At 59.3% G+C, this 115343-nt stretch carries 108 protein-coding genes and 1 tRNA gene (2 of these 109 cut by a window edge); 69 read left to right on the top strand and 40 right to left on the bottom strand.

The window, feature by feature from the left end:
- Positions 1-223, top strand: the final stretch of a protein-coding gene (locus tag A37O_RS0109630) for an alpha/beta hydrolase (protein ID WP_026196286.1). It extends 998 nt beyond the left edge of the window; only the last 223 of its 1221 coding nucleotides appear in the window; its start codon lies off the left edge, out of view; the stop codon is at positions 221-223.
- 73 nt (positions 224-296) lie between these two features.
- Here the strand turns inward: A37O_RS0109630 and A37O_RS0109635 are convergent, their stop codons facing one another.
- Positions 297-968 (bottom strand): SDR family oxidoreductase, encoded by a 672-nt coding sequence (locus A37O_RS0109635; protein WP_018297299.1) that lies wholly within the window; start codon positions 966-968, stop codon positions 297-299.
- 186 nt (positions 969-1154) lie between these two features.
- Between A37O_RS0109635 and A37O_RS0109640 the strand changes: the two genes are divergently transcribed.
- On the top strand, positions 1155-1592 hold the full coding sequence (locus A37O_RS0109640; RefSeq protein ID WP_018297300.1) for a helix-turn-helix domain-containing protein: 438 nt from the start codon (positions 1155-1157) through the stop codon (positions 1590-1592).
- Positions 1593-1662: 70 nt separating this feature from the next.
- Positions 1663-2238 (top strand): hypothetical protein, encoded by a 576-nt coding sequence (locus A37O_RS0109645; RefSeq protein ID WP_018297301.1) that lies wholly within the window; start codon positions 1663-1665, stop codon positions 2236-2238.
- 2 nt (positions 2239-2240) lie between these two features.
- On the opposite strand, the gene A37O_RS0109650 is transcribed toward A37O_RS0109645, so the two are convergent.
- The 5 genes from A37O_RS0109650 to A37O_RS0109675 all read right to left on the bottom strand — a co-directional run bounded on the left by A37O_RS0109650 (position 2241) and on the right by A37O_RS0109675 (position 8793).
- The gene (locus tag A37O_RS0109650) at positions 2241-6089 is read right to left on the bottom strand and encodes a Pls/PosA family non-ribosomal peptide synthetase (protein WP_018297302.1); all 3849 of its coding nucleotides are present in this window, start codon (positions 6087-6089) and stop codon (positions 2241-2243) included.
- Between the two features lie 3 nt (positions 6090-6092).
- Positions 6093-6536 (bottom strand): MarR family winged helix-turn-helix transcriptional regulator, encoded by a 444-nt coding sequence (locus A37O_RS0109655; RefSeq protein WP_018297303.1) that lies wholly within the window; start codon positions 6534-6536, stop codon positions 6093-6095.
- 70 nt (positions 6537-6606) lie between these two features.
- Positions 6607-6915, bottom strand: a complete 309-nt coding sequence (locus A37O_RS0109660) for a rhodanese-like domain-containing protein (protein ID WP_018297304.1) — start codon at positions 6913-6915, stop codon at positions 6607-6609.
- A 587-nt stretch (positions 6916-7502) separates the two neighbouring features.
- Positions 7503-8186: an NYN domain-containing protein gene (locus A37O_RS15700; RefSeq protein ID WP_245533827.1), complete on the bottom strand. Its 684-nt coding sequence runs from the start codon at positions 8184-8186 to the stop codon at positions 7503-7505.
- Positions 8187-8319: 133 nt separating this feature from the next.
- On the bottom strand, positions 8320-8793 hold the full coding sequence (locus A37O_RS0109675; RefSeq protein ID WP_018297306.1) for an inorganic diphosphatase: 474 nt from the start codon (positions 8791-8793) through the stop codon (positions 8320-8322).
- 88 nt (positions 8794-8881) lie between these two features.
- Here A37O_RS0109675 and dacB point away from each other — a divergent pair, with 88 nt between their 5' ends.
- From dacB to A37O_RS0109755, 16 genes are all read left to right on the top strand, one after another.
- Positions 8882-10144 carry a D-alanyl-D-alanine carboxypeptidase/D-alanyl-D-alanine endopeptidase gene (gene dacB / locus A37O_RS0109680; RefSeq protein ID WP_026196287.1) on the top strand — a complete coding sequence of 421 codons (1263 nt, stop codon included), beginning with the start codon at positions 8882-8884 and terminating at the stop codon, positions 10142-10144.
- Positions 10144-11061, top strand: a complete 918-nt coding sequence (gene tilS / locus A37O_RS0109685) for a tRNA lysidine(34) synthetase TilS (RefSeq protein WP_018297308.1) — start codon at positions 10144-10146, stop codon at positions 11059-11061. The genes dacB and tilS overlap by 1 nt, the downstream gene beginning before the upstream one ends.
- Positions 11058-11879: an ABC transporter ATP-binding protein gene (locus tag A37O_RS0109690; protein WP_018297309.1), complete on the top strand. Its 822-nt coding sequence runs from the start codon at positions 11058-11060 to the stop codon at positions 11877-11879. The genes tilS and A37O_RS0109690 overlap by 4 nt, the downstream gene beginning before the upstream one ends.
- Entirely contained in the window at positions 11876-12538 is a 663-nt protein-coding gene (locus tag A37O_RS0109695; RefSeq protein ID WP_018297310.1) for an ABC transporter permease, read from the top strand. Before A37O_RS0109690 ends, A37O_RS0109695 begins: the two co-directional genes overlap by 4 nt.
- A complete protein-coding gene (locus A37O_RS0109700; protein WP_018297311.1) occupies positions 12535-13212 on the top strand; it encodes an ABC transporter permease in 678 nt (225 codons plus the stop codon). Before A37O_RS0109695 ends, A37O_RS0109700 begins: the two co-directional genes overlap by 4 nt.
- Positions 13209-14150 carry an ABC transporter substrate-binding protein gene (locus tag A37O_RS0109705; RefSeq protein WP_018297312.1) on the top strand — a complete coding sequence of 314 codons (942 nt, stop codon included), beginning with the start codon at positions 13209-13211 and terminating at the stop codon, positions 14148-14150. Before A37O_RS0109700 ends, A37O_RS0109705 begins: the two co-directional genes overlap by 4 nt.
- An 89-nt stretch (positions 14151-14239) precedes the next feature.
- Positions 14240-14860, top strand: a complete 621-nt coding sequence (hpt, locus tag A37O_RS0109710) for a hypoxanthine phosphoribosyltransferase (RefSeq protein WP_018297313.1) — start codon at positions 14240-14242, stop codon at positions 14858-14860.
- Positions 14861-14972: 112 nt separating this feature from the next.
- On the top strand, positions 14973-17522 hold the full coding sequence (ftsH, locus tag A37O_RS0109715; RefSeq protein WP_018297314.1) for an ATP-dependent zinc metalloprotease FtsH: 2550 nt from the start codon (positions 14973-14975) through the stop codon (positions 17520-17522).
- Entirely contained in the window at positions 17497-18111 is a 615-nt protein-coding gene (folE, locus tag A37O_RS0109720) for a GTP cyclohydrolase I FolE (RefSeq protein ID WP_018297315.1), read from the top strand. The genes ftsH and folE overlap by 26 nt, the downstream gene beginning before the upstream one ends.
- 4 nt (positions 18112-18115) lie before the next feature.
- On the top strand, positions 18116-18970 hold the full coding sequence (gene folP / locus A37O_RS0109725) for a dihydropteroate synthase (RefSeq protein WP_026196290.1): 855 nt from the start codon (positions 18116-18118) through the stop codon (positions 18968-18970).
- Entirely contained in the window at positions 18971-19363 is a 393-nt protein-coding gene (gene folB, locus A37O_RS0109730; protein ID WP_018297317.1) for a dihydroneopterin aldolase, read from the top strand.
- Positions 19363-19851, top strand: a complete 489-nt coding sequence (gene folK / locus A37O_RS0109735; RefSeq protein ID WP_018297318.1) for a 2-amino-4-hydroxy-6-hydroxymethyldihydropteridine diphosphokinase — start codon at positions 19363-19365, stop codon at positions 19849-19851. Before folB ends, folK begins: the two co-directional genes overlap by 1 nt.
- Positions 19848-20315 carry a DUF3180 domain-containing protein gene (locus A37O_RS0109740; protein ID WP_018297319.1) on the top strand — a complete coding sequence of 156 codons (468 nt, stop codon included), beginning with the start codon at positions 19848-19850 and terminating at the stop codon, positions 20313-20315. Before folK ends, A37O_RS0109740 begins: the two co-directional genes overlap by 4 nt.
- A 10-nt stretch (positions 20316-20325) precedes the next feature.
- Positions 20326-21363, top strand: a complete 1038-nt coding sequence (locus A37O_RS15920; protein WP_156802559.1) for a DUF6779 domain-containing protein — start codon at positions 20326-20328, stop codon at positions 21361-21363.
- Positions 21360-22049: a 6PGD fold domain-containing protein gene (locus tag A37O_RS0109750; RefSeq protein ID WP_026196291.1), complete on the top strand. Its 690-nt coding sequence runs from the start codon at positions 21360-21362 to the stop codon at positions 22047-22049. Before A37O_RS15920 ends, A37O_RS0109750 begins: the two co-directional genes overlap by 4 nt.
- 1 nt (position 22050) lies before the next feature.
- Entirely contained in the window at positions 22051-22851 is an 801-nt protein-coding gene (locus A37O_RS0109755) for a pantoate--beta-alanine ligase (RefSeq protein WP_018297322.1), read from the top strand.
- A gap of 15 nt (positions 22852-22866) precedes the next feature.
- Here the strand turns inward: A37O_RS0109755 and A37O_RS0109760 are convergent, their stop codons facing one another.
- Positions 22867-23493 (bottom strand): NAD(P)-dependent oxidoreductase, encoded by a 627-nt coding sequence (locus A37O_RS0109760; RefSeq protein WP_018297323.1) that lies wholly within the window; start codon positions 23491-23493, stop codon positions 22867-22869.
- Positions 23494-23601: 108 nt separating this feature from the next.
- On the opposite strand from A37O_RS0109760, the gene A37O_RS0109765 reads away from it, so the two are divergent.
- On the top strand, positions 23602-23964 hold the full coding sequence (locus A37O_RS0109765; RefSeq protein ID WP_026196292.1) for a winged helix-turn-helix transcriptional regulator: 363 nt from the start codon (positions 23602-23604) through the stop codon (positions 23962-23964).
- Positions 23965-24039: 75 nt separating this feature from the next.
- On the opposite strand, the gene A37O_RS0109770 is transcribed toward A37O_RS0109765, so the two are convergent.
- Positions 24040-26130: a PhoX family protein gene (locus A37O_RS0109770; RefSeq protein WP_018297325.1), complete on the bottom strand. Its 2091-nt coding sequence runs from the start codon at positions 26128-26130 to the stop codon at positions 24040-24042.
- A 285-nt stretch (positions 26131-26415) separates the two neighbouring features.
- On the opposite strand from A37O_RS0109770, the gene A37O_RS0109775 reads away from it, so the two are divergent.
- Together A37O_RS0109775 and lysS are read left to right on the top strand one after the other, a co-directional pair.
- Positions 26416-27585 (top strand): globin domain-containing protein, encoded by a 1170-nt coding sequence (locus tag A37O_RS0109775; RefSeq protein WP_018297326.1) that lies wholly within the window; start codon positions 26416-26418, stop codon positions 27583-27585.
- A 31-nt stretch (positions 27586-27616) separates the two neighbouring features.
- A complete protein-coding gene (lysS, locus tag A37O_RS0109780) occupies positions 27617-29164 on the top strand; it encodes a lysine--tRNA ligase (protein WP_018297327.1) in 1548 nt (515 codons plus the stop codon).
- Here the strand turns inward: lysS and A37O_RS0109785 are convergent.
- Genes A37O_RS0109785 through A37O_RS0109795 form a run of 3 tightly spaced genes read right to left on the bottom strand, consistent with a single transcriptional unit; the run spans position 29142 to position 33049 of the window.
- Positions 29142-30350 (bottom strand): MFS transporter, encoded by a 1209-nt coding sequence (locus tag A37O_RS0109785; protein ID WP_156802560.1) that lies wholly within the window; start codon positions 30348-30350, stop codon positions 29142-29144. The genes lysS and A37O_RS0109785 overlap by 23 nt on opposite strands.
- A 22-nt stretch (positions 30351-30372) precedes the next feature.
- Positions 30373-31590, bottom strand: a complete 1218-nt coding sequence (locus A37O_RS0109790) for an MFS transporter (RefSeq protein ID WP_018297329.1) — start codon at positions 31588-31590, stop codon at positions 30373-30375.
- A gap of 34 nt (positions 31591-31624) precedes the next feature.
- Positions 31625-33049: a GuaB1 family IMP dehydrogenase-related protein gene (locus tag A37O_RS0109795; RefSeq protein ID WP_018297330.1), complete on the bottom strand. Its 1425-nt coding sequence runs from the start codon at positions 33047-33049 to the stop codon at positions 31625-31627.
- 246 nt (positions 33050-33295) lie between these two features.
- On the opposite strand from A37O_RS0109795, the gene A37O_RS15255 reads away from it, so the two are divergent.
- The 8 genes from A37O_RS15255 to A37O_RS0109835 all read left to right on the top strand — a co-directional run bounded on the left by A37O_RS15255 (position 33296) and on the right by A37O_RS0109835 (position 45933).
- The gene (locus A37O_RS15255) at positions 33296-34747 is read left to right on the top strand and encodes an MDR family MFS transporter (protein ID WP_018297331.1); all 1452 of its coding nucleotides are present in this window, start codon (positions 33296-33298) and stop codon (positions 34745-34747) included.
- Between the two features lie 185 nt (positions 34748-34932).
- Positions 34933-35727 carry an SDR family oxidoreductase gene (locus A37O_RS15260; protein WP_018297332.1) on the top strand — a complete coding sequence of 265 codons (795 nt, stop codon included), beginning with the start codon at positions 34933-34935 and terminating at the stop codon, positions 35725-35727.
- Positions 35728-36130: 403 nt separating this feature from the next.
- Positions 36131-38212, top strand: coding sequence for a glucose PTS transporter subunit IIA (locus A37O_RS0109810; protein WP_018297333.1), 2082 nt, complete (start codon positions 36131-36133; stop codon positions 38210-38212).
- Positions 38213-38227: 15 nt separating this feature from the next.
- Entirely contained in the window at positions 38228-39091 is an 864-nt protein-coding gene (locus A37O_RS0109815; RefSeq protein ID WP_018297334.1) for a PRD domain-containing protein, read from the top strand.
- Positions 39092-39097: 6 nt separating this feature from the next.
- Positions 39098-40789: a phosphoenolpyruvate--protein phosphotransferase gene (ptsP, locus tag A37O_RS0109820; protein ID WP_018297335.1), complete on the top strand. Its 1692-nt coding sequence runs from the start codon at positions 39098-39100 to the stop codon at positions 40787-40789.
- A 400-nt stretch (positions 40790-41189) separates the two neighbouring features.
- Positions 41190-42203 (top strand): isopenicillin N synthase family dioxygenase, encoded by a 1014-nt coding sequence (locus A37O_RS0109825; RefSeq protein ID WP_018297336.1) that lies wholly within the window; start codon positions 41190-41192, stop codon positions 42201-42203.
- 6 nt (positions 42204-42209) lie between these two features.
- Complete coding sequence (locus A37O_RS0109830) at positions 42210-43016, top strand: MetQ/NlpA family ABC transporter substrate-binding protein (protein ID WP_018297337.1); 807 nt, start codon at positions 42210-42212, stop codon at positions 43014-43016.
- A 160-nt stretch (positions 43017-43176) separates the two neighbouring features.
- Positions 43177-45933 (top strand): ATP-dependent Clp protease ATP-binding subunit, encoded by a 2757-nt coding sequence (locus tag A37O_RS0109835; protein ID WP_018297338.1) that lies wholly within the window; start codon positions 43177-43179, stop codon positions 45931-45933.
- A gap of 87 nt (positions 45934-46020) precedes the next feature.
- On the opposite strand, the gene A37O_RS0109840 is transcribed toward A37O_RS0109835, so the two are convergent.
- Entirely contained in the window at positions 46021-47322 is a 1302-nt protein-coding gene (locus A37O_RS0109840) for a lipase family protein (RefSeq protein WP_018297339.1), read from the bottom strand.
- Between the two features lie 40 nt (positions 47323-47362).
- Between A37O_RS0109840 and A37O_RS16240 the strand changes: the two genes are divergently transcribed.
- On the top strand, positions 47363-47533 hold the full coding sequence (locus A37O_RS16240) for a DUF4236 domain-containing protein (RefSeq protein WP_018297340.1): 171 nt from the start codon (positions 47363-47365) through the stop codon (positions 47531-47533).
- A 2-nt stretch (positions 47534-47535) separates the two neighbouring features.
- Here A37O_RS16240 and A37O_RS0109850 read toward each other — a convergent pair whose 3' ends face one another.
- The gene (locus A37O_RS0109850; RefSeq protein WP_018297341.1) at positions 47536-48420 is read right to left on the bottom strand and encodes an HhH-GPD family protein; all 885 of its coding nucleotides are present in this window, start codon (positions 48418-48420) and stop codon (positions 47536-47538) included.
- A gap of 10 nt (positions 48421-48430) precedes the next feature.
- Between A37O_RS0109850 and A37O_RS0109855 the strand changes: the two genes are divergently transcribed.
- Complete coding sequence (locus A37O_RS0109855; RefSeq protein ID WP_018297342.1) at positions 48431-49045, top strand: carbonic anhydrase; 615 nt, start codon at positions 48431-48433, stop codon at positions 49043-49045.
- A 63-nt stretch (positions 49046-49108) separates the two neighbouring features.
- Entirely contained in the window at positions 49109-49807 is a 699-nt protein-coding gene (locus A37O_RS0109860) for a hypothetical protein (protein ID WP_026196295.1), read from the top strand.
- Here the strand turns inward: A37O_RS0109860 and A37O_RS0109865 are convergent.
- The 5 genes from A37O_RS0109865 to A37O_RS0109885 form a co-directional block, all read right to left on the bottom strand.
- A complete protein-coding gene (locus A37O_RS0109865; RefSeq protein ID WP_018297344.1) occupies positions 49796-50368 on the bottom strand; it encodes a cysteine hydrolase family protein in 573 nt (190 codons plus the stop codon). The two genes, A37O_RS0109860 and A37O_RS0109865, sit on opposite strands and share 12 nt — an antisense overlap.
- A 13-nt stretch (positions 50369-50381) precedes the next feature.
- Positions 50382-51842, bottom strand: coding sequence for a purine-cytosine permease family protein (locus tag A37O_RS15265; RefSeq protein ID WP_018297345.1), 1461 nt, complete (start codon positions 51840-51842; stop codon positions 50382-50384).
- Between the two features lie 146 nt (positions 51843-51988).
- Positions 51989-53044, bottom strand: coding sequence for a DNA integrity scanning diadenylate cyclase DisA (gene disA, locus A37O_RS0109875; protein ID WP_018297346.1), 1056 nt, complete (start codon positions 53042-53044; stop codon positions 51989-51991).
- Between the two features lie 11 nt (positions 53045-53055).
- Complete coding sequence (gene radA / locus A37O_RS0109880; protein ID WP_026196296.1) at positions 53056-54435, bottom strand: DNA repair protein RadA; 1380 nt, start codon at positions 54433-54435, stop codon at positions 53056-53058.
- A 113-nt stretch (positions 54436-54548) separates the two neighbouring features.
- Positions 54549-55091, bottom strand: a complete 543-nt coding sequence (locus A37O_RS0109885; RefSeq protein ID WP_245533829.1) for a hypothetical protein — start codon at positions 55089-55091, stop codon at positions 54549-54551.
- Between the two features lie 360 nt (positions 55092-55451).
- Here A37O_RS0109885 and A37O_RS0109890 point away from each other — a divergent pair, with 360 nt between their 5' ends.
- From A37O_RS0109890 to rlmB, 7 genes are read left to right on the top strand one after another with little or no spacing between them, the layout of a single operon-like run.
- On the top strand, positions 55452-56042 hold the full coding sequence (locus A37O_RS0109890; RefSeq protein WP_018297349.1) for a CarD family transcriptional regulator: 591 nt from the start codon (positions 55452-55454) through the stop codon (positions 56040-56042).
- 5 nt (positions 56043-56047) lie between these two features.
- Positions 56048-56785, top strand: a complete 738-nt coding sequence (ispD, locus tag A37O_RS0109895) for a 2-C-methyl-D-erythritol 4-phosphate cytidylyltransferase (protein ID WP_018297350.1) — start codon at positions 56048-56050, stop codon at positions 56783-56785.
- A 12-nt stretch (positions 56786-56797) separates the two neighbouring features.
- The gene (gene ispF / locus A37O_RS0109900; RefSeq protein WP_018297351.1) at positions 56798-57277 is read left to right on the top strand and encodes a 2-C-methyl-D-erythritol 2,4-cyclodiphosphate synthase; all 480 of its coding nucleotides are present in this window, start codon (positions 56798-56800) and stop codon (positions 57275-57277) included.
- On the top strand, positions 57277-58014 hold the full coding sequence (locus A37O_RS15925) for an alpha/beta fold hydrolase (protein ID WP_018297352.1): 738 nt from the start codon (positions 57277-57279) through the stop codon (positions 58012-58014). The genes ispF and A37O_RS15925 overlap by 1 nt, the downstream gene beginning before the upstream one ends.
- 10 nt (positions 58015-58024) lie before the next feature.
- Positions 58025-58819 (top strand): glucosamine-6-phosphate deaminase, encoded by a 795-nt coding sequence (nagB, locus tag A37O_RS0109910; protein ID WP_018297353.1) that lies wholly within the window; start codon positions 58025-58027, stop codon positions 58817-58819.
- A 47-nt stretch (positions 58820-58866) separates the two neighbouring features.
- The gene (gene cysS / locus A37O_RS0109915) at positions 58867-60258 is read left to right on the top strand and encodes a cysteine--tRNA ligase (RefSeq protein WP_018297354.1); all 1392 of its coding nucleotides are present in this window, start codon (positions 58867-58869) and stop codon (positions 60256-60258) included.
- A 27-nt stretch (positions 60259-60285) separates the two neighbouring features.
- The gene (gene rlmB, locus A37O_RS0109920; RefSeq protein WP_018297355.1) at positions 60286-61227 is read left to right on the top strand and encodes a 23S rRNA (guanosine(2251)-2'-O)-methyltransferase RlmB; all 942 of its coding nucleotides are present in this window, start codon (positions 60286-60288) and stop codon (positions 61225-61227) included.
- A gap of 147 nt (positions 61228-61374) precedes the next feature.
- Here rlmB and A37O_RS0109925 read toward each other — a convergent pair whose 3' ends face one another.
- From A37O_RS0109925 to A37O_RS0109940, 4 genes are all read right to left on the bottom strand, one after another.
- Complete coding sequence (locus A37O_RS0109925) at positions 61375-62190, bottom strand: CE1 family esterase (RefSeq protein WP_018297356.1); 816 nt, start codon at positions 62188-62190, stop codon at positions 61375-61377.
- 10 nt (positions 62191-62200) lie between these two features.
- On the bottom strand, positions 62201-63091 hold the full coding sequence (locus A37O_RS0109930) for a metal ABC transporter permease (protein WP_018297357.1): 891 nt from the start codon (positions 63089-63091) through the stop codon (positions 62201-62203).
- The gene (locus A37O_RS0109935) at positions 63092-63793 is read right to left on the bottom strand and encodes a metal ABC transporter ATP-binding protein (protein WP_018297358.1); all 702 of its coding nucleotides are present in this window, start codon (positions 63791-63793) and stop codon (positions 63092-63094) included.
- A gap of 100 nt (positions 63794-63893) precedes the next feature.
- Positions 63894-64901 carry a metal ABC transporter solute-binding protein, Zn/Mn family gene (locus A37O_RS0109940; RefSeq protein WP_018297359.1) on the bottom strand — a complete coding sequence of 336 codons (1008 nt, stop codon included), beginning with the start codon at positions 64899-64901 and terminating at the stop codon, positions 63894-63896.
- A gap of 163 nt (positions 64902-65064) precedes the next feature.
- On the opposite strand from A37O_RS0109940, the gene A37O_RS0109945 reads away from it, so the two are divergent.
- Positions 65065-66174, top strand: a complete 1110-nt coding sequence (locus A37O_RS0109945; protein WP_018297360.1) for a LacI family DNA-binding transcriptional regulator — start codon at positions 65065-65067, stop codon at positions 66172-66174.
- On the opposite strand, the gene otsB is transcribed toward A37O_RS0109945, so the two are convergent.
- The 5 genes from otsB to thrE all read right to left on the bottom strand — a co-directional run bounded on the left by otsB (position 66132) and on the right by thrE (position 70638).
- Entirely contained in the window at positions 66132-66887 is a 756-nt protein-coding gene (otsB, locus tag A37O_RS0109950; protein WP_018297361.1) for a trehalose-phosphatase, read from the bottom strand. The two genes, A37O_RS0109945 and otsB, sit on opposite strands and share 43 nt — an antisense overlap.
- Positions 66884-67357, bottom strand: a complete 474-nt coding sequence (locus A37O_RS15930; RefSeq protein WP_018297362.1) for a hypothetical protein — start codon at positions 67355-67357, stop codon at positions 66884-66886. Before A37O_RS15930 ends, otsB begins: the two co-directional genes overlap by 4 nt.
- Complete coding sequence (locus tag A37O_RS0109960; RefSeq protein WP_018297363.1) at positions 67357-68676, bottom strand: alpha,alpha-trehalose-phosphate synthase (UDP-forming); 1320 nt, start codon at positions 68674-68676, stop codon at positions 67357-67359. The genes A37O_RS15930 and A37O_RS0109960 overlap by 1 nt, the downstream gene beginning before the upstream one ends.
- Before the next feature lie 22 nt (positions 68677-68698).
- A complete protein-coding gene (locus tag A37O_RS0109965) occupies positions 68699-69028 on the bottom strand; it encodes a hypothetical protein (RefSeq protein WP_018297364.1) in 330 nt (109 codons plus the stop codon).
- Positions 69029-69129: 101 nt separating this feature from the next.
- On the bottom strand, positions 69130-70638 hold the full coding sequence (thrE, locus tag A37O_RS0109970) for a threonine/serine exporter ThrE (RefSeq protein ID WP_018297365.1): 1509 nt from the start codon (positions 70636-70638) through the stop codon (positions 69130-69132).
- 95 nt (positions 70639-70733) lie between these two features.
- Here thrE and A37O_RS0109975 point away from each other — a divergent pair, with 95 nt between their 5' ends.
- The gene (locus A37O_RS0109975) at positions 70734-71687 is read left to right on the top strand and encodes a diaminopimelate dehydrogenase (RefSeq protein WP_018297366.1); all 954 of its coding nucleotides are present in this window, start codon (positions 70734-70736) and stop codon (positions 71685-71687) included.
- A gap of 12 nt (positions 71688-71699) precedes the next feature.
- Positions 71700-71772: transfer RNA gene (locus A37O_RS0109980), tRNA-Thr, on the top strand.
- A 64-nt stretch (positions 71773-71836) separates the two neighbouring features.
- Here the strand turns inward: A37O_RS0109980 and A37O_RS0109985 are convergent.
- Positions 71837-73180 carry an MFS transporter gene (locus tag A37O_RS0109985; RefSeq protein ID WP_018297367.1) on the bottom strand — a complete coding sequence of 448 codons (1344 nt, stop codon included), beginning with the start codon at positions 73178-73180 and terminating at the stop codon, positions 71837-71839.
- A 124-nt stretch (positions 73181-73304) separates the two neighbouring features.
- Here A37O_RS0109985 and A37O_RS0109990 point away from each other — a divergent pair, with 124 nt between their 5' ends.
- The 3 genes from A37O_RS0109990 (at position 73305) to A37O_RS0110000 (ending at position 76428) form a co-directional block, all read left to right on the top strand.
- Positions 73305-74018 (top strand): response regulator transcription factor, encoded by a 714-nt coding sequence (locus A37O_RS0109990; RefSeq protein ID WP_018297368.1) that lies wholly within the window; start codon positions 73305-73307, stop codon positions 74016-74018.
- 183 nt (positions 74019-74201) lie between these two features.
- The gene (locus tag A37O_RS15280; RefSeq protein WP_018297369.1) at positions 74202-75623 is read left to right on the top strand and encodes a sensor histidine kinase; all 1422 of its coding nucleotides are present in this window, start codon (positions 74202-74204) and stop codon (positions 75621-75623) included.
- 34 nt (positions 75624-75657) lie between these two features.
- A complete protein-coding gene (locus A37O_RS0110000; protein WP_018297370.1) occupies positions 75658-76428 on the top strand; it encodes a MerR family transcriptional regulator in 771 nt (256 codons plus the stop codon).
- A 3-nt stretch (positions 76429-76431) separates the two neighbouring features.
- Here the strand turns inward: A37O_RS0110000 and A37O_RS0110005 are convergent, their stop codons facing one another.
- Positions 76432-76857 (bottom strand): HIT family protein, encoded by a 426-nt coding sequence (locus A37O_RS0110005; protein WP_018297371.1) that lies wholly within the window; start codon positions 76855-76857, stop codon positions 76432-76434.
- Positions 76858-76897: 40 nt separating this feature from the next.
- Between A37O_RS0110005 and purD the strand changes: the two genes are divergently transcribed.
- From purD to A37O_RS0110040, 7 genes are all read left to right on the top strand, one after another.
- The gene (purD, locus tag A37O_RS0110010; RefSeq protein WP_026196297.1) at positions 76898-78139 is read left to right on the top strand and encodes a phosphoribosylamine--glycine ligase; all 1242 of its coding nucleotides are present in this window, start codon (positions 76898-76900) and stop codon (positions 78137-78139) included.
- Between the two features lie 75 nt (positions 78140-78214).
- Positions 78215-79315, top strand: coding sequence for a pyridoxal phosphate-dependent aminotransferase (locus A37O_RS0110015; RefSeq protein WP_033378054.1), 1101 nt, complete (start codon positions 78215-78217; stop codon positions 79313-79315).
- A gap of 39 nt (positions 79316-79354) precedes the next feature.
- The gene (purB, locus tag A37O_RS0110020; protein ID WP_018297374.1) at positions 79355-80785 is read left to right on the top strand and encodes an adenylosuccinate lyase; all 1431 of its coding nucleotides are present in this window, start codon (positions 79355-79357) and stop codon (positions 80783-80785) included.
- Between the two features lie 64 nt (positions 80786-80849).
- Positions 80850-81743 (top strand): phosphoribosylaminoimidazolesuccinocarboxamide synthase, encoded by an 894-nt coding sequence (locus A37O_RS0110025; RefSeq protein WP_018297375.1) that lies wholly within the window; start codon positions 80850-80852, stop codon positions 81741-81743.
- Positions 81744-81789: 46 nt separating this feature from the next.
- Positions 81790-83913: a S9 family peptidase gene (locus tag A37O_RS0110030; RefSeq protein WP_018297376.1), complete on the top strand. Its 2124-nt coding sequence runs from the start codon at positions 81790-81792 to the stop codon at positions 83911-83913.
- A gap of 66 nt (positions 83914-83979) precedes the next feature.
- Positions 83980-84660, top strand: coding sequence for a DUF2334 domain-containing protein (locus A37O_RS0110035; RefSeq protein ID WP_018297377.1), 681 nt, complete (start codon positions 83980-83982; stop codon positions 84658-84660).
- A gap of 9 nt (positions 84661-84669) precedes the next feature.
- A complete protein-coding gene (locus A37O_RS0110040) occupies positions 84670-85161 on the top strand; it encodes a glutathione peroxidase (protein WP_018297378.1) in 492 nt (163 codons plus the stop codon).
- A gap of 70 nt (positions 85162-85231) precedes the next feature.
- On the opposite strand, the gene A37O_RS0110045 is transcribed toward A37O_RS0110040, so the two are convergent.
- Positions 85232-87835: an ExeM/NucH family extracellular endonuclease gene (locus A37O_RS0110045; protein WP_018297379.1), complete on the bottom strand. Its 2604-nt coding sequence runs from the start codon at positions 87833-87835 to the stop codon at positions 85232-85234.
- 429 nt (positions 87836-88264) lie between these two features.
- Between A37O_RS0110045 and purS the strand changes: the two genes are divergently transcribed.
- From purS to purL, 3 genes are read left to right on the top strand one after another with little or no spacing between them, the layout of a single operon-like run.
- Entirely contained in the window at positions 88265-88495 is a 231-nt protein-coding gene (purS, locus tag A37O_RS0110050; protein WP_018297380.1) for a phosphoribosylformylglycinamidine synthase subunit PurS, read from the top strand.
- Positions 88492-89163, top strand: a complete 672-nt coding sequence (gene purQ / locus A37O_RS0110055; RefSeq protein WP_018297381.1) for a phosphoribosylformylglycinamidine synthase subunit PurQ — start codon at positions 88492-88494, stop codon at positions 89161-89163. Before purS ends, purQ begins: the two co-directional genes overlap by 4 nt.
- Before the next feature lie 3 nt (positions 89164-89166).
- Positions 89167-91440, top strand: coding sequence for a phosphoribosylformylglycinamidine synthase subunit PurL (gene purL, locus A37O_RS0110060; RefSeq protein ID WP_018297382.1), 2274 nt, complete (start codon positions 89167-89169; stop codon positions 91438-91440).
- A gap of 18 nt (positions 91441-91458) precedes the next feature.
- On the opposite strand, the gene A37O_RS0110065 is transcribed toward purL, so the two are convergent.
- The gene (locus A37O_RS0110065) at positions 91459-92562 is read right to left on the bottom strand and encodes an alpha/beta hydrolase (protein ID WP_169332154.1); all 1104 of its coding nucleotides are present in this window, start codon (positions 92560-92562) and stop codon (positions 91459-91461) included.
- Between the two features lie 181 nt (positions 92563-92743).
- On the opposite strand from A37O_RS0110065, the gene trhA reads away from it, so the two are divergent.
- On the top strand, positions 92744-93421 hold the full coding sequence (gene trhA / locus A37O_RS0110070; protein ID WP_026196298.1) for a PAQR family membrane homeostasis protein TrhA: 678 nt from the start codon (positions 92744-92746) through the stop codon (positions 93419-93421).
- A 20-nt stretch (positions 93422-93441) separates the two neighbouring features.
- Here the strand turns inward: trhA and A37O_RS0110075 are convergent, their stop codons facing one another.
- A complete protein-coding gene (locus tag A37O_RS0110075; protein ID WP_018297385.1) occupies positions 93442-94449 on the bottom strand; it encodes an acyl-CoA thioesterase in 1008 nt (335 codons plus the stop codon).
- Positions 94450-94631: 182 nt separating this feature from the next.
- Between A37O_RS0110075 and A37O_RS16680 the strand changes: the two genes are divergently transcribed.
- From A37O_RS16680 to purM, 3 genes are read left to right on the top strand one after another with little or no spacing between them, the layout of a single operon-like run.
- On the top strand, positions 94632-94982 hold the full coding sequence (locus tag A37O_RS16680) for a sterol carrier family protein (protein ID WP_342661958.1): 351 nt from the start codon (positions 94632-94634) through the stop codon (positions 94980-94982).
- A gap of 42 nt (positions 94983-95024) precedes the next feature.
- Positions 95025-96533 carry an amidophosphoribosyltransferase gene (purF, locus tag A37O_RS0110080; RefSeq protein ID WP_018297386.1) on the top strand — a complete coding sequence of 503 codons (1509 nt, stop codon included), beginning with the start codon at positions 95025-95027 and terminating at the stop codon, positions 96531-96533.
- 5 nt (positions 96534-96538) lie between these two features.
- Complete coding sequence (gene purM, locus A37O_RS0110085; protein WP_018297387.1) at positions 96539-97633, top strand: phosphoribosylformylglycinamidine cyclo-ligase; 1095 nt, start codon at positions 96539-96541, stop codon at positions 97631-97633.
- Positions 97634-97712: 79 nt separating this feature from the next.
- Here purM and A37O_RS0110090 read toward each other — a convergent pair whose 3' ends face one another.
- A complete protein-coding gene (locus A37O_RS0110090) occupies positions 97713-97931 on the bottom strand; it encodes a DUF3073 domain-containing protein (protein ID WP_018297388.1) in 219 nt (72 codons plus the stop codon).
- A 146-nt stretch (positions 97932-98077) separates the two neighbouring features.
- Positions 98078-99166, bottom strand: a complete 1089-nt coding sequence (gene ygfZ, locus A37O_RS0110095) for a CAF17-like 4Fe-4S cluster assembly/insertion protein YgfZ (RefSeq protein WP_018297389.1) — start codon at positions 99164-99166, stop codon at positions 98078-98080.
- Positions 99167-99209: 43 nt separating this feature from the next.
- Between ygfZ and A37O_RS0110100 the strand changes: the two genes are divergently transcribed.
- A complete protein-coding gene (locus A37O_RS0110100) occupies positions 99210-100136 on the top strand; it encodes an aminodeoxychorismate lyase (protein WP_018297390.1) in 927 nt (308 codons plus the stop codon).
- Here the strand turns inward: A37O_RS0110100 and A37O_RS0110105 are convergent.
- Together A37O_RS0110105 and A37O_RS0110110 are read right to left on the bottom strand one after the other, a co-directional pair.
- Positions 100133-100777, bottom strand: coding sequence for a heme-binding beta-barrel domain-containing protein (locus tag A37O_RS0110105; protein WP_018297391.1), 645 nt, complete (start codon positions 100775-100777; stop codon positions 100133-100135). The two genes, A37O_RS0110100 and A37O_RS0110105, sit on opposite strands and share 4 nt — an antisense overlap.
- On the bottom strand, positions 100758-101567 hold the full coding sequence (locus A37O_RS0110110; RefSeq protein ID WP_018297392.1) for an LmeA family phospholipid-binding protein: 810 nt from the start codon (positions 101565-101567) through the stop codon (positions 100758-100760). Before A37O_RS0110110 ends, A37O_RS0110105 begins: the two co-directional genes overlap by 20 nt.
- A gap of 28 nt (positions 101568-101595) precedes the next feature.
- Here A37O_RS0110110 and mshD point away from each other — a divergent pair, with 28 nt between their 5' ends.
- From mshD to A37O_RS0110145, 7 genes are all read left to right on the top strand, one after another.
- A complete protein-coding gene (gene mshD / locus A37O_RS0110115) occupies positions 101596-102495 on the top strand; it encodes a mycothiol synthase (RefSeq protein ID WP_018297393.1) in 900 nt (299 codons plus the stop codon).
- Positions 102496-102805: 310 nt separating this feature from the next.
- Positions 102806-103933 carry a phosphate ABC transporter substrate-binding protein PstS gene (pstS, locus tag A37O_RS0110120; RefSeq protein WP_018297394.1) on the top strand — a complete coding sequence of 376 codons (1128 nt, stop codon included), beginning with the start codon at positions 102806-102808 and terminating at the stop codon, positions 103931-103933.
- Between the two features lie 243 nt (positions 103934-104176).
- A complete protein-coding gene (gene pstC, locus A37O_RS0110125) occupies positions 104177-105271 on the top strand; it encodes a phosphate ABC transporter permease subunit PstC (RefSeq protein WP_018297395.1) in 1095 nt (364 codons plus the stop codon).
- A gap of 11 nt (positions 105272-105282) precedes the next feature.
- Complete coding sequence (gene pstA / locus A37O_RS0110130) at positions 105283-106203, top strand: phosphate ABC transporter permease PstA (RefSeq protein WP_026196300.1); 921 nt, start codon at positions 105283-105285, stop codon at positions 106201-106203.
- Between the two features lie 35 nt (positions 106204-106238).
- The gene (gene pstB / locus A37O_RS0110135) at positions 106239-107012 is read left to right on the top strand and encodes a phosphate ABC transporter ATP-binding protein PstB (protein ID WP_018297397.1); all 774 of its coding nucleotides are present in this window, start codon (positions 106239-106241) and stop codon (positions 107010-107012) included.
- A gap of 190 nt (positions 107013-107202) precedes the next feature.
- Positions 107203-107976 carry a phosphate ABC transporter ATP-binding protein PstB gene (gene pstB, locus A37O_RS0110140; RefSeq protein WP_018297398.1) on the top strand — a complete coding sequence of 258 codons (774 nt, stop codon included), beginning with the start codon at positions 107203-107205 and terminating at the stop codon, positions 107974-107976.
- Positions 107977-108030: 54 nt separating this feature from the next.
- Positions 108031-109155, top strand: coding sequence for a cytochrome P450 (locus tag A37O_RS0110145; RefSeq protein ID WP_018297399.1), 1125 nt, complete (start codon positions 108031-108033; stop codon positions 109153-109155).
- On the opposite strand, the gene phoU is transcribed toward A37O_RS0110145, so the two are convergent.
- Together phoU and dusB are read right to left on the bottom strand one after the other, a co-directional pair.
- Entirely contained in the window at positions 109152-109895 is a 744-nt protein-coding gene (gene phoU, locus A37O_RS0110150; RefSeq protein WP_026196301.1) for a phosphate signaling complex protein PhoU, read from the bottom strand. The genes A37O_RS0110145 and phoU overlap by 4 nt on opposite strands.
- A gap of 73 nt (positions 109896-109968) precedes the next feature.
- Positions 109969-111093, bottom strand: a complete 1125-nt coding sequence (dusB, locus tag A37O_RS0110155) for a tRNA dihydrouridine synthase DusB (RefSeq protein WP_033378028.1) — start codon at positions 111091-111093, stop codon at positions 109969-109971.
- Positions 111094-111415: 322 nt separating this feature from the next.
- On the opposite strand from dusB, the gene scpC reads away from it, so the two are divergent.
- Entirely contained in the window at positions 111416-112918 is a 1503-nt protein-coding gene (gene scpC / locus A37O_RS0110160) for a succinyl-CoA:acetate CoA-transferase ScpC (RefSeq protein WP_018297402.1), read from the top strand.
- A 131-nt stretch (positions 112919-113049) separates the two neighbouring features.
- Here the strand turns inward: scpC and cydC are convergent, their stop codons facing one another.
- Complete coding sequence (gene cydC / locus A37O_RS0110165; RefSeq protein ID WP_018297403.1) at positions 113050-114576, bottom strand: thiol reductant ABC exporter subunit CydC; 1527 nt, start codon at positions 114574-114576, stop codon at positions 113050-113052.
- On the bottom strand, positions 114573-115343 hold the end of the coding sequence (locus A37O_RS0110170; protein WP_018297404.1) for an ABC transporter ATP-binding protein/permease. It continues 780 nt past the right edge of the window; 771 of the gene's 1551 nt are visible here — the last part of the coding sequence; its start codon lies off the right edge, out of view — the gene reads right to left on this strand; its stop codon occupies positions 114573-114575. Before A37O_RS0110170 ends, cydC begins: the two co-directional genes overlap by 4 nt.

A 115343-nucleotide genomic window follows, 5' to 3' on the forward strand; every position in this document is an offset into this window, starting at 1 on the left:
CCCGGAACGAGACATTGATGCGGTTGAAACGGCCACTTTGGCAATCGGCAGTGTTCTCGAGCGCGGTGTGCTGACCTGTACTCGTGAACTGGACCGTGCCCTGTCGTGCGAAGGCGCCACCAACCATATGGTGCATTACAAGGGCCACGGCCTGCATGATTGGCAAAACTTTAGGGAAGAGCTTGAGCCGGCTTGGGAGTTTATTCGCCCAGCGCTGTACTAGGTTTTTTAGCTGTTACAGAAGCAAGTGGGCCGCACCCGAAAGGATGCGGCCCACTTTGTTTTTCGTCTGGCTACTACCGGATCGCCTCTGCGATCGGGGTGTCCCCGTCGTGGAACGAGAATAGCTTGCCAATCGAGGATTGATTTTCCACTGCCGCAGCGATCGCCTGGGCCACGTTTCCGCGCGCGGTAGTAGGGACCTGATTATCAACTTGCGCACCGCTGTTATCCACGGTGATCTTGCCACTCGGCTCATCGAGCGTGAGCCCGGAAGGACCTAGAATGGTCCAGTCCAGCCCGCCCATCTTGAGGTGCTCGTCGGCCTGCGACTTCGCGTTGTAGTAGGCGTACATGCCATCGCTTTCGACGATGCCCGGCACGCGTCCATTCTTCAACCGCGTATTGAAGTACGAGACCATAATGAAGCGGTGGATACCGAGCGACTGCGCGGCGTCCATCGTGCGGATGGCCGCGTCGCGGTCGACGGCCCACGTGCGGTCGGGGTTTCCGCCACCCGCGCCAGCTGCCCAGACGACAACGTTACTGCCCTCGAGGAGCTTGGCGGTCTCGTCAGCGTCCATATTCTCAATATCGGCGACGACTGGTGTGGCCCCGGTAGCCGAGACATCCTCGGCATGGTCTGGGTTGCGGATAACCGATTTAACCGTGTGGCCTGCCTCTACGAGAAGAGGGGCGGTGCGCAGTGCAACCTTGCCGTGGCCTCCGATGATGGTGATTGTGTACACGACTTCTCCTTAAAACATTGAGGAAATGCGTTTATCACCATCGTACGCGCTTCTAAATTGTCTAACCCCGCGGCTCGATCGGGTTGCAAATCGAATTGCAATTGGGAGGGGGTGGTTGTACATTTCCTGTTACACTTACAAGTGAAAATATCGTGCGTGTGACTCTACAGTGCAAGGAGGTGCAAAATGAGTAGCGCAATACTTGAAGGTCAAGTCGTTATAAATGAAAGCACCATCAACGACGTTCGAGAGATGAATTTGTCTGAGAATGCCTCGCTTAAGATCTCTCAGGCGGATGGGAAACCGATTCCAGTTTCAAAGGATGTCGAAGCATTGCTTTTGCAGGCGTTGCATTCAATTGCGGAATCGGGTGAATTTACTGTTTCCCGGATGCCGGAAGAGCTTTCGAGCACCACAGCTGCGGACTTCTTGGGTATTTCGCGCCCGACACTGATGAAATGGGCAAAGGAAGGGGCCATTCCTTCGCACAAAGTAAAATCTCATACTCGTTTTCGCCGAGAGGACGTGCTGAAGTTTAAGGCACAGCGTGAAGCGGAGAAAGATAAGGCGTTCAGAGATCTACGAGAGTTCAATGATCAGAATGATGATCTCTTCGATGACTAGTTAGAGCGCAGTCTAAAAGAGCGACCGATTCCGGTCGCTCTTTCCTTCATCATGCGTATTCTAAAGAATTGTGACGCAGAAAGTTCTTGTTGATGCCAATGTACTAGCAAGTAGGACAGTCCTCGATTGGCTCTTCCACTTGAAGCAGCAGAATAAGGAGATGTATTCGCTGCTTGCCACTGACGATATTCTGGCCGAGACAATAAGAGTCTCGCGGCGTTGCAATCCAAAAGCTCCGAGCTCGACTATCACCAAGCGGATCGAGATGGTGAAGGCAGTGATGGATGATTCTGAACTGACTTTCCCTGGTGATTTGGAATTCACAGGAAATGACAAACACGACTATCACGTCCATGCTGCAGCCTCGAGCAATAACGTGCACATGCTGCTTACATTCAATGATGCGAAAGACTTTACTAAATATCCAGATGACGAAACTTATGAGGTCTATCATCCGGATGAGTTTTTTGATTTGGTGATTAGCTCAAATCCAGCATGCCTCGGACCCGCAGTTCAAAACCAGTTCGAGTATTGGGGCCGAAGAAAAAATCCGAAAAAGATCGATCAGGCTTTGAAGGACGCAGGGTGCCCGGAATTCGTGTGCACCGTCAAACAAGAACTGTCTGAACTGGCACAGCGAATGTAGCTCTAACCCCGAGGCTCGATCGGGTTGCCCTGCCACACGGTAGAGCCAGGCACCTTGTCGCCACGCATCATCAGCGAGCCAGGCCACACGGTCGCACCGTCGCCTATCGACGACGCGGGCAACGCCACCGAGTGTGCCGCCAGAGTTGCCCCGGCACCGATTTCCACGGTATCCAGGCTCATCACGCGGTCCTGGAAGAGGTGGGTCTGCACCACGGTTCCCGGTCCCACAGTTGCGCCGTCGCCGACATAACACAGGTCAGTTTCTGGGAACCAGTACGACTCAATCCAAGCACCCTTACCAATCTTGACACCAAGCGCGCGCAGAGCCACGTTGAGCTCACCAGTGCCGGTGGCAGGAATGAGGAAGTACGGTGCCGCAACTGCTTCGACGAAGGTGTCTTGGAGCTCATTGAGCCAGACAAACCAGCTGTACAGCGGGTGGTCGCCCTTGAGGTGCGTGCCCACGCAGACCCACTTGGCAACAACGGTTACCACCATGGCTACTACGCCGGCAGCCATGAGGATCAGTCCGCCGAAGGCGAACGGCGCCCAAACGCCAACCTGAACCAGCAAGAAGTGCATGGCAGCAAGGATGCCCGCGGCGATCATCACGAAGGTGATCGGAGCCAAAAGTCGCAGGGTCTCAATGAGACCGCGAGCAATCTTCAGGCCACGTGATGGGGAATAGGTACGGGATTCTCCGCCTTCAGTATCCACCTCGACACGGCGCATCCTCTCCGGTGGCGAGCCCCACCAGTTGGAGCCAGCTTTCGCCTTCTTTGGCGTCGACGAGAGCACGGCAACCAGTGAGTTCTTTGAGAGCTTGCGGCCAGGCGAGGTGATACCCGAGTTACCCACGAAGGAGCGTTTGCCCACCACGGATTCGCCGGTCATCATCCAACCACCGCCGAGCTCATAGCCGCCGAGCAGGGTGTCGTCGGCAAGAAATGCTCCGTCTTTGACTTCGGAAAGCTTTGGCACCATGACGGCCGTGGATACCTCGACGTCCTTGCCGATCTTCGCGCCGAGCGAGCGCAGCCACAGCGGGGTGAGCGCGCCGGCGTAGAGCGGGAAGAGGCGGGTGCGGGCGTCGTCCATAAGCCGTGTGATCGTCCAGATGCGCCAGCCCTTGTGCGAGCGCACAGGTGTCACACCGGGTTTCAGCCCGATGGACAGGAGGCGAACGCCGAGCCAAGTGGCCACCATGGTGAACGCGAAGAGGACGAGTGCACCAAGTGGTGCGAAGAGCACGGCGCCGATATAAGGGCTGCCGCCGGTGGTCTGGATTAACCAGACGACCACGGCGATGGCCAGGAGGGCACCGACCATCGGCAGGATCTCCAGCGCGATGGATGTCAGGCCGTAGCCCCACACCCAGTAAGAACGACGTGGTGGATGCTCCTCAGGGAAACGGTGCTTGGAACGGCCCACCTTCTTAGCTGGCGAACCGGACCAACGCGCGCCCTTCTTGATGTTCTTGTCGCCGGTGACGGTGGAGCCGGCTTCGACGTGGGCGTCGGCACCAATCTTGGTTCCCGGCAGCAGCGTGGAGCGCGCGCCAATGCGGGCGTCCTCGCCGATCACGATCTCGCCGACGTGCAGAATATCGCCGTCGACCCAGTAACCAGTCAGATCCACCTCAGGCTCCACCGCGGCGTGGTCACCGAGAGTGAGCAGGCCGGTGACGGGAGGAAGCGAGTGCAGGTCGACGCCCTTGCCGATCTTCGCGCCTAAGATGCGGGCGTAGTAGTTGACCCAGGTCGCGCCGGAAACCGACTGCGAACCGGAGGCATCAGCCCAGCGCTCGGCGGCCCAGATCCGGAAGTGCTGTGAGCCGCCACGCTTATAGTCGCCGGGCTTAATGTCGGCGGTGAGCATACGAGCGCCGAGAGCACCGATAGGAATTCGGCCGAAAGGAGTGCCAAACACGATAAACAGGCCGACGGCCAGCCACCAGTTGGTATGCACCGCCCAGTCGATCCCCAGCAGCACGAGCACATTCGAGATGATCAACCATGAGGAGACAAAGCTAGCTGCCTTCAGTGTCATCGCGACGACCTGGAATAGCGTCTGCTTGATGCGCATTCCCGCGCCGACTGGCTGGACCACGCGTGTCTCAATGGGCTGTTGAGAGCCCATGTCAACACCGGTTTCTTCAGCGATTCGGTCCACGGTCTCGGCCAGTTTTTCCAGACGGGGCTGGTCGTAGAGGTCGCGCACCGCAACGGTGGGGACCTTCTCGCGAATCCGAGCGACCAACGTCGCCGCAGCCAGCGAGGAGCCGCCAAGCTCGAAGAAGTCAGCGTCCTTATCTTCCACGGCTACGCCAAGCACATCGACCCAGATCTCCGCCAGCCATGCCTCGGTGGCGGAGAGACCCACGGCCTCCACACCAACGCCAGGCAGTGGCCACGGCAGAGACTTCTTGTCTACCTTGCCGGAGGTAGTCACCGGCAGTTCGTCCATTACGCAAATGCGTGGCACGAGCGCGGCAGGCATGGTTTCGGCCAATTGCTCGTGGGCAGCTTGGTGATCGAATCCTTCCTCAGGATTCTCCAGCGACACGTAGCCCACCAGCACGGAATCACCCGCGCCGGTCTTTTGCACGGCCACGGCCGAGTTGTACACGTTGTCAAGGGCGGCAACGTTTGCGTCCACCTCACCGAGCTCAATGCGGCGGCCACCGATTTTCACCTGGTCGTCGATACGCCCAACGAAGTAGAGGCCGTCTTCCTCCATGCGCACATGGTCGCCGGAGCGGTATGCGCGCTCCCAGTCGCCCCACGGTGCGTACTTCTCGGCGTCCTTCGCGGGGTCGAGGTAGCGAGCCAGACCCACGCCGCCGATGACAAGCTCGCCGACCTCTCCGAGGCCGACTTGGTTTTCTTGCTTATCGACGACAGCGAGGTCCCAGCCATCAAGCGGAAGACCAATACCCACCGGTTTCCCGGGGTAGAGCTGCGTTGCAGAAGCAACCACGGTGGCCTCTGTCGGCCCATAGGTATTCCACATTTCGCGTTCTGGTGTGGCCAAACGGTCGACGAGCTCCGAAGAACACGCCTCGCCGCCCACGATGAGCAGGCGAACATTATCGAGTGCCTCAGCAGGCCACAGACCTGCCAGGGTAGGAACGGTGGACACAACGGTGATGTCGCGGCGAATCAGCCACGGACCCAAGTCCTGGCCGGAGCGCACCAGCGCACGAGGTGCCGGAACGAGACAGGCACCGGAGCGCCACGCCAGCCACATTTCTTCACAGGAGGCGTCGAAGGCGACAGAGAGACCTGCGAGAACGCGGTCCTCGGTGCCCAGCGGGTTATCGGCGCAAAAGATGCGCGCTTCCGCATCGACGAACGCAGCTGCGGACCGATGGCTCACTGCCACACCCTTTGGGGTGCCGGTGGAACCGGAGGTGAAAATGATCCAGGCATCGTCGCTAAGCGAAGGAAGCTCCGTGTCACCCTCGTGCTCGGGTGACAACATGCGGAATCCATCGTCGCTGAACAGGCCGTCGATGCCGGCCTCGGAAAAGACCAGCTCGGCGCGCTCATCGGGGTCATCAGCGTCGACGGGGACGTAGGCCGCGCCAGCGTACATGGTGGCCAAAATGGCGGTGTAGAGCTCTTTCGAGCCACTGGTCATGCGCACACCGATCCGGTCGCCACGGCGGATGCCATTGCGGTGTAATTCGGACGCCCAAGCCTGGACGTCTTCGAGGAGTTCGGAGTAGGTGATGATGTCGCCATCGTCGATAGCCGCTGCCTCGGGATTCTCGGTAGCGGTATGGATGAAAACATCGATCAGGGTGCGGGGGTCCGGCGCTCTGTCACCGGCAAGGAACTGCTGCACTGACTATCCCTCTTCCTGAAGGATGGCCTTAGCTAGCTTGCGCAGGTGCTTGAGCTGCTTGGTGGTGGTTGCATCCAGTGCGCGGTCTTCCGCGGCGGTGACGAGCTTGGAAAGTTTGGCCTGCATTTTTGTGCCCTCTTTGGTTGGCGCAACAATCTGACGACGACGGTCTGCCGGGTCACGCTCGCGGGACGCCCAACCGTTCTTTTCTAAAGAATCAATCAAGCGGACCATATCAGAGGCATCAATGGCCAGCATCTCGGAAAGATGGGACTGGCTGGCGGCGTTCTGGTCGACGATGCACGTCAGAACCCAGTACTCGCGCATGGTCGTGCCATTGGAGTTCAGGACAGGCTCGACCTCGTCGCGGGTCCGACGACGGACCCGCTCCACCTGGAAGGATGGCGAGGTAACAAGAGCTGCAGGGAGATCAAGATTTGTTGCCATAGATCATATGGTAGGCAACAATCGTCGGGTTGTAAAATGATTGGCGTCGGCCAACCATTATTCGGTGGTCTTATTCGCCAGCTGGGCGAACGGTAGGCAGGTCCTTCTCAATCCACTCGAGGGTGCCGCCCAGGACATTGATTGCGTTGTCCCAACCACGGGCCTGCTCCAGGTATTCTGCGGCCTGGGCGCTGCGTCCACCGGAACGGCAGATGATGTATGCGGGCTGGTCAGGGTCGATCTGATCGGCGAGAGTGGTGAACTCGCTCAGTGGCAGGTTGACGGTGCCTTCTGCGTGAGCTTCCGCGTACTCATCACGCTCGCGGACATCGATGAACTGGGCGCCGGCTGGGACTTCGTTTACGTTGACTTCTTTCATAGTCGTTGAGTCTACGCGGGTGGCGGGTTGTGGCGTGCTCGTGACGGGACGGAAATTCGGCGGGGTCTGGGGTTGCGGGTTGGTTTGACCCTAGGCAGGGCAGAGTATGGCGCATGGTGGTGCCCGGTGACACATCCCAGGGAGAGGATCCCGGGCTGCCGCGGTCAGAGCGTTTTCGAGTCTCGAGCCACCAGAGCTGTGACCTCCGTACCCCGGGATCCTCTTACAGGGATCTGTAACCATTGATCTGCAGCCGCCTCATAACCCCCGGCCAATGGACAAGCCGGCCGCCCAATGCAGTGGAAGCCGACCCGAAGAAGCAGCGAAGACTTTTTGTAAGCCTCGACCGAGGCTGTGATGGGCACCTCAACCTCTTCGGTCATCCTGAAAACGCGCACTTGGCGAGTATTGACAATGTCACCTGAAAAACTGCTCTGGGTGGAATTCCACCCTTTTCTAAAGCTCTTCATCATCTTCAGGTAGAGGTGACTGGACTTTCTTACCCCCAAGCTGACTTACGTGGAGTGGATCATTGGTATTTTTCGGCGCATTGAGAACACATTGCCGAATTCCGTCAACGTGTTCACTCAAGCTCGGGTTACCGTTGCCCAAAGTGGGTCAAGGACAAAATCGATTCCTTCACGTCGGGCGTGCTTTGCTGCTGGCACAAAGTCACTTTCGCCGGTGATCATAACTATTTGATTGACGGTGCCGCGCTCAGCAAGCGAAGCGATATCAAGGCCGATACGCATGTCCACGCCCTTTTGAGTAATTTCGAGGAGGAAGTCATCTTCAGTGAGATCACTAACTGAAATTGCTCCGTTGCACAGTTGCTTAAGAGGTTTTGATTTCAGTGTGTATCCGCGCTGCGTTTCTAACTCTTCTCCTCGGCGAAGAGCAACTTTACGTTTCTTAGTCAGAGCAGCAAAGAATTGATTGGTCCACTGAAACTGGTCACTCTTCCCAAGATTTACTTGTTTTCTTGAAAGGGGGTGGAAGATAACTTTCTCAGAAGGCGGGCAATCGTAATAGAAAATGCGATACAAGCTACTCCGCGATTCCGTGATATGACGACGACAGTACGTAACCAATTCCTGTGCTCGGTCATCGGGAGATTTGTCTCCGAACAAGCTGAAGGCGCGACGACGGTAAAATCCGCCATCGACTAAGACTGCCGTAACAATTGGGCGTGTGGAATAAGAGCGCTTATTTGAAGACTTCCCCAATCCCGGCACCTTAAAGTAAGTGAGAATTATTTTTACCCTTGTCATCGGCGCTCTCCTTGATAAACGGAGGGTCAACGGCAAGGGTGTTATTGGGCTTTAGCGTAGCAAATTCTTAGAAGACATGCGAAAGAAACGCAAAAACCGGCTCCCACCGAAGGTGAGAGCCGGTAAATAGAGCCTACTTGTACGCCTCGACGGAAGCCTTGAGGATCTCCTCAGCCTCTGCGCGGTTTCCCCAGCCCGAGCCGTTGACTTCCTTGCCTGGCTCCAGGTCCTTGTAGTGCACGAAGAAGTGCTCGATCTCGTCCTTGAGGAACTGGGAGACGTCGTCGATGTCCTGGAAGTTGTCGTAGCGGACGTCATCGAGGACGCAGAGCAGCTTATCGTCGCCGCCAGCTTCGTCGGTCATCTTGAACACGCCGATGGGGCGAGCCTTGACAATCACGCCGGGGAACACTGGCTCTGGGGTGATCACGAGCGCGTCCAGTGGGTCGCCATCGTCGGCCAAGGTGTGGTCGATGTAGCCGTAGTCGGCTGGGTAGGCCATTGGGGTGAACAGGTAACGGTCGAGGTAGACCTTGCCAGTCTCGTGGTCGACCTCGTACTTGTTGCGGGAACCCTTAGGAATCTCGATGGTGACTTCGATGGCCATTGTGGCAATCTCCTTATTCGCTTCAAACCAAAACTTTGCGGGATGTGTAAATCAGTAACCACCTTACCGTGGACTACTGTGGTTGCTGATGAGTGGCAAGAAAATCGCAGGCGTAGTAGGAACCGTGGTGGCTCTCGGCGTTGTTGGCGCAGTGGCAGGCACCGGCTATTACGTTCATGATCAGGTCTCCGAGCTGGAGGTGGCCCCGGCGTATGAACTGCCGGAGGCCGACTCAGTGCTGGTTCCTGCAACACCCGACCCGGTGGATCAGCAGGCGCTGACCGCGACACTGCAGGCGTACGCCGACAACGAAGACCTGGGCATTTTCCATGCGCAGATCTCGGACGCATCGACAGGCGAGACAGTGTTCGACGCCCACTCAGACCAGCCCCTGACCCCGGCTAGCTCCACGAAGGTGCTCACGGCGGCAGCCGCGCTCTACACCCTGGATCCAGCAGACACGCTGACCACCGAGGTCGTTGCAGGAAATAACCCCGGTGAGGTAGTGATCAAGGCAGCCGGCGACGTCTGGATGGATGCCGCAACCATCGAGGACTTGGCCAGCCAGATCGGAGAGGCAAGCGCGGTATTTATTGACACCTCCATCTGGGAGGGACAGGAAAAGTTGATGCCCGGGTGGGCACCCGACAACGTCGACGGCGGATACGTCGCACCCCTGGAACCTGCCATGATCCACGCCGGTCGCATCGGGGAAACCGAAGGCGACGTGCCTCGCTCGCACACACCAGCGCTCGACGTCGCCCAGGCGGTGGCAGACCAGGTCGGTGCACAGACCGTGGGCTACTCGGTCGCCCCCGAAGGCGCCGAACAGGTCGCTAGCGTCGAGTCGGATCCGCTGATCGATCGCCTAAAAACAATGATGAAAAACTCCGACAACGTCATGGCCGAGGCCATCGGCCGCGAGGTCGGGACGAAGGTGGGCACCCGCGCCCCGCAGGTCACGATGGATGTCCTCGGCGAGCAGGGCTTCAACCTCACCGGCATCACCATCGCCGACAACTCTGGCCTGTCCGAGCACAACCTGATTACGCCAGCACTGCTCAATGAGATCATGCTGCGCGCCACCTCCGACGAGAAGCTGCGCCCACTGGTGACCACACTTCCGGTCGCAGGTGGCGAAGGAACGTTGGTGACCCGCTACGGCGATCTCGAAGGCAAGGGCTGGGTGCGCGCGAAAACCGGCACCCTGACCGGCGTAAACGCACTAGTGGGCACGGTAACCAGCGATGTGGGCAACGTGTACACCTTCGCCTTCTTATCCAATGGCGTTGAGATCGAACCGGCGCGCCGGGCGATGGATGAAATGGCGTCCTCGCTGCGAGACTTCTGATGCCCACCGAAAGGCCGTTTTGGCCCCGCCACTCCCCGCACTTCATGCGACTACGCGTGGCGGTGCGTCCCTTCGACGGGCCGGCGGTAATCGGCCTGTCGGGAGGCGCGGATTCCTTAAGCCTTGTGGCCGCCGCAGCAGCCGAAGGCAAGAATATCGACGCCGTCGTGGTGGATCATGGGCTGCAAGAAGGCTCCCGCGAGGTGGCAGAAAACGCTGCACAACAGGCCCGCGATCTCGGCGTGACGGCGCGAGTGGTTGCGGTCAACGTCGCAGGTGAGAACATTGAGGCGGCTGCGCGCGAGGCTCGCTACGCCGCGTTGCACAACGAGGCCGGGGACCGCGACGTGTGGGTCGCCCACACCGCCGACGACCAGGCTGAGACTCTCATCCTCGGCGCCCTGCGAGGCAACCCCGCCGGAATGAGCGTGCGCTCCGAAAAACTGGTGCGCCCCCTCTTGACTACCCGCCGCGCCGACACCGTCGCCGCCTGCGAGGAGCTGGGGCTTAAGGTCTGGCACGACCCGATGAATCACGATCCCGCTTATCGACGAGTGCGTGTCCGACACGAGGTCATCCCGCTGCTCAGCGAGATCCTTGGCGGGGACGCCACCTCGCCCTTGGCCACCACCGCGAACAGAATCGCCGAGGACAACTCATATATAGAGGCCCACCTAGAAACCGGCCTGGAAGCAACGACAGACTGTGCCACCCTCGCCGCCGACCCACCGGCGCTGCGCACGCGTAAGGTGGCGCGCTGGCTGAATGATCTTGGGGTGGGAGCCAGTCAATCGTCGATAAGCGATGTCCTTGCTCTGTGCACGAACTGGCACGGTCAGGGCCCGGTGTATGTTGGCGGCGGGCTGCAAGTGCGTCGCATTGAGGGAAGGCTGCGCGCTACGCTGGAGGAATCATGATTGAGTATCAGGATGTCTCAGCCGTTTACCCCGGAATGGCCGCGCCCGCGGTCGAGGGGTTCAACTATCAGGCGCGCACGGCGTCGACGACGGTGATCGTGGGGCCGTCGGGGTGCGGCAAGACCACGCTGCTGCGGATGGTCAACCGGATGGTTGAGCCGTCGAGCGGTGCCGTGCTCATCGATGGGGAAGACATCGCGGGTAAGGATCCGGTGCAGCTGCGGCGCTCGATCGGCTACGTCATGCAGAATTCCGGCCTGTTGCCGCATAAGACGGCGCTGGAGAATGTCGCCGCGGTGGCGAAGCTGAGTGGCGCGAGCAAGGCAGATGCCAGGAAGGCCGCGGGGGAGTGGCTGGAGCGCGTGCACCTGGATTCCAGCCTGTTCGGGCGCTACCCCGCGGAACTTTCCGGCGGGCAGGCGCAGCGCGTCGGAGTGGCGCGCGGACTGGTCGCCGACCCGACTATCGTGCTCATGGACGAACCTTTCGGCGCGGTCGACCCCGTTGTGCGCCGCGAGCTACAGCAGGAGGTCCTCGAGCTGCAGGCCACGATGGGCAAGACGATTGTCATGGTCACCCACGACATCGACGAGGCATTTTTGCTTGGCGACGACATCGTGCTCCTCGGCGAGCGCGGCCACATTGAGCAGGCGGGCACCGCCGAGGACTTTATTACTGCGCCTGCCAATGAGAATGTCCGCCACTTTGTGGGGCTGGACGCCAGGCGCCTGCATATTGAGACCCGCGGCGAACACGACGTGGTGGTGGATACCCACGGCAAGGTTGTCGGCATTGCCCACGCGAGGCCTGAGCAATGAGGTGGGGTTGGATCGTCGAGAACTTCCCGCGCATAGCAGGGCTGGCATGGGAACATCTCCTGCTGACGGTGCCTGCGGTTCTGGCGGCCTTCCTGATTGCCTTGCCCATTGGGTGGGCGGCGCACCGCTATCGAAGACTGCGCGACGTGATTGTCACTCTGACCAGTGCGTTGTATGTGATTCCTTCGCTGGCGCTGTTTATTTTGCTCCCTCTCGTGTTGGGAACCTCGATGCTCTCGCCCGTCAACGTGGTGGTGGCGATGACACTCTACGGATTAGCCCTGCAGGTGCGCTCGAGCACCGACGCCTTCGATACCGTGCCGGGTGACGTACGGCAATCGGCCGTGGCGATGGGGTACTCGACCGTGCGCCGGGTGCTCACGGTGGACTTTCCGCTGGCAGGCCCGGTGATCCTCTCGGGGCTGCGGGTGGTCACGGCGTCGACAATTTCGCTGGTGTCGGTGGGTGCGCTGATTGGCGTGCATTCGCTGGGCACGCTGTTTACCGAGGGGTTCCAGCGAAACTTTCCCACACAGATCATGGCCGGGCTGATCGGCACCGTGGTGCTGGCGATCATCTGTGACTTGATCCTGGTGCTCAGCGGGAAGGTGCTGATGCCGTGGACTCGCAAGGGGACCCGTAAGCAGGTGAGCGCATGAATTTCCTCAGCGAGGCCTTTACATTCATCTTTAATGCGGACAATTGGGCTGGGCCGACTGGGATTGGTACGCGCCTGCTGGATCATCTGGGCTACACCCTGGTGGCAGTTGTCATCGCGGCGGTGATCGCGCTGCCACTCGGCCTATTGATCGGGCATACGGGTCGCGGGGCGAATGCCGTCGTCGCAGCCTCTGGCGCGCTGCGAGCGCTACCCTCCCTTGGACTTTTGACCTGGTTGACCTTGGAAATGAGTATCGGGATCCGGATGCCGGTGGTACCTGCAACGATTGTCTTAGTCGTGCTTGCAATACCTCCGATGCTGGCCGCGACGGTATCGGGAGTGGCCGCGATCCCTCGGCAAGTCGTCGATTCCGCGCGGGCCACCGGCTACTCCGAACAAGGCATCGTATCGCAGGTGGAAGTGCCGCTAGCAGCACCGACGATCATCGGCGGGATCCGCTCGGCCACCGTGCAAGTGCTCGCAACGGCGACGATTGTCGCCTACATTGGGTTATCCGGGTTAGGTCGCTATCTCATCGACGGCTTGGCATTACGGGATTACCCGCAAATGCTGGTCGGAGCTGTGCTGGTGGCTGCGCTTGCGCTCGTCATTGATTTGCTACTTGCAGCCTGCCAGAAGTGGGCCGCGCCGAAAGGACTGAATCCGACATGATTGATCTGACTGTCTCGCGAAAAATCGTGGTCTCACTTGCTGCCGCGACTGTGGGCTTGGGTTTAGCCTCGTGCTCTAGCTCCGACCCGCTGGCAGACCCACAGGCAGGCGAGGGCGGAAATGGTGAGACCATCACGATTGGCACCGCGAACTTCCCTGAATCCGAGATCATCGGGCAAATCTGGGCGGAGCAGCTGCGCGCCGACGGGTTCGACGTGGAAGTCACCTCAGGAATTGGCTCCCGCGAGGTCTACCTCTCTGCGCTAGAGAGCGGCGAAATCGACATCGTGCCCGAATACTCGGGTAACCTCGCTGAATTCTACGGCGCCGAGATCGAGCAGGGCGCCAACGCGGACACCGTGAACCAAACGGTTCAGGAAGTGCTTCCGGAGGGACTTGCTGCGGGAGAATTCGCGCCGGGCGAATCCAAGGACGCCTTCGTCGTCACGTCCGAAACCGCTGCCGACTTCGACCTGACCTCGATCGCCGACCTGGCCAACCTGGACGAAGTTGTCTTAGCTGGCAACCCCGAGCTGGCGGAGCGCCCTTACGGGCCGCCGGGATTTACCCAGGTCTACGGTGTGCCTGCGGAAAAGATCACCATGAACGCGATTTCTGATGGTGGCGGCCCGTTGACCGTTGCGGCGCTGCTGTCCGGGGAGGCGAACGTCGCGGATATTTACTCCACCTCGCCACACCTGGATAGCCAAGGTAACGAAGTTGACCTGGTCACCTTGGAAGATCCGGAAAACTTGGTGCTGCCACAAAACGTGCTGCCCATCTACCGAGCAGATGCGGTGCCCCAGGAAGCGATTGACGCCCTCAACGGAGTGAACAAGGACCTGACTACCGCCGACCTTGAGGCCATGAATCTGCGCAACGTGGGTGAGGAAAAAGCGGAGCCTGTAGTGATCGCCAGCGACTACTTAAAGCAGTAGTGCGAGATCACCTGTTATCTGCCTAAAGCAAATGACTACAATAGCCGTATTGCACCTGGGGTTCATGAGCAGAAAGAGAAAATTCAACGATGGCCGAGACTACTGAAACAACTGAGCTGTACGATCACAAGGACTACAACGTTCCAGACAATCGCTACGGCGACGATGTAGAAGCCGTGCTGATCTCCGAAGAGGCGCTGAGCAAGCGCATCAAGGAGCTCGCGGACATTGTCAGCGAGGAATATAAGGACGCGGAGGAAGACTTGGTCCTCGTGTGCGTGCTCAAGGGCGCTGCATTACTACTGACCGATTTCTCCCGCGCGCTGTCCATCCCATCAGAGATGGAGTTTATGGCGGTGTCCTCCTATGGCAACTCCACCACCTCCTCGGGCGTCGTGCGCATCCTCAAGGACCTGGACAAGGAAATTGAGAACCGCGATGTCCTCATCGTCGAAGACATCATCGACTCCGGCCTGACTCTTTCGTGGCTGATGAAAAACCTGAAGGGACGCAACCCGAAGTCCCTGCGCGCAATCACGCTGCTGCGCAAGCCAGAAATCCAGACCGCGGATGTGGAACTCATGGAAGTCGGCTTCGATATCCCGAACGAATTCGTCGTTGGCTACGGACTCGATTACGCCGAGCGCTACCGCGACCTTCCATTCGTCGGTCTGCTGCATCCTCGCGTGTACTCGGGCCAGAATTCCTAACTTCGGAACCAGGTACCGGTTGTACCCGTTAAAGAGTGTGGCGTAGATTCCCCATAAACCACTTCCGGGGTCAGTCCTTGGGAGAACCACTCACGTTAAGTGAAAGTAGTAAATGAAAAACAACAGAGTTCTGCGGTACGGAGCCATTGCAGCAGTAGTGCTGATCGTCTTGTACCTCTTTACCCTTTTTGGCGATGAAACACGCAGCTTCCAGCGCGTGGATACCTCGGTTGCGGTTCAGCAGCTGCAGGACAACAACGTTGCCACCGCGCAGATCGACGACCGTGAGCAGCGCTTGCGCTTGGAGCTCAAGGAGCCCATCACCGTCGACGAACGCGAGGGTGTCCAAGAGATCATGACGCAGTACCCGGCTCGGACGGCGCCACAGATTTTCGATGCCGTCCAGGCTAGCGACACGGAAGAGTACACAACGAACGTCACCCAGGACTCGTTCCTGATGTCGATGTTGTCCTTCATGCTGCCGATGATCTTGATCTTCGGCCTGCTGTTCTACTTCATGTATCGCATGCAAGCCGGCGGCGGAATGTTCGGCATCGGCGGATCCAAGGCCAAAGAGCTGACCAAGGACATGCCGACGAACACTTTCGCCGATGTCGCAGGCGCCGACGAAGCCGTCGACGAGCTCCACGAGATCAAGGACTTCCTCCAGGACCCTTCCGTCTACGAAAAGCTCGGCGCGAAGATTCCTCGCGGTGTCTTGCTCTACGGCCCTCCGGGAACCGGTAAGACGCTGCTGGCACGCGCAGTTGCGGGTGAAGCCGGGGTGCCTTTCTACTCCATCTCGGGCTCGGACTTCGTGGAGATGTTCGTCGGTGTCGGCGCCTCCCGTGTGCGTGACCTGTTCAAGCAGGCCCGCGAGAACTCTCCGTGCATCATCTTCATCGATGAGATCGACGCCGTTGGACGTCAGCGCGGCTCGGGAACCGGCGGCGGCCACGACGAGCGCGAGCAGACCCTAAACCAGCTGCTCGTGGAAATGGACGGCTTCGGCGACCGCGAGGGTGTCATCCTGATTGCGGCAACCAACCGTCCCGACATCCTCGACCCAGCGCTGCTGCGCCCAGGCCGCTTCGACCGCCAGATTCCTGTGACCAACCCTGACCTGAAGGGTCGCGAACAAATCCTCAAGGTCCACGCAGAGGGCAAGCCTTTGGGCCCCGACGCTGACCTGGATTCGCTGGCGAAGCGCACCGCGGGCATGAGCGGTGCGGACCTGGCCAACGTGCTCAACGAGGCAGCACTGCTGACCGCCCGCATTGGTGGCAACGTCATTACCGCCGATGCACTTGAGGAAGCAACCGACCGCGTGATCGGTGGTCCGCGACGCTCCAGCAAGATCATCTCCGAGAAGGAGAAGAAGGTCACCGCGTACCACGAGGGCGGACACACTCTCTCGGCGTGGGCGCTGAAAGACATTGATCGCGTCTACAAGGTGACCATTTTGGCGCGCGGTCGTACCGGCGGGCACGCCATGACCGCCCAAGAAGACGACAAGGGTATGTACAACCGCGACGAGCTCTACGCTCGCCTGGTCTTCGCCATGGGCGGACGTGCCGCCGAGGAACTCGTCTTCGGCGAGCCCACCACTGGTGCATCCGCTGATATCGAGCAGGCCACGAAGATTGCCCGTGCGATGGTGACTGAGTACGGCATGAGCGCCAAGCTGGGTACCGTGAAATACGGTTCCGAGCAGGGCGATCCGTTCTCCGGCCGCGGCGGTGGGGGATCGCTGGATTACTCCCCGCACATCGCAGAAACGATTGACAAAGAGGTCCACGACCTTCTCGATGCAGCCCACAAGCGTTCCTACGAAATCCTGCGGTCCAACCGCGATTACCTGGATAAGCTCGCCGAGAAGTTGCTGGAAAAAGAAACTTTACGACGACCTGACCTGGAAGCCATCTTCGGCGACATGAGGCAGGAAGACTCTGGTCTTGACATCGTGGATTTCCGTTTCCCACGCCAGGACGACCGCGAACCGGTGAAGACTCCGGTGGAACTCGCAGAAGAACGCGGCGAGGAACCACCCAAGAAGTTCTCGCTTCTCGAGGCGTCGCAGCAGGTACGTGCACAGCGCCAGAAGGAACGCGAAGAGCGCGAAGCCAAGGCAAAGCAGGAGAAGATCAAGCCTCCAAAGGAGCAGGATCCCGCACCAGTGGGCACCACGACTGTAGGCACCACTCCTTATTACGGGGATTCCACTCCTCCGAAGGGCTGGCAGGTGCCAGGTGGCGCGTGGCCGGGCCAAAAGAAGAACGACGCGCAGGAGTCCGCTGAGCCACAGCAGCAATCACCTCAGCACCCGGGTGTATCGAATTACGGGTGGGGCGATGCCACGGCGAAGAATCCTTATGGCAAGGCCCCGCAGGCAGCGCCTCCGGTCGACGCTAAAGACGCTAAGGCAGATAAGACTCAAGACTCTGCTGAACCGGAACAGACAAAGGAGCCGGAGGAGTTGATCGGATTCCGCTTGCCTGAAAACGAGCGCCCCGATAACGCGAGCCCCGCCGAGGATGCGACCACGCAGATGCCCCGGGTGAAAGAAACCGGCAACTCAGAAACCGGTAACTCAGATTCAGACAATTCAGATTCAACCGCGAACCACAGGAAGGACGATGGTGATGGATCCTTCCGTGACTAATCCAGAAACTAATCCAGAAACGCGAAACTTCGATTTCGAACGCGCCCAGGCAGCGGTGCGCGAACTGCTCATCGCGGTAGGCGAGGACCCTGATCGCGAGGGCCTTCAGGAGACCCCTGCGCGCGTGGCTCGTTCCTACCAAGAGACTTTTGCCGGCCTCTACGAAGACCCCACGAGCGTGCTGGAAAAGACGTTCGCGGAAGATCACCAGGAGCTCGTGCTCGTGCACGACATCCCTATCTACTCCATGTGCGAACACCACCTGGTGCCATTTTTCGGTAAGGCCCACATCGGCTACATCCCGGGCAAAGACGGCAAGGTGACGGGACTGTCCAAGCTGGCTCGCTTGGCGGATTTGTATGCGAAGCGCCCGCAGGTCCAAGAGCGCCTGACCTCACAAATCGCAGATGCCCTCGTCGATAAGCTTGGTGCTCAATCGGTGATTGTCGTCATCGAGTGCGAGCACCTCTGCATGGCCATGCGCGGCATTCGCAAGCCGGGCGCGATTACGACGACGAGTGCGGTGCGCGGTGGTTTCAAGACCAGCGCGGCCTCGCGCGCCGAAGTATTGAGCCTGATCAGAGGGTAGATTGATGGTAAAAGTCAGCGACTTAACGCAACCAGACCGCACGATGGTGATGGGGATTGTCAACGTCACCACGGACTCGTTTTCCGACGGAGGGAAGTGGGTTGAGCTCGATGCCGCGGTCGCGCACGCCCATGAGCTCATCGCGTTGGGCGCTGACATGATCGATGTCGGGGCGGAATCGACACGCCCTGGCGCCACGCGCGTGGTCCCCGAGCTGGAGGCCGAGCGCGCGGCGACCTTGATCAAGGAACTCTCGCAGGCGGGCATCCGCACCAGTGTGGATACCATGCGCGCCACCACAGCGCAGGCCGCAGCCGAGGCCGGGGTGGACATGATCAATGACGTCTCGGGTGGGCTTGCCGACGAGAACATGTACAAAGTCATGGCCGACGCCGCGATTCCCGTGTGTCTGATGCACTGGCGCACGGTGCAATTCGGCGACGCAGCAGGTGTGGCGGACCACGGCGGCGACGTGGTCGACGATGTGCACGCCACGCTGAACCGGCTGGTGGATAATGCGCTGGACGCGGGTGTCGAACACGATCAGATCGTGCTGGATCCCGGCCTTGGTTTTGCCAAGAGCGCAGCCGATAATTGGGCGCTGCTCCAGGCGCTGCCGGAGTTCGTGGCTGGTGAGTTCCCGATTCTGGTGGGTGCTTCACGGAAGCGTTTCCTCACCGAGATCAGGGCGGCGCGCGGTCTCGACCATGGGCCGATCGACGCGGATGCGGCGACGGCCGCGGTCACAGCTCTCAGCGCACAGATCGGTGCGTGGGGAGTGCGCGTGCACGAGGTTGCCGTCTCCCGCGACGCGGTGGATGTGGCAGCGGCATGGAAGAAGGGGAAGGATTTTTCTTAGATGGCTGATCGCATTGAGCTCAAAGGCCTGCAGGTGTATGCCCACCACGGTGTCCTCGACCACGAAACCGAGCACGGGCAGACATTTACCATCGACATCACCTGCTGGGTGGATTTCGCCGAAGCAGCAGAAACCGATGATCTATCGAAGACGATTAATTACGCAGAGCTGGCACAGCTCGCCTTCGATATCGCCGCCGGCACACCCCGCAAGTTGATCGAGACCGTGGCCTCCGAGATCGCCGATACCGCGATTGGCAGGTACAAGCAGCTGCATTCCGTGGAGGTCACGCTGCACAAGCCACACGCCCCGATCCCGCTGACCTTCGATGATGTCTCAGTTGTGGCGCGTCGCTCCCGCAAGTCCGGCCCCGCGATCATGAGGAATGCCTAATGCGCGCAGTGCTATCCATCGGCTCCAACCTCGAGGATTCCTGGACACATCTCGAGAGCGTCACCCACGAGTTCGCCGACGAAATTGTCAGCGCGTCCGGGGTCTATTCCACCCCGCCATGGGGAGGAATCGAACAGGGCGATTTCCTCAATCAGATCCTCATCGTCGACGTCGACCAAGCACCGCTCGCATTGCTGCGCCGCTGCCAGGGCCTCGAAGAGGCCGCGAATCGCGTTCGCGAGGTGCGGTGGGGGCCGCGCACACTCGACGTTGACATCGTTTCGCTTCACGACGATTCCGGCGCCGAAATCGTCAGCGAGGATCCCGAACTGACTCTCCCACACCCCAGGGCGCACGAGCGCGCCTTTGTGTTGGTGCCGTGGCTCGACGCCGACCCCGAGGCGACTCTGCGGGGGACCAGCATCACCGAGTGCCTTGCAGGCATTGACCAGCAGGAAATCGAGCAGATAAGGCTCCAAGAACGATGAAAAGAACCCCCATCTCAGGCCTTGTCGGCGCCGGTGTTTTTGCCGCCGCCGCGCTGGCCATTTTGACCTGGGGATTCTACGGTCGCTTTGGGGCGATCTCGCCGGTCGTGTCGGTGACCTTGTGGGTTGTCGCCGCGGTCTGTCTCTTCTTGGCTTATATGGTGAAAAAGCGGCGTGAGGATGGGCTCATCGGGCTGGATCGTTCGCAGCTCAATCCCATGATGGTGACCAATTTTATGCTGATTGGGAAGGCCAGCGCGTGGACGGGAGCGATCGTTGGAGGTGCATACATTGGGATTGGGACATATATTGTTCCTAATTTAGGAACGCTAATCGCGGCGCAGGATGATTTTCCCGGTGTGCTTGCCAGCGCCTTGGGTGGTGTAGCACTGTGTGTCAGCGGAGTAATTTTGGAGCGGGCGTGCGAGGTGTCGCCACCCGCTGATGGTGAACCAGTTGGATAAGGTGGAATCTATGACTGAGCAAAATCGCACTCCAGACCGTGGGCAGATCGGTCTGTATGCCCTGGTAGGTTTGGCGGTTCTTGCAACCATCATTATGTTGTTCACTGATTCCGGTGCATGGTTGAAGATCGCTCTCATCGCAGCTCTGTGGGCTGCGGCCGTGGGCTTCTTCCTGGTGTATCGTTCGCGGAAGGAAAAGAACGAGGCCGAGATTCAACTTCAGGCTGCGCAGCAGGCACATGACGCTGAGTTAAAGGCTGTGGAAGCGTCGGCGGAAAAAGATCGCAAAGCACTCGAGCTGTCTCAGAATCAGGACGGTCTTTCCACCGCGGATGCGGAATTGCTTAAGGAGATCCGCGAGGAGCTCGCCCTAGTTCGTGCGAAGCTGGAGGAACTGTCGGGCCGAGAGTTTGGTTATGAGCCGGCTGCCTTGCGCGCCGAGGCACGTCGCATCATGGAGATACAGACTTCCACGAATTCTGCTGCAAGTACGTACCCAAGCACTGCGGAAACCCCGATCGTCGAACCGGAACCTGTGGAACCACTCGAGTCCGAGGTGCCGAAGCCACAGCCACACAAGTCGAAAGCGCCATCGGCGGAAGCCGTGGCAGGTCGGGTTGGCGGCTACGAGGAGCCAAAGAACCGCGAGTCGAACCCATTGTCGCAGCTGATCAGCGAGCGCAAGAACGAGGCAGCGAAGAACGAAGCCGCTAAGAAAGACGTCGCTGGAAAGGATGCTCCTAAGAAGGATGCTCCTGCGCAAGAAGCTTCCACTGAGGCACCGCACCGGGAGGAGTTCCCGGTGGTGAAGGCCGAGGAAAAGAAGCCAGAGGAAAAGAAGCCAGAGGAGAAGAAACCAGAAGAGAAGAAGGCCGACGCGAAGAAGGACGAGACCGTTTCTTACCGCGGCCGTCGCCGCGCCGAGGACCGCGAACCTGCTCACGAGCAGGAAGAAGCAGGTCGTCGCCGTCGTCGTAGCGACGAGAATGAAAGCGGAGTTTCCGTCGCCGAGCTGATGGCGCGGATGAAGGCGGCGGACAAGGAGTGAGCGCTCCCCGTCTCAATGTGGGGCTCATCGGCGCACCGAGTATCAGCCACTACCTGCGCGAGGCAGGGCACACCGTCAGCTTCATCGAGCCTCAGGCCGCCTCCGAATATGACCTGATCGTCTTCGGAGCAGAAGGCGAGGAGCTCGAAGTAGCCGTGGAGGAGACCGCGCCTTTTGCCCGCCACGGCCAGATCTATGTTCATACGGCCCTCGATTATGGGATCCAGGTGCTCGATCCCATCGAGACCACGGGCGCTGTCGTCGCCGCCGCGCACCAACTCACCGACCATGTGTGGGCCACCACCGCGGCCGACGAGCTCGGCGAAACTATCATCGAGTTGCTCGTCGGCGAGATGGGTGGGCGCGCTATTTCGGTGAGCGATAAGCAGCGTCTCAGTCTGAAGACGGCCCTGACCTATGCGCAGCTGGCCAACTCCATGCACAACGACGCCCAGCAGATGCTCGTGGAAGTATTAGACAGTCCCGATGTTGCCGAAGAGTTGATTCCCGCTGCGCCCGAGGAACCGTTTATGCCCGACGTTGAGGAATTGGCGCGGCAGCATTCGTCGATAAGCGATCCTGGAAGGGCGAACCTCTTCGCCTCCGTCGTGCGCCGCAACGCGGAAGTGCGCGACGACCATAATCTCGAGCTGTGGGCGATTTCGCAGCTCAACTACAAGGAGTGACATGAGTTTCGAAACCGGCCAAGCCACCGTGGTGACCGACCCAGAAATGTTCAAAACCTACGGCCGCGCCTTCCGCAAGACCAGCAAGCGCGTGGTGTTGGTGCCGCTCGGCGAGGCGGTGCACGCGGGACATATCTCGATGATCCGGGCAGCGCGCTCGATTACCGGCGCGATCACAATGGTGACCTTCTCGGGCGAGGAGGTCCCCGAGGACTTCGCAAAGGAGCAGGTCGACGTGGTCTTCCACGGCGAACTTCCGACGCACGGGGTGGCAGTGCGCACCTCGCTGGATCACTTAGAGGAGCCATCGCTTATCGACGATTACGTGGCGCGCGTCTTGGCCGCCACCATCGCATCGGGTGCGACCGATGTGGTGTTGGGCGAGAAGGATTTCGAGGCGCTCGTAGCACTGCAACATGCCGTCTCCGGGCTACAGCTCAACGTCCAACTACACAGTGTGCCGACCGTGCGGATGCCGGACGGCCTGGCCATTTCGAACCGTAACTCCGAGGTGCCCGAGGAACACCGCGACAAGGCGGTTGTTGTGGCGGCCGCGCTGACGGCAGGTGCGCACGCGGCAGAACTTGGCCCGGTGAAGATCCTGGAAACCGCCCGCGGTGTACTCGAGGCGGGCGGAGTGGAGGCGACCTACCTGGAACTGCGCAACTTAGACTTTGGCCCTGCGCCCGAGTTCGGCGATGCCCGCCTGCTCGTGGGCGTCGACTTCGGGGGAGTGCACCTGGTGGACAACGTCGGTGTGCCCGTGGGCATCGGCTTCAAGAATATCGAAGCCGACAGCTAGTTTTTACTCACCTAATTACTCACCGTCGGCGACAGTGAAGCGCGCGCGACGGTGCGCTGGGTTCTCAATCTCGTCGAGTGCTGCCACCGCGAAAGTGCCGGTGGTGACGAAAGGACCCGCAATGAGGTCATCCTGGAGAACGTAGGAGTTGGCCTTCTCGCCTGGGGCGATGTCGGGTGATGGTGCGAGCAGAACCCAGTCGATGTTGTCGGGCGACGCCTGGTAGGCGCGCAGCACCTCGATGAACGCGCGTGGCTCGGCGCCGTACTCCTCGGGGATTGCGCCGGTGTCAATCAGGAGAGTGCCGTCCTCGGTTTCCAAGCCGCCGGCGCCGCCGACGACGAAGAGGCGTGACGCTGGTGCTGCCTCGATGAGGTCCTTGTGGGCCTTGATTACGGGGCTGTAATCGCCGGTCTCGCGTCCGCCAGCGACGGAGATAATCGTGACATCGCTGTCATCTGTCAGAGCCTTCACTGCTTCCGTGTCAGTGAGCTCAAGCGTGCGGTACTCAACACCGTCAATAGGGGCCTCTGAAGAGCCAGAGCGACTGGTTCCTACTACTTCGTGGCCGCGGCTGACGGCTTCCTTCGCCATTGCGCTGCCGAACATGCCGTTGACTCCGATGATGCTGATGCGGGACATACATTCTCCTTGGTTTCTTGAATCTGCTTTACATCTGACAAGAACCCACCCTATGCTGGATACTTACTAAAGTAAAGTATAAAATTTCAATGGGGTACAGTGATTGCCATGGCCGAGGAAGAATCCGTTCTAGGGTGGAACCCCTTCAGTAGAAATTGCGCGAGCCGTGGCCTGTTGAATTCGATCGGTGATAAATGGGCCATTTTGATCCTGGCCTCGTTGGCGGATGGTGCACTGCGCTTCGGGGAGCTGGAAGAGGCCGTGGACGGCATCTCCCAGAAGATGCTGGCGCAGCGCCTCGGTGACATGGTCGCCGACGGTCTGGTTACCCGTGCGCAGTTCCAGGAGGTCCCGCCGCGGGTGGAATATGAACTCACCGACCTGGGGCGCTCCGCTCTGCCCGCAGTCCAAGGACTGATTGATTGGACCGTCGGTCACATGTCCCAGGTGTACGAAACGCGCCAGAAATAGCGAAAAAGCCTGCGCTGGAAAAAGTTCCAGCGCAGGCTTTCGTCGTCAAGCGAAATCTAGCGAAGCGGTGGCAAACTACATGCCGATGTTGCCGCCGTTAGCCTTCCATGCAACTGCTACTGCAGGACGTGGCTTGGAGTTGCCGCCGTCAGGCCAGTGGGAGGATGGGTTCTCCACGGTGGACTCGTCGCCCTCGCCTGGGTGCTGCACGTTGACCATCACGCGACGGTCGTCGACGATTGGGCCACAGGTCTCAGCGTCGGTTGGGACGGTGAGGAAGCACTTCAGCTCGCCACGGTTCGGGCCAGTGGTGGTCACCGCGTAGAGGCCGTCGTGGGTGTCCAGTGCGTTGCCGTCGGTGGAGATCCACAGGTTGCCGTAGGAATCGAACGCCAGGTTGTCTGGGCAGGAGATTGGGGAGACCTTGGACTTGTCGTAGCCAGCGAAGTAGGAGTATGCCTGATCTGGGTCGCCACAGATCAGGAAGATGTTCCAGCCGAAGGTGGTGCCGGCGTGGACATCGTCGATTTCCATGACCAGGCCGTTCTTGTTCTCCTTGATCGGAGCCCACTCGCGTGGATCCTCCTCGTTCTTGGATGCGTTTGTACCGGTAGCGCCACGGTAGGAGTTGTTGGTCAGGGCAACGTAGACCTTGCCGTCAACTGGGTTGGCCTGGAAGTCTTCAGGGCGGTCCATCTTGGTTGCGCCCACGGTGTCAGCTGCGAGGCGGGTGTAGACAGCAACCTCTTCAGCGGTGAAGCCGTCGATGTGGGACTCTGTGCCCTCGCGGGTGACGGTGAGCAGTGGGTGCCAGATGCCGGTGCCGTCGAAAGCGCCGTCTTCTGGGAGCGTGCCAGCACCGTCGATCTCGTCCTGTGGGGAGTTGCCTTCGAGGGAAGCAACGTAGAGGGTGCCGTAGTCGAGGATCTGCATGTTGTGCGCCATGTCGCCATCGACGATCTTCTCCGAGGAGATGAACTTGTAGATGTACTCGAAGCGCTCGTCATCGCCGGAGTAGCACACGACGGTGCCGTCTGCGGTGACGTGGACGTTGCCAGCCTCGTGCTTGAAGCGACCCATGGAGGTGTGCTTGATCGGGGTGGAGGTTGGATCGGTTGGATCAATCTCGACGATGTAGCCGAAGCGGTTGATCTCGTTTGGCTCCTTCTCCAGGTCAAAGCGATCGTGGAAGAGCTCCCAGCCGCGCTGGGACTGGCCGGAGCCGTCGACGCCGATGCGGTCTGCGTACTCCTTGTTACGGCCGGTCAGTGCGTCAGCGTTGGTGAAGTACTGGTCGATGTTCTCTTCGCCGGAGAGCATGGTGCCCCAAGGGGTGACGCCACCCGCACAGTTGTTCAGGGTGCCCAGGACGGTCTCGCCGGTGGAGTCCGCGTTGGTCTTCAGCAGATCGGTGCCCGCTGCAGGGCCGACGAGCTTGAATGGGGTCTGAGCGGTGATGCGGCGGTTCAGTGGGCCGAATTCGCGCTTCAGCTTGCCGGTGCGAGCATCGGTGGACACCTCGAGGATGGTGTGACCGTGTGCTGCGAGGCCGATGTTGACCTGCTCTTCGGTTGGGTTGTTGGAGTCGTAGTTCGGGTGCATCTGTGGCTCGGTGGTGTACTCGTGGGAGCACATGTAGACGAGGCGGCCCGCATCCGATGGGTGCTCGATCAGGCCAGCGAAGTCGTTGTTGAAGCCGAACTGCTGCTCCTGCTTTGCTGCGGTCTGGTTGTTGATGTCGAACTCAGGTGCGCCCTGGACGACTGGGTCGCCCCATGCGATGAGCACGTTGGTCTGGTAGCCCGCTGGAACGGTGACCGTGTCCTTGGTGTTTGGCTCGACGCTCTTGAACTTCATGCCGTCCACGGAGCCGGAGTGCTTGCTCGAGGAGTTGTTAGCCGAACCAGTGGAAGAGCCTGGGAAAGAAGAGCTGGAGGACTGTGCGTTCGCGGTCTGAGCTGCGAAGATGGATGCGCCACCGAAGGACAGGACGGACAGGCCGCCAGCTTTCAGTGCGGTGCGGCGAGACATGTCGCCGAAGTACTCGTTGGAAGACTTGTTGCCGCACTCACCGAAACATGCGTTGCCGCACTTGTAGGTGCAGGTCAGGGAAGAACGGTTGGAGTGGAAAAGGTTGGAAATAAGGTTACGGCCCTTAAGTGCCATGATGACTCCTCAATTACGCGCAAAAGCGACGGGTTTATTAAAAAGTTTTGAACGGATCACAGCGTATGGGCGTCAAATGTCTAGGCATGGACACTTAAGTGATATTTAGGTGAAAGTTAGGTGGATAAATTCACCTATCAAAATCTCTTTCAAATTAATAATAGAACCCGTGTAATTTTTCTCTCATTAATAAACACGACAAAAACTGTATTAAATAATTTTTTGCGGGTACGGTCGATGGAGTAACCAAGAGGAATCGACTTCAGACAAAGGATCGCACCCCACATGCACGTCAAAACGATGCCGGACACCAAGCAGCACCTCTCCGAGGCAAGCCACGAAATTGTGAAGGCCACCCTGCCGCTGGTAGGCGAGAAGATCGGCGAGATCGCGCCAGTGTTCTACAACAAGATGTTCGCAGCGCACCCCGAGCTCATCCGCGACACCTTCAACCGTGGCAATCAAAAGTCCGGCGAGCAGCAGAAGGCGCTCGCCGCCTCGGTGGCAACGTTTGCAACGATGCTTGTCGACGAGAACGCGCCCGACCCAGTCGGCCTGCTCAACCGCATTGCGCACAAGCACGTTTCTTTGGGCATCGTTCGCGACCAGTACCCCATCGTGCACAAGTACCTGCTGGAAGCTATCGCTGAAGTCCTCGGCGACGCCGTCACCGAAGAGGTAGCTAATGCCTGGTCCGAGGTTTACTGGACCATGGCTGACGTGCTTATCGCGCACGAGGAAGAGCTCTACGCCTCCGCAGGGGTCGAGCCCGGTGATGTATTCCGCGATGTCATCGTCACCGACAAGCGCGCCCTGTCTGACACTGTCACCCAGTACACCCTGACCGGCGAGCTCACCCAGGCGCAGCCAGGTCAGTACACCTCCGTTGGTGTTGTTCTGCCCGACGGTGCACGCCAGCTGCGCCAGTACTCCATCATCGATGCCGACGAGACCAACTACACCATCGCGGTCCAGTCTGACGGCGAAGTTTCCCACTTCCTGCGCGAAAACGTCGAAGTCGGCGACACGATTCAGGCAACGCTGGCCGCCGGCGACCTGGTGCTGCGCGACTCCAACGCGCCTGCCACCCTGGTGTCGTCTGGAATCGGCTCCACCCCAATGGTGGGCATGCTCAGCTACCTGGCCGAGAAGAATTCTGATCGCAAGGTCACCCTGGTCCATGCCGACGAGTCCGAAGCAAGCTTCGCGCAGAAGGATTCCGCAGAGGCACTCGTCGCAAAGCTAGAAAACGCGCAGCTGTCCGCCACCTACCGTGACAACGGCGAGCTTATCGACGTCGCCGCCCTCGATGTCGCGGGCTCCGACGTGTACCTCTGCGGCGGCAACGAGTTCCTGCAGGCGATCCGCTCTGGACTGGAGAACCTACCCGCGGAGAAGGCTCCGAAGGCTGTGTACTACGAACTGTTTAGCCCAAACGATTGGTTGATCAATTAGTTGTCGCACTCATCGACTACCCTGGTGAGTTGTGACTAATCAGGACCTTTCAGAGCAGCAGAAGATTCGCCGTGCGAAGCGCGAAAAGCTTATCCAAGACGGCCATGATCCGTACCCAGCCGAGGTCGAGCGGACTCACTCGCTCGCCGAGATCCGGGACAAATACGAGATCGTGGAAGAGGGCCTCGGCGACGGCGTAACCAAGCTGGAGGCGGGCCAGGAGACCGAGGATATTGTCTCGGTCACCGGTCGCATCATTTTCCAGCGCAACACGGGCAAGCTGTGCTTCGCTACCTTGCAAGAAGGTGACGGCACCAAGCTGCAGACCATGTTATCGCTGGCTGAGGTCGGCGAGGACGCGCTGGCGAACTGGAAGTCTGACACGGATATCGGCGATATCGTCTCCATTACTGGGCGCGTTATTGCTTCCAGGCGAGGAGAGCTCTCCGTCCAAGCCAAGTCCTGGACGATGGCCTCGAAGGCCCTGCGCCCGCTGCCGGTTGCCTTCGCGGACATGAACGAAGAGCAGCGCGTGCGCCACCGCTACACCGACCTGATCATGCGCGAAGACGCACGTAAAAACGCCATGATCCGCGTCAAGGTGATGGCGGCTCTGCGCAAGTTCCTCACCGGTGAAGATTTCGTGGAGATTGAAACCCCGATGCTGCAGACCTTGCACGGTGGCGCTGCGGCACGTCCTTTCGTGACGCACTCGAACTCGCTGGACATCGACCTGTACCTGCGAATCGCGCCGGAGCTCTACCTCAAGCGCGCCGTTGTCGGCGGCATCGACCGCGTCTTCGAGGTCAACCGCAACTTCCGCAACGAGGGCGTGGATTCCTCTCACTCGCCTGAGTTCACCATGCTGGAGACCTACCAGGCCTGGGGCGATTACACCGACGGTGCGCGCACCATGCGCGAGCTCGTGCAGTTCGTGGCACAGGAAGTCTTTGGCTCTACCACCGTGACGCTGGCGGACGGCACCGAGTACGACCTTGGCGGCGAGTGGCCGGTCATGGATATGTACACCTCGCTCAACGAGGCACTGCAGAAGAAGTTCCCTGGCCAGCCTGAGGTTACCGTGGACTCTTCCGTGGAGGAGCTCATGGGTATTGCTGGTGTCATTGGCCTTGATGTTCCTAAGGGACAGGGCTGGGGCCACGGCAAGCTCGTCGAGGAGATCTGGGAGCTGCTCTGCGAAGACCAGCTCGACGGCCCAGTGTTCGTCAAGGACTTCCCTGTAGAGACCTCGCCTCTGACCCGTGATCACCGCTCCAAGCCTGGTGTGACTGAGAAGTGGGACCTCTACGTGCGCGGCTTCGAGCTGGCCACCGGCTACTCCGAGCTCGTTGACCCTGTGATCCAGCGCGAGCGCTTCAAGGACCAGGCACGCCTAGCCGCCGACGGCGACGACGAAGCCATGGTGCTCGACGAGGACTTCCTGCAGGCCATGGAGCAGGGCATGCCACCTTCAGCAGGTTGCGGCATGGGCATCGACCGCCTGCTCATGGCACTCACCGGCCTGGGTATTCGCGAAACCGTGCTGTTCCCGCTGGTTAAGCCGGAAGCGCAGAACTAAGCGTTGCCTTATGGATGTTGCCCCTGAGCCCGATTGTGGCTCCGGCTGCCAGCACCACAAGGATGAGGGCGGGCACCACGAATGTGGTGTTGCTCAGCCACGGCACCCACGCCGCGGTAAACGTGCCGACGAGAATGAAAGCCGCGTCGGCGCGTCCCTGCGCAATTGGCAGTTCTGCTGCTGCCGATACATCGACGAGCAGAGTTGAGGCTGCCACGAACACCGCCGACCAGCCGAAAGCGACCAGAAGCATTGCGGCGACGCCAGCGCCAGGGTTAGCCGGTGCAAGCGCGACCAGGATCAATGCAGATGTCTGAAGCGCAAGACCTCCAAGCGCGACGGTTTCGCGGTGGAAGCGGTCGGTGAGCAGCCCGAAGAACCAGGCGAACGTGTACATCGCAACTGGTACGCCTAAGGCGTAGACGAGGATAGCCGTTCCTTCCGATCCCTCCGATCCCTCGATGTTGCCTTGATTGAGGGCGAAGTAGGAGACCGGCAGCAACGGGACCTGGGCAACGGCGATGAGTCCGATGGCGACCCAGGCTGGTTTTCCCAGGCGGTATCTGCCTGGGATGGCTGCGCGCTCAAGCGGATCGGGTCGCAGCCCAGCCTGACTCAGCGCGAGGGCAATGGCGCAGATGATGGCGATGGATAGCGAGCTGCTGACACCGAGCATCCTGCCTTCCTGATAGATCGGCTCACTGATCTGGATGAGAAGGATGCTGCCCACAACCAGCCCCAGCGTCATGGGGAGTATAGCGAGGCCGAGGAGGAGGCCACGTTTGTCTGAAGGCGCGACATCCGTGGCAATGAACCTTGCCTGCAGCCACACCGCGGCAGCTGGGCTGAGCAAAACCAAGCCGAGGAGGTGCAGCGGGAACGAGTACGTGTAGAACGCTAAGGCCAGCACAAGTGCTCCAACTACGGCGACCGCTAAGCCCGCAGTGAGAGCGTTACGACGACCCCATCTGGCCGCCACGCGTGAAAGGGCAAGGGCCCAGAAAGCTCCGCCGAACGGGGCCACCAGCACGCCCCAGTATCCCCAAGACATCATTTCGGCGGGGACCTGCATGCTCGCGGCCGGCGATAAGTAGTACACAAATTGTGACTGTGCGACGCCCGCGAGGAAGAGGATAACCGCGAGGACCGAAACGACCCTCAAGGCATATCCTGATTTAGTTTTCACCTCCTAATCGTACCTCGGAAAACTACCCCTGAACAGCCCTAATTCTGCGATTCATAATAATTACGGCGGTGGTGGCGGCAATGAGAAACACCAGTGCGATGGAGGCGAGCGCTGGCATGCCCGCTGCGCTGACGACCGGGCCCGCGAGCGCGCCACCGCCGGCACCAACGAGCGACATGACGAAGTCGCTGCGACCTTGAGCGAACGCGCGGTGTTCTTTCGGCGTGACGTCGACAAGCAGTGCCGAAGATCCGACCAACGCGGCCGACCAGCCAAGTCCCAACAGAATCAGAGCAGACACCGACGCGATCTGCGAAGTGGGGGAGACGATCAGGAGCAGGGCCGAAAGCGCCTGCATGGCGAATCCGAGTAACACGGTGGGAACGCGGCCCCACTTATCTGCCAGGACCCCGAAGACCGGCGAGAGTGCATACATTCCGGCGACGTGAGCACTGATAGTGATGCCGATAATGGTCAACGAGGCGCCATGACCAGTCATATGTACAGGAGTCATGGCCATGATGGCCACCATCGAAGCGTGTGCCACCGCAATCATGCCAATGGCTAGCCATGTTGGCGCGTGCAGCTTCGGCGCATGCTGCTTGTTGGTTCCTGCTTGCTCTTGTTCCTGTTTTTGAACCTGTTTTTGCATCGGATCCGGACGCAGCCCGACCTGAATCAGCGCAATGGCGACAAGCTGCAAGAGCGCGACCACGAAGTATGCACCCGCGTACTGCGCAAACCCCAAGGCACTGCCAATGGCCTCAGTGACTCCGAACAGGTTCGGTCCGATCACGGCACCGATGGTTGTCGACCACATGATCAGCGACAGGTTGCGTCCGCGGTTCTCTTCGTTCGACACATCCGATGCAACGAACCTTGTTTGCAATCCCACTGCAGTTGCGCCGCCGAGCAGGAAGAAACCTACTAACAGCACAGCCAGGACCCCGGTGTGTGCGGCGGTGAAGGCCAAGATTGCGCCGAAAACTGCGAGCGTCATGCCCAAGGTAAGCGCAGGGCGACGGCCACTTTTGATTGCCGTACGCGCTAAAAGCAAGGCCCAGATCGCGCCACCCAAGGTGGTAATCGTGGCACCGGCGCCGCCCCAGGCAGTGCCACCAATCTCAGCGGCGAGCAGGGAGCCCATAGAAAAGGAAACCCCCTGGGCCAGGCCGGCGATGATCTGCGCCCCGGCCAGTACCCAGAGGATTTTCGATGTGTAAGTGCGATTTTTATTCACGAAGTGAAAGTGTAGCCCCCATCACTTCGGGCGCCTAACGCGTCGAGCGAGGCATTCCCTCGGCGAAGCCAGCCTGGGACTGGACACCCACCACAGCACGGTCCTGGAAGGATGGGATATCTGCCGCGCCTGCATACGTGAATGCGGAGCGCACGCCGGAGGTGATGTCGTCGATAAGCTGCTCCACGCCGCCGTTGTCGCCGAGGTAGATCCGGGCGGTGGAAATGCCCTCCTCGAACATGGAGCGTCGTGCGCGCTCAAACGCCTCGGTATCGGTGTTGCGGTTGGTCACGGCCCGGCGCGAGGCCATACCGAAGGACTCCTTGTAGAGGCGGCCGTCGGAATCCGCATGCAGGTCGCCTGGCGACTCGAAGGTGCCGGCGAACCAGGAACCGATCATGGTGTTGGATGCACCTGCGGCAAGGGCGAGTGCCACGTCGCGAGGATCCCGGATGCCGCCGTCAGCCCAGACGTGACCGCCGAGCTCGCGAGCAGCCGTGGAGCACTCCAACACGGCGGAGAACTGCGGGCGGCCCACACCGGTTTGCATGCGGGTGGTGCACATGGCGCCGGGGCCAACACCGACCTTGACAATGTCGGCGCCCGCCTCGATGAGATCGCGGGTGCCTTCTGCGGTGACCACGTTGCCGGCGACAACTGGGACTTCTACGCCTACGGAGCGCACACGCTTGATAGCGTCGATCATGCCCTGCTGGTGACCATGGGCAGTATCGATGACCAGCACGTCTGCGTCGTGGAGCAGTTCCACTTCGCGCTCGATGTCGGCGTTAATGCCAATCGCGGCGCCGACGCGCAGGCGCCCGTTGGCATCGACGGCTGGGGAGTAGATGGAGGAGCGCAGGGCGGAATCCCTAGTCATCAAACCCACGAGCGAGCCATCCGAGGAAACGACAGGCGCAAGTTTGCGGCCTGCTTCCCGCAACTGCGTGAAGGCCTCGCGGGGAGTGGTGTCGTCGAGAAGCGTCATGAGGTCTCGCGACATGAAATCGCGCACCTGACTGAAATTGTCGGCGCCGCGCATGTCGCGATCGGTGATAATGCCCACTGGGCGATCACCATCGACGACCACCGCCGCACCGTGGGCGCGCTTGTGAATCAGGTTGCGGGTATAGCCCAGCGTGTGGTGCGGCTTGACGGTGATCGGGGTGTCGTAGACCGTGTGCGAGGCCTTGACCTTGGCAATCGTCTCCGCGATGATCTCGGCGGGCACGTCCTGCGGGATGATCGCCATGCCACCGCGCCGGGCGACAGTCTCTGCCATACGCCGACCTGCTACGGCCGTCATGTTGGACACAACCAGCGGAATCGTCGTACCGGTTTTGTCCTGTGTGGCCAAGTCCACGGACATGCGTGAGCCCACCTCTGAATGGTTGGGAACCATGAACACGTCGGAATAGGTCAGTTCATAGGGTGGGACGTTTTCATTGAGGAAACGCACGGTGGATCTCCTGGTTGATATTGGTTGCTGGGGCTTGTGTCGGCAGCCACTATACACGCGTCTCAGGTGGGGCGTTTCCGCAGGAGAATACCCTTTTCGGGGTACTGAGGGGCAGGGCGCTCAGCTTATGAAAACCTCGCGATTGTTGTACTTTGTTGTTTCTGCTGCTCGAAGCCACGCGCTTCCGGGCGGCTGACTTATTTCTTCTGACTCTTTTGCACGGTAAAGGTAGGCTCACGCACTTCAATGGCTGAAACTAAACAGCGCTCCGTCGGCGCGATTTTGACGGTACTGGTCATCTCCACCATGGTGATGATTCTCAACGAGACCACGCTCTCCATCGCTCTTTCCACCATCATGGCGGACTTCAACGTCACCGCCGATGTTGTCCAGTGGCTGACCACCGGCTTCATGCTCACGATGGCTATTGTCATCCCCACCACCGGCTTTCTGATCCAGCGATTCAAAACCCGCCACATCTACTTCGTGGCCATGGCACTGTTTATCATCGGCTCGCTCATGGGCGCGCTCGCGCCAACCTTCGGCGTCCTGCTCGCAGCCCGCGTCATCCAGGCATGCGGCACCGCGATTATCACCCCGCTGCTCATGACGGTCACACTCACCATTGTCCCGCCCGAGCGTCGCTGCGCCATGATGGGCATCAACTCCATCGTGATCTCGGTGGCTCCAGCACTCGGCCCCACCATCGCCGGCTTGATCCTCAACTTCTTCACCTGGCACTACCTGTTTTGGCTGATGGTCCCCATCGCCGTGATCTGCCTGGTTATCGGCATCTTCCTGCTGCAAAACGTCGGCGAGAACTCCGCAATTCCTTTCGATGTTTTCTCGGTCATCCTCTCGGCGCTCGCCTTCGGCGGCATTGTTTATGGTTTTTCGACGATTGGCCAGCTCATCAGCGGTACCTCGTCGGCACCAATGATCGCGCTCCTCGCTGGCATTGTCTTCCTGGCCATCTTTGTCTACCGCCAGATTGTGCTGGGCAAGCGCGGCCGTGCGCTGCTGGACATGTCTGCCTTCTCGGTGCGTAACTTCACGTTCTCGGTGATCACCGTGTTCTGCGCGATGGCCATGATGCTGGGTACCGTCAACGTACTTCCTATCTACTTGCAGTCCGCTCTGATGGTCACCCCGCTGCTCGTTGGCTTACTGCTTTTGCCTGGTGGTTTGCTCCAAGGCATCGTGTCCCCATTCATTGGGCGGATCTACGACAACGTCGGTCCTCGGCCTTTAGCAGTTCCTGGCGCCATCTTGATGGCAGGTTCCCAGTGGTGGCTGTACTTCATGATCTCCGATGACACGTCCCTGTGGCTGATCATCACTGCGCACGTGATCTTCAACATCGGTATGGCATTGGTGATGACTCCGCTGATGACTGTCTCGCTGTCCTCGTTGCCGATGAACCTCTACTCGCACGGCTCCGCAATTATGAACACGTTGCAGCAGCTCGGCGGAGCGGCCGGTACCGCGATCATGATTGCTGCAATGTCCATTGGTGCTGCGCGTGCCTCCTCGGCTGGCATGGCTGCGAGCGCGGCACAGGCGGCAGGTACCCAGGAGGCATTCCTGGCCGGTGGCATCCTTGGCATCGTTGCGATTGCGGCGTCCTTCTTCGTCACTGCTTTGGACAAGGCGCCGAAGACTGTGTCTGAGTCTGCGCCTGAGCATGTGGCTGCTTAGTCGAATACTTGTTTTAGTGCTCCGACGTGATGTGTGAAATTTAATTAAACTTGGAGTGGCTCTCGTAATACCAAATCCATGCGCCCTGCAAAGGCTATTTTTACTGGTAGAGGTCGTACCGTTCCGCGGTAAGGGAGCCGCACAAGAAGTTTAATAGAACACAAAATTTTCTAGAGGAGCACAACATGGTCAAGATTGACACATTCGAAAATCGTGTCGCAGTAGTTACGGGCGGCGCATCCGGTATCGGCAGGGGTATTGCAGAAGCACTCATTGGCGCGGGGGCGACCGTGGTTATCGCAGACGTAAACGAGGAAAGCGCGCAAGCTACCGCGAAGGAGATCGGCGCACTTGCACGTCACGTCGACGTCTCTGATCCGGTTAGTGTCGACGAATTGGCTAAGTCCGTGATTGAAGAGTGCGGCCGCGTGGACATTGTGGTGAATAACGCCGGCGTGGGCCCACTCGAGACTTTTGAGTCGATGAGTTTGCAGGACTTCCGCTGGGTTCTTGAGATTAACTTAGGTGGCGTCATCCACGGCATGAAGACATTCCTGCCGTATCTCAAGGAAAACGAAAACGGCGGTTATATCGTAAACACGGCGTCGGTTGCTGCTGTTCTGCCTGGTGAGGGAACAGCCGCCTACGGCGCTTCAAAGGCTGCAATGCTTTCGATCGGAGACACCGTGGACCTCGAGCTGCGTGCAGCCGGCAACGATACCGTCGGCGTTGCAACGCTGATGCCGGCCATGGTGCGCAGCAATATTACGGAAAACTCCCGCCAGCGTCCGGGCTTCGACGCCGACACTGACCAGACGGAAGACTTCCAGGTTGAGTCCCGCGTGCTTGAGCCTCGTGATGTAGGCGAGATGGTCGTCGAAGCTCTGCGCGCCGGGAACCGCCACATTTTCACCCACCCTGAGACCCGCGAGGCAATCGCGGCCTACCAGGCAGACGTGATCAGTGGGTTTGACGCTTAATTTCACTCGGTTTTCTTATCGACCAATCGTGCTAAAACTGCTGTATATGGCATGTTTTTGCACGATCGGTCGATAATTTTTTGGCGCACATGCGGTCGCATCGGTGACGTTTGGAAAACGGGCCGATTAGGTACGATAATTGGTACATAAAACAAACGTCACGGATATGGAGTCGCCTGAGCGCCCCCAGTCAAATATGGCTTGTGACACTTAGAGTTACCTAAGTTAGTGACATCACGCTGTGAGGGTGATATGGTTTTCCTGTAAGCAATCTTCAGGGTTGTTACCCTCCAGCCTTTAAAACCTTGGTGGGGCAAGACCTGGGACAGCGCACACATTGTGCGTTGCCCCAGGTCTTTTTTCATTCCTGAAGGAGTGTCGGAAACTACCAAAGGAGCAAGAAATGGCGAAGACATCGCTGCAGGAAAACGCTGCAGATATCTTGGCTGGAGTCGGCGGCGCCGACAACATCTCGTCATTTACCCACTGTGCTACCCGTCTCCGGTTCGAACTCAAGGACCCGAGCCTGGCGGACAAAGAACGTCTCGAAGCGAACCCGAAGGTCATGGGCGCCATCGCCCAAGGCGGTAGCCACTACCAGGTCATCGTCGGCGGCGACGTGGCCAGCGTATATACCGCCATGAACCAACTCCCCGAAATGAAGGCAAGCGGCGGGGCGTCGAAATCCGACGCCGACGTCAAGGCTGAGGCGAGGTCGAAAACGAAGGGCAAGTACTCCTGGCTGGATGCCTTCTTCGAGTACCTGTCGGATTCCTTCCGCCCATTGCTTGGCGTGCTGCTCGGTGCCTCGCTGATCATCGCGTTCGCCGCGGTGATGGATGCCTTCGGCGTCGCCGACTTCCGCGCAGAGGTGAAGAGCCCAGGCTGGCAGTTCGTGGACGCTATGTGGCGTTCCGTGTTCTACTTCCTGCCGGTATACGTGGCGTATAACGCCGGTAAGAAACTCAACATTGACCCGTGGGTGCCTGCAGCTGTGATTCTCGCGCTGATGACTCCAGAGTTCATGAGCCTGGCTGACCACCCAGACGTAGTCACCCAAACCAACCAGCTGCTGGGTACCGAGACCTCCATTATCCAGGTCTTCGGTCTGCCAATGCTGCTCAACGACTACGGCGGAAACGTCTTCGTGCCACTGATCATGGCCCCGATCGCAGCACTCGTGTACAAGGGATTGCAGAAGATCATCCCGTCTGCGGTGCACATGGTGTTCGTGCCATTCCTCACCCTGGCTATCGTGATCCCACTGACTGCTTTCCTGATCGGCCCATTCGGTGTGATTATCGGCAACTACCTGGGTATCGGTTTGGCGTGGCTGAACGGCAACGCACCATTCATCTTCGCAATCCTAATCCCAATGCTCTACCCATTCCTGGTTCCGCTGGGCCTGCACTGGCCACTGAACGCGCTGATGCTGGTGAACATCAACACCCTGGGCTACGACTTCATTCAGGGCCCCATGGGCGTATGGAACTTCGCATGTTTCGGTGCAACAGCCGGCGTGCTCTACATCTCCATGCGCGACCGCGACACCCAGATGCGCCAGACTTCCGCATCGGCACTGGCTGCTGGCCTATTCGGCGGTATCTCGGAGCCTTCCCTCTACGGTATTCACCTGCGGTTTAAGAAGATCTACCCACGCATGCTCGTCGGATGTTTTGTCGGTGGCGTCACCATTGCCATCCTTTCGGCAGGCTCGGGCGGCGTGCAGACCAACGCTTTCGTGTTCACCTCGCTGCTGACCGTCGTGGTGTTCAACCCGATCGTGCCTTACCTGATTGCTATCGCAGTGGCCTTCTTTACCGCGTTCATCCTGATCGCACTCACCGACTACCGCACCCCAGAAGAGAAGGCAGAGTTCGAAGCTGCACGCGATGCGCAGGAAGCTGAAGCCGCACGCACCACAGTGGTTGATGAAAACCAGGACGCTCCTGCAATCGCAGCTGGTGAAGGGGAAGGTGAGTCGTCGTTAAGCGAAAAACCTGCTTCCGTGGCAACCTTAGCGCAGCCCTCGACGCAGTTCCTCGCGGCGCCGATCTCCGGTGAGCTTGTGGCCATGGCCGACATCAAGGATGCGGCCTTCGCCTCCGGTGCGCTCGGCGAGGCCGTGGGCATCGTGCCAACCAGCAATGCGGTGGTCGCGCCGGTGGCCGGCACCGTGATCTCAGTGGCCAAGACCGGTCACGCCTACGGCATCAAGACCGACGACGGCGTCGAGATTCTCGTGCACATCGGCGTGGACACCGTGAAGATGAAGGGTGAAGGATTCACCCCGGCCGTGGAGAAGAAGCAGCACGTCGAAGCCGGTGACCTGCTCGCCACCGTCGACTTCGAAGCCGTCGATGCGGCGGGCTTCGACCCGACCGTGATCATGACCGTGGTCAACTCCAAGTCGCTCGACTCGGTCACCGCCGCAACTGCCGGAAAAGTTGAGTCCGGTGACACAGTATTCAACATCTCCAAGTAGGTACGCTAGTAAGTGATGCACATCTTGCGAGTTTTCAACAACAACGTCGCTTTGGCTAAGGGCCCCAGCGGCGAAGTTGTTGTGACTGGACGTGGTGTCGGCTTCGGCGCTAAGCAGGGAGATCTTGTCGACGAGACCAAGGTCCACAAGGTTTTCGTCCCCTCCGAAGGCCGCGATCCCGACCATCTGGCCATCATGCTCGCCGATATTCCCGGCGACGTAGTGGCACAGGTCAACGACACCTTCGACGCAATCCACGCGCCGAAGGAGCTGCGCGAGAAAATCACGCTCGTCGTCGCCATCGCCGACCACTTGAACAACGCGATCAAGCGCGCGGACACCGGCGAGGTCATTGTGTATCCGCTCGAGGCAGAGGTCGCGCATTTATACCCAGAAGAGCTTTCGCTTGCCGACGATTTTCTGTCCAACTTCAGCGCACGCGTCGGCCAGGACCTGCCGAAATCGGAAGCTGTTGCTCTCGCGCTGCACTTCGTGAATGCGGGATTTACCACCGGTGACCTGGCGTTTACGTACCGTATGACCGGGTTGATTGAGCAGCTCCTCGCCGTGATTGGCGCAGACCTAGGAACCACCCTGGGCAGCGACATTAGCGTTGCGCGCTTGATCACCCACCTGCGCTATTTGTTTACCCGCATCGCGCAGCACGACCAGCTCACCGGGCAGAAGTCGGCTTTGTCGCAACAGATTCAGGAAAGCTACCCACAATCGTTCGAAACCGCGAATAAAATAGCCTCACTAATAGAACTGCGTTTTGACGTTGAACTCAGCAGCGACGAAGTCTCGTATCTCACCTTGCACGTCGCTCGCCTCGGAGCAAGACATGGCAGTGACAGAAGCGTCAGTAGTAACAAGGAGTAATTAACCATGTCCACACATAATCGCACCCGCATTTCGGGCATCGGCGTCTCTACAGGAACAGCGCACGGTCCAGCAGTATTCGTTGTTCCTGCGGCAGGTTTTAACGCCGACGAATCCTCGAGCACCGATCCAGAGGCGGACGGCCAGCGCATCCGCGAGGTCCTCCAAGCCGTGGCCGACGGGCTGCGCGCCCGCGCCGAGGGTGCTTCCGATTCCGCGAAGGAAATCCTGGAAGCCACCGCAGGCCTTGCCACCGACCGTGGTCTGATCCGTGGCGTGGACAAGGAACTCAAGAAGGGCTCCGGTGTGACCCGCGCCGTCCACGATGCCGTGGAGAAGTTCGCCGAGAAGCTGCGCAAGCTCGGCGGCTACATGGCTGAGCGCGTCACCGACCTCTACGACATCCGCGACCGCGCCATCTCACGCCTCCTCGGCCTGCCCGAGCCGGGTCTTCCTGAGCTCGCCGAGCCTAGCGTCCTCATCGCGGTGGACCTCGCACCAGCAGAGACCGCAACGCTCGATCCCGACCAGGTCCGTGGCATCATCACCTCCGCCGGTGGCCCAACCTCACACACCGCTATTCTTGCAGCTCAGCTCGGCATTCCGGCAGTGGTGAAGGCTTCTGAGATCTACGACGTAGTCTCCGAAGGCGACACCGTGGCACTCGACGGTGGTGCAGGCGAGGTCATCGTCGCGCCGCTAGACGACGATCTCACGGAGCTGGCTGAGCGGGCGGCTCGTCGCGAAGCGGCTCTTGCAGGCTCGGAAGGCCGTGGCATGACCCGTGACGGCTACCCAATCAAGCTGCTGGCCAACATTGGCACCGCCGACGACGCCCGCAAGGCCGCAAGCTTCGACCTGGAGGGCTCCGGCCTGTTCCGCACCGAGTTCCTTTTCCTCGGCCGCGACGATGCGCCGTCCGTTGAGGAACAGACCGCCACCTACACCGAGGTGCTCAAGGCCTTCGGGGATCGCCGCGTGGTTGTGCGCACCCTGGACGCTGGCGCGGATAAGCCCCTGCGCTTCGCTGACCTCGGCGAGGAAGAAAACCCGGCACTTGGCCGCCGTGGCCTGCGTCTTTCCATGGTGCGCGAGGACCTCCTCGATGCCCAGCTCCAGGCGCTGGCGAACGCGAATGCAGCCACCGAGGCCGACCTGTGGGTCATGGCCCCGATGGTGGCTACCGTCGATGAGGCTCGCTGGTTTGCTGATAAGGCCCGCGGGTTCGGGTTGGAGCGAGTTGGCGTGATGGTGGAGACGCCGGCAGCTGCGATTCGCTCCGAGCAGGTGCTTTCCGAGGTGGACTTCGCATCGATCGGCACCAACGACCTCTCCCAGTACACGATGGCCGCCGACCGCATGCAGGGCGAGCTGGCCGACCTACTCAGCCCGTGGCAGCCGGCCGTGATGGCAATGGTTCAGGCCACCTGCATCGGCGGTGGCAAGGCAGACAAGCACATTGGTGTTTGTGGTGAGGCCGGCGGCGATCCGCTGATGGCGCTGGTCCTGGTCGGCCTCGGTGTGACCTCGCTGTCGATGGCTCCCACCAAGGTCACGGCGGTGCGTGCTGCACTGAAGCTACACGACCATGCGACCTGCCGGGCTATTGCTGCCCAGGCGTTGGCGGCTCCGACTGCGGAAAAGGCCCGCGAGGCTGCTTTGGCCATGGCTGACCCGATTGTGAAGGACCTGCTCTAAGGGGTTCAGGCTTGGTGTTGGTTTGATTCCCCGTGATTCCCCGTGTGGTCGAAAACAGTTTTCGACCACACGGGTTTTTCGCCTTATTTTCGACCATGCGACCTGGGGAAACCTGGGCCTGGTCTCGGTTGGTCGAAAACCTGGTGGCGCGGTTTTCGACCATGCGAGGGACGCGCGCCGGTTCGGCGCTTTTAGCTGGCTCAGGGCTGCAGATGCCTGCAATTTCCTGGATTAATCCCCATAACCCGGATGCTCGATTTTGATTATCGAGCATCCGGGTCTTTCGCCCCATTATCGAGCACACGGGGCGATCCTGCGCCGATGAATTTATATCGCCATTTAAGAACAACACAGTTTAGAGTTTCTAGACAGCTTAGTTCATTATTGAAAGGTTGAATTCATGTCTACACCGTCATTGCCGATTATCTCGCTGCGGAAGATCGTCGAAGGTCCGAACCGCGAGGAAGAAATTGCCCGCCTCCGCGAAGTTACCCACACGATCGGATTTTTCTATCTAGCTGACCACGATGTTCCACAGGCGCAGCAAGAGGAACTGTTCGCTACGGTCAAGGAATTCTTCGCACTGCCGCAAGAGCAGAAGGAAGAGATCTCTAACCTGAAGAACCCGCACTATCGTGGTTACGCAAAGCTTGGCGACGAACGTACTCAGGAAAAGGTCGACTGGCGCGAGCAAATTGATTATGCAGCAGATCGGCCAGTGGAAACTGAAGGATTAGAAGACCATCCTTGGCGCGTACTGGAAGGTCCGAACCCGTGGCCATCGGCCTTGCCACAGGTTAAGGGGCAGGTGACAGATTGGCAGGACAAGCTCACCGAGATCTCTAATAAGCTGCTGAGCGCGTGGGCGGAGTCGTTGGGGCAACCAGCGGACTTCTTTGCTCCGGCGTTTGAGAAGCCGTACCCGCTGCTCAAGCTCGTGCACTATCCAGCACCGCTGGAACAGGAGTCCGAGCAAGGAGTGGGTGCGCACCACGATGCCGGCGTGCTGACGCTGTTGCTCATCGAAGAAGATTCAACAGGTCTTCAAGTACTCAAAGATGACGAGTGGATTGATGTGGAGCCTTTGCCAAATCACTTCATCGTCAATATCGGCGAGCTGCTCGAAGTTGCTACCGACGGCTATTTGGTGGCCACCAAGCACCGGGTGCTCCCGCCGGAGCCGGGTAAAGATCGTTTTTCCATCCCGTTCTTCCTCACTCCAAGCCTGGATGCCGCATTGCCGCAGGTGGAGCTACCGGAAGAGCTAGTCAAGGAAGCTCCAGGTGCGGGCAAGGACCTCGAGGGGCAGGAAATCTTCGACGTTTCTGGCCGCAACCTGCTCAAGTCGCGCCTGCGTGCACACCCGGAAACCACTAAGATTTTCCACGCCGAGCTCGCAGAAGCGCTGGTGTAGTGCACATTGAAGAAAGCATTTGCGACGATCGCAGCCACTGCTCTTTCCGCGTCGCTGCTGGCCGCCTGCGGGTCTGCGCAGGACGAGATTAGCGTGCTGGCCACAGCCGTTCCCCACGAAGAAATCCTGGCGTGGGTCGACGAACAACACAACGATTTCGCATTGGATATCAAGGTCGTCTCCGGTGGGCCCGAGGTGAACATGTCCGTGGCGGATGGAAGCGCCGACGTGAATTTCTTCCAACACCTGCCGTACCTGTTGGACTGGGAATCGTCGTCAAGCGAAAAGCTTGTTGATCTAGGTGGCGTCCACATCGAGCCGATGTCGATGTACTCGAACTCGGTAGCTGCGGTCGACGAGCTGCAAGACGGTGCACGGGTCGCGGTGCCCAATAGTGCGAGTAACCTCGCGCGCGCACTTTTGCTATTGCAAGATCATGGTCTGCTGACGCTCGATGGCGAGCTGGATCCGGCGGACGTGTCGAAGATCAACCTGGATTCGATCGTGGAGAACCCGAAGAATATCGAGATCGTTCCAGTCGCTGATGAGATCGTCGTGCAGTCGCTTGACGACGAGTCGGTAAACGGCGTTATTGCTTCTTCGAATTACGCGATGGATATCGGCCTAGACCCAGTTGCAGACGCGGTGATTTCGGAAAGCCCGAAGGACAATCCGTACGCGAATATCATTGTGGCCAATGAAGATTCGGCGAAAGACCCACAGGTGCAGGCACTCGTCGATGCACTGTTTTCCAATGAGACATCGGAGTGGATCGAAGAAACCTACGGATCGGCCGTAATTCCCGTTCATTAGAGGTCAAAATAGGGCTGTTCGCTACCGGCGTACATGCCATTGACCTGCGAAAACACCCGTTTTGCGAGGGGTGTGTTCAAAAAGGTTGAATACAAGGCCCATCGTGCGCGTTATTGTGGGTGACACATTAGGACGAAACTTTAGATAAAGGGGTTGCCACATGTTTGAGCGGTTTACTGACCGGGCACGCCGCGTCATTGTCCTTGCCCAAGAAGAGGCAAGGATGCTCAACCACAATTACATCGGTACCGAGCACATCCTGCTCGGTCTGATCCATGAGGGCGAGGGCGTTGCTGCGAAGGCGCTCGAGTCCATGGGTATTAACTTGGAAGATGTCCGCCGCGAGGTCGAAGAGATCATCGGCCACGGCACTCAGCCACACACCGGCCATATTCCGTTTACACCACGCGCGAAGAAGGTTCTTGAGCTTTCGCTGCGTGAGGGCCTCCAGATGGGCCACAAGTACATCGGCACCGAGTTCCTGCTGCTCGGCCTGATCCGTGAGGGCGAGGGCGTTGCAGCTCAGGTTCTGACCAAGCTGGGCGCTGATCTGCCTCGCGTACGTCAGCAGGTTATTCAGTTGCTCTCCGGCTACGAGGGTGGCCAGGGCCAGAACCCTGAGGCCCCAGAGCAGGGTGGAGCACAGGGCGGTCAGCTCGGCGCAGGCCCAACTGCTGGTGCAGGTGCGGGCCCTGGCGCTGGCCAGGGTGCTGGCCCACGTGGCGGCAACCAGGGCGAGCGCTCCAACTCGCTCGTATTAGATCAGTTCGGTCGCAACCTGACCCAGGCTGCCAAGGAAGGCAAGCTGGACCCGGTTGTTGGGCGCGATAAGGAAATCGAGCGCATCATGCAGGTGCTGTCTCGCCGTACCAAGAACAACCCTGTTCTGATCGGTGAGCCTGGCGTTGGTAAGACCGCTGTTGTTGAGGGCCTGGCCCTTGACATTGTTAACGGCAAGGTCCCCGAGACCTTGAAGGACAAGCAGGTTTACTCGCTTGACCTGGGTTCCCTCGTTGCCGGTTCCCGCTACCGCGGTGACTTCGAGGAGCGCCTGAAGAAGGTGCTCAAGGAGATTAACCAGCGCGGTGACATCATTTTGTTCATCGACGAGATCCACACCCTGGTTGGTGCGGGTGCTGCAGAAGGCGCGATTGACGCGGCTTCCTTGCTGAAGCCAAAGCTTGCTCGTGGTGAGCTACAGACCATCGGTGCTACCACCTTGGATGAGTACCGGAAGCACATCGAGAAGGATGCGGCTCTTGAGCGTCGTTTCCAGCCGGTACAGGTCGACGAGCCTTCCATCGAAGACACGATCAAGATTCTGAAGGGTCTTCGCGATAAGTACGAGGCGCACCACCGCGTTTCTTACACCGATGATGCACTGGTCGCGGCAGCAAACCTGTCCGAGCGCTACATCAACGACCGTTTCTTGCCAGATAAGGCAGTTGACCTCCTCGACGAGGCGGGCGCCCGCATGCGCATCAAGCGTATGACGGCACCTGAGGGTCTGCGCGAGGTAGATGACCGGATCGCGGACGTGCGTCGCGAGAAGGAAGCCGCCATCGATGCACAAGACTTCGAGAAGGCAGCTGGCCTGCGCGATACCGAGCGCAAGCTTGGTGAAGAGCGTTCCGAGAAGGAAAAGCAGTGGCGCTCCGGCGACCTGGAGGAAATCGCCGAGGTCGGCGAGGACCAGATCGCAGAAGTTCTGGCTAACTGGACCGGCATTCCAGTGTTCAAGCTGACGGAGAAGGAATCCAACCGTCTGCTGGGCATGGAAGAGGAGCTGCACAAGCGCATCATCGGCCAGGACGAGGCAGTCAAGGCAGTCTCGCGTGCGATCCGTCGTACCCGTGCAGGCCTGAAGGATCCAAAGCGCCCTTCCGGTTCGTTCATCTTCGCCGGTCCGTCCGGTGTTGGTAAGACCGAGCTGTCCAAGGCCCTGGCGGAATTCCTCTTCGGCGACGAAGATTCCCTGATCCAGATCGACATGGGCGAGTTCCACGACCGCTTCACCGCCTCGCGTCTGTTCGGTGCCCCTCCGGGATATGTCGGCTACGAAGAGGGTGGCCAGCTGACCGAGAAGGTTCGCCGCAAGCCATTCTCCGTCGTCCTGTTCGACGAGATTGAGAAGGCGCACAAGGAGATCTACAACACCTTGCTGCAGGTGCTCGAAGAGGGCCACCTCACCGACGGCCAGGGTCGCGTGGTGGACTTTAAGAACACCGTGTTGATCTTCACCTCCAACCTGGGTACCTCCGATATCTCGAAGGCTGTTGGTCTGGGCTTCTCCGGTTCCAACGAGACCGATTCGGATGCGCAGTACGAGCGCATGAAGAACAAGGTCAACGATGAGCTGAAGAAGCACTTCCGCCCAGAGTTCCTCAACCGTATCGATGAGATCGTGGTCTTCCACCAGCTCACCCAGGAGCAGATCGTTCAGATGGTCGAGCTGCTCATCGGTCGCGTTGCCAAGGCTCTTGCACAGCAGGACATGGGCATCGAGCTGACCGACAAGGCGAAGAACCTGCTCGCGCAGCGTGGCTTCGACCCAGTGCTTGGTGCACGTCCATTGCGTCGTACCATCCAGCGCGAGATCGAGGACGTCTTGTCCGAGAAGATCCTCTACGGCGAGATCGGTGCCGGCGAGATCATCTCCGTCGATGTCGAGGGCTGGGACGGCGAGTCCAAGAACACGGACTCCGCTACCTTCACCTTCACTCCTCGCCCGAAGCCACTGCCAGAGGGCACCTTCACCGAGGAAGAGGCTGAAGAGGTCCGCGAGATCGAGGCTCCTGTCGAGGTCGGTGCATCCTCCTCCGAGGGCGGCGACGACTTCGATTCCCTGAGCGTTGATGTCCCTGACACCTACCCAGGCGAGGACGAGGGTCCAGCCGGTGCAGGTCAGGCACGGTAGCAGGTAGTCGCTTATCGACGAAGTCCGCTTCCCCCAGAACTATCTGGGGGAAGCGGACTTTTGTCTGTTTGAATGGTCTAGAAAAGCCTAGAAAGTCCCGCAGGAAGAGGTAGTGGGAACTCCGTTGAATCGGTCAGCTAACCACTGTGCTGCTGGCTGGGCTTGAGTGAGCATGCCGCCAGCATGATTGAGTCCGACCTTCATACCCGGTGTGAGTTCCGGGACTCCCTCGTCGAGGTACGTCACATCGGCGCCCAGTGCGCAATAGTCGCGCGCCATCTGTGTGGTTTGCGGGGAAGGAACGAGATCGTCGTTACCGCCCGTGGCTACGAAGATTGGTGCGGAGGGGACCTGCTGACCCAGCTTTTGGGAGTTGAGTAGCTCAACGATTCGTTCATCGCGGAATGCGGCCTCGGCCATGGACTCGCCGGTAGTGGTCAGAGTCCTGGTATCCGTGAGATGCCAACGCACGACGGAATCGCCGATGCAGGAATCCCGGTTGGAGGCCAAGAATTCTCGGCCGCGATCGTTGACCACCGCGTCGAAAGGCTCTTTGAATTCGGGGAAGCGCTCGCCCCAGCCGTGGTAGGCGAAGGCCAGCACGGAGACAATCGAGGAGTTATCCACGCCTCCGATTACTGCGGCGAGGTCCGCAGGCGCGGCACCCGAGTAGGTGCCCTGCAGATTAACCTCAGGCGCGTAGGACTGGTGGTGTTCGGCTGCAGCGGCCACCGCGCCACCGCCTTGCGAGTAGCCGAACAGGCCGACCGGGGAGCCCTCAGGTACGACGGCCCGCGCCGCATCCAAAACAGCGTGGGCTTCCTCGGTGTGCAACACGTAGGTGTGTTGGCCGGGAGTGCCCAGTCCGATGTAGTCGGTGACCACGACGCGCATGCCCAAAAGAGAGGCCGCGGAGTAGAAGGGGATTTCGTAGTTGGTGCCGAGGGCTTCGGCCTGCGGGTCGTACTGACCAATGAAACCCGGACCCTTCGAGGGCGCGCAGGCATCCCCAGCACCGCGGGTGCCGGGGGCGAACACAATAGTTGGGGTCGGTCCCGCGCCCTGCCATGGATTAGCCGGTTCGATGGTGAACCCGGAGACAGCAACGGGATCCCCATGAATAGTCGTTGATGAATAGAGGATCTTCTCGGCGTAGCCGGGGAAGTCGGGCCCCAAGACGTTGAGCAGTTGTGGCGCCGGTTGCGTGCGTATCAGCGATCCTGCGGCAGGCACATTCTCCGGCGGAGAGTAGAAGGGGTCGTCCCAGGTGAGGGCGGAATCCGCCTGGCTGGATGTCTGAGCGTCGGCAGTGTGAACGCCCACGGTTAAGGCAGTAGCAATGAGTGTCGGGATTAAACCAAGGGAAAGTAGTCGTTTACGAATAGTCATTCGCCTATCCTAGTGGTCCGACTCGGTATAATCCACGAATATGGGACTGCAATATAGAGATAAGAAGAAAATCGGCAAGAATTCGTGGCTCAACATCTCCGGCTCGGGCGTTTCCACTTCCACGAAAATCGGCCCCGTCACCCTCAATTCGCGGGGCGGCATGTGGGTCAAACTGCCTGGTGGCCTCAACTTCCGCGGCCGCTGGAAGTAGCCCTATTTGCCGGGCAAGTGGAAAAGGCCACGCTCGTCTTGTTCGGCAAGCCCGTCGTCGAGAAGCGAATAAAGCGCCCTTGAGCGCTGTGCCGCGTCGGGCCACACCACGTCAATCTCGGACTGCGCGACGGGGCTCTCGGCCTCGCGGAGCACCTTCATGATCTTGCCGCGGACTTGGCGGTCGGTGCCCACAAACTTTTGTACCTTCTTTTTGCGCAATTCATCGGCGGTCGGCTCGGGGCGGCCTTCGATGAGCCATCGGCACGAATCGGCAACCGGGCAGTGCTCGCAGCGCGGACCCGTCGCGGTGCAAATAACAGCGCCGAGCTCCATCAACCCCGCCGAAAATGTCGGCCCCTTGTGCTTTGGGAGCAGCGCGCCAACCTGCACGAGCTCCCGCTTCGAGGCGGGTGGCGCGATGGGTCGTCCGTCGACCATCCGCGCGTAGACACGCCGCACATTCGTATCCACCACCGGCACATTCTGCCCATACGCAAAACACGCCACTGCGCGCGCCGTGTAATCCCCGATGCCCGGCAGCGCCAGGAGCGCGTCGACGTCGCGGGGCACAACGCCATCATGCTTATCGACGATTGCCTGCGCGCACTCCAACAAACGCAGCACACGGCGCGGGTAGCCAAGCGTGCCCCACGCCCGGATCACCTCGTCCGGGCCAGCTTCGGCAAAAGCCTGCGGATCGGGCCAGCGCTCCATCCACTCCTCCCAGATCGGGGCGACGCGGGCGACGGGGGTTTGCTGACTCATGACCTCGGAAAGCAGAACTCCCCAGGCAGAGGTTCCGTCCGCGCGCCAGGGCAGTGGGCGCGCGTCGCTTTCGAACCATTCCGTGATGGTGAGTGAGGGGAAACTGTTCTGGAGTGTCATAATAAGTGTTATGCCTCATAATAAGACACCGCAGCAAATCTGGGATTCTCTGAAAGAGGGAAACAAGCGCTTTACTGGCGAAGCCGCCGAACACCCGCATTCGTCGATGAAACGCCTGCAGGAACTGCAAAGTGGTCAAGAACCAATCGCCGTGATCTTGTCGTGTTCCGATTCGCGCGCGCCGGTGGAGTATATCTTCGACACCGGTTTCGGCGATCTGTTCGTGGTGCGTACCGCAGGGGAGACGGTTGCTCCGGCAGTCTTCGGCTCGATTGAGTTTGCAGTGAAGAATCTGGATGTCGGACTGATTATTGTGCTTGGCCACGAGTCTTGTGGCGCGGTGAGCGCGGCGATTAAGGCTGTGGACCACGCCGAGGTACCCGTGGATTCCCAGCGCGTGCTGGTGGAAAAGATCATTCCGTCGGTGCTGCAATCCCGCGTGAAGGGTGGCACCGATCCGGCAGCAATCGAAGCCGAACACGCCTCGATCACCGCAGATCAGATCATCCACCGCCTCTCCGTTGTCGGCGATCGCCTAGAAATGGGAGAGATCGGTGTTGTAGCTGCTCACTACCGTCTTTCCGACGGCCAAGTTGAGAGCGTTCGCACCTGGGGCGTGTCCTAGAAAAAGGACACGCCGCGTGGTGAATACGCGGCTTCACCTGCTCTTCGTTCTACAGTTGAGGATGTGACGCAACGACCACAACGACCTCAACGTCTCCCGCAAAAGTACTACATTCGCCGCCGTGTAGCTGCTTTGGTGATCATTGTTGTCGTCGTTGCCCTGATTGTGTGGGGGCTCGTTGCTTGGGGCCGTTCGTCCCAGGATCAGACTGAGCAGGCTTCCAGCGAGGCAACATCGGCGGCACCCGAGGCGACTAGTTCGGCACCTGCCACCGAGGAAGAAGCTGCGAAGTCGGAGTCCTCAGAGACCTCTGAGAAACCAACGGAGACCGAATCCGAGACCTCAGCGAAGGAATCGGATGCCAAGGGAACCTGCGACGTGAAAGATCTGCGGATCACAGCGTCAACAGACAAGCCTTCCTACAAGGCGAACGAACAGCCGACGATGTATATGCAGGTAGAAAACCCTACCGATGCGGACTGCGAGCTCACGCTTGACGACGACACACTGCGCTTCGAGGTCTACGCCCTCGATTCCAACCAGCGGATGTGGGCGGATACTGACTGCTACGCGTCTGTCATCTCCGGCGAAGAGGTCTTCCCAGCTGGCGAGTCGCGCAACTTCCAGGCGGTCTGGTCGCGCGCTGGATCCGCGCCGGGCGAGTGCAGCGACCGCAGCCCAGTTCCTGAAGGTTCCTACTTCTTGCACGGAGTCATCGACGACAACGCCTCCGACGCGGCACCGTTTAATCTAGCTACCTAGTACGTCGCGGGTCTGCACTATCTCGACCATCGGGGCGAGCAGGCCTAAGACGCTGAGCGTCTGCTCCTGGGCTTCGTCGCTAACAGCTCCGCAAGCATCGGCGATGACAACTACTTTCCGCCCGGCATCCACCGCGCCGAGCACGGTGGATAAGACACAACAATCGGTGGCAACTCCACACGCATATAGCGGCTGTTCTATCGGTGCCAGGGCGGCAAGCTCCGTGCCCCATTTGGAAAAAGTCGGAAGCGTGATCACAGTGTCCTGCGGACCTGGCTCCACCGTCAGCTCCCAGCGGGGATCGGTTTCATCGACTCGAAATGTCGACCAGCGGTCGTAGTAGTGCTCCCACGACCCCGCTTCCTCGGGCGCGCGCACAAACTTTGTCCACACCACCTCGTTGAAGGCCTCGCGCAGGCGGAGGACATTGGCTTCCGCCTCAAGGTAGCGAGGCACTGCCCACTCGCTATCACTATCGCGAAACGCGATCTGCATGTCTACGGCGACGAGGGTACCTGCGGGCAGGGAATCGTCGTCAAGCGGTGCGTTTATGCGTGTCATGGGGGAGCCCTTTCTAGGATGCCTTGCGATACACCATGGTCGCATCCGGGTTCTTCTTCCGGGCGAGGTGGATGACTATATAGGAGATGAGCGATGCGGCCGCGCCGATATAGTAGGTGACCTCGCCTGCCCCCGCGACAAGTGAATGCCAAGGCCCATCACCGAACGGGGTACTCCAGAAGAGCGACGAGACGAGGCAGCCGATGATCCAGGAGACGAAGCCCCAGGCCACGATCCGATTCGTGTCCGCTAGTTCCACCAGTGCTTGGGTGCCCATGTGTTTCGTGCGAATGAAATAGTCCGCGAGTAACACCGTGGTAAATGGAACGACAAGGTAGCCCAGAAGCAGCAGGAAGTCGTAGAAGCTGCCGTAGGGGTCCGATTGCATCAGCAAAGTCAGGCCGTAGCTCAGAACCGCTGTGATGACCACCGCGCCCGCGCGCGAGACAGGAATGCGGAGGGTGAGCAGCGAGATCGAACCGCCGTAGAGGTTCATCGCGGAAACAGGAATGGTGGACAAGACGATGGTGATCATGGCCAGGGGTGCCCACGACCCGGTTAGTTCGGCTAGGGCCTCGACTGCGCCGAGGTCGCCCGCGAAGCTGGACACGAGCACACCGATGCTGCCTAGCCAAAGCAATGACAGGAAGCTTCCGCCTGTTGTGAAACCCACGATTTTCGCATGGGATGTCTTGCGTGGCAGGTAGCGGGAAAAGTCAGAGGCGAAAGGCGTCCACGTCATGACGTAGATGAAGAAGAAGCCCGCGAAGGTGATCCACTCCGGCAGACCACCTTGCTCGCCCCCACCAAGCGGTGCTGATGAGAACTCAATTTTAGACAGTGCCAGTACGGTGATAATCGCGAAGAGGATCGTCAGAACGACGGTGGCGATCTTGTTCAGCAGGTGGATTAAGTTGTGGCCCCAAATGGCAAAGAGTGCCTGGGCGATAAACATGACGGCGGCGCCGATCCAGAATGGGATATTGAAAAGTGCCTGGAGTGCGAGCACGGCAAATACGGTGTTCACCGCGACCCAGCCGATGGCCGAGACATTTGTCAGCAATGCGATGGGGATGAAATTGGCGAAGTAACCCATCGGGCCACGGGCCTGGACTTGCTGCGGGACGCCGAAGCGGGCGCCGATTCCGGCGAGTAGGCCCATGACGAGTGCCCCGGCGAAGCTGCCCACGGCCACCGCCGAGATGCCTTGCACGATGGTGAGGCCGAAGGAAGCGGCGAAGAATCCAGATACAAGAACTGCGAGCACCATGTTCGCGGCGAACCAGAGGGTGAATTGCGAGCTGGGTTTGCCGTGGCGCTCGCTGTCGGGGATTTCTTCGGTGCCGAAGGGTTCGGCCTTGATGAGTGAACTGCCGTAAGAGGCTTCGTCTGAATCCGGATCTGAACTTGGGTCTGTAACTAGACCTGAATTATGTGCTTCATTATCAGAGTCGGGGTCAACTTGGTCGGGCATGGTTAACATCTCCCAGGATGTTGTATGTACAGCGCAACAATTCGAGATGCACCTAAATTGCAATCCTCAAAATATAAGCAGAAAGTAATGTGAGATTCAATATTTGCTATGAGGCGCGAGGTGAGATTGTGACTGCCCGCGTAAAACTAGCCTAGCCTTTTAAGCCCATCGTGGATGTGGCGGGCCCACAGGGGAGAGACGTTTTCGGCCTGCTCGAGAGCATCAATGCTTGCCTCCAAGAGCCCGTTGAGGTCGCCGAATGCCTCCACGAGCCGGTCCATGAGGAACTCCTGCACGCGCGGAATGCGTGAGAGCGCCCTGTAACCACGGGGCCGGATTTCCCGCAGCATCGATTCTTCGGTGCCGGGCAGATTGAGAATGCGGGCAATGGCGCTTGTCGACATGACTTCGGAGTCGGGGAGTCGATCGAGTGCTGCTGCGGCTTCCGCAATCTCTTCACGGTCGGGCAGGCCCGGGGTGACAAGGTAGTCGCGCAGCAAAAGTTCGATCTGCGTATCGTTGTCGCCGCGCAGCTCCGTGAGCTGCAAGGTGAGTTGGCGAGCGTCGGTGCCCAATTCGATGACATCGCGGTCGAGGTCCTGGCCGGCGCGCTTGAGTAAGAGTTCCCGCTGCAGCACATTGATCACGTCGGAGACGGCCGCGTAGTTGTTCATCTCGGCGACGAATAAGCGCTGATTAGCCAGGTCGAGGCGAGAGCGGTAGCGCTCCATCGTGGCCAACTGTTGGTTGGCCCGGGTCATGATAACCCCGGGTTCCTCTAAGACGTGGCGTTGCCCTTCAACATAGAGCGTGATCGTGCCCATGGACGCCGACACCGAGATGACTGGGCTGCCGGTTTGTAGTGCGGTGCGTTCCGCGCTGCGGTGGCGGGTTCCCGATTCCACGGTCGGGTAGGAGGGCGAAGGCACAAGTTGTACGTTCGCGCGCACAATCCGGGTGCAATCAGAAGAAAGAATCACGGCCCCGTCCATCTTGGACAGCTCTCGCATCAGTGTCGGTGCGAAAGGACTATCAAAAGTGATGCCACCGTCGCAGATGTCGGTGACCGCTTCCTCGTCTCCCAACACGATGAGTGCGCCGGTCTTGCCACGTTGGATGCGCACCAGGCCGTCGCGCAATGGGGTGCCCGGGGCGAGTTGAATCAGGGTGCCGCGCAAGGTTGCTGGACTTTTGCCACTCATGAAACAGGAGTTTAGTTTCTTCTCTTTTCTAACAATGCAATGGCATCAGAAAGCGTGGAGGCCTGGCTAATGCACATCCCACTAACGTCTAGTTTCTCCCCGGCGGGGACAATAGCGCGCTCATAGCCCAACCTTGCCGCCTCCTGGAGGCGGCGGGCTAGATTGGGCACTCGGCGCAGTTCTCCAGCGAGCCCGACCTCGCCAATGACCACCGTTTTCTCCGGCAGCGGAGTCTCATGCAGGCTGGACCAGGTGGCCAAGGCAACCGCGAGATCCGTGGCGGTCTCGGTGATTTTCACCCCGCCAACCGTGGCCACGTAGGCATCTTTATCGTTGGTGCGCTGCCCGCACCTTGCCTGCAGCACCGCGAGCACTAGCGGCACCCGATTGAAATCCAGGCCCGTGACTACCCGCCGCGGGCTCTTCGCCACAGGGTCCACGGTCAGGGCCTGGACTTCTGCCAGCATGGGGCGCACCCCATCCATGGCAACGGTGACCGCAGAGCCATCCGGGGTTTTCCCGCGGTGAGAGAGGAATAGCCCCGAGGGGTCCGGCACCTCCCGGATGCCATCGGCGGTTTGCTCGAAGCAGCCCACCTCGTCGGTCGCACCGAAACGATTCTTAATCCCGCGGAGCATGCGCAGACTAGATTGTCGATCGCCTTCGAAATTGAGCACCACGTCCACGAGGTGTTCCAGCACGCGAGGACCTGCAACATTGCCGTCCTTTGTCACATGTCCCACCAAGAGAATGGGAATACTCGTGGTTTTTGCCAGCGTGGTCAGCGCGGCCGTCACGGCTCGCGATTGCGCAACACCGCCCGGCACACCCTCCACACCCGAGGCCGTCATGGTCTGGACCGAATCCACAATAATCAGCGAAGGCTTGATCTGCTCAACATGCCCGAACACCACATCCAGGTTGGACTCGGCGGCAAGATAAAGCGAGTCCTTTAAGGCACCGGTGCGCTCGGCGCGGGCGCGAACCTGGCCGGCCGATTCCTCCGCGGTGACATAGAGCGCCTTGCGATTATCCAGGTCAGCCCACCGACTAGCGACCTCCAGCAGCAGCGTCGATTTACCCACACCCGGTTCGCCAGCCATGAGCACCACGGAACCAGGCACAACACCCGAGCCCAGCACGCGGTCAAGTTCGCCGATGCCCGAGGGCATTGTCTTGGTTGCGGTGGCATCAATCGCGGTGATCGGTTGCGCGGGAGACGTCGGTGTCAGCGCACGAGTGGCAGCAGCGCCGCTTGACGACGAGGCCACTGCCGCCACCGACTCCTGCAGGGTGCCCCACGACCCGCATTCCGGGCAGCGGCCCAACCATTTAGGGGAGGAGTATCCACATTCCGAACAAGTATGAATACTGCGGGGTTTCTTTGCCATGGGCTAAAGCCTAGGACATCGACTAGACATCAACTCTTCTAGGCGCTGAACTGGCACAAAAAACCCGCCGCATCCTGCGAGGATGTGGCGGGTGCGAGTGTGAAGCTAGCGGATTAGTGCCCGCCACCCTGCTCTTCCTGCTGCTTGTCAGAGATGTTGGTCTCTGGGCCGCGATCAACGTTGCCAGCTTCCAGGTTTGGAGCGGACACGGTCACGTCCAGGGTGATCTGGCCTGAATCGAAGTTGAACACAACTTCCTGGTTGCCACCGTAAGCGAAGTCTTTGTTCTCGACAGAGGCTTCTACGTACTGGATGCAAGCAGTGTCAGGATCAGCCTGTGGGATGGAGTCCAAGCCCTCAGCGGAATCTGCCACGAGGGTGCAGTTGTAGCCCAGTGGCTCAACATTGCCCAAGTTAACCTGCTCGCCGGCAACCTCAGCGGACTGCAGGGTGTGCTCGGTGTGCGATGGGTCCTGGTTAGTAGCGGTAAACTTCAGGGCCGCATCGCCGGTAGCCGGGTCGAGGATGACGTGAACGTCCTGGACGGTGACTTCCTGGTTCTCGGTAGAGGCGGTTGCGCCGTCGACCGCGGCAACCTGACCTGAGGTCTGGGTAATCTGACCTGCGGAGCAGGATGCAAGAAGCAAAGCAGACATGGCAGCGGCGGAAACGGTTAATCCGCGACGAACAGCCGACTTCTGGGACTTCACTGTGAGTGTCCTCCATCGTTGTAGTTCACAAAGCGTGTATCGGGTTTTAACCTTAGTCTGAATCCCTGCTTAAAACACAGTTTGGGGTGAATCGACTTCATTGTCCCCGAACTCGTAGGGGTGAACCGGGGGTAATCTTCCTGAACCTTTATAGCCCCGACCGTGGTGCGAGCGGGTCTTTTATCAACCCCGGTCCCACAAACTTTTCAAATCCTTAGATGGTAGAATGGTGGGGTTAAGTGCACGTTGCACAGACTCGTTAGTGGCCTCATTAGCGGTTCAGCCGCGGATAACCAAGGAGCAGGAATGGAATTCAAGGTCGGAGAAGTGGTCGTTTACCCTCACCACGGGGCGGCACGTATCGCCGACATCGAGCAGCGCGAGATGGGCGGGGAAACGCTTGAGTTCCTCGTGCTGAAGATTCTCCAGTCTGACTTGGAAGTACGCGTTCCTACCAAGAACACCGAAATGGTCGGTGTGCGCGATGTTGTGGGCAAGGAAGGCTTGGAAAAGGTCTTCTCCGTCCTCCGCGAAACGGATGTGGAAGAGGCAGGCAACTGGTCCCGCCGTTACAAGGCAAACCAGGAGCGTCTGGCGTCCGGCGACATTAATAAGGTCGCAGAGGTTGTCCGCGACCTGTGGCGCCGAGACCAGGATCGTGGACTCTCGGCGGGCGAGAAGCGCATGCTGGGCAAGGCGCGTCAGATCCTCGTGGGAGAGCTCGCGCTCGCGCAGCCCGTCGACGAGGAAAAGGCCGACAAGATGGAAACCGAGATCCAAGAGATCATCGATCGCCACGTCAAGGCCGGCATCGTGGCGGATCCAAACCCAGAAGCTACGGACGAAGACTTTGATGACGTCGATCTGGACGATCTGAGCTTCGACGACGAAGAGTAAGACTGGTGGCACGTCGCGTCATCGCCCTCGTTGCTGCGGCCGGGCAAGGCACAAGGCTCGGCGCAGAGGTCCCGAAGGCCTTCGTGCCTCTGCGTGGGCGCACCCTTGTCGAGCGCTCCGTGACGGCGATGGAAACTTCCGGTGTCGTCGACGAGATTATTGTGCTGGTCAGCCAGGACATGGAATCCGTAGCAAGACACACGTTGAAGGGCCATCCTGACGTGCGCTTCGTTCACGGCGGGGGCGAGCGGGCCGATTCAATCTGGGAAGGCCTCAAAGCCATCGACGACGATGAGGCCATCGTCCTGATTCACGATGCCGCACGCGCGCTGACCCCTCCCGGGATGATCGCCCGCGTCGCCCACGCTGTTCTTACTGGGGCACCCGCAGTGGTGCCGGTAGTTCCTGTGGCCGACACTATTAAGCGCGTCGATAGCGTGACCCCGACCATGGTCGTGGACACCCCCGACCGCGCGTCGCTGCGTGCGGTGCAGACTCCGCAAGGCTTCGAGTTATCGGCATTGCGTGAGGCAAACCTGAAGTATTTCGCCTCCCATGACCCTGGATTCGTTGCCACGGATGACGCAAGTTTGATGGAATGGTTCGGCACTCCGGTGCGCACCGTGCAGGGTGATCCAATGGCTTTCAAGATCACCACGCCGATCGATCTGCTTTTGGCTAAAACCATCACTGACGAGGCGGAACCTACCGTCTTTGAAGTATCTGGAAATCTTCAATCCTAAGGGGAGCTCACATTGTCTACGGCCACAAATCTTCGCGTCGGAAACGCCTTCGATGCCCACCAAATCCAAGCGGGTAAGCCGTGCTGGATCGCAGGGCTCCTCTTCGAGGGCCAGGACGGGTGTGAGGGCCATTCCGATGGTGATGTGGTGTCCCACGCGATCGTCGATGCGGTCCTTTCTGCCTGCAACCTCGGCGACCTGGGCAGCTTCGTCGGCGTCGGTCGCCCCGAATACGACGGTGTCACTGGTGCCACGCTTTTGCGCGAGCTGCGCGAATTGCTAGATCAGCACGGCCACTACGTGGTCAACGTCTCTGTGCAATTAATCGGTCAGACCCCGAAGATGGGCCCGCGCCGCGAGGAAGCTCAGCAGGTGCTTTCCGAGGCGCTCGGCGCTCCAGTCTCGGTCGGCGCCACCACCACCGACCACATGGGCTTTACCGGTTCCGGCGAAGGCCGCGCCGCCATCGCAACCGCGCTCGTCGAGCTCTAATGCTTTCCCGCATCACCGTCGGCGCGGGCCCCACGGTCATCTTGGTGCACGGAGTCGGCGACAATGCTGCGGGTTGGTCCGATCTGATCGCATCGCTTCGCGACGATTACCGCGTGGTTGCCCTCGACCTGCGCGGTCACGGGCACTCACCGCGCTTTAGTGAAAGCGACCTGGCAGATCCCTTCCCCGTCCTTGTCGCGGACCTGATTGCCGTGCTCGCGGCGGAGGGCCCCGCGCTTGTTGTCGGCCATTCAATGGGTGCGGCAGTAGCCGCGGAGGCTACAAACCTGCGTCCTGAGCTGGTCCGCTCGCTCGTTTTAGAAGACCCCGCGTGGTTTACCAGGGATGAGCAAACCATCAAAGATATCGGCGAAGCACGTGCACTGTCCAAACTGCGGAACCTGCGAGAGATGCCGAAGGCGGTTGCTGAGCGGCTCGCGCAGGGGTGGAGCGAGGTAGAAACCCACGCGTGGGCGATGGCGCACCACCAAACACAGCAGGAATTCTTGCGCACCGGAGTTGTCACGCAGTCGAGGAACTGGACGCAGGTCCAAGCCGATCTGCAAGAAACCGGGGTCCCGGTGCTGGTGTTGGTGGGAAATGGGGCGGATTCAATCGTCGATAAGCGAGATCTTGTGCTGCCGTACCGTGAATTCGTTGCGGGGCACTGCATTCGTCGCGAGCAGCCGGAGGCTTATTTGCAGGCTTTGACGCAGCATGTCGACCTGTGTGATTAGAGTATTGCCTATGGAAGTACTGATCCGTGAAACATCGAGCGGCGTAGCGCAGGCCGCTGCCGATATTATGTGCGAGCACCTCAGTCCAGGAAAAGTGCTGGGGCTGGCCACTGGCTCGACGCCGCTGGAGACTTATCGGGAATTGATTCGCCGCTATGAGGCGGGCGAGATCTCGTTTAGCGGAATGAAGGCGTTCTGCCTGGATGAATACATCGGGCTGCCCGGAGACCACGATCAGAGCTATCGTTACGTGATTCGCAACGAGTTCACCAGCCATGTCGATTTCAATGATGCGGACGTGCACTCGCCAAACGGTATGTCGGACAGGCCCTGGGAGGCTGCCGACGAGTACGAAAACGCCATCGTCGACGCTGGGGGCATTGACCTGCAGCTGCTCGGTGTGGGGCGCAACGGACATATTGGTTTTAATGAGCCTGCGACGTCATTGGCCTCGACGACGCGTGTGGAGATCCTCCACCAGCAGACCGTGCGAGATAATGCGCGCTTCTTCGATTCCGAGGATGAGGTGCCGAAGTACGCCATCACTCAGGGCCTCGGCACGATTCTGCGTTCCCGCCAAGCGCTGCTGATTGCCACAGGTGCCGGTAAGGCGCAGGCGGTGCATGACCTTGTTGAGGGTCCCGTCAGCGCGGCGTGCCCGGCATCGGTGCTGCAGCTGCACCCCAATGCCGTGGTGATCGTGGACGAGTCCGCGGCCTCGCAGCTTAATGAGGTGGAGTACTACCGTCACATGGAGGCCATGCGGCCGGAGTGGAAGGGCCTCGACGGTCTGCCGAAGCGGTAGTTGCAGGCGCCCGCGGAGTGTCTGGTGTGTGGTCTAAACTAGAGTGCGTGACTCAACGCATCTTCGACACAGGAACCCGCACTCTGCGCGACTTCGAGCCGGTTGAACCCGGACACGTTTCCATCTACCTGTGTGGTGCGACCCCGCAGGCACAACCCCACATCGGTCACGTGCGCTCGGGTGTCGCCTTTGACATTGTGCGTCGCTGGTTTATTGCCCAGGGCAACGATGTCGCCTTCGTGCGCAATGTCACCGACATCGACGACAAGATCCTCACCAAGGCCGCCGAGCATGACCGCCCTTGGTGGGAGTGGGTGTCTACCTATGAGCGCGAATTCACCAAGGCCTATGACACCTTAGGTGTGCTGCCTCCTTCGGTCGAGCCGCGCGCCACGGGGCATGTGACCCAGATGGTCGATTACATGCAGCGGCTCATTGACAATGGCTTCGCCTACGCTGCCGAGGGCTCCGTTTATTTCGACGTCAACGCCTGGGTGAAGTCCGAGGGCTCGGACTACGGCAGCCTCTCCGGTAACCGCCCAGACGAGATGGAACAAGGCGAGACCGACACCGTGGGTAAGCGCGGCCCGCTCGACTTTGCGCTGTGGAAGGCCGCCAAGCCGGGCGAGCCTTCGTGGCCGACCCCCTGGGGTGACGGTCGCCCCGGCTGGCACCTGGAGTGCTCGGCCATGTCCACCTGGTACCTGGGTGGCACCTTCGACATTCACGGCGGTGGTCTGGACCTGCAGTTCCCACACCACGAAAACGAGCAAGCCCAATCCCACGCCGTGGGCGACGGGTTTGCCAAGTACTGGATGCACAACCACTGGGTGACCATGGCCGGTGAGAAGATGTCCAAGTCCTTGGGTAATGTGCTCTCGGTGCCGAACATGTTGGAGATGGTGCGCCCGGTGGAGCTGCGCTACTACCTGGGCTCCGCGCACTACCGCAGCGTGCTGGAGTACTCCCCGGAGGCACTCCAGGAGGCCGCGGCAGGTTACCGCCGCATCGAGGAATTCCTCGGGCGCGTGGGCGAGGTTGAGTCCACTACCTGGACAGATGCTTTTGAAGAAGCACTTAACGACGATTTTGGGGTCCCACGGGGCCTCGCCGAGATTCACAATGCAGTGCGCGAGGGAAACAAGGCGTTGTCTGAAAATAACCAGGCGCGTGCTGTGGAGCTCGCCGGCCAGATCCGGGCGATGGCCGGGGTTTTGGGGGTTGACCCACAAGATGAACAGTGGGCGAGTGTATCGTCGACAAGCGAAAATGCGAACCACGCTTTAGACGTACTTGTGCAGTCTGAACTTGAACGTCGCGCCACCGCGCGCGCCGAGAAAGATTGGACAACCGCCGACGCCGTGCGCGATCGGTTAGAAGATGCCGGGATAGACGTGACCGATACCGCCGACGGCCCCCAGTGGTCGCTCAAGAACTAGCGAAGAAATAGGGCAGGACAACAGAACATGGCTAAACCATACGAGCGCCCCGACAAGCGCAAGGTAAATAAGAAGGGCGCCACCAAGGGCTCCGGCGGTAATCGTCGTCGCGGGCTGGCGGGCAAGGGCCCGACCCCGAAGGCTGATGAGCGCGTCTACCACGCGAAATACAAGGCGAAGCAGTACCGCGACCGCAAGGATCAGGGCCGTCATGAGCGCGACGAACCGGATCTGGTGGTGGGTCGCAACCCGGTCATCGAGTGCTTGCACGCAAACGTTCCGTCGGAACAGCTGATTGTTGCTCAGGGCACGGGTAACGACGATCGCCTTTCCGAAGCAGTGGCCATCGCCCATTCCCGCAACATCCCGATTCGCGAGATCCAGCGCCACGAGCTCGATCGTATGGTGGGCAACTCCATGCACCAGGGCATCGGCCTGCAGATCCAGCCGTACAAGTACTCCAACGTCTTCGATCTGATTGCTAGCGTCAACGAGCGCGGCGAGAAGGGCATGTTTGTCCTGCTGGATAACATCACCGACCCACGCAACCTGGGTGCTGTGATTCGTTCCACCGCGGCTTTCGGCGGACACGGCGTGATCATTCCTGAGCGTCGCTCGGCGCAGGTCACCGGTGTGGCGTGGCGTACCTCGGCTGGTACCGCGGCACGTTTGCCGGTTGCGCGCGAGACGAACATGACGCGCACGGTCAAGGAGTTCCAGAAGAACGGCTACCAGGTCGTTGGCCTAGATGCGGGCGGCGAGCACACCCTGGACACCTACGACGGCGGCACGGACAACGTGGTCATCGTGGTTGGCTCCGAGGGTAAGGGTATTTCCCGCCTCGTGCGCGAAAACTGCGACGTGATCATGAGCGTGCCGATGGAGAGCTGGGTGGAATCGCTCAACGCCTCCGTTGCAGCGGGTGTTGTGCTTAGCGAGTTCGCGCGTCAGCGTCGCGTGGGAAAGTAGGGGGTTTCGCCCCTCAGATCCCAGCTGCGCCAGATTAACGGATACAGATCAATGAATGCCCAGGTCGCGATGTGGTAGTGCCGCGGGCCCAAAACGCGACCTGGGCATTCATCAATCCTCAACCGTTGATGTGCGAAGGGGGACCCCCTACAGCTCGAAGAAGTCCTCCACTAGTTCGCCCCCAGTAAAGAGCTCGGTTCCTGGCCCGACCCGGGAATCGAGCTTCTTGCTGCTTGGCACGAGATGACCCATGCCTTCGACGGTCCACAGCTCGGTGGTCGCGCCACCTGTGTAGCGATCAACCGTTACGGACTCAAAGGGGGAGAGCTCCTCGAAGTCCGCCGAACCGTTTAGCGCAGCGTAATACTCCAGCGATTCCTTCGCGCTGCGCACATCGCCACGTGAGTTTCCCTCGAAGCCGGCCTGGCCGCCGTCATAGGGAACCATCTCATCGGCAGTGCCGTGCAGCATCACAATTGGCGTGGGCACCCACCCGTCAGTCGTGGAAAGCATGTTCTTCTCCGTCGGCACGGGCGCGGCAAAAAGTGCAGCACCCTGGACGGTTCCAGGTGCGTCGTGGAGCAGGCGCGTAACCATTTGACCGCCGTTGCTATAACCGGCGGCGATCACCCGAGAGACCTGGTACTCGTCGCGAAGCGAGGCGATGAGCTGCTTGAGAAAATCCACATCGTCGATGCGCATCCACCTCGTGTCCTCGGTGAGGTCGCGCCGGGCATCGTTGAAGTGATGGTTGACACCGTCGGGGTAGCACAAAATGATGCCATGCTTATCGACGAGTCCCTCAAACGTATGCCCCGTGAAGTTGCGGGCCACATTGGATGACTGCATGGACCCGTGGAGAAACAGCAAGAGCGTGGGTGACTCTGGGAGTTCGTCGGGTGTGATGGTGATGAAGAGGCGATCGCGGCGGTCGTGTTCGAGGGAGGAGCGGTTAACTTTCACTGGATTGATGTTAGTGGTCGTGGTCGTGGTGTGGCGCAGGTTCTAAACGTTTCGCGGCTTGGACTTCGTCACGCGTTGCCCCGCGGCGCAGACGTGCACCGATAATGCGACAGATGATGTAGATAGCGAATGAAATTGAGGCGACGAAGACACTGACGGGCACACCCGGTGCTAGCGAGAGAACCAGGCCACCGACCGCGGCGATCTCGGCGAACAGGACAGACCACAGCACGGCCTTGACGGGGTTTGCGGTGATCTGGACTGCGGCGGCGCCGGGGGTGATCAGCAGTGACATCACCAAGAGCGCACCGACGATCTGGACGGACTGCGCGGCGGCGAGGCCGACGAGCATGGCGAAGCCCACCGCGATTCCGCGAACAGGCACTCCTGAGGCTCGGGCCATGATGGGATCCGACGAGGCGAAGAGGATGGGGCGCCAAAAAAGGACAACGGAACCCACGATGATCGCGGTGGTGGCGACAAGTAGGCCCAGCGAATTACTGGACATACCCACGACCTGGCCGGTCAGCAGGCTCATAGCAGTCGAGGAGTTGCCGGGATAGAGGTGCAGGAACAGCACGGATAGGCCCATGCCGAAACTCATCACCACACCGACGGCGGAATCCTGCTGGCCCTTCAAACCGAGCAGGGCCAAGACGATGGCTGCCACGATTGAGCCCACCACTGCACCAAATCCGACATTGAGCCCGAAGAGCAGTGCGGCTGCGGCACCCATCAGGGCGAGCTCAGAGGTGGCGTGCACGGAAAAGGACATGTTTCGCTGCACGATTAGGCTCGTCATGACACCGCTGAGGATGCCCAAGAAGGCTGAGGCGATGAGCGAGGTTTGGACGAAGTCGACGCTGAGGAGGTAGGAGGTATCGTCGATAAATTGCTGCATTTACACCACTACCAATCGGCCGTTGACTTCGACTACATCCACATGCGTGTTGTAGAGCTCGGAGAGGACATCTGAGCGCATTACCTCGGACACCGTGCCGATGGTGTGGCCGTTGGGTGCGATATAAAGCACGCGATCGGTCACGTTGATGATCGGATTGATGCCGTGGGTGACAAACAAGATGGCGGTGTCGCGCTCTTTGCGCCGCTGATCGAGACGGCGGACTACCTCTTGCTGTTTGGCGATATCGAGGGAGAGCAGGGGCTCGTCGGCAAGAATCACTTCTGGGTCATTGGCGAAGGCCTGTGCCTGGCGCACCAGCTGTTGCTGACCACCCGACAGAGTGCCCACCGGCTGGTCGGCGATGCCCGTCGCGCCGACGCTTTCAAGCAGCGCATCGACCTCGGCGCGCTTGGGGTGGCGTCGCTTGAACACGCCGTGAGCGAGCGAAAGCGACACGAGGTCGCGAGCGCGCATGGGCAGGTCGATGGGGAACATCCGCTGTTGCGGAATATACCCGTAGCGCCCCGGAACCTCGACGGTGCCGGAAGTCAGATCCCGTGTCCCCATGATGGTGTAGAGGAGCGTGGATTTACCCACTCCGTTGGGGCCAAGAACCGCGATGAATTCGCCCGGTTCGACGGCGAGATCAAGCCCCGACCACAGCGGGTCGACCGCTGCGTCGTGGAATTGCACGAGCATGTTGTTCCTTTAATTAGGGGTGAGGTAGTTCTTGAAGTTGAACGTCCGAAAGCCCCTGGGCGAACCCAGAGGCTAAGACGTTGGAAAGAACTAAATTTTCCTAAGCTGCGTCCGAGAGAGCTTGGACGCGACCTTCGAAGTAATCCAAGAAGTTCTCGCCAGTTTCAGGGGTTTCGTTAATCTCAACAATCGTGATGCCGTTTTCTTCCGCGGCTTCGCGAATTCGTTTAGCGGTATCAGTTGCGGCTTGCGGGTTGAAAATGAGCATATCAACCTCATCGCCCCCAAGCGTGTCTAAGAAAGCGGCGAGATCGGCAGCGGCAGGTTCGGACTCGCTCAGGACGGCTGCGCGGTAAGACTCAGGTGTGACATCTTCCAATGCGGAGTCATGGATGATGTAATCGCCCACGGACTCGGACTGAACGACATTAGCTGCAGGCAGTTCTTGGATCAGGATGTCCATTGCGGCCATCCGGTCAAGGACTGGCTGCGCGTCGGCCTGTGTATCTGGGTTAATGGCCAGTGCTGCGGCCTCGATTTCTTCAGCGACGTATTCCACAGCATCGGTGTCGTACCAGATGTGCTCATTGCCATCGATTGCCTCGATTGGGCCGTGATCATGGCCTTCGTGGTCGGCATGCGCGTCTTCTGCGGCAGCTTCGTCAGCGTGCTCATCCTCAGCGTGCTCATCTTCTGCGGCAGCTTCGTCACCATGATCGTGGCCTGCGTGCGCATCGGCTGTAAGAGGGAGGGCGTGAACAAGCTTGCTCTCGTCGACCACCTCGTAGAGCCATGCGTCGTATCCGCCACCGCCGACAACGACGATGTCGGCCTCGGCAGCTGCCGCTAAGTTAGCTGCGGAGGGCTCGAAAGTGTGGGGGTCGGTGACATTGCCTTCGACGATCGGGGTGATCGTGGCATTCTCGTCGGTGACAACGGCAGAGGCAACGTCGCCCCAGATGCTCGTCGAGGTCACGATATTGAGCCCAGTTGCATCTGCTGGAGCCGTAGACGTTGTGTCAGCGTTGGTGGTATCAGTGCTTGAGCAGGCGGTAGCGAAAAGAGCCCCGGCAACGAGCGAGGCGAGGATGGGGAGACGTTTGTTCATATCTACTAATAAACCCTTAATGAAAAAGGTTGTCAACTTGAAAACCTATTGAAAATGCAGGCAGGGGGCATGAAATGAAAACGAAATGGGAACGCCGGGAATGAGTGGCGGAGGAAAGGCACTAGGGCAACGCGCGTAAACCGCGAGCTGATACATTGGCACCATGGCTTCACGCCCCGTTCGACGAGGAACTCTCGCTTCCATTGCCGCTGATCTCGGCGTATCGCGCACTACCGTTTCCAATGCGTACAACCATCCCGATCAGCTCTCTCCTGAACTCCGGGAGAAGATTCTCGCAGCAGCGGCAGCGCGCGGCTACTCCGGCCCAGACCCTATGGCGCGCAGTATGCGCACCCGCCGGGTCGGGTCCTTCGGCGTGATTCTCACCGAGCGGCTGTCCTTCGCCTTCGAAGACTTGGCGTCCATCGACTTCCTTGCAGGCCTAGGCGACAGCTCGTACGCCAAGAACAACACGATGACACTCGTGCCCGTTGGGCCGCTTGACGACGAGGCCACGCAGCTCATTTCCCAAGCCGTTGTCGACGGGTTCGTGGTCTATTCGGTTGCCGCTAACGACCCTCACCTCGATGCTGCCCGCAGTCGTGGCCTGCCCATAGTCATTGTCGATCAGCCTTATGAGATCAACGACCTCCCCTTTGTCGGGATCGACGATTTTTCTGCGATCCAACCAGCAGCTCGCTTGCTCGTCGAACAGGGACACCGTCGCATTGGCATCCTGGCGAAGAGAACCCATCGCGGACAATTCGACGGCCATATCACCCTCGCGGAAGTCGAAACCGCTGACTTGCACGTCCAGCGGCAGAGAATCTTAGGCGCCATGGACGTCTTTGAGCAGAGTGGGCTGACCGATATCCCGATTGTGACGAGGCACTTCAACGATCACCCCTCCGCGATCGATGCGGCCAAGGAGCTTTTAGAAGCACATCCAGATCTGACAGCGGTGCTGTGCACCACCGACTCGATGGCCTTCGGCGTGCTGGATTATTGCTTTGCCCACAACATCGATGTGCCGGGTGACCTGAGCGTGACCGGCTTTGATGGTGTCGAACTTGCTCACTTGCGGGGTTTAACCACGGTTAATCAGCCGAACCGGCGTAAGGGGGCGACCGTAGGAAAAATCCTCGACGCTCTTGTCAACGCTCGAGTTGAAGACAAAGAACCGGACAACCCTGCGCCACATGTGGTGATCCCCACGACGCTGAGTTCTGGTCAGACCGTTGCGGCACCGCGCGCAGCGGAAAGGCTGTCGTAGAACGCGGCCATCTCATCAATAGTGTCAAGGCGCAAGGAAGCGCCCGTAGCACCCTCGCCGACCTTAATCCCCACATCACCGTGGGAGAGATAAGGGAAAACAGACTCATCGGTGACATCGTCGCCGGCGAAAAGGGTGGCAGTAAAGTCGCGTTTCCGTCGTTCCACCCACATTCCCTTGGTGAACTCCACCGCCGAAAATTCGACGATATTGCTCCCATCAGTAGTCGGGCGCCCGCCAGTCTCAATCTGTCGCGCAGCGTCCAAAATGCCGAGGGCCGCCTCAGGGTCAACCTCGGCGAGGTGAGCAACGTGCACCACCCTCTGATAGGGCTTGACCTCGATATAGGCCAAGGGATAGTCCGCGATAAGGCCCATTAAGGTGGCTTCGATGCTATCGAGGTAGGCCTCGTCATCGTCGCTAAGCACTAAGCCCCCATCCGTCTGCTCGGCGCCGTGCGAACCAACAAGGACCACGGGCTCGCGTAAGGGGCAGACCTGCATGAGGCCGTCCAAATGACGCCCGGACAAGACGACGACCTCAGTGTTGGGCAGCGTAGCTAGGCTTTCCAAGGCCCGCACCGTCGTTGGATTGGCGATCACGGACATCGGATCGGGCCGCAGTGGGGCAACAGTGCCGTCGAAGTCGGTGGCAAGGAGCAGACGCTCGGCCTGGGCGAGATGGGCAATCGCGTGATGGGCGGCAGGTGTCATTGTTTCATCAACCTTATGGAAGGAGGCTCGATCCCGCTGTCGGCTTTCGTGAGGACTATCTCGGTGTCCGTAAGGTGGTCGATCTCAAACGTCGAATCTATTGTAAACAGTCCGTGAAGCTCGTCGTGGACATACTGGGAGCCCCCGTCGCACGAGCTGGTGTCCATGTACTCAATATTCTCAAAGGTCATCTCGGAAGCATCGATGGTTGCTACTTCTTCCTCACCATTGGTGAAGCGCACCGCGGCCTGGAACGGGGAGCAGCCGGTATTGCCAGCGATCGACGATTCACCAAACACAAACCGGGCTGCACCGGCGGCGCTTTGCGGGAGCTCATCGGGGGAACCCGGTGTTGTATACAGGCTGACAACCTGCCATGTTGGCCCAACCATGGAGTTCTCCTCAGGTTGGCTAGAGCAACCCACCAGCAAGGTGGCAGCTGCGATGGTGCCGATGACCGCCTTACGCATTAAGAAGCCTCTTTCGTTGCTGCAAGAGAATTGAGAAATGTCTGGGCCCAGCGAGCCACCGTGAACTCATTGACCTGATGGTTCATGGCAAGCATGGCATCCTGCGCGCCGGCGGAACCGCGCGCTTCCACTGCATCCATAATGGCATCCTTGATAGACACGATGTCGAAAGGATTGCACAAGTGTGCCTGACCCAGTTCTACTGCTGCGCCGGCGAACTCGGATAATACGAGCGCTCCATCGCCGCGCGGGTGGCTTGCCACATATTCCTTTGCTACCAGATTCATGCCGTCTTTAAACGGGGTGACCAGCATGATATCGGCCAGTGCATAGTATTCGTGGAGCTGTTTTTTGCCCATGGAGCGGTGGTAATAATGCACCACTGGCCGACCGATTTCACCAAACCGTCCGTTGATGCGACCTACAGCTTCTTCGACCGCGCTGCGGGTTTGGCGGTAATGGTCGATGCGCTCTCGTGAGGGAGTAGCGATTTGGACGAAAGTCACATCGCTAAGCTTGCCCTCTTCCAACAGCTCCTCAATCGCGGTGAGACGCTGCAGGATGCCCTTGGTGTAATCGAGCCTGTCGACACCAAGTAAAACAGTGCTGGGAGAGCCGAGTTTCGCACGGAGCGTTGCTGTGGTGCCCGGATCAACTGCACCGAAACCGCGCGGGTCGATGGAAATGGGGAAAGTGCCGGTCGTCACTGCACCATCGACGATCGACGAAAAGTTGTCCTCATCCCGCGTTCTTTGGAAACCCACCAAGTCAGCTCCGCTGACTCCCGCGATAATCTCGTCACTCCATGGGAGCTGACGGAATAAGTCCGGGGAGGGAAAGGGGATATGGAGGAAGAATCCGATGGACAGGTCTGGGCGCATCTCGCGCAAAAGGCCTGGCACGAGCAGTAGCTGGTAATCCTGGATCCACACCGTGGCCCCGCGCGCAGAGACGCGAGCGACCTCACCCGCAAACTTTTCATTGACGCTTCGGTAGCGCTCCCACCAGGCTTGATCGTAGGTGGGGTGGACAATCAGGTCATGAAAAAGGGGCCAGAGGGTCGCGTTGGAAAAGCCCTCGTAAAACTCTTCGAAGTCAGCGGAGGACAATTGCACGGGGTGGAGGAGCACGTTCCCATTAGAAAACGGTTCCATGGAGGCGTCGGCGACTCCCGGCCAACCGACCCAGCAGCCTTGCTGCTCCTGCAGAATCGGCTCAAGCGCAGCGACAAGCCCACCGGGAGAAGGAACCCAGTGGCCATCGACCAAATCTACGGGCAGACGATTCGCTGCCACTACAAAGGAGTTGTCGCCGTACATCCGCTTTCGCGTTCGATTCGTTCTACTCAGCCGCTGGGGAGGCCTTCTTAGCGACCTTTTTCGTAGTTTTCTTCGTTGTCTTCTTGGTGGCCTTCTTCTTTGTAGCCTTCTTCTTGGTGGCGGTCTTTGCCGCAGCCTCTTCTGGAGTTTCCTCCTGTGGGGACAGCTCTTCCTCGAAGCGCTTGTACACCAAGCCCTCTGGCTCCACGCCGAGCATGGACATCAGGGTCACACCGTCCATGAGATCCTCCGCATAGGTTGCCACAATGCGACGGGCGCCCAGTGCGGTCTGTTCTTCAACCTCGTGGATGGCCTCGGCCGAGGGGCGACTATCCGTGATCTTTGGGGGCACGAAAATTCCTCCTGAAAGGTGGTGGGAAACTAAAAAACTACAAACGTAAGTGCGTCTATTCTACGCTACCGAGATGCCAACCCGCCCGGTTGCCTCCCCAATCAGCGCTGGGGCTGTTTACCTCGTCGATTAGCGGGCCGTGCTTGACGACGAGTGCGCGCCGCCTGCTCTGCCCGGCGGATCTGCTGGAAGGTGACGCGGCCGGCGGCCCGGAAAGCGTGGTACGGGGCCATGACCTGAGGGCGACGAATACGACGAGCAAACCACTCACCGAGCGTCACTCCGGCCGCGAGAGCCAAGGCCGTGCCGACGGCAATACCCAAATTGGTAATTCCCACAACGACCTGGTCGTTCAAGACGGCGTACATACCGCGGTAGACGGACAGACCGGGAAGGAAGGGAGTAACACCTGCGATTGCTGTAATCAGTGGAGGCACCATGAAGCGGCGGGCGAGCAAACCACCGGCAAGGCCAATCATGGCGGCGCATACTGCCGCAGCGAACACAGAACTCACCCCGGCGGGCAGGAGCACGATGTAATAGGTGATGGAGCCAATCGCGGCGGTTAAGCCGGACACCCACAGCGCCGTCTTGTCCGCGTAGCACGCCAGCGCAAACCCGATAACTGCGATGGTGCCTGCGGTAATGCTGGCGATCGCTGAGCCAAATGTTGGGGTCACGGTGCCAGTCTGGATCGGTGGTAAACCGGGGCCAACCAGGGCTGAAAGTTGAATTCCTGTGGCCACTCCAGCGACGATGCCGCCCGTGTTCAGCAGCGTTTCGAAGAATCTGGCGCTCGCCGTCACCGGAGCCCCGGTCATACCGTCTTGCAGCGATTGCACCAGAGTTAACCCAGCAAGCAGGACAACAATGCCCGATGCAATAGCTAGGCTCGGCGAGAACTGCAGCCCGAAATAGCCGCCGATTTCGTACGCGATATATGCTGGGATCGTTGCAAGTAACCCACCCAGGACGCACTGAAAGAAGTACGGAAGTTCGCGCCTGCTCAGCCAACCATTCACAAGCATGATGAGGTAGGCGGTGATCGCACCGGTGAGCGCCATATATAAGTCGCCACCAAACAAGATGGAGACGCCACCGCCCATCGCGGCCCACCCCAACAATGCGAGACCCGGGCCATGCGGAGGTGGAGAGAGGCTGATCTCGTCGAGAATTTTCTCGGCCAGCTCTGGCGGAGTCGCACCGGAGCGGATCGAACGGATCAACCGGTCGACCTCGGAGAGCTTGGAGAAATTCGTATCCATGCTCTTGACCACGCGCATGACACTGACCGGCTGCTTCGTGGTCGTGCCGATGGTGGTGTGCAAACGGATGGAATTGAGCGTGATGTCTATGTGGCAATAGTGCAGGCCGTACGACGAGGTGACCGTGTGGATCTGAGCGCGCGCATCCGCGTTCGGGGTGCCTGAGGAAAGCAAGATATCGCCGATTCTGGCGGCGATATTCATCACTGCTGCCACCTGGGCAGGATTAGTGAGGTCGACTGGTGCGAGTGGCGACGGCGGCGGGGAAGCCATCGCGGTATCAATGGTGGCTACATGCCCGCCACCGCGAAGTGCATCCCTCAATTTCTCAAACACATTGGGCACATACGCACCTTAACGCCTGTAGTATTCCTGGGACTACTGATGCACCAGGGTAGGGTGGAAAACACTCACCCCCAACGTAAAGGAGCACGTCACACATGCGCGTAGGAATCGTCGGCTATGGAAATCTGGGCAAGAGCGTGGAAAAACTCGTCGCACTGCAGCCAGATATGGAAGTGAGCGCGATCTTCTCCCGCCGCGACACCCTGGACACCGACACTCGGGTGTTGCCAGTGGCTGAATTTGAAAAGTACAGCGACGAAATCGACGTCGCGATCCTGTGCCTCGGCTCCGCCACCGACATTCCTGAGCAGGCTCCAGAGTTTGCCAAGCACGTCAACACTGTAGATACCTACGACAACCACCGCGATGTCCCACGTCACCGTCAGACGATGAACGAGGTCGCGGAAGCACACGAGACCGTTGCCATCGTGTCTACCGGTTGGGATCCAGGCATGTTCTCGATCAACCGCACCATGGCCGAGGCGATCCTGCCCAACGCGAAGCAGAATACGTTCTGGGGTCCGGGCCTGTCCCAGGGTCACTCCGACGCAGTGCGTCGCATCGACGGTGTGATCAAGGGAGTGCAGTACACCATCCCTGCAGAAGACGCTTTGCAGCGCGCACGCAACGGCGAGACCGAAGGCCTCGATGGCAAGAGCGCCCACAAGCGCGTGTGCTACATCGTGGCTGACGAGGCTGATCAGGAGCGCATCGAGAACGAGATCCGCACTATGCCTGACTACTTCGTGGGCTACCAGGTCGAGGTGCACTTCGTCGACGAGGCAACTTTCGACGCAGAACACACTGGAATGCCGCACGGCGGACACGTAGTCACCACCGGTGACACGGGCGGATTCCATCACCTGATCGAGTACACCTTGGAGCTTGAGCGCAACCCTGATTTTACCGGCGCTGTTGCTATTGCATACGCTCGCGCGGCGGTGCGCATGCAGGAAAACCAAGCATATGGTGCATATTCAGTGCTTGAGGTTCCCCCGTTCCTCATTTCGCCTACCCCGCTTGATGACCTCATTGCTCGCGACGTGTAATATCGTTTCAGTGCTGGAGTGGCGCAATCGGTAGCGCAACGCACTTGTAATGCGTAGGTTGCGAGTTCAAGTCTCGTCTCCAGCTCTGAAGAGGAACGGCCGGTGGTGGTGAAGCAAAAAGCTTCGCGACGACCGGCCGTTTCACTTTGCTAAACCGCTCTTGTTTCAGCCCCCTGCTGCGGATCACGCACTGGCAGAAGTAGCAGCAAGCCCGCGAGCAAGACCACGATGATGCCGATGATGCCAGCTCGGTCGCCCATGTTGCCCAGCCCTACGAATAGGCCGAACAGAGCCGGGGTGAGCCAGGAAACGGCACGTCCAGTAGTTGTGTAGAGGCCGAAGATCTGGCCTTCCTTGCCTGGCTCGGCAACGCGGGCGACGAAGGAGCGCGCAGCCGACTGGGCAGGGCCGACGAACATGCACAGGATTAAACCGAGGATCCAAAAGGCCGTAGGGCCCTCGACGAAGAACAGTCCCACTCCGGCAAGGATCATTAGGGTGAGCGAGCCGATGATGACTGTGCGGGGGCCGATTTTATCGTCGAGAAGCCCGCCTATTGCTGCGCCAATAGCCGCGACGACATTGGCGGCGATGCCGAAGATGAGGACGTCGCTGGCTGAGAGCCCAAAGACGGTAACCGCGAGGATTGCGCCGAACGTGAATACGCCGGCGAGTCCGTCGCGGAAGACAGCGGAGGCGATCAGGAAGGTCAGACCGTTGCGGTTGGTGTGCCACATTTGCTTGATGTCGCGGAAGAGACGCTTGTAGGAATCGACGAATGATTCTTTAAACCCGGCATCTTGCCCCGTGATTTCTGGGATGCGGAACATTAGCGGCAGTGCATGGAGGAAGAACCATGCTGCGGCGAAGAGCGCGACGAGGCGGATATTCAGGCCGTTTTCGATAGGCAGATTGAGCAGTCCGCGAGTGTCGCCGTCACCAGAGATGAATCCGACGAAGCAGACCAGCAGCAAGACAATTCCGCCAACGTAGCCAGCGGCCCAGCCAATGCCGGATACTTTGCCTACGGTCTCAGGCGTCGAGACTTGGTTCAGCATCGCGAAATAGGACACTTCTGCGAACTCGATGGTCACGGATGCCACCGCGAGCAAAATGACACCCAGCCAGAAATATTGCGCTGAGCTGTCCTCGACGAAAAACAACAGTGCCATGGCGACGATGGTGAGCAACGTCCACATCACCACAGAGCGTTTACGGGTGCCTTTTTGATCCGCGCGCTGGCCCATCACTGGCGTGACGAGCGCGATAAAGACACCCGCTGCTGCCATGGCAAATGAGTACCATTGGGAGGCAGAGATGCTTCCCTCGACGTTTTTACCGACGGTGTCCACGAGATACACAGAGAAGATAAATGTCAGCAAGACGGCGTTAAAAGCGGCGGAGCCTGCGTCCCAGGCAGACCAGGCTGCAACGGAGAGTTTGTCGGTGCGGCGCGAGGTGGCTCCCGGGGTTGCATTCTGGTGAGTCGTCATACGTTGATAGTAGAGGTAGACGCCCTGTTTTGCCCTCGGAACCGATGTACAGCAGGCATTCAGTAAACGTACAGCTTCGAGGAGTTGACTAGAGAACAAATCGTACAGAAGGCGGAAAATTGTAATGTCTGATTCACAAAACACACAGAACGTGAAGGTGCTTGTCGTAGATGACGAGCCCAACATCGTCGAACTGCTCACCGTCTCCCTGAAATTCCAGGGATTTGAAGTTGAAAGCGCAAACTCCGGGCAGGAAGCTCTGCGAATCGCCCGCGAATTCAATCCTGACGCTTATATCCTCGATGTGATGATGCCGAACATGGACGGCTTCGAACTGTTGGGGAAGCTGCGCGCCGAGGGGATCGATGGCCCAGTGCTGTTCCTGACGGCGAAGGATGCGGTGGAAGATCGGATTCACGGCCTCACCATTGGCGCCGACGACTACGTGACCAAGCCATTCTCCCTCGAAGAGGTAATCACCCGCCTGAGGGTCATCCTGCGCCGCGGCAACGTTACCGAATCCGCAAGCGAAGACTCGACGATCCGCTACGCTGACCTGACCTTGAATGATGAAACTCACGAGGTCACCAAGGGCGGCGAGATCATCGACCTGTCTCCGACGGAGTTCAATCTGCTGCGTTACCTCATGCTCAATGCGGAAGTGGTCTTGTCTAAGTCGAAGATCCTCGACAACGTCTGGCACTACGACTTTGGTGGCGACGGCAACGTGGTGGAGTCCTACATTTCCTACCTGCGTCGTAAGATCGACACCGGTGATGTTCCGCTGATCCACACCGTGCGAGGCGTGGGATACGTTTTGCGCACGCCCCGTCAGTAAAGGCCAGTAAGAACACTTACTTTCCTTCCCGAGTATTCCCAAGTTTTTACAGGGTTAGTAATTTAGGGTCGTTAGCTTATGACAGTAGAAGTCACCAACGAAGTGCAGAACCCTTCGTCGGGGAATGAGGACAAAGGAAGCAAAGCGTCCAGGATTAGGCGCGGTGAGCGCCCTCCGCTACCCATGCGAACTTGGCTCGTTGTGCTCGTGGTGTTGATCTCAGGCGCCGGGCTCATCGGCAGTTCCTTGGCCGTGCACACGATTCTGCGCGAGGTGTTGTACCAGCGCGTCGACGACGACCTCACCGCGGGCATCGATTCGTGGGCGCGTGGAAACCAATTGCAGCGCGCCTCCTCGGTCTCAGGGTTACCTTCTGACTACTGCCAAATCACGCTCTCCCCGCATGGCTCCATCCGGATTGTCAACGATCAGGGGAGTCCGCCGGACTACACCCAAATCTCCGAATACGGTGTGCCCATCACCATCAACTCCATGGAGCATTCCCTGGAGGACCGGGAATGGCGCGCCATTGCTGCACCGAGCCCGGACGGTTCGATCACTATCGTGGCTAAATCTCTCGACCAAGAGGACAACCTGCTGCGTAGCCTGATGGCTATCCAAACCATCATCGCAGTCATCGTCCTGTTGCTGATGGGTATTGCGGCCCACTACCTCGTGCGCCGCGCACTGCGTCCGCTGCGCGAGGTGGAAAGCACCGCTCTTGCGATCGCCGACGGCGACTTGGATCGTCGTGTTCCTGAGTGGCCTCGCGAGACCGAGGTTGGCGAACTGTCCTACGCGCTGAACAAGATGCTCGGTCGGCTCACCGATTCCGTCGAAGAGTCAAAGTCGAAAGAGGAACAGATGCGCCGCTTCGTCGGCGACGCCTCGCACGAGTTGCGCACGCCTTTGACCAGCCTGCGCGGGTTCACCGAGCTGTACCGTCAGGGCGCGACTGATGACGTGGATTTCGTACTCGGCAAAATCGACGACGAGTCGAAGCGCATGAAATTCCTTGTCGAAGACCTCCTCGCACTGACCAGAGCCGAAGGCTCACGGTTGAACCTGAAGTCGGTGGACATGCTGGAGCTCACCCTCGCCGTGGCAAGCTCTGCGCGCGCCGCTTTCCCAGAGCGGACGATCTCCGTGGAAAACTCCACCGCCGCTGTCCCGCTGATTCAAGGCGACCCCGACCGGATGCACCAAATCCTGCTCAACCTAGTTGTCAACGGCCTCAAGCATGGCGGTAGCGACGCAGAGGTGCGTATGACCTTGCGGCAAGACAATGATAACGTCTACATCGACGTCGCGGACAACGGAATCGGCATGAACGAAGAGGTGTCCAAGCACATCTTCGAGCGTTTCTACCGCGCCGATACATCACGCACCCGCGGCAACGGAGGTGGCTCGGGTCTCGGCCTGGCCATTACTAAGTCCCTGGTCGAGCAGCACAACGGCACCATTTCGGTGGCATCGGTCGAAGGCGAGGGCTCCACCTTCACCGTCACACTGCCTCGCCTGCGAGACTCCTTCGGGGAAGGCCAGGGCGACGACGCAGCCGACGAAAAAACGGACAATAAGAAAGAAAAGAAGTCGAAGTCTTGACCTTGCCCCTGCGGCAAGGCTCACACTGAGCATCATGACCGACAAAGAGTTCACCATTGGCCAAGCCGCACAGATCCTCGGGGTCACCCCCAAGGCACTGCGGCATTGGGACGATATCGGTGTACTCACCCCGACGTGGCGCACGTGGTCCGATTATCGGCTCTACACAGAGCAGGATCTCGAGCGCGGCGCAGCCATCGTGTTGTACCAGGCGGCGGGGGTCAAGCTCGCAGACATTGCAGTGCTTATCGACGACGCACGCGGCGCACACCTTTCTGCGGCGTTGCGCGAGCACCGCGAGGGGCTCGTCGCAAAGCAAACTGCTCTAAAGCGCCAGCTTGAATCGGTCGATCAACTAATCGCACAGGCCGAACAAGGAGAATCGACAATGGATAAATTGGCGCAGTACTTCGGCGAAAACATGCCGGAATATCAAAAAGAAGCAGAAGAGCGCTGGGGCGACTCAGACGAGTGGGCGCAGTCCCAGGCGCGGGTGGACAACCTCAAAGATGAGGATTGGGCCCGCTTCAAGCAGGAACAGGACGAGTTTGCGCGCGACCTTGCCGCGGCGAAAGACTCCGGTGTGCAGCCGGGCAGTGCTGAGGCGCTAGAACTTGTGGAGCGCCACCGTGCATCGATTGGGCAGTGGTACGAATGCTCGCGGGCCCGTCAATGGGTGCTGGCCCAGATGTACACCCAAGACAAGCGGTTCTCCGCTGCCTACGGAGGTAACGAGGCCTACCTGCTTTCCCTTGTGGAAAAGCAGGCGGAACTCGAGGGGATTACAGAGCCGAACTGGGGCTAAAGGCTAGTTGGGGAAACCGTTCTCGTCGGTGCCCAGTGCTTCGCGGAGCTTCGCCGCAGCCTCATCCATCTTCTCCGGGTCGGTCTGATCCGCAGGAATGGCAGCCGAGAGGTTATAGCCCGACATGTCGTTCGCAGGGAACACATGGATGTGGGTGTGAGGAACCTCGAAACCTGCGATGAGGTAGGCGGCGCGCTCGGCGTCGAACACCTCGATGATGGCACGGCCAATGTCCTGGGAGAGTTCATTGAGGGCTAGCCAGGTTTCAGGCTTCAGATCAGTCCACTTGTCAACCTCTTCAACGGGAATAACCAGGGTGTGACCGTAGGTAACTGGGTTGATGGACAGGAAGGCTACGACGTCTTCATCGCGGTAGATGAAGCGACCAGGGAGCTCTCCGTTAATGATCTTCGTGAATACGCTACTCATGATGCCAAACCTTACCTATTTGCGCGCTACGATGAGCGACATGCGCATACTCATTATTGGATCCGGAGGCCGCGAGCACGCCCTTGCGAAGGCCATGGACGGACACGAGCTTTTTGTCGCCCCAGGTAACGCGGGAATCGCTGAGATTGCCACCTGTTTGCCCTGCGACGTGAAAGACCCCCTCGATGTGGTGAAGGTCGCCCGCGAGGTCGAAGCGGACCTGGTTGTGATTGGCCCAGAGATTCCGCTGGTCGCAGGTGCCGGCGACGCACTCCGTGAGGCAGGATTCGCAGTCTTCGGCCCCTCTCAAGAGGCCGCGCAGATCGAGGGCTCGAAGGCCTTCGCTAAAGACGTGATGGCAGCCGCCGGTGTCAAGACCGCGCAGGCTGAGCGCATCACCGATGTCAGCGAGATCGACGGTGTGCTTGATAACTTCGGCCCGAATTATGTGGTCAAGGATGACGGGCTTGCCGGCGGTAAGGGTGTTGTGGTCACCCAGGACCGCGAGGCAGCAGCCGAGCACGCCCGCAGTGTCATCGAAGGCGGCAATCCGGTGCTCGTGGAATCCTTCCTCGACGGCCCCGAGGTCAGCCTGTTCTGCCTGGTTGACGGCGAAACCGTCGTGCCGCTACTTCCCGCACAGGATCACAAGCGCGCCTACGACGAAGACGAGGGCCCCAACACCGGTGGCATGGGTGCCTATGCGCCGCTGCCCTGGCTTCCCGAGGAGGGCGTGCAGCGCATCGTCACCGAGGTAGTCGAACCCGTGGCGAAGGAAATGGTCAAGCGCGGAATTCCTTACTCCGGTCTGCTCTATGCGGGCCTGGCGTGGGGCGCAGACGGCCCATCCGTGATTGAGTTCAACGCCCGTTTCGGTGACCCGGAGACCCAAGCAGTCCTGGCGTTGCTGGAAACCCCACTGGCCGACGTGCTGGCAGCCACCGCGAACGGCACGCTGGATCAGCAGCCTGAGCTGCAGTGGAAAGACGGCTCGGCAATTACGGTGGTGCTCGCAGCCGAAAACTACCCTGCATCACCTGTCACCGGTGGTGCTATCACCGGTGCCGGCCTTGAGCGCGCGGTTCATGCCGGTACGTCCACGAATGACAACGGCGAGCTTGTCTCTAGCGGTGGGCGCGTGCTCAACGTGGTGGGTGTCGGCGCTGATCTCGCGGAAGCACGCCAAGATGCCTACGCCCAGATCGAGCAAATCCAGCTGGACGGTTCCTTCTACCGCCGTGACATCGGACGGCGTGCGCTCGACGGAGAGATCACGGTTTAAGCTAGAACCATGAACGAATCGCTTGGTAGTGGCCAATCAATCTCTCAGCGCGGGCAAGTCCAGCCGTTTCGCGTGATGCGCATGCTCGACCTGGTGCACCGGCGCAAGCGTGAAGGCAAAGATACGATCATGTTGTGTGCGGGACAGCCCTCCACGGGCGCCCCGGCGCCCGCGCTTGAGGCTGTCTCCGAGGTGCTGCACACCGATGCCCTGGGCTACACCGAGGTTGTCGGCGACCGTGAGCTGCGCGAAATCATCGCGAACTGGCACTCCGAGACCTACGGCGTGACTACCAACGCGGACAATGTCATTATCACCACCGGTTCCTCCGGCGGCTTCGTCAATGCATTCCTGGCCTGCCTCGATGCAGGCGATACCGTGGCGCTGCCCCGGCCCGGTTACCCGGCGTACCGCAATATTTTGGAGTCGCTGGGCTGCAAGATCGTCGATATGGTCTGCGATGCCTCCACGCGTTTCCAGCCCACGGCCGACATGTTGGATGAGCTCAAACCCGACGCCGTGATGGTGACCAGCCCGGGCAACCCCACCGGCACCATCATCGACCCGGAAGAACTCGAGCGCATTGCCAAGTGGTGCGACGACAACGGCGCCTGGCTGATCTCTGACGAGGACTACCACGGGATGAGCTTTGGGCGCCCTGAGGCCACCGCGCGCCAGTTCTCTGACAACGCCATCGTCGTGGGCACCCTGTCGAAGTACTACTCCATGACCGGCTGGCGCGTGGGCTGGCTCATTTTGCCTGACGCACTGCTCGAACCGGTGGAAAATCTCCAGGCCTCCTTGGCACTGTGCGCTCCGGCAGTCTCCCAGGTAGCGGCGAAGGGAGCCTTCTCTGAAGCATCCCGAGCAACCCTGGACGGCTATGTCGAGGACTATCGCGCCGTGCGCGAGGTACTGCTTGAGGAATTACCGAAGACCGGCCTGGATACGATGGCGGACCCGGACGGCGGGCTCTACCTGTGGCTGGATGTGTCGAAGTACACCGATGATTCCGAGGCCTGGTGCATCCAGCTTGTCGACGAGATCGGCGTCGCATTCGCGCCGGGCGTGGACTTTGATCCAGTCAACGGAAACACGTGGGTACGATTGAGCTTGTGTTCCACCCCTGAGCAGGCGCGCGACGCGTGTGCCCGCCTCGATGCTTACTTGAATTAGCTTGAATTAGAAGCCCGAACTACAAAGGAATTCGCTGCAGTGGCAAATAAACCAGTAATCGCAAACGTGCTCTCCTCCCGTTACGCCTCTCCAACGATGGCCCAGCTGTGGAGCCCGGAACACAAGATCATCCTGGAGCGCCAGCTCTGGATCGCCGTCATGCACGCCCAGAAGGACCTGGGCATCGACATCCCGAACGGCGCGATCGAGGCGTACCAGGCCGTCATCGACCAGGTTGACCTAGACTCCATTGCAGCACGTGAGCGCGTTACCCGCCACGACGTGAAGGCCCGCATCGAAGAGTTCAACGCTTTGGCTGGCTACGAGGAAATCCACAAGGGCATGACCAGTCGTGACCTCACGGAGAACGTCGAGCAGCTCCAGGTGTACCGCTCGCTAGAAATCGTGCGCGACAAGGCTGTGGCCGTGCTCAACCGCATCGGCAACCGCGCCGCCGAGTACAAGACGCTGGTCATGGCCGGTCGCTCCCACAACGTCGCCGCGCAGGCCACCACTATGGGCAAGCGCTTCGCGTCTGCCGCCGACGAGATGCTCGTGGCCATGTCGCGTATCGACGATCTTCTGGGCCGCTACCCACTGCGCGGCATCAAGGGCCCGATGGGCACCTCCCAGGACATGCTGGATCTCCTCGACGGCGACCAGATCAAGCTGCAGTCCCTGGAAACCTCCATCGCCGACTACCTGGGCTTCTCCCAGATCTTCGATTCCGTGGGCCAGATCTACCCACGCTCCCTCGACTTCGATGTGGTCTCCGCGCTGGTCCAGCTGGGTGCTGGTCCATCGTCGCTGGCGACCACGATTCGTCTGATGGCGGGCAACGAGACCGTCACCGAGGGCTTCAAAGAGGGCCAGGTTGGTTCGTCGGCCATGCCACACAAGATGAACGCACGTTCCTGTGAGCGTGTTTGTGGTTTCCAGGTCATCCTGCGCGGCTACCTCACCATGACCGCGGACCTGGCCGGTCAGCAGTGGAACGAAGGCGACGTCTTCTGCTCCGTGGTGCGCCGCGTTGCTTTGCCGGATGCATTCTTCGCCATGGACGGCATGCTGGAGACCTTCCTTACCGTCCTCGACGAGTTCGGCGTCTTCCCCGCCATGATCAACCGCGAGCTGGAGCGCTACCTGCCATTCCTGGGCACCACCCGCATCCTCATGGCGGCGGTGCGCAAGGGCGTCGGTCGCGAGACCGCGCATGAGGTGATCAAGGAGAACGCGGTGGCCATGGCACTGGATATGCGCCAGGAAGGGGCAGAGCAGAACCTCACCGAGCGCCTCGCCGCAGATGGTCGCTTGAACATGACACAAGAAGAGCTCGACGGCGTGCTGGCGGACCGCGAGGTCTTTATCGGTGCATCGGAGACTCAGGTCAATAACGTGCTGCACCGCATCCAAGATTTGGTCAACCGTTACCCAGAGGCAGCGAAGTACTCGCCAGGAGAAATCCTCTAAGGGTCCTGACAGAGTTTTCGGTTCCGTTTCCCCCGTAGCGCACAGGGGACTAAACTGTGGTCCCATGCGACCAGAGTTGTCCGATTACACCCACCTTTCTGCAGGTAAGGTCCGCGAAATCTACGAGATCGACGCGGACACCTTGCTGATGGTGGCTACAGACCGTATTTCTGCTTTTGACTTCGCCTTGGAGCCACTGATCCCCGATAAGGGGCGCGTGCTCACGGCTACGAGTGTGTTCTTCTTCGAGCAGATCGATTTCCCGAATCACCTCGCCGGCCCCATCGACGATCCGCGCATCCCAGAAGAAGTGCTGGGGCGTGCGCTCGTCGTCAAGCGCCTTGAAATGATCCCATTCGAGTGCGTCGCGCGTGGCTACCTCACCGGATCGGGCCTGAAGGAGTACAAAGCTGACGGCACCGTGTGCGGCATTGAGCTGCCAGCGGGCCTGACCGAGGCCTCCAAGCTGGCCGAGCCGATCTTCACCCCGGCCACCAAGGCGGAGCAGGGTGACCACGACGAGAACGTTTCCTTCGAGTACGTCGTCGATAAGCTCGGCGAAGCCCGAGCCAACGAGCTGCGCGACGCAACGCTGAAAATCTACTCCGAGGCCTCCCGCATCGCCGAGGAAAAGGGCATCATCTTGGCTGACACGAAGCTCGAGTTCGGCCTCGATAAAGACGGCACATTAGTACTTGGCGACGAGGTGCTCACCCCCGATTCCTCCCGTTACTGGCCTGCCGATACGTACGAAGAGGGCAAGGTTCAGCCGAGCTTTGATAAGCAGTACGTGCGTAACTGGTTGACCAGTGAGAAGTCTGGTTGGGAGCCGGGTAGCGAAACGCCTCCGCCTGCGCTGCCTGGTTCCGTGGTGGAAGCAACGCGCGAGCGCTACATCGAAGCCTACGAGCGCCTGAGTGGGGAAAAATTCCATTCGTGGTTGGGCGACTGCGTTTAATACCGCCTAAGACCGGTGTCGGCGTCAGTTGATAGCATTGGCGGTTATGACGCATGACCCGATTTCAGCACCTGTCGCCCCGATCCATCCCACCACGCGCAGCTTTCATGGCCGCGATTTTGTGGATAATTACGAGTGGCTGCGTGACAAGGAATCTCAGGAAACCCTGGATTACCTCAATGCAGAAAACGCTTACACCAAGCAGCAGACCGCCGACCTGGATGATCTGACCGAACAGGTCTTCCAGGAGATCAAGGGACGCACCAAAGAGACCGATATGTCGACCCCACAGCGTGCGGGAGACTTTTGGTACTACGGTCGCACCATCGAGGGGAAGAACTACGGGCTGAGCTGCCGCGTCCCCGTCGAGGAAGGCACCGACCCGTGGATTCCGCCGACGCTGCCAGAAGACGGCTCGGGGCTGCCCGGCGAGCAGATCATCTTGGACATGAATGAGCTTGCCGAGGGCCACGACTTCTTCTCCATCGGCGCCTCCTCGGTGACAACCTCGGGGCGCTACCTGGCCTATTCCGTTGACACCGCTGGCAACGAGCGCTTCACCATGTACGTCAAGGACCTGGAAACAGGAGAGCTGCTCCCCGATACCCTGGAGGGCGTCTTCTACGGCGCCACGTGGGCGGGCGAGGACTACCTGTTCTACCAGCGCGTCGACGAGGCATGGCGCCCCGATTCCGTGTGGCGGCACAAGATGGGCACCGCGCCCGAAGAAGACGTGCTGGTCTACCGCGAAGAAGACGAAAAATTCAACGTGGGTGTGGGAGCAGACCGCGCGGATCGCATCCTCGTGATCGAGTCTTCATCGAAGATCACCTCCGAGACCCGGGTGCTGGATATGCAGGACCCGGAGGGCGAGTTCACCGTGCTGTGGCCGCGCGAACAGGGCATCGAATACGGCGTCGACTACGTGGAGCTCCACGGCACCGAGTACTGGGTTGTCACCCACAATGCTCACGGCCCGAACTTCTCCGTCGGGCAATGCCGCAGGGATTCCGTGGTCCCGCTGCGCGAGCTCGATGAACTGGTCCGACACGACGACGAAGTCCGCATCGAAGGCGTAGACACCTACCGCGACTTCATGGCACTTGTGTATCGCCGCGGAGGCATCGGACGCGTCGCGTTCATGCAATTCAACGGCGGGGAGTTCGGCGAGTTCGAGGAGTTGCGTTTCGACGAAGAGCTCTACACCGTGGGTGCCAGTGGCAACCCCGAGTGGGATGCTCCCGTTTACCGCCTGGCGTATGTCTCGTTCACACAACCTGCCCAACTCTTCGACTACCGCGTGGCCACCGGCGAGAAAACCCTGCTGAAGGAACAAGAAATCCTCGGCGGCTACAACCCGGAGGAATACACGTCCTACCGCCAGTGGGCAAAAGCCGAAGACGGCACGCTCGTCCCCGTCTCCATCGTCCACCGCGCCGATTTAGACCGCAGCCAGCCACAGCCCACCTTGCTGTATGCCTATGGCTCCTACGAGACCTCGATCGATCCGGGCTTTTCCATCGCGCGCCTCTCGCTGATGGACCGTGGCATGATCTTTGCCATCGCGCACGTCCGCGGTGGCGGCGAGCTCGGCCGCCTCTGGTACGACAACGGCAAGTTGATGAAAAAGAAGAACACCTTCACCGACTTCATCGCCGTCGCCGACATGCTTATCGACGAAGGCCTTACCACTTCCTCCCAACTCGTCGCAGAGGGCGGATCCGCCGGCGGCCTGCTCATGGGTGCAATTGCGAACATGGCCCCGGAGAAATTCGCTGGAATCCAGGCCATCGTTCCTTTCGTCGACCCACTGACCTCAATTCTGATGCCGGAACTGCCGCTCACGGTCACCGAATGGGATGAATGGGGCGACCCGTACCACGATCCTGAGGTCTACGACTACATGGCTTCCTACGCACCTTACGAGAATATCGAGGCGAAGGAGTACCCAAATATCCTGGCGGTGACCAGCCTGAACGATACTCGCGTGCTCTATGTTGAGCCCGCTAAGTGGATCGCGGAACTGCGTGCGAAGGCAACCGGGGGCGAGTTCTTGCTCAAGTGCGAAATGAGCGCCGGCCACGGTGGCGTTTCAGGCCGATATGACCGGTGGCGCCAGACAGCATTCGAGTACGCGTGGACGCTGAAAACAGCGACCGCCGTGGAGTAGTTCCCGGGTTTTGAAGTGCTTGCGCTTAGCGCGCACTGCACGCAGACCTGTGGAAGAATAATCCCTATGACCGGCCACCTCCTTGTATCTGTTTCATCTATTTTTGATGACACCCGCAAGGACGTGGCCAAACTCGTTTCCCGCCTCGACAAGGAAAAGATTCCGGTTTCCTTACTTGTTGCGCCACATATTGATGGCAACTGGCATTTGGCCAAAGATGCCAGCACACGCTCGTGGTTGGAGGAACAGCAAGAATCCGGGCGCACGCTCATCCTGAATGGTTTCGATCAACCCGTCCAGGGCAGGCGTTCGGAGTTTGCTCATCTGGAATCACATGAGGCCCGCCTGCGGCTCAAGGGGGCGACTCGCCAGATGAAAAGCATCGGGTTCGATCTGAATATTTTTGCCCCTCCGAGGTGGCGTCTCTCCGAGGGAACTCTGCAGGTACTGCCTGAATTCGACTTTAGCGTCGCTGCCTCGACGAAGGGGATCTATAACCTGTCGACGGGCGAATTCCTTGCTGCACGCAACCTTTCGGTCGGCGAGGGGTTCGGCGCAGCGAAATGGTGGCGCCGCAACATCATTCGCGCAGCGGAACGCGGTGCAGCAAAAGGAAACTCCATTCGACTCTCCATCTCAGGCAGAAACCTTGCGGAGAAGAAAGTAGCCCGTGATTTTCTTGCGGCAGCAGTGGCTGCAGCGGATACGGGGGCAATTCCCAGCGATTATCAATTACTTCATCGGTAGCCTAGGGGCATGACACTTCGAGACACTGAAATCACCCTGAACGACGGCACCAAAACAACCCTCAACGACATTGCCGGAGACAACCTCATCCTCGTGGTGAACACCGCGTCTGAGTGTGGCTTCACTCCGCAGCTCCACCAGCTAGAAAACCTGCAAGAAACCTACGGCGGCCGTGGCCTCACCGTGATCGGCGCACCCAGCAACCAATTCGGGGGCCAAGAACCTTTGCCCGATGAAGAGATCCAACAGCACTACGCCGAAGATTACAACGTGAGCTTCCCACTTCTGTCCAAGTCGGACGTCAACGGCGAGGACGCCGACTCGGTTTTCCAAGAGCTCACCAAAAATGCCGATGTCGATGGCGAAGCCGGTGATGTGAAGTGGAACTTTGAGAAGTTCCTCATTGATTCAGATGGCGAAGTGGTTGCCCGGTTTAGGTCGGCAACCACACCTGACGACCCAGACGTTGTGGCTCTGCTTGAAGAAAAGTTGCCTGAATAGACCAAAAGCGCCAGCCTCCACTAAAGGAAGCTGGCGCTCTTTTTAATCTCAGGCAGTTGAGCTGTGAGAATTACATCCCAAAGCGCTGGAACAAGCGACCAAAGACGCCTCGGGAGCTAGTCGAGCTGAGCTGCGAGGAGCTTGACGACGAGCTTCGTGCAGGATCGTCTTCGCCTGGCTCCTCAGGGGTGCCCTGATCGCCGAGGGTGAAGCCCACCTTGATTGGGTCGTGGTCGGAGGAGCGGAATGGGCTCTCGTCGTGGAAATCAACGGTGTTGTAGTTGCGACGCGAGTACTCGTAGGCGATGGACTCGTCAGCGTTGATGTTCCACACGGCAGCGTCTACGACATTGTCCATTGCAGCCTCGTTGCCCAGCGCGTGGTCCAGCGATCCCAGCAGACCAGAGAACTGGTAGGTCGGGGTGGAACCTGCATGCGACTCGTTGATGTTGGTGAAGCCTTCCTGCTCGAAGCGACGCACAGCGTCCTCCTGCGAGTAGGCGTTCAGATCGCCCAGGACGAAGACTGGGAGGTCCGCCCAGTCGTCTTGCTGGTTGAGGTGCTCGATCAAAGCCGTCGCCTGTTCCGTGCGGAGGTTAGCGTTGTTGCCCTGACCGTCGCCCATATCTGCATCGCCGTTGGCAACGGAGCCCTTGGACTTGAAGTGGTTGGCGATAGCGACAAAGGACTCGCCGCCACCGGCTGGCTGGAATTCCTGTGCCAGCGGCTGACGTGCCACGCCGGTGAAAACAGGATCGTCGAAGATGCGGGATTCGCCCACGACCTCGACCTGTGCTGGCTGGAAGATGAACGCAGTGCGGATGTAATCCTCATCGGTGCCAAGCTCGATCGGAGATTCAACATAATCCCATTTATTGGAGCCTGCGGAGATGTTGAGCACCTCGACCAAGTGGGCGACGGACTCGTCGCGACGCGTGACATCGCCGGTGACCGTGGCGGTGTTTTCAATCTCCTCTAGAGCGATGACGTCGGCATCGAGCTGGTTGATCGCGTTGATGATCTTGATCTGCTGATCATTAAACGCGTCCGTGGAGTAAGCACCACGGACGTTGCAGTAGTCCGTGGCCACGGGGTTGCCGTACATGTCGTTGTACGCGCGGCAGCCAGGCTCGTCCTCGCCGAGGGAAGTGAAGTAGTTCAGTACGTTGAAGGTAGCCACCGAGTACTCACCCTGCACGGCAGCCGGTACACCGAGTTCAGCGGCGCGGGAATCTTCCCACGAGATCGGCAGTTCAGCAGCGGTATTGTTGCCGGTGATTGGGGTGGTGGGCTGGAAGCGCCACGAGTTGTGGCTAAAGTGCACGACAACTGGGTGCTGGAAATCAACGCCGTCGCCGGTGCGCAGGGACTTATTGGTGGTGCCCTCGGTTGCAATGTAGGGCAGCGGAGTGGACTTGTCGCTGTTCATGTAGTTCGGCGTGCGACCGTCATCCAAGGTGACCAGCTGCTCGTCGATCTCGGCTTGGAGTGCGTTTGCCTCTGCGCCAGGCAACACGACATCGGTTGGCTGACGGAAAGCCTCGGTGCCAGGTGCAAGGCCGACCTCACCGAACGTGTTCAGCGCGTAGTTATTGGTCACCGTGTAGTCGCCGGTAGGCAGAACCAGCATGGATTCATAAGGCTCGCGTGCGTCGTCGCCAGCTGGCAGGGTGTCGATCTCGACGGGTGTGATTGGATCCAGTGGTTCGGACAGGATTTCCATCTGTGAGTTAGAGATCTGGGTGACCTCGAAGTACTCGGTGGCAGTGCCGGTGACCTGGACGGAATCGCCGATCGCAGGGTAGCTGGCACCCGAGCCTGCGTAGACAAAAATGCCGTCGGAAGCGTCACCAACATTTTGTACCGCACCGCCGGTACCCGCGGTCTGGATGTAGTAGCCGTTGCGGCCGCCTTGGTCGTAGACACCGGTGACAACACCCGTTGTGGTCACGGTCTGGCCCTCGAGTGGGGTAGCAGGACCGGTGCCCTGGATCTCGGCGATTGGGGTGATTTCTGCCGGATCAACAGGATCAACAGGATCGACGGGCTCTTCAGGATCTGGGTCGACAGGCTCGTCACCAGTGGAATTCTGCGGAGTCGGGGGATTTGCAACGCTGAAGTCGGCGGCGTTGTCGTCGGTATCTACTCCGACGGTGGTGCGCTCGACCGAGGTGGCATTCGACATGGCGGGAGTAGCAGCGGAGCCCTCGAAGCGGGTGGCAGAACCGGTACCGACGAGGTCGACCGTGGCGCCGCTTTCGTCGAGAAGCTCGGCACTTGCGTTCGTTGCGCTGTAGCCGAGAGTTGGTGCCTCAAAATCAGGGGTGGGCAGCGGTGCTGGCGTGTTATTGCCCGGAGCGCCCTGGATTAGGAAGTACGAGTTGGCTGGGACGATGCCGGAAAGGGGGGCGCGGTTGCCGACGTTGCCGGCGGCAGACAATTGGGTCAGCGTCCATCCGGTGATGTCGATGGGCTCGGCGGTTGGGTTGTAGAGCTCGACGAAGTCATTGTTGAATACGGAGCCGGAATTGCCACCTCCGCCATACAACTCGTTAATGACAATGTTGGAGCCATCGGGAGCGGCGAAGGCAGTGGGGGCGACGAAGACTACGCTGCCTGCGGCCAGAGCCACAGCAAACGCGGAAGCGCGGCGGGAATGGGAGAAAAATGACATGAGTTTCCTTTGAAAAATGCGGGCAAGGAATACGGGCAGGGAAAGGAATGTTTTGGCGCGGAAAACAACAGCCGATCTTGTTTCAGGCGAATGAAAAACGAAGGTGTGTATAAAACCAAAGACATAATCCGACCCTTATTCTTATCCGAGGAAACTATCCTTTGCTGACCTAAGATTTTTGGCGATCAGGCACTTCACCATGATTTGTTGGGAAGTTCATTCTCCGGAAATGGTCGGGTTAAGTTCTTTTAATGTTTGGTCATATCAAGTGCACCTTGGGTCACTTGCGTTTCAGGGCAGATATCGGAGTGTGGCGCCCGTTTGCCGTGGTAGTTGCAGGTCCCGGGGGAGGGGTCCAAGGAACTTGCCCACAGGGGTATACTCAACGCTGTTGAAACGACCTATTCAATCACCGCAAAGGGGACCCCTATGGCCCGTGTAGTTGTACATGTCATGCCCAAGGCTGAGATCCTAGACCCACAAGGTCAGGCAGTAGTTCGTGCGCTCGGCAGGATCGGCGTGTCAGGCGTCTCCGATGTCCGCCAGGGCAAGCGCTTCGAACTCGAAGTAGACGATTCCGTCAGCGACGAGGACCTGCGCAAGGTCGCAGAAACCTTGCTTGCCAACACCGTGATCGAGGACTTTGAGGTGGTCCGGTGATCGCAAAGATTGGGGTAATCACCTTTCCCGGCACCCTCGATGACGTTGACGCCCTGCGCGCCGTGCGTATCGCTGGCGCCGAGCCGGTCAAGCTGTGGCACGCCGATACCGATCTCACCGGAGTCGACGCGGTAGTAGTTCCAGGAGGTTTCTCCTATGGTGACTACCTGCGCTCCGGCGCAATCGCTGCACTCGCTCCCATGATGCAGTCGGTCGTTGAGGCGGCAAACAAGGGTATGCCAGTCCTGGGCATCTGCAATGGTTTCCAGATCCTCACCGAGGCTGGCCTGCTCCCAGGTGCGCTGACGCGCAACGAAGGCCTGCACTTTCACTGCACCGACACCTACCTTGAGGTAGTCAACACGGATACCGCGTGGACTAACCAGCTCGAGGAAGGCCAGAAGATCCTGGTGCCAGCCAAGCACGGCGAGGGCCGTTTCCAGGCGGAAAAGCACACCATCGACGAGCTCGAGGCTGAGGGCCGCGTTGTTTTCCGTTACACGGACAACTACAACGGCTCGATCAACGCGATTGCCGGCATCACCAACGAGACCGGCCGTGTTGTCGGCCTTATGCCGCACCCAGAGCACGCGGTCGAGCTGCTCACCGGGCCGTCCACCGACGGACTGGGTCTGTTCCTGTCCGCGATTTCGAAGATTGGAGCGTAATCCATGTTCACAAACGACACTGTCGACAACGCTCAGGGCACCCCTGAACTGGAACAGCCTTACGTAGAACTCGGACTCAAAGACGACGAGTACCAAAAGATCAAGGACATCCTTGGCCGCCGCCCAACGGATGCCGAGCTCACCGTCTACTCCGTCATGTGGTCGGAGCACTGCTCCTACAAGTCCTCCAAGGTGCACCTGCGCTACTTCGGTGAGACCATGACTGAGGAAATGGGCTCCAAGCTGCTCGCCGGTATCGGCGAGAACGCTGGCGTGGTGGACATCGGAGACGGCAACGCAGTGACCTTCCGCGTTGAGTCCCACAACCACCCTTCTTACGTGGAGCCTTACCAGGGTGCCGCAACCGGTGTCGGCGGCATCGTCCGCGACATTATGGCCATGGGTGCGCGCCCGATCGCCGTGATGGATCAGCTCCGCTTCGGCCCAGCTGACGCGCCTGATACCTCCCGCGTTCTGCCTGGTGTGGTCAGCGGTATCGGTGGCTACGGCAACTCTCTCGGCCTGCCAAACATCGGCGGCGAAACCGTCTTCGATGAGGCCTACCTGGGCAACCCGCTGGTCAACGCACTGTGCGTGGGCACCCTGAAGGTCGAAGACCTGAAGCTCGCCTTCGCATCGGGTGCAGGCAACAAGGTCATGCTCTTTGGTTCGCGCACCGGCCTTGACGGCATTGGCGGCGTGTCCGTGCTGGGCTCCGCCTCCTTCGAAGAGGGCGAAGAGCGCAAGCTTCCTGCAGTCCAGGTCGGCGACCCATTCGCAGAGAAGGTCCTCATCGAGTGCTGCCTGGAGCTCTACCAGGCTGGCGTTGTCGTGGGCATCCAAGACCTCGGTGGCGGCGGACTCGCATGTGCCACCTCCGAGCTGGCAGCAGCAGGCGACGGCGGCATGACCGTCAACTTGGACAATGTGCCATTGCGCGCTGAGAACATGAGCGCGGCAGAGATCCTGGCTTCCGAGTCTCAGGAGCGCATGTGTGCTGTTGTGACCCCAGAGAACATGCAGAAGTTCAAGGACATCTGCAACAAGTGGGATGTCACCGTCGCTGAAATCGGCGAAGTTACCGCAGACAAGGATCGCTACTTGGTCTACCACCAGGGCGAGCTCGTCATCGACGCGCCAGCGTCCACCATCGACGAGGGCCCTGTTTACGAGCGTCCATACGCCCGCCCACAGTGGCAGGACGAGGTGCAGGAGCAGGGAGTCGTCGACAAGCAAGAAGACCTCAAGCAGGCATTGCTGGACATGGTCGCATCGTCTGCACTGTGCTCGCGCGACTACATCACCGAGCAGTACGACCGCTACGTGCGCGGCAACACCGTGCAGGCAAAGCACGCTGACGCCGGCGTTTTGCGTATCGACGAAGAAACCGGCCGCGGTGTCGCTATCTCCGCGGACGCGTCTGGTCGCTACACCTACCTGGATCCCAACATGGGTGCGCGCCTGGCTTTGGCCGAGGCATACCGCAACGTGGCATCTACCGGTGCTCGTCCGGTTGCTGTGACCAACTGCCTGAACTTCGGTTCGCCGGAGAATCCTGACGTGATGTGGCAGTTCCGCGAGGCCGTACACGGCCTGGCAGACGGCGCTGTGGAGCTGAACATTCCAGTCTCTGGCGGCAACGTGTCCTTCTACAACCAGACCGGTGAGACCCCGATCCTGCCAACTCCTGTTGTTGGTGTGCTCGGCGTGATCAACGACGTGGCGGAAACTCACAGCCCTGATCTCCTGGCTATCGAAGAGCCTCAGGTGCTCATCGCGCTCGGCGAGACCAAGGAAGAGTTCGGCGGCTCCATCTACCAGCAGGTCTTCGGCGGCGGTTTGTCCGGCCTGCCACCTCAGGTGGATCTGGCCAACGAAGAGAAGCTGGCTGAATTCCTCGTGGACAACACCGCGCTGACCGCGGCACACGATGTCTCCGAGGGCGGCCTTGGTGTCACCGTATTCGAGATGGCCAAGCGCAATGGTGTTGGCGTGGATCTGGACCTTGCAGCAGTGCATGCAGACCCAACCACCGCGTTGTTCTCGGAGTCGGCTTCCCGCGTCGTTATTGCTGCGACCGCCGATCACGTTGATGCACTCCTCGCACGCGCAGCTGAGCTCGGTATTCCTGCAGCTCAGATTGGCACCACCAACACCACCGGCACCCTGTCCTTCGCAGGTGTCGAGGTCTCCGTGGACGAGGTCACCCAGGCATGGTCGAACACCCTGCCTGAGCTCTTCGGCCACGCCGTAGGCGCTAACTCTGTGGTGGAGTAACTTCTACTCGCTGAGGCACTATTCGCTGAGTAGCGCCTCGGCGAGGGTGGTTTCCCACGCCTCGTGCAGGAGGGCCTCAAACACCCCAAAGGTGTGACGGCCCTCTGGCAGCACAACATAGTCCACGTCGACTCCGTCGGCGCGGGCTTTTTTCATGTAATACTCCGATGACGCCGCCGACATCATTTCCGAGATGGTCACCAAAAACGGGTCGTTGTCGTTCATCTTGTCAATCTCGCCGGGCTTGCCGGTGGCGTGCCCCACGAAGACTGCCTTGCCGCGCAGCCGCTGGGTGGTCTCGGCCGGGTCGTGGTCCTGCCAGGCCGGATTGAGCACATCGCCCCACACGTCGATAGGCGTGCCCCCGTGTGCCATGGTGACGTATCCCAGCATGCCCCAGCCGAATACTCCCGAACTCGCAGGGAATCCTGACAGTGACGCGGTAGCGACGTAGCTCTCCGGATAACGACCGGCAATATCGAGCGCTGGGCCTCCGGACATGGAGATACCCGCGATGGCATTCTTGCCATTGCCGTAGAGCTCTTGTTCCAACACGAGTGGCAATTCTTGACCCAGGCAGGTCGCCCACGCGACACGGCCGTCTTCCGGGTGCTCATTGACCCAATCCGTAAACATCGTGCCCGCCCCGCCATGCACGGACAACACGTTGACATGCTGTCCTGCAAAGTAACCCGGCAGATCCGCGTCGCGCGACCAATGCTCGTTTTCGCCGCCTCCCAGGCCCGGCAAGAGGACCACGTTGGGACGGGGCTCATTACCTTCCGCCATGACGAGCGTGTTCGTGATGATCAAGTCGTTGGAAGGGGAGTAGATGTCCACTTCCCACTCGTTGCCAGAAAGATGTCGCTTTTCGACGACGTGCGCCGGCGTGAAATCCGGGGTGACGGCCGCTTCGCCGACCGTGGAAGAACCGATTGAGGGAAACGATGAACCCAGAGCGGACCCGAGAGCGTCTCCGGCCACGTCATAGCCTGCAGACTCTGCGGAATCTTGCAGCTGGTCCTGCGATAGTTCTTGGGCATGCGTTGCGGGCGCACTAGAAACGAGCAGGACTGCGGCGACAAGGCCCGCAAGTCGGCCACGATGGGAGGGAGTGGACACGATAGACTCCGAAAGTTCTAGAAGCATGTGCTTCTCAAGGAATTGAATAACTGATTGATCCTAAACTCTCGGGCCGATTTTTCGATGGTTGGGGGTAGCGCACAAAAAGACCCCGATGGCCGTGCCAATTATGCGTAGACTTTTCAATGTCATAAGTTACGCTACCGAAGGTTAGGAAGATATGAGCCTTATTGAACGCACGGTGGTTTACGTTGATAGAGGTCAACGCCCCGTTACTCGTGGTTGGTTCCACTTGGGTACAGCGCTGCTTTCTACTATCTCAGGCAGTGTTTTATCCACGTATGCATGGATGACGCTGCCCTGGTGGCAAGCGCTGGGAGTCACCATCTACGCGGTTGCCTTCTTCCTCCTCTTTGCGGTGTCCGGCTTGTATCACCGCATGCCGTGGCGGGATCAGCCGACAGTGCAGTGGTGGCGCCGAGCGGACCATTCCACAATCGCTGTTTTTATCGCGGCGACATACACCCCGATGTCGCTCATCGTGCTGGAACCACGCCAGGCAACCTGGCTACTCGCCATTGCGTGGACGGGTGCGATAGGCAGCGTGATCATGAATCTCGTGTGGATCGAACATCCTCGCTGGCTCAGCGTCGCTGTCTATCTCGTCTTGGGGTGGCTGGTTGTCCCGCTGATCCCCGAGCTTTGGTCCCAGGCCGGGCCGACGGTGGTGTGGTTGCTGCTGGTGGGAGGCGTCGTGTACACGTTTGGTGCGCTCATGTACGGATTTCGTTGGCCCGGTCGCAACGCGCGGATTTATGGTTATCACGAGCATTTCCACACCGCGGTGATCGTCGCTGCGATTATTCACCTCGTCGCGGTGTGGATGGTTGTGGTCTAGCGCTCGGCTGATCTGATTTACTAATCTACGAGCTTCGGTGCTGCTGGCTCGGGGATCAGAGGCATCGGGGCATGCGTCGCGCGTAGTTTCCGCAGAGTCTCTGCGTGCTCCGAGAGGCGCTTATCTTCCTCAGTACGAGGAATAAACTTGCGCGCGGCCAGCGGATCGCCGTCGATATTGATACCGATATACGTAAATGTGGCGTGGATGGCAGTTTCCAGGTTCGCGTTTCCTCCGCGCGGGTCACCAGAGTTCACGTGCACAGTAACGTGCATGGATCGAGAATCAGTTCGGGTCAGTCGCGCATCTACCTCGATGAGATCACCGATGTGAATTGGCTTATAAAAGCGAATGCCGCCAGCGTAGACCGCAACCGTGCGCTCGCCAGACCACTCCATCGTGCAGTTCATGCCCGCTTCGTCGATCCATTCCATCGCGGTACCACCGTGGACGTTTCCGCCCCAGTTCACATCGGTGGGCTTTGCTAAGAATCGGTGTACGACACGAGGAGCGTCGGACTCACCGTCGTAGGTCTGGGAAAGCATTTCCTGCTCAATTTCCTTGCGCAGACCAATGCGTGATTCCGCTGCGGCGGCAACGCGCTTTTCCTCGTCGGTGGTGGGAATAAAAGATGGAACCGGAGTGGAACGCCCCGTTGCCGGGTCTTTAGCAACGAAAATGACCAGGCAGTCACAAGCGCGGGTGAACACGCCTTCGCGAGGGTCTGCGGAAAGCACCTCATTGACAATGTGCATCGAGCTACGGCCCGTCATTGCAATGTGGGAGCGAATTTCAACTAAGTGGCCCGAGGGGATCGGACGGTTGAAGTGAATGTGTCCCACATAAGCGGTCACACAATACGTCGAGGACCACTGCACGGCACAGGCATAAGCTGCCTTATCGATCCACTCCAGCACACGGCCACCGGAAATTCCCTGTGCACCCGCTACGAGGACGTCTGTGGGAGCCGCCATGAAACGAAGCGTGACGGAGGGCGACTTTGTGGATTCAACAGGGGTACTCGTCATGGGATAACTTTCTGGGAACAGTGTGCTGACATCAAGTCCGAATAGCCTGCAACGTACAAGCGACCGGTTTGCTAGCAATAGACAGTACCGCTAAGCGTAACCAGTTCACTAGTGAGAGCACCTGCCACCCCTCCCATAAGATGACGGATATGGCACCAAAGAATGACCCCTTTGAGACTCGGATGGCTGTAGAAGCGATTCAAGAGTGGATCCGGGATCCTGACAACGCTAAAACTCCCTCTCGTGCCGAGATCGCGAACGCGGTCCGTCGCACAGCTCGAGCTGTGGCAGCGGAAATCCCTGGGCATTCTGTTGAATTGCGAGTCCCCCCGTTCGTTGCAGTGCAATGTGTCGAAGGGCCACGCCATACACGTGGTACACCCCCAAACGTGGTGGAGATGGTACCTGCTACTTGGCTGAGGGTGGCAACTGGCTTAACTACTCTTGAAGTCGAGTGGGAGGCGGGCAGAATTGATGCCTCGGGAACCAGGGCATTCGAGGTCGGAGAAGGTCTTCCGGTGATTCCTTTGTAGGCCTACTAGGTAGTAGGGCAGCAATCTACTAAGGTGAATGGCGTGCACATCACAGACGTCACCCACCGGGGCGACCGGCCAGAAGATACTCCGGAGCGCGAACCGCGCGAAGAATGTGGAGTCTTCGGTGTCTGGGCGCCTGGTGAAGAAGTAGCTAAGTTAACCTATTTTGGGCTATTTGCCCTCCAGCATCGCGGACAAGAAGGCGCAGGCATCGCCGCAGGTGACGGTGACCGTATCGTCGTATTCAAGGATATGGGGCTTGTGTCCCAGGTCTTTGATGAACCTATCCTCGGCGCGTTGCAGGGAGATGTGGCGATTGGCCACACACGCTATTCCACGGCGGGTTCATCCTCGTGGGAAAACGTGCAACCAATCTTCCGCACCGCCACTGATGACACCGACATTGCTCTCGGGCATAACGGAAACCTAGTCAATTACGCGGCTTTGCGCGACGAGGCGGTAAGCAAGGGTCTGATTCCTGCGCAATCTGTCGATGGACAGGGTTCTTCGTCGGATAGTACCGTGATGTCGGCTCTGCTGGCGCACGATACTTCCAAGGACAAACCGCTCGTCGACGCATTTAGGGATCTGCTCCCTCGCCTGCAAGGGGCGTTCTGCGTTGTGGTGACGGACGGGCATACGCTCTACGCTGCGCGTGATCCGCACGGCGTGCGTCCGTTGTCCCTCGGCAAGTTAGACACCGGTTGGGTTGTTGCAAGTGAAACCGCAGCGCTCGACATCGTCGGTGCCTCCTTCGTTCGCGACGTACAGCCAGGCGAATTAGTCATTATCGACGAGGCGGGAGTGCGTTCCGAACGCTTTGCCGAAGAGCAGCGCGCCGGGTGCGTATTCGAGTACGTCTACCTCGCTCGTCCTGATTCCGTGATAAACGGACGCTCCGTGAATGCCACCCGCATTGAGATCGGGGAGCGACTTGCCCGCACCAGCCCAGTTGAGGGCGATCTAGTCATGCCGGTGCCGGAATCGGGCACCCCGGCCGCAATTGGGTATGCCCGTGAATCGGGTATCCCCTTTGGGCAAGGCCTGATGAAAAACGCGTACGTCGGGCGTACATTCATCCAGCCCTCGCAGACGCTGCGCCAGCTGGGCATCCGCCTCAAGCTCAATCCAGTCCGCGAAATGATCGAGGGCAAACGCCTCATCGTGGTGGATGACTCTATCGTTCGCGGGAATACCCAGCGTGCCCTGATTCGCATGCTGCGTGAGGCCGGAGCTGCAGAGGTCCACGTGCGCATTGCTTCGCCGCCAGTGAAATGGCCGTGCTTCTACGGCATCGACTTCGCAAGTCCGGGAGAGCTGATCGCCAATAACGGCGAAAACGCAGGAGAAGAATCCCTGGTCGACGACATCAAGAATGCTATCGGCGCCGACTCCCTCGCATTTGTTACCGAAGATGACATGATTGCATCGACCACTCGCCCAGCAGGCTCATTGTGCACCGCGTGTTTTGATGGGCACTACCCGCTTGGTCTCCCAGATGGCAACCCGAACGCAGACGCTGTTCGTCGGATCAAAGAAGGAATCTAAAAACTATGACTACTCCTGAATCCAGCCCTGAAACAACTTCAGGTGACGCAGTTACCTCCTATGAAGCTGCTGGCGTTTCCATCGAAGCGGGCGACAAAGCCGTCGAACTGCTGAAGTCCCACGCACAGCGCGCAACGCGTCCAGAAGTTCGTGGCGGAATTGGCGGCTTCGCAGGACTCTTCGCACTGGGCAAGTACCGCGAGCCACTCCTAGCATCGGGATCTGATGGAGTGGGCACGAAGCTCGTCATCGCCCAGGCGATGGACAAGCATGACACCATCGGCATTGATCTCGTGGCCATGTGCGTCGACGACCTTGTGGTCTGCGGTGCAGAACCCCTCTTCCTGCAGGACTATATCGCCGTAGGCAAGGTCGTTCCAGAAAAGATCGCAGAGATCGTCTCGGGCATCGCAGAAGGCTGCGTCCAGGCCGGTGCCGCTTTGCTGGGCGGAGAAACCGCAGAACACCCAGGTGTCATGGGCGAGAACGACTATGACGTTTCGGCAACCGCTGTTGGCGTCGTCGAGGCAGACGAACTCCTCGGCCCAGAGAAAGTCCGCGTTGGAGACGTCATCATCGGTATGCGTTCCTCCGGCCTGCACTCGAACGGTTACTCGCTGGCTCGCCACGTCCTGTTCGACAAGGCTGGCTTGAGCGTCGATTCCTATGTTGAGGAGCTCGGCGGCACCCTCGGCGAAGAGCTGATCAAGCCAACGCAGATCTACGCGCTTGACTGCTTGGCACTGGCGAATGAGTGTGAAGTGCGCACATTCTGCCACGTCACCGGTGGCGGTCTTGCGGGCAACATGGAGCGCATCATCCCTGAGGGCATGGTTGCCGAGATGGACCGCAACACATGGACGCCACACCAGATCTTCCGCACCATTGAATCGCTGGGCAAGGTGCCACGCGAAGAGATGGAAAAGACCTTCAACATGGGGGTGGGCATGGTCGCAGTCGTTTCTGCGAACGATAAGGATCGCGCTCTTGCGATGCTGACCGCACGCCATATCGATTGCTGGGAGCTGGGACAGGTTCGTTCCGCTCAAGAAGGCGATGAGGCTCGCGCAGTTTTGCACGGAGAGAACCCAAAGTACTAAAAATAACACCCTGCTTCCAGGAATATAGGGAAGCAGGGTGTTATTCGAAAGTTTTACGCAGCCTAGCGCATGCTAGTGCTTAGCGACGAGCATCGTCCTCATCAGGATCCCAGTCCGCATACTCTGCGTACTGGTCATCGACCTCGAGTTCCTCTTCAACCTCCTCGTTGTCCCAGCGCCGAGGCGAGGATTTCCCTGCGAGCTCGCGCTGGAGCGAGTCCAGGTCCATATCGGGAGAGTTGTACTTTAGTTGGCGTGCAACCTTGGTCTGCTTTGCTTTGGCGCGTCCGCGACCCATGGCGTGACCCCCTTGAGGTGTGGAGAGGGCGGTCCAGGGAATTCGGACGGCCCCATCTGCTTTCGATTCAGTGTCTATTCCTGACACATACAATAGCGTGAATTCCGAAAAAATGCTTCTTCGGCCCCTGACTAGCAACTATATTGTTAGTCTTGCCCGCGAAGTTTTGCAATAGCCTCCCGGCCGGCCTTCGATTCCTCTTCCTTCGGGATGAAGTCAGGATCCACTGTGGCGCTAATGGGGCTCTCCCCATCAATTGCCAGTTCATCGGCCCCAATCGCGTTTCGCTTGAGCAGAGCCAAAGCAATCGGACCGTAATCGCTATCGTGTACGACGCTACCCAATCGGCCCACCTTCCGACCGTTGAGCATTATCTCCGATCCCGGGGTTGCATCACCCGGAGAAGAGCCATCAAGCTGCAATAACACGAGTAGGCGAGGGGAGCGACCGAGATTTTCCACACGTCCTACGGTTTCTTGTCCTCGGTAGCAACCCTTTTCTAGGTGGACCGCGCGGATCGTGTTGCCGCGATTGATCACACGGGGCGCCTCGTGAGGAATTGATTTTTCATCCAAATCGGCGCGAAGTTCAGGCTCTCCCGCGCGGACTCTTTCGGCAGTAAACGCCATCAATCCAGCGAGGGGAATGCCAGCATCGCCAAGCAGCTTGGCAGCTGCGCGCAGCTGGGTTCGCTCCACTGCAAAGTCGTGGCGTTGTACCCCGTCCCAGTCAGTGGTGCGCACAAAAGTGGGATCGATATCAGCTGGTAGCTCCGAGAAAGAACCAAGAACGGTCACAATACCGAGGTCGACTTCAGTGATTTCCACCTTCGACCAAAAGATCATCTTTTGTAAGAAATCTGTAAAGGTTGCAAATACGTAGCTCGGCATATCAAGGTAAAAATCCGCGCCAACACGCGTCACGTCGGCTTGGTGCAAGATGTGGCCTTGAATATCAAGGTCGAGCACGCTCGACGAGAATCCGTCTGCGGCATCGTCGAGCTTCTGAGTCAAGAGATTGTTCAGGAATTCGGCGGCATCCTCGCCACTTACCTTGATCACTTTGCGCTGAGACCGGTCAATCGCGACCGCGGAGCGTTCAATCTCGCGCTGTTCCCCGAGCGGGTTACCGTAATGCCAGGCAACACCCTTGGCATCGAGCAACGATTCGTCAGTAAGTTCTTGTGCCCCTGGAAGGGAGAGGAGCGGGGAGCGGTAAGCGTTCGAATTAGTCACACAGCCGATACTAGTCGCCTCTCTCGGGGCATAATAGGGGGCCATGGGGACCAACCAGCTTCCAGCAGCGCCAGTGATTTATATTATTGAACCTTTCGGAGGTTCAATTCGACGCCAAAACAACAACCTTCCGCACGTCTTTTACGACGATGCTGCTGTCACACGCGGAGATGGGGTGTTTGAGTCGATCCTGGTCCGTGATGGTGAGCCCGTGAATCTAAAAGGACATTTCGAACGGTTTTCTCGTTCAGCGAAGCTTTTGGAGCTCCCTGAACCGGAGGAGAAGTCGTGGCGAGATGCCACTGTGCAGGCAACGCAGGATTACCTCCGCGAACGCGGCGGCGAGGCATCGGATGCGAAATGCACGTGGACCTATACCCGCGGTCGTGCATCCACGGGCGTGCCTTCGGCGTGGATTACCTTAAGCGAGGTGCCTCAATCGGCTTTGGATCAGCGCACCCACGGAGTTAAAGCCATGACGGCGCCGCGCGGGTATTCCATCACACCGAATCTGCCTGAGAGCAAGGATGCCGCCCCGTGGCTTGCCGTCGGGGCGAAAACCATCAACTATGCGGCGAACATGGCGGCGCTGAGGTGGGCCCGCAAGCAGGATTTCGACGAAGTGATCTACATCGAACCCGCCACCGGCCAAGTCCTCGAAGGCGCGACCTCAACTGTGGTTGTGGTGAAGAAGGGCATGAAGTTGCGCACTCCCACCCCAGGTATTGATGTCCTGCACGGCACAACACAAAAGGCCATCTTCGATTACGCCGAAAAACATGGCTGGCGGTGCAAGACCCGCGACCTCACCGTAGACGATCTCGTCGCGGCCGAATCGGTGTGGTTGGTGAGCTCGACGCGGATCGCGACACGGGTGAAGCGTATCGACGACGTCAAGCTCCCCACCCCAGATAATGAGGCCGAACTGCGAGAGCTCTTCGACAACGCCCTTACGGCCGCAATCAACTAGCCGACGATGCGCTGCAGCTGGGCTGACATGTACGGCGCCATCGTGCCATCGACGAGACGCTCGTCGACCCAGCCCAAGCTATTGTCCGGCATCAGCCCATAGAGGCGCTTGCCTGGGCCGTGGGACTCTGGCCCGGTGGCGGTGACGATGGTCGAGGCGCTCTCGAGCTGCCAGGCGCGCTCATTGACGGGCTCACCATAGAGGATTTCTACGAGACCTCGGGAATTCGTCAAGGTCACCTCGATCTCGTCTTTCAGGCTAATGCGCCAAAATCCGGTTTCGCGCTGATCGGCGCCGGTGGACTTACCCTGATCGTCGAGACGCCAGATGCGAGACTCGAAACGCAAATAATTTTCACCGTCGTGTGAGATGACGAGTTGCTGGCCAAAGGCATAATCCTCGTCGTCGCTGGCCTGGCCGGTGCCCTGCCACACCCCGACGAGAGGTAGCAGCGCCAGGAGACCATCGTGCAGGCTCGGACCCTGACGCAGGTTTGCGGTGTCGTCGTCAAGCGGAATGTCTTCAAGCCCGAGCGGCGGAATATTGCGGTGCGCCGTATTCTTCGACTGCTGCTCAGCGAGGTTGATCGCCTCGTTGCCATTAAATGGTTGTTGCTGGTCGTTATTGTTCGTTTCGCTCATAGGAACCAGCGTAGTCTGTGAATTCGGAATCTCCCGTTTCCACCGGAGTTAAATCGCTCGGCTGGACCGTAATATTGCGGCGCTCGGCCTCGAACTGGATCGATCCACCGCGCAGCTGCACGAGATTGGCTGGGCCGGCGAGCGGCAGGTCCCGGGTGTCGAAGGTCAATGTGTATCCCTCGCGGACACGATTGGGGTCGCCGGCATCGTCGATAAGCGAAATCGGTTCCATGCTGAACGTGGTGCCGTCGAGGCGGAGCTTGACCACCGCAGTGGACGGATCGTCCATGCCAGGCAGCGTCCCCGACAGTTGAGCCTCGCTGGAGACGCCACCGCCGGGGGAAATGTCGTAGGGATTCGAAATATCAAGATCGGTCATGCCCAAAAATTGCCCCATGGCCACGCCGTCGAGGCTGACAAGCCGCTTCATCAACTCGGCCTGAGAGCCCACTAATTCGCCGTCGTAGGCATCCTGCGCGTCAATCTGCACGTTATAAATCTCCGTCGACGCATTCACAATACCGAGGTCCTTGATATCAACGTCCAAGGCATTGACGCTCAGGCTAGGGATCTCATCGGTGAGGATCACCTGTGCGAACGGAACACCACCGACATTAACCTCCGGGTGCGCGGCGAGACGAGACTGATCCTTCACCGACTGCGAGATGCGCTGTTCCACTCGCGCCGCAGCAAGGCTATCGACGATCAGCGCCACTGCCAGGACAATAATCACGGCGACAATAATGCTCAGCGGCCGAGCGAACCTGTGCAGGAGAGATTCTGTCTTCACATCTCTATTTCTACCGTAACCTGGGTGCATGACGAATTTCGAGATCACCACACACGTTCTGCCCAACGAGCCTGAACTGCGCGAAAGCGTTGAGGCGGTGCTCCGTCGCGCCGAGGAGAACGACGGTGTCGCACCCTTTTCCGAGGCCTTTATCAATGGCCTCGGCGACGCGCGCTTAGGGCATGAGCATTTGCTTATCGACGATTCCTCCGTGGCAGCCGTCGCTCCCGATGGTGGCGTTGAGTTGGTTGTTTCCCCTGAGCTCCGCGGCCAGGGGCGGGGCACTCACTTGGTGAAGCAGGTTCTGGCGGAGGTAGAGAATGCCTCCCTGTGGGCGCATGGCAATCTGCCCGAGGCCCTACAGCTCGCAGAATCGCTGGGGTTGGAGACCACCAGGCGACTACTGGTGATGTCTGTCGGTGGCGCTGCGCTGGAGCAGGCTGCGGTGTTTGAAGCCCCAGATGGTATCGAGGCGTTGTCGTACCCCCAAGCCGTCGAGCGCTTCGGTCGAGAGAGCGTTGAGCAGGCGTGGCTGGACGCGAATAACGATGCTTTCTCCTGGCATCCAGAGCAAGGTGGCTGGGATCTAGACCAATTGCACCGCGGCATGGAAGCCGACTGGTTTGATCCGAACGGAGTCTTATTCTTGTACTCCGGGGAGCAGTTGGCTGGTTTCCACTGGACCAAGATGCACCCGGCAGAAGGTTCGGATGTGGTCGGCGAAGTTTATGTCGTGGGTTTGGCCTCGGCGTTTCGTGGGCAGGGGATGGGGGATCCGCTCCTTCGCGTAGGTCTTGATTTTCTTGTGCGACAAGGTGCATCCACCGTGATTTTGTATGTGGAAGCGGATAATGTGCCGGCCGTTGCGCGTTACGAGGATCTAGGATTTGCCATCACTGAAGATCATGTTGTGTATAAGCGGAACTAATGTCACCATTTACCCCCGAACGCACCCCCGAACGGTAGGGAATCCCTGAGAAGTTTAAATTTTTTGCTGTGATGCTCGTTGCATTTATTTGAAGGATTGCGGGCAACGAGCGGGGAGTTTCAGGCTCTGTGCAGAAAAATTAACCCTCTGTTCACCCAACGATACACATCTGGTTAACGTCCTCACCGTAACTTTTTCCGAGTGAGCAATCGGATGGCATCATCAAGTGAAATCACTGGTGGTATCTCCTCCCTTGCCGGGGACCGATGCTCGGACTCTCAAATCTGAATTCGCACCGGAAAGGTATCCCGTGATCCGTAATTACAAGCGTTCCTTCGCCGCTGTTGGCGTTGCCGCAGCTACCGCTGTTTCCCTCGTTGCTTGCAGCAGCGATTCTTCCTCTGACTCTTCCTCCGCCGATGGCTCCTCCGCAGGCTCTTCTGAGGTTTCTGCAGACGGCCTCTCCGGCACCGCTGGCGAGCTCGTAGCAGAGGGCGCTTCCTCCCAGGCAAACGCTATGGACTACTTCGGTCAGCGTTACGCTGAGGCAGTTTCCGGCGCTTCCCTGGCTTACAACTCCTCCGGTTCCGGCTCCGGCCGTCGTAACTTCGTTGCAGACCAGGTTGATTTCGCTGGTTCTGACTCCCCGCTCGACGAGGAGCAGGTCGCCCAGGCTAACGAGCGATGCGGTGGCAACGATGCATGGCACCTCCCAATGGTTATCGGCCCAGTTGCAATTGCATACAACCTCGAGGGCGTCGACAACCTGAACCTCTCCGTTCAGACTGTTGCTGAGATCTTCGACGGCACCATCACCAACTGGAACGACGAGAAGATCGCTGCTGAGAACGAAGGCACCGAGCTTCCAGACCAGGAGATCGGCGTTGTGTACCGCTCCGATGAGTCCGGTACCTCCGACAACTTCCAGAAGTTCCTGACAGCTGCTACCGATGGCTACTGGGCTACCGAAGGCCAGCAGTTCCCACGCGAGGTTGGCGAGGGTGCTGAGGGCTCCGGCGGCGTTTCCACCCAGGTTTCCCAGATCGCTGGTGGCGTTACCTACGTTGAGTCTGGCTACGCAGCTCAGCAGGGCCTGAACATTGCAAACATCGACTTCGGTGCAGGCGCAACCGAGCTGAACTCCGCTAACGTCGGCGTTGCTCTGGACGCACTTGAGTTCACCACCGAGGGCAACGACATGGTCGTTGACACCGACGCTCTGTTCTCCCAGAACCAGGAGGGTTCCTACCCTCTAATTCTGACCACCTACGAGATCGTCTGCTCCGCTGGCTACGACGAGGAGACCTCCGCTCGCGTGAAGGACTTCCTCAACGTTGTTCTGCAGTCCCAGGACTCTACCCTTGAAGAGCTCGGCTTCATCCCAGTTGCAGGTTCTCACGCTGAGCGCCTGCAGACCGCAATCGACGCAATTCAGTAGTCGATAGGTCGCTTTCAAGCGACAAGACAAGTGGTCAGCCCGGTCTCCGGACCGGGCTGACCAACACCGCCCCTAGCCCGAGAAACCGAGCCGGGGGCGCTGCCGTGTATGTGAATTCGACTTAATGATGATCATTGTCGCCAGGGTTTGCATACTTCCGGTTCTCCGGAATGGCCCAGTCCGACAGCAAGGTTCGCTACAGCGTTCGCTTGCTCCCCTGATACTTCGAAGGATTCGAACCTTATGGCTAATAATAGCGAGCCACAGAACGCGAATGAGACGCTTCGCGCTGGCGACGTTGCCACCGAATCCGACACAACTTTGATGAACTCTGCGGCGACCCCCAATGCCGGGGCACAGCCGTCAGGAGATGGTGCTGCCAGCATCCAGGCATCCAAGGGCGCTGGAGTAAAGCGCCCAGGTGACCGTGTATTCGAGTTCTTCTCCGTTGCGTCGGCAACTCTGATCACCATTCTTATTGCTGCGATTGGCCTCTTCCTGCTGATTCAGGCAATCCCGCCGCTTTCTCGTAACGAGGGAGGCCTCTGGGGATTCTTCACATACGCCGGCACCTGGCAGACCAACGACCTAGAGAACATGCAGTTCGGTATTCCGAACATGTTCATGTCTACTCTGACTATTTCGCTGATCGCGCTGCTCATCGCGATGCCTATCGCACTGGGTGTTTCTTTGTTTCTGTCCAACTGGGCGCCAAAGCGACTCGTGCGTCCACTGGGCACCCTGGTTGACATGCTCGCTGCTGTCCCATCGATCGTCTACGGTCTGTGGGGCTGGCAGGTCCTCGGCCCTGCGCTGTCGGGCTTCTACAACTGGATTCACAGTTGGGCAGGCGGCTTCTTCCTGTTTGCCACCTACTCCAACTCTCCGTCCTTCGAGACTGGCCGAAACATGCTCACCGGTGGCATCGTACTGGCAGTGATGATTCTGCCTGTTATCGCTGCTACCGCTCGTGAAGTTTTCGTGCAGACCCCTCCAGGACAGATCGAGGCTGCTCTCGCGCTGGGCGCAACTCGCTGGGAAGTGGTTCGCATGACTGTTATCCCATTCGGTCTTTCCGGCTACGTTTCCGGCTCGATGCTCGGCCTTGGCCGTGCACTGGGCGAGACCATGGCGCTGTACATGGTGGTTTCTCCATCTACTGCGTTCCGTGGCTCCCTGTTTGATGGCGGTACCACCTTCGCTACTGCGATCGCATCCGCCGCAGCAGAGTTCAATAACCCAATTAGTGCTGGCGCCTACATCGCCGCTGGTTTGGTCTTGTTCCTGCTGACATTTATCGTCAACTCGATCGCTCGTGCGATCGTGAACAAGAAATAAGGGGAAAGAATATGAGCACTGTAACCCCTACAGACCAGCGAGTGTCCGGCGCCAGTGGCCCGACCTTCCTGGACATCTCTCCTCGTCGTAAAGCGACAAACACCTTTGCTTCCGCCATGATGTGGGGCGCGATGATCATCGCGCTGATCCCACTGGGTTGGGTGCTCTGGACCGTAGTCGCGAACGGCGCAGGTGTCGTCTTCTCCGCTGAATGGTGGACTCAAGACCAGTCCAGTACCACCAGGATCCTGCCAGGTGGTGGTGCACTCCACGCCATCATTGGTACCTTGGTACAGACCTTGATTGCTTCGATCGTTTCGATTCCAGTCGGTATCTTCACTGCGATCTACTTGGTGGAATACGCCAACGGTTCTCGCCTGGGCAAGATCACCACCTTCATGGTGGATATCCTTTCCGGTGTTCCTTCCATCGTTGCAGCACTGTTCATCTACACCCTGTGGATCACCATGCTGGGTCAGAACCGTTCCGGCTTCGCCGTGGCGCTCTCGCTGATCCTGCTCATGGTCCCAATCGTTGTGCGTAACACCGAAGAAATGCTGCGCGTTGTTCCAATGGATCTGCGCGAAGCTTCTTACGCACTTGGTGTGCCAAAGTGGAAGACCATCGCACGTATCGTGCTTCCAACCGCTATGTCCGGCATCGTGACCGGCGTGATGCTGGCTGTTGCCCGCGTCATGGGTGAGTCCGCACCAGTGCTGATCTTGGTGGGTTCCACCAGCCAGATCCGCTGGGATCCATTCGGTGGACCGCAGTCCTCCCTGCCACTGATGATGCTTGATATGTACAAGGCCGGTACGACCGAGCCTCTCATGGACAAGCTCTGGGGAGCCGCGCTGACTCTGGTGATCTTGGTTGTGGCTATCAACCTGGCCGCTCGCTTCATCGCCGCGAAGTTCTCCGTCAAGAAGTAAAACGCAGAAGACAACAAAACCTAAGAGGAGACACGATGTCTAAGCTCGAACTCAACGACGTCAATATTTACTACGGTGATTTCCACGCCGTGCAGAACGTCAATCTGCAGATCCCAGCACAGGCTGTTACCGCCTTCATCGGCCCATCCGGCTGTGGCAAGTCCACCGTGCTTCGTACCCTCAACCGCATGCACGAGGTCATCCCTGGTGCATACGTCAAGGGCGAAATTAAGCTCGACGGCCAGGATATCTACGCCAAGAACATCGACCCAGTGTCGGTGCGGAACACCATCGGCATGGTGTTCCAGAAGGCTAACCCATTCCCAACCATGTCCATCGAGGACAACGTTGTTGCAGGCCTGAAGCTCTCTGGCGAGAAGAACAAGAAGAAGCTGAAGGAAGTTGCGGAGAGCTCCCTTCGCGGCGCAAACCTGTGGGAAGAGGTCAAGGACCGTCTGGACAAGCCAGGTGGCGGCCTCTCCGGTGGTCAGCAGCAGCGTCTCTGCATCGCTCGTGCGATTGCAGTGCAGCCAGAGGTCCTGCTCATGGACGAGCCTTGCTCCGCCCTGGACCCAATTTCCACCCTCGCTGTTGAGGACCTGATTCACGAGCTGAAGGAAGAATTCACCATCGTGATCGTGACCCACAACATGCAGCAGGCAGCTCGCGTGTCGGACAAGACCGCTTTCTACTCCCTGGAAGCAACCGGCAAGCCAGGTCAGCTCATCGAGTTCGATGACACCAAGACCATCTTCGAGAACCCTTCCCGCAAGGAAACCGAAGACTACATCGCTGGCCGTTTCGGCTAAATCAGCGAGTATCTAAAGACCTGTTCCAGCCCTGTTGGCTGGAACAGGTTTTCGTCTTTTTCAGCGCGCATGAAAGGTGAAACTGCAGGTAGGGGCACTGTGAGCAGCCCGGGAATTTTGTTGACACATCATATGCTATACGGGGTGAGACGACCAACCACGACACCAACCGAGACTCTTAGGGGAGATCATGTCGAAGCTCGAACTCACCAACGTAAACACCTATTACAACGATTTCCTCGCAGTCCAAGACGTGAACCTGAGGATCCCGGAAAAGGCCGTCACGGCTTTCATTGGCCCCTCGGGCACCGGTAAATCCACCGTTTTAAGAACTTTGAACCGAATGCATGAAGTGATACCCGGCGCCCGCGTCACGGGCGAGGTCGCTTTAGACGGACAAAATATCTATGCTCCCGATGTTGATCCGGTTTCGGTACGCAACACCATCGGCATGGTGTTCCAAAAGCCCAACCCTTTCCCAACCATGTCCATTGAAGACAACGTCGTCGCCGGACTCAAACTCGCCGGCGAGAAGGATAGAAAGAAGCTCAAAGAAGTTGCCGAGAGATCTTTGCGCGGTGCCAACCTCTGGGAGGAGGTCAAGGACCGCCTCGACAAACCTGGCGGCAGCCTCTCCGGTGGTCAGCAGCAGAGGCTCGTAATCGCACGCGCGATTGCGGTAGAGCCTGAGGTATTGCTTATGGACGAGCCCGCGTCCGCCCTCGATCCCATCTCCACCAGGGCGCTGGAGGAGCTCATTTTCGAGCTCAAGGAGCGCTACACCATCGTCATTGTGACATATAACATGCAACAGGCAGCGCGCGTCTCGGATAAGACGGCCTTCTTCTCCCTGGAAGCAACCGGTAAGCCAGGCAAGCTTGTCGAGTTCGACGATACGAAGACCATCTTCGAGAATCCCTCTAACAAGGAAACTCAGGATTACATCGCCGGCAGGTTCGGATAGCCTGGGAAAGGGAAATACCCGCGAGGAAGACTGCACAGACGAAGGAGCGCTGCGGTGAAAACTGTTGACCCGACTGGAATAGATGCTAGAGAGTTCGGCGATCACGCCTTAGCGGAAGGCGAGACTGTCGTACACAGTCCCCAGGGAGAGGTTCTGGTCCTCGGGCATCGCGCTACCCGCGACGTCGTAGAGAATCCCGAACAGTTTTCCTCCGCAGTCTCTTCACATCTCCAGATTCCCAACGGGCTCGACGGCGAAGAGCATTCTCGCTTCCGCGCACTCATCGAGCGATACCTCACCGACGAGGCGTTAGCGGAGTTCCAGCCCGCCTTCGCAGCCGTTGCGCGTGAGACAGTGGACCAGTTCGAAGAGCAAGATTCTATCGACGCTGTGGGCGAGCTAGGGGCTTATTACGCCGTGCACGCCATGCTTGCATGGTTGAACTGGCCCACTACGCTCGCCCCGCGGTTGATCGCGTGGGTCATTAGCAATGGCACAGCAAATCGTTCCGGGGATCCGCAACAGGCGGCAGGTGTTGCGGCAGAATTCGATGACATTATTCGCGAAGTGGTGGAGCCCAGGCTGGAGAATCCCACCGGTGATGTCACGAGTAACCTCGTCCATGACCAATCCTTGGGGCGCCGCCTAACCTTCGACGAGATCGTGTCTATTCTGCGCAATTGGACTGGTGGGGACTTAAGCTCCATGGCCTATTGCATCGGAGTGATCCTCCATGGTTTGGCGCAGCAACCCGCCATTCAGGACCGCCTTCGCCAAGGCATCTCTGCCCGAGAATTTGATGCCATTCTTGATGAGTTTCTTCGCCTGGACAGCCCGTTTGTCACTAATCGACGAATTACCACCTGCCCGGTGACACTTGCCGGAAACCAGCTAGAGACCGGGCAACGAGTTCGGGTGGTGTGGACAGCGGCGAACCGGGACAGTGCAATCGTCGATAAGCCTGAATCCTTTGACCCCGAAGCTCACGCTGAGCACAATCTTGTCTGGGGAAGTGGACCGCATGTGTGTCCGGGCAGGGGTCTGTCCATGCTGGAATTGCGCACCATTATTGGCGAAATTCTCGCCCGGGCGGAAGTGTCTTTGGCGGGGGAGGGCACCCGCGAGGTGTACCCCACGGGCGGGTGGAGGTCCTTGCCGGTAACGCTGCAGAAGCGCTAGTCGGACTTTCGGCCGCGGGTGAACTGGCGTTCGAGGTCTGCAAAGCGTTGCTTCATCTCGGCATCCGCGCGGTCAGTCTCCTGCTTCTGGATGTATTCCTCCGGCATGAGGCCGGTAGTCAGATATACGATGCGGGCCGATACGTTGACGCAATGGTCGGCGTAGCGCTCGTAATAGCGCGAGACCAGGGTTAAGTCGACCGCTTCCTTGGTGGAGTGCTTCCACTCGCGCTCCGTGAGCATATTGAGCAGGAAGTAATTGAGATCGTCGACGGCATCATCATCCTGGTTGAGGATCAACGCCACATCGGCGTCGGGAGCGACGAGGAGATCATGAGTCTTTTCGCCCATGTCTTCGACGAGGCGCACCATTTCTTCGATATAGCCCCGAATCTCTTCCGGGATGGCGTGCTCGGGGTGCCGGCGCCGAGCGGTGTTGGCAATGTGCATGGCAAGCGCTGCCATGCGATCGAAATCCTCGACGATATAGATCGAAGAAACAACTTGGCGCAGGTCGGAGGCGACGGGATTTTCCAGGGCAAGAAGCTGTACGGCGCGCTCCTCGCAACGAACTTTGATCTCTTCTAATGGGTCGGCGATGGAAAGGGCTTCCTCAGCCTTTTCCAGGGATGCTCGTAGGAGTGCCTCGGAGGCCTTATCCATGATTGCCCGCACGGAATCGCACATGACCAACAGGTCATGTGCGAACGCGTCGAGGTGTTCACGGTAGACAGTACGCATGGGTGCAATCATAAGGTACGTCTCAGAAAATTGCGCGCCGAGTGCAACCTAACCGGGATTCGGGGGTATTCGCCTAGCCGCCGTTGTTTTCGATCTCTGCGCCTACAGGCACTGAGGCATCTTCTGGGTCGTCGAGCCAGCCGTCCGGCAGTGCGACTTTCGACGAAGATCCCTGGCGTCCGCGTGCGCCGTCGGCATCGTCGGCAAGTGCCTCAGAATCTTGCCAGGGGGCGAGTTTCTCGGCCAATTCCGCCAAGCTGGACACCTTGGCCAGTTCGGAGCGAAGTTCGCCACCGACAGGGTATCCACGCAGGTACCAGCCAATGTGCTTGCGGATGTCTCGGCAGGCGCGGGCCTCGCCGTCATGCTGTGCCAGAAGTTCTGCGTGGCGGTAGATGATTCTGGCCACCTTGCCCAAAGTGGGATCTGCGGGGATCGGCTCACCGCGAAGCTGCGCTCCCAGTTGTGCGAACAGCCACGGGCGACCCAGGCAGCCTCGTCCAACTTCAACGCCTGCGGCACCGGTTTCATCCATCATCCGCTGCGCGTCATCGGCAGCGAAGATATCGCCGTTGCCCAAGACTGGGACACCTGAGCCGTCCATGTGCTCAACCAACCGCGAAATCTCATCCCAATGTGCCTGGCCGGAGTAGCGCTCGGCAGCGGTGCGAGCGTGCAACGTCACGGCTGCTGCACCTTCCTCGGCAGCAATTCGGCCAGCATCCAGGTGGGTGTGCGTATCGTCGTCAATGCCGATGCGGAACTTTACCGTGATAGGGATGCCGGTGCCCTCGGCCGCGCGCACGGCGGCGCCCACAATGTTGCCGTAGAGGCGACGCTTATAAGGGATCGCAGATCCGCCACCGCGACGAGTGACCTTGGGTACCGGGCATCCAAAGTTCATGTCGATGTGGTCGGCAATGTCCTCCTCGACGATCTTGCGCACTGCTTTATATGTGTACTCAGGATCGACTGTGTAGAGCTGCATCGAGCGTGGCTTCTCCACGTCGGCGAAGGACGTCATGTGCAACGTCTTCTCGTTACCCTCGACGAGCGCGCGTGCGGTAATCATTTCGCACACATATAAACCGGACGAGGTTCCGGTCAGTTCCTCTTCGATTTCGCGGCACAAAACACGAAACGGCATATTTGTCACGCCTGCCATCGGGGCGAGGATGACAGGCGAGGAGAGGTCCATGTCGCCAATGCGTAATTGAGGGTGATTCACAACGCTTATTGTCGCAGTCTAAGGCCGGTTGTCCAAACCCACTTTTGTGTAATCTTGCGAATCGGTTTCTAGACGAGACGGGGGTGGGTCTGGGGGTGGGAAATGGGGGTAGGGGTCGGCAGATTGTGGCGTTAGCAAAGTTGTAGAAGTTCACTTTTACCTGGCTAATTTGCACCCCTGCAAAGAATGAAATTGAATTTGGCGAACCTTGTGGCATGGAAGTGGAATCTGGGTCACAATATGCTGGACAAGAATTGCTAATTTCCAAATCTAACTGAGGTGAATACTCAACATGAGTGAACGCATCGCAAATGCAGAATTGCGTGGCAAGGTAATGACCGCCGATGAGGCAGCGCAGTTTATTGATAACGGCGCACGAGTGGGCATGTCCGGATTCACCGGCGCTGCCTACCCAAAGGCACTGCCTACCGCTATTGCGAACCGCGCGAAGGAAGCACAGCAAAAGGGTGAAGAGTACAAGATTGATCTCTACACCGGTGCTTCCACTGCTCCAGACTGTGACGGCGTGATGGCTGAAGCTGGTGCGATCAACTACCGCATGCCATACCAGTCCGACCCAACGATGCGTAAGGCTATCAACGCCGGCGAGATGAAGTACCAAGACATTCACCTGTCCCACTCTGGTCTCTACATCGAGCAGGGCTTCCTGGGTATCGACGTCGCTGTCGTCGAGGCAACCCGCATCACCGAAGAGGGCCACCTGATTCCTTCCTCCGGCGTGGGTAACAACCTCGAGTGGTTGGACAATGCAGACAAGATCATCATCGAGGTCAACTCCTGGCAGTCCCTCGATCTTGAAGGCATGGCAGATATCTACCGCATTCCACGCCTGCCAAACCGCACGCCAATCCCGATCCAGAATGTCGGTGACCGCATCGGTACCACCTACATCGACATTGACCTGAGCAAGGTCGTTGCCATTGTTGAGACCGACGCACCTGACCGCAACGCTCCATTCAAGGAGCCAGACGACGTTTCGGTGGCAATCGCTGGAAACTTCCTCGACTTCCTCGAGGGCGAAGTAGCTGCGGGTCGCCTCTCCTACGACGGCTACATCATGCAGTCCGGTGTGGGCAACGTCCCGAACGCCGTGATGGCAGGCCTGCTGGACTCCAAGTTCGAGAACATCCAGGCTTACACCGAGGTCATCCAGGACGGCATGCTCGACCTGATCGATGCAGGCAAGATGACCGTTGCATCTGCTACCTCGTTCTCCCTGTCTCCTGAATACGCGGAGAAGATGAACCAGGAAGCAAAGCGCTACCGTGATTACATCATCACTCGTCCGCTGCAGGTGTCCAACCACCCAGAGGTCATCCGTCGTATGGGCTTGATTGCTACCAACGGCATGATCGAGGCCGACATCTACGGCAACATCAACTCCACTCACGTCAACGGCACCCGCGTGATGAACGGTATCGGTGGCTCCGGCGACTTCACCCGTAACGCTTTCGTTTCCTCCTTCATCTCGGGTTCCGAAGCAAAGGGCGGCGACATCTCTACCATCGTGCCTTTCGCAGCTCACATCGACCACACCGAGCACGACGCAATGGTGATCATCACCGAGCGCGGCTACGCTGACCTGCGCGGCCTGGCTCCACGTGATCGTGTTGCCAAGATGATCGAGATCGCTCACCCTGACTACCAGCCACTGCTGCAGGAGTACTACGAGCGGGCTCAGTCGGTACAGCCATTCCAGGCAACGCCACATGATCTCAAGACCGCATTCGATTTCCACACTCGTATGCTCGAGACCGGCTCCATGAAGAAGTAATTCTTCTTGAGTGAAGAAGACCGGCCGGCGCCACCTAGAGGTGGTACCGGCCGGTCTTTCTAATTGGGCACGATCGACGGATTTGGGTTCTGAACCCTAATCTGGGCCGAAAAACTCATGATCCGTCGATGTTAAACCCTAGAGGAACTTATCTCCACGCCAACCGGCCCATCAGTGTGAGCCACCACTATTACCGTGCGCTGGGGTTTTGCCCCGGGCAGTTCCTCGTGCAGAAGCATCTGCAACAGCGAGTCAGCCGAGGCGGGGTCAAGGTGGGCGGTGGGCTCGTCGAGAAGCAAAACATCGGCTTCACTGCACAGCGCGCGGGCTAATAATAGGCGGCGGCGCTGACCAGCTGAGAGCGATTCGGTGCCATCCGCGAGGACAAAGTCCAGGTCGAACTCGAAGCAGACGGCGCGAAGCGTCTCTTCCATGAGTGCATCTGATGCCTGGGGTGCGGCAACCCGGATATTTTCGCGCACCGAGGTGGAAAATAGCCACGCGTCTTCGGCGAAGAACCGTGCGCCGAAAGGCTTCGTCACGGAACCGGAAGCTTCCGGAAGCAATCCCGCCACAGTTTGGAGCATCGTCGTTTTGCCACAGCCAGATGGCCCACGGACGAGCATGCGCTCACCCGCAGCGAGGTCAAAGTCCCACGCGGTAGCGCCCCACGCAGTGTGCAAATCCCGCGCAGAAACCGTCGCAGTATCCTCGCGCGCGGGTTCAGGCGCAGCGGGAGCTTCTACGAGCCGACGCAACCGAGCCGCCGAAATCTTGGCTTCCTCAGCGTGCACGGCTGCCTCCGCGAGAGGGCCATGGGCCTCGAAAGCTGCCAGCGGGATCATCACAAGCATGCCCAGCCAGACCGGCTCGCCCGTATATGAGGTCACGCCAACCAGCGTGACCAGCAGCGCCGCCAGCCCAGTCGCCCAGGCTTGAATCCCTTCGGACAGAGCAAGCGGGCGTTGCGCGGCGACTGATTCAGCGGTCGAACGCCTCGAGGCGGCTAGGGCCGAAGTCAGTTGCTCCTCCGCTTTTCCCGCGGCGAAGTACTCAGCGCGATGTTCAAGCACCGCATCGAGTCGAACATGGAACTCGTCGCTCGCCTCCACATTGTGCGACCCGCGCGAGACTCGGACAGCGATGGCAGGAATCAGCAGCCCAGTCACTGCAAACGCCACCGCCATCACTACAGCGGCCAGCGGGCTGAGCCACACGGTGAACACCAGCGCGGCGAGCGAAAGCACGACAGCAACACCTATGGGAACGACGGTGCGCACGACGAGGTCGGTGATGCGCTCGGTGTCGTTGACAAGACGCACGTGTCCTTCGCCGCGGGTCGTTCCGCTTGACGACGACGCCAGCGCGTCGTAGATCTTCGCCCGCAGCGTGGTCAGGGCGCTGAGCCCCAGCTTGTGCGATACCAGCCGATCGAGGTACCGGAATACAGCCCGCGAGATACCGAGGGCGCGCACAGCAGTGATTGCCACGGAGAGGTGGAGCACGGGAGGCATCTCCCAGGCCCTAGTAATCAACCAGCCCGACAGCACCGTCAACGTGAGTGCAGAGAGCAGCGTGATGGAACCGGCGAGGGCCGCCCAGACAATATCGCGACGACGCACACCTGCGAGGCGGAGCAGGAAACGAAGATCGCTCATAGCCAGATCACCTCGTCGGCCTCTGCGTAGAGGCGTTCGTCGTGGGAGGCGACCACGACGGTCTTGCCGCTGCGTGCTTGGGCGCGGAGTGCTTCCAAGGCTGTGCGTGCCAATTCGGGGGACAGGTGGGCGGTGGGCTCGTCGAGAAGCAAAACCTGTGCCGAACTGGCGAGCGTGCGCGACAGCCCGACGCGCTGGAGCTGCCCGGCCGAGATCCCCTCACCGGACGGGCCGACTTGTTGATCTAGGGGAATGTCGAGTCCTACTGCCTCGCGGGAGTCACTAGTGGTGGCGGTGCCTATCAGCGTGAGATTGTCCTCGACGTCGCCGGGGACGGTTGCGGGGCGCGCGGGCAAATAGGCGACGTGCCCGGTCACGGAAATGGAGCCGGTGACCTTGTCGTCGGGAAGCAAGCCGAGCGCTGCGAGGAACACCGTCGATTTGCCGGAGCCGTTCGGACCGGCCAGCACAGTGATGCGGCCGGGAAGCGCATCGAAGGAGAGATGCTCTGGGCGTATCCCGTCGCGACCACTGACGGAGAGGCCTTCGGCGCGCACACCTGGCACTCCGTGGGTGAGATAGGTTCCGGTGGCACTCGGCTTGGCGTCGATAAGTGTGAGGAGTTGATCGGCGGCCTCGAGCCCGTCGACGGCGGAGTGATAATTCGTGCCCACCTGGCGCACGGGATTGAACACCTCGGGGACAATAATCAGCACGACCAACCCAGCAAGCAGGCTCATCTCGCCGTAGACCAGCCGCAGCCCGAT

The organism is Corynebacterium lubricantis DSM 45231, assembly GCF_000379425.1.
Taxonomy (GTDB): Bacteria; Actinomycetota; Actinomycetes; order Mycobacteriales; family Mycobacteriaceae; genus Corynebacterium; species Corynebacterium lubricantis.

Excerpts from the sequence above, each read along its gene's own strand:
- A37O_RS0109640 (WP_018297300.1), top strand. The coding sequence starts at position 1,155 with ATGAGTAGCGCAATACTTGAAGGTCAAGTCGTTATAAATGAAAGCACC.
- A37O_RS0109655 (WP_018297303.1), bottom strand. The coding sequence starts at position 6,536 with ATGGCAACAAATCTTGATCTCCCTGCAGCTCTTGTTACCTCGCCATCC.
- A37O_RS0109660 (WP_018297304.1), bottom strand. The coding sequence starts at position 6,915 with ATGAAAGAAGTCAACGTAAACGAAGTCCCAGCCGGCGCCCAGTTCATC.
- A37O_RS15700 (WP_245533827.1), bottom strand. The coding sequence starts at position 8,186 with ATGACAAGGGTAAAAATAATTCTCACTTACTTTAAGGTGCCGGGATTG.
- A37O_RS0109675 (WP_018297306.1), bottom strand. The coding sequence starts at position 8,793 with ATGGCCATCGAAGTCACCATCGAGATTCCTAAGGGTTCCCGCAACAAG.
- dacB (WP_026196287.1), top strand. The coding sequence starts at position 8,882 with ATGAGTGGCAAGAAAATCGCAGGCGTAGTAGGAACCGTGGTGGCTCTC.
- tilS (WP_018297308.1), top strand. The coding sequence starts at position 10,144 with ATGCCCACCGAAAGGCCGTTTTGGCCCCGCCACTCCCCGCACTTCATG.
- A37O_RS0109690 (WP_018297309.1), top strand. The coding sequence starts at position 11,058 with ATGATTGAGTATCAGGATGTCTCAGCCGTTTACCCCGGAATGGCCGCG.
- A37O_RS0109695 (WP_018297310.1), top strand. The coding sequence starts at position 11,876 with ATGAGGTGGGGTTGGATCGTCGAGAACTTCCCGCGCATAGCAGGGCTG.
- A37O_RS0109700 (WP_018297311.1), top strand. The coding sequence starts at position 12,535 with ATGAATTTCCTCAGCGAGGCCTTTACATTCATCTTTAATGCGGACAAT.
- A37O_RS0109705 (WP_018297312.1), top strand. The coding sequence starts at position 13,209 with ATGATTGATCTGACTGTCTCGCGAAAAATCGTGGTCTCACTTGCTGCC.
- hpt (WP_018297313.1), top strand. The coding sequence starts at position 14,240 with ATGGCCGAGACTACTGAAACAACTGAGCTGTACGATCACAAGGACTAC.
- ftsH (WP_018297314.1), top strand. The coding sequence starts at position 14,973 with ATGAAAAACAACAGAGTTCTGCGGTACGGAGCCATTGCAGCAGTAGTG.
- folE (WP_018297315.1), top strand. The coding sequence starts at position 17,497 with ATGGTGATGGATCCTTCCGTGACTAATCCAGAAACTAATCCAGAAACG.
- folP (WP_026196290.1), top strand. The coding sequence starts at position 18,116 with ATGGTAAAAGTCAGCGACTTAACGCAACCAGACCGCACGATGGTGATG.
- folB (WP_018297317.1), top strand. The coding sequence starts at position 18,971 with ATGGCTGATCGCATTGAGCTCAAAGGCCTGCAGGTGTATGCCCACCAC.
- folK (WP_018297318.1), top strand. The coding sequence starts at position 19,363 with ATGCGCGCAGTGCTATCCATCGGCTCCAACCTCGAGGATTCCTGGACA.
- A37O_RS0109740 (WP_018297319.1), top strand. The coding sequence starts at position 19,848 with ATGAAAAGAACCCCCATCTCAGGCCTTGTCGGCGCCGGTGTTTTTGCC.
- A37O_RS15920 (WP_156802559.1), top strand. The coding sequence starts at position 20,326 with ATGACTGAGCAAAATCGCACTCCAGACCGTGGGCAGATCGGTCTGTAT.
- A37O_RS0109755 (WP_018297322.1), top strand. The coding sequence starts at position 22,051 with ATGAGTTTCGAAACCGGCCAAGCCACCGTGGTGACCGACCCAGAAATG.
- A37O_RS0109760 (WP_018297323.1), bottom strand. The coding sequence starts at position 23,493 with ATGTCCCGCATCAGCATCATCGGAGTCAACGGCATGTTCGGCAGCGCA.
- A37O_RS0109765 (WP_026196292.1), top strand. The coding sequence starts at position 23,602 with ATGGCCGAGGAAGAATCCGTTCTAGGGTGGAACCCCTTCAGTAGAAAT.
- A37O_RS0109770 (WP_018297325.1), bottom strand. The coding sequence starts at position 26,130 with ATGGCACTTAAGGGCCGTAACCTTATTTCCAACCTTTTCCACTCCAAC.
- A37O_RS0109775 (WP_018297326.1), top strand. The coding sequence starts at position 26,416 with ATGCACGTCAAAACGATGCCGGACACCAAGCAGCACCTCTCCGAGGCA.
- A37O_RS15255 (WP_018297331.1), top strand. The coding sequence starts at position 33,296 with ATGGCTGAAACTAAACAGCGCTCCGTCGGCGCGATTTTGACGGTACTG.
- A37O_RS15260 (WP_018297332.1), top strand. The coding sequence starts at position 34,933 with ATGGTCAAGATTGACACATTCGAAAATCGTGTCGCAGTAGTTACGGGC.
- A37O_RS0109810 (WP_018297333.1), top strand. The coding sequence starts at position 36,131 with ATGGCGAAGACATCGCTGCAGGAAAACGCTGCAGATATCTTGGCTGGA.
- A37O_RS0109815 (WP_018297334.1), top strand. The coding sequence starts at position 38,228 with ATGCACATCTTGCGAGTTTTCAACAACAACGTCGCTTTGGCTAAGGGC.
- ptsP (WP_018297335.1), top strand. The coding sequence starts at position 39,098 with ATGTCCACACATAATCGCACCCGCATTTCGGGCATCGGCGTCTCTACA.
- A37O_RS0109825 (WP_018297336.1), top strand. The coding sequence starts at position 41,190 with ATGTCTACACCGTCATTGCCGATTATCTCGCTGCGGAAGATCGTCGAA.
- A37O_RS0109835 (WP_018297338.1), top strand. The coding sequence starts at position 43,177 with ATGTTTGAGCGGTTTACTGACCGGGCACGCCGCGTCATTGTCCTTGCC.
- A37O_RS0109840 (WP_018297339.1), bottom strand. The coding sequence starts at position 47,322 with ATGACTATTCGTAAACGACTACTTTCCCTTGGTTTAATCCCGACACTC.
- A37O_RS16240 (WP_018297340.1), top strand. The coding sequence starts at position 47,363 with ATGGGACTGCAATATAGAGATAAGAAGAAAATCGGCAAGAATTCGTGG.
- A37O_RS0109850 (WP_018297341.1), bottom strand. The coding sequence starts at position 48,420 with ATGACACTCCAGAACAGTTTCCCCTCACTCACCATCACGGAATGGTTC.
- A37O_RS0109855 (WP_018297342.1), top strand. The coding sequence starts at position 48,431 with ATGCCTCATAATAAGACACCGCAGCAAATCTGGGATTCTCTGAAAGAG.
- A37O_RS0109865 (WP_018297344.1), bottom strand. The coding sequence starts at position 50,368 with ATGACACGCATAAACGCACCGCTTGACGACGATTCCCTGCCCGCAGGT.
- A37O_RS15265 (WP_018297345.1), bottom strand. The coding sequence starts at position 51,842 with ATGCCCGACCAAGTTGACCCCGACTCTGATAATGAAGCACATAATTCA.
- disA (WP_018297346.1), bottom strand. The coding sequence starts at position 53,044 with ATGAGTGGCAAAAGTCCAGCAACCTTGCGCGGCACCCTGATTCAACTC.
- radA (WP_026196296.1), bottom strand. The coding sequence starts at position 54,435 with ATGGCAAAGAAACCCCGCAGTATTCATACTTGTTCGGAATGTGGATAC.
- A37O_RS0109885 (WP_245533829.1), bottom strand. The coding sequence starts at position 55,091 with ATGTCTGCTTTGCTTCTTGCATCCTGCTCCGCAGGTCAGATTACCCAG.
- A37O_RS0109890 (WP_018297349.1), top strand. The coding sequence starts at position 55,452 with ATGGAATTCAAGGTCGGAGAAGTGGTCGTTTACCCTCACCACGGGGCG.
- A37O_RS15925 (WP_018297352.1), top strand. The coding sequence starts at position 57,277 with ATGCTTTCCCGCATCACCGTCGGCGCGGGCCCCACGGTCATCTTGGTG.
- nagB (WP_018297353.1), top strand. The coding sequence starts at position 58,025 with ATGGAAGTACTGATCCGTGAAACATCGAGCGGCGTAGCGCAGGCCGCT.
- rlmB (WP_018297355.1), top strand. The coding sequence starts at position 60,286 with ATGGCTAAACCATACGAGCGCCCCGACAAGCGCAAGGTAAATAAGAAG.
- A37O_RS0109930 (WP_018297357.1), bottom strand. The coding sequence starts at position 63,091 with ATGCAGCAATTTATCGACGATACCTCCTACCTCCTCAGCGTCGACTTC.
- A37O_RS0109935 (WP_018297358.1), bottom strand. The coding sequence starts at position 63,793 with ATGCTCGTGCAATTCCACGACGCAGCGGTCGACCCGCTGTGGTCGGGG.
- A37O_RS0109940 (WP_018297359.1), bottom strand. The coding sequence starts at position 64,901 with ATGAACAAACGTCTCCCCATCCTCGCCTCGCTCGTTGCCGGGGCTCTT.
- A37O_RS0109945 (WP_018297360.1), top strand. The coding sequence starts at position 65,065 with ATGGCTTCACGCCCCGTTCGACGAGGAACTCTCGCTTCCATTGCCGCT.
- otsB (WP_018297361.1), bottom strand. The coding sequence starts at position 66,887 with ATGACACCTGCCGCCCATCACGCGATTGCCCATCTCGCCCAGGCCGAG.
- A37O_RS15930 (WP_018297362.1), bottom strand. The coding sequence starts at position 67,357 with ATGCGTAAGGCGGTCATCGGCACCATCGCAGCTGCCACCTTGCTGGTG.
- A37O_RS0109960 (WP_018297363.1), bottom strand. The coding sequence starts at position 68,676 with ATGTACGGCGACAACTCCTTTGTAGTGGCAGCGAATCGTCTGCCCGTA.
- A37O_RS0109975 (WP_018297366.1), top strand. The coding sequence starts at position 70,734 with ATGCGCGTAGGAATCGTCGGCTATGGAAATCTGGGCAAGAGCGTGGAA.
- A37O_RS0109985 (WP_018297367.1), bottom strand. The coding sequence starts at position 73,180 with ATGACGACTCACCAGAATGCAACCCCGGGAGCCACCTCGCGCCGCACC.
- A37O_RS0109990 (WP_018297368.1), top strand. The coding sequence starts at position 73,305 with ATGTCTGATTCACAAAACACACAGAACGTGAAGGTGCTTGTCGTAGAT.
- A37O_RS15280 (WP_018297369.1), top strand. The coding sequence starts at position 74,202 with ATGCGAACTTGGCTCGTTGTGCTCGTGGTGTTGATCTCAGGCGCCGGG.
- A37O_RS0110000 (WP_018297370.1), top strand. The coding sequence starts at position 75,658 with ATGACCGACAAAGAGTTCACCATTGGCCAAGCCGCACAGATCCTCGGG.
- A37O_RS0110005 (WP_018297371.1), bottom strand. The coding sequence starts at position 76,857 with ATGAGTAGCGTATTCACGAAGATCATTAACGGAGAGCTCCCTGGTCGC.
- purD (WP_026196297.1), top strand. The coding sequence starts at position 76,898 with ATGCGCATACTCATTATTGGATCCGGAGGCCGCGAGCACGCCCTTGCG.
- A37O_RS0110015 (WP_033378054.1), top strand. The coding sequence starts at position 78,215 with ATGCGCATGCTCGACCTGGTGCACCGGCGCAAGCGTGAAGGCAAAGAT.
- A37O_RS0110025 (WP_018297375.1), top strand. The coding sequence starts at position 80,850 with ATGCGACCAGAGTTGTCCGATTACACCCACCTTTCTGCAGGTAAGGTC.
- A37O_RS0110030 (WP_018297376.1), top strand. The coding sequence starts at position 81,790 with ATGACGCATGACCCGATTTCAGCACCTGTCGCCCCGATCCATCCCACC.
- A37O_RS0110035 (WP_018297377.1), top strand. The coding sequence starts at position 83,980 with ATGACCGGCCACCTCCTTGTATCTGTTTCATCTATTTTTGATGACACC.
- A37O_RS0110040 (WP_018297378.1), top strand. The coding sequence starts at position 84,670 with ATGACACTTCGAGACACTGAAATCACCCTGAACGACGGCACCAAAACA.
- A37O_RS0110045 (WP_018297379.1), bottom strand. The coding sequence starts at position 87,835 with ATGTCATTTTTCTCCCATTCCCGCCGCGCTTCCGCGTTTGCTGTGGCT.
- purS (WP_018297380.1), top strand. The coding sequence starts at position 88,265 with ATGGCCCGTGTAGTTGTACATGTCATGCCCAAGGCTGAGATCCTAGAC.
- purL (WP_018297382.1), top strand. The coding sequence starts at position 89,167 with ATGTTCACAAACGACACTGTCGACAACGCTCAGGGCACCCCTGAACTG.
- trhA (WP_026196298.1), top strand. The coding sequence starts at position 92,744 with ATGAGCCTTATTGAACGCACGGTGGTTTACGTTGATAGAGGTCAACGC.
- A37O_RS0110075 (WP_018297385.1), bottom strand. The coding sequence starts at position 94,449 with ATGACGAGTACCCCTGTTGAATCCACAAAGTCGCCCTCCGTCACGCTT.
- A37O_RS16680 (WP_342661958.1), top strand. The coding sequence starts at position 94,632 with ATGGCTGTAGAAGCGATTCAAGAGTGGATCCGGGATCCTGACAACGCT.
- purM (WP_018297387.1), top strand. The coding sequence starts at position 96,539 with ATGACTACTCCTGAATCCAGCCCTGAAACAACTTCAGGTGACGCAGTT.
- A37O_RS0110090 (WP_018297388.1), bottom strand. The coding sequence starts at position 97,931 with ATGGGTCGCGGACGCGCCAAAGCAAAGCAGACCAAGGTTGCACGCCAA.
- A37O_RS0110100 (WP_018297390.1), top strand. The coding sequence starts at position 99,210 with ATGGGGACCAACCAGCTTCCAGCAGCGCCAGTGATTTATATTATTGAA.
- A37O_RS0110105 (WP_018297391.1), bottom strand. The coding sequence starts at position 100,777 with ATGAGCGAAACGAACAATAACGACCAGCAACAACCATTTAATGGCAAC.
- mshD (WP_018297393.1), top strand. The coding sequence starts at position 101,596 with ATGACGAATTTCGAGATCACCACACACGTTCTGCCCAACGAGCCTGAA.
- pstC (WP_018297395.1), top strand. The coding sequence starts at position 104,177 with ATGGCTAATAATAGCGAGCCACAGAACGCGAATGAGACGCTTCGCGCT.
- pstA (WP_026196300.1), top strand. The coding sequence starts at position 105,283 with ATGAGCACTGTAACCCCTACAGACCAGCGAGTGTCCGGCGCCAGTGGC.
- pstB (WP_018297397.1), top strand. The coding sequence starts at position 106,239 with ATGTCTAAGCTCGAACTCAACGACGTCAATATTTACTACGGTGATTTC.
- pstB (WP_018297398.1), top strand. The coding sequence starts at position 107,203 with ATGTCGAAGCTCGAACTCACCAACGTAAACACCTATTACAACGATTTC.
- phoU (WP_026196301.1), bottom strand. The coding sequence starts at position 109,895 with ATGCGTACTGTCTACCGTGAACACCTCGACGCGTTCGCACATGACCTG.
- dusB (WP_033378028.1), bottom strand. The coding sequence starts at position 111,093 with ATGGACCTCTCCTCGCCTGTCATCCTCGCCCCGATGGCAGGCGTGACA.
- scpC (WP_018297402.1), top strand. The coding sequence starts at position 111,416 with ATGAGTGAACGCATCGCAAATGCAGAATTGCGTGGCAAGGTAATGACC.
- cydC (WP_018297403.1), bottom strand. The coding sequence starts at position 114,576 with ATGAGCGATCTTCGTTTCCTGCTCCGCCTCGCAGGTGTGCGTCGTCGC.